General features: G+C 64.2%; 89 protein-coding genes and 1 pseudogene (1 of these 90 running past the window's edge). 27 read left to right on the top strand and 63 right to left on the bottom strand.

The features are described from left to right. Window positions 1-1,899, top strand: the 3' portion of a protein-coding gene (locus KIH77_RS07060) for a YhgE/Pip domain-containing protein (protein WP_163200103.1). The gene continues 342 nt to the left of window position 1, outside the view; 1,899 of the gene's 2,241 nt are visible here — the last part of the coding sequence; its start codon lies beyond the left edge, outside the window; its stop codon occupies window positions 1,897-1,899. Window positions 1,900-2,080: 181 nt separating this feature from the next. Here the strand turns inward: KIH77_RS07060 and KIH77_RS07055 are convergent, their stop codons facing one another. The 3 genes from KIH77_RS07055 to KIH77_RS07045 form a co-directional block, all read right to left on the bottom strand. Next, a complete protein-coding gene (locus KIH77_RS07055) occupies window positions 2,081-3,250 on the bottom strand; it encodes a cystathionine gamma-synthase (protein WP_163200104.1) in 1,170 nt (389 codons plus the stop codon). Window positions 3,251-3,584: 334 nt separating this feature from the next. Further along, window positions 3,585-4,613, bottom strand: a complete 1,029-nt coding sequence (locus KIH77_RS07050; protein WP_219100389.1) for a pyridoxal-phosphate dependent enzyme — start codon at window positions 4,611-4,613, stop codon at window positions 3,585-3,587. A gap of 878 nt (window positions 4,614-5,491) precedes the next feature. Next, the gene (locus KIH77_RS07045; protein ID WP_219100387.1) at window positions 5,492-7,027 is read right to left on the bottom strand and encodes a glycoside-pentoside-hexuronide (GPH):cation symporter; all 1,536 of its coding nucleotides are present in this window, start codon (window positions 7,025-7,027) and stop codon (window positions 5,492-5,494) included. Between the two features lie 408 nt (window positions 7,028-7,435). Between KIH77_RS07045 and lacZ the strand changes: the two genes are divergently transcribed. Then, window positions 7,436-10,657, top strand: coding sequence for a beta-galactosidase, LacZ type (gene lacZ / locus KIH77_RS07040; protein WP_219100385.1), 3,222 nt, complete (start codon window positions 7,436-7,438; stop codon window positions 10,655-10,657). A 96-nt stretch (window positions 10,658-10,753) separates the two neighbouring features. On the opposite strand, the gene KIH77_RS07035 is transcribed toward lacZ, so the two are convergent. From KIH77_RS07035 to KIH77_RS07025, 3 genes are all read right to left on the bottom strand, one after another. Continuing rightward, complete coding sequence (locus tag KIH77_RS07035) at window positions 10,754-11,767, bottom strand: LacI family DNA-binding transcriptional regulator (protein WP_163200108.1); 1,014 nt, start codon at window positions 11,765-11,767, stop codon at window positions 10,754-10,756. 396 nt (window positions 11,768-12,163) lie between these two features. Then, entirely contained in the window at window positions 12,164-12,493 is a 330-nt protein-coding gene (locus KIH77_RS07030; protein WP_100509946.1) for a hypothetical protein, read from the bottom strand. A 65-nt stretch (window positions 12,494-12,558) separates the two neighbouring features. After that, on the bottom strand, window positions 12,559-13,338 hold the full coding sequence (locus KIH77_RS07025) for an SDR family oxidoreductase (RefSeq protein WP_100509947.1): 780 nt from the start codon (window positions 13,336-13,338) through the stop codon (window positions 12,559-12,561). A 379-nt stretch (window positions 13,339-13,717) separates the two neighbouring features. Here KIH77_RS07025 and coaBC point away from each other — a divergent pair, with 379 nt between their 5' ends. The 9 genes from coaBC (at window position 13,718) to pgl (ending at window position 23,099) form a co-directional block, all read left to right on the top strand. After that, on the top strand, window positions 13,718-15,085 hold the full coding sequence (gene coaBC, locus KIH77_RS07020) for a bifunctional phosphopantothenoylcysteine decarboxylase/phosphopantothenate--cysteine ligase CoaBC (RefSeq protein ID WP_219100383.1): 1,368 nt from the start codon (window positions 13,718-13,720) through the stop codon (window positions 15,083-15,085). Between the two features lie 73 nt (window positions 15,086-15,158). Next, the gene (locus KIH77_RS07015; protein WP_163200112.1) at window positions 15,159-15,956 is read left to right on the top strand and encodes a type III pantothenate kinase; all 798 of its coding nucleotides are present in this window, start codon (window positions 15,159-15,161) and stop codon (window positions 15,954-15,956) included. Further along, window positions 15,953-16,864: a Rossmann-like and DUF2520 domain-containing protein gene (locus tag KIH77_RS07010; RefSeq protein ID WP_163200113.1), complete on the top strand. Its 912-nt coding sequence runs from the start codon at window positions 15,953-15,955 to the stop codon at window positions 16,862-16,864. The genes KIH77_RS07015 and KIH77_RS07010 overlap by 4 nt, the downstream gene beginning before the upstream one ends. Window positions 16,865-16,923: 59 nt before the next feature. Further along, window positions 16,924-17,751 carry a 3-methyl-2-oxobutanoate hydroxymethyltransferase gene (panB, locus tag KIH77_RS07005; RefSeq protein ID WP_219100381.1) on the top strand — a complete coding sequence of 276 codons (828 nt, stop codon included), beginning with the start codon at window positions 16,924-16,926 and terminating at the stop codon, window positions 17,749-17,751. A 98-nt stretch (window positions 17,752-17,849) separates the two neighbouring features. Then, a complete protein-coding gene (gene panC, locus KIH77_RS07000) occupies window positions 17,850-18,719 on the top strand; it encodes a pantoate--beta-alanine ligase (protein ID WP_100509952.1) in 870 nt (289 codons plus the stop codon). 150 nt (window positions 18,720-18,869) lie between these two features. Continuing rightward, window positions 18,870-19,253, top strand: coding sequence for an aspartate 1-decarboxylase (gene panD, locus KIH77_RS06995; protein ID WP_163200115.1), 384 nt, complete (start codon window positions 18,870-18,872; stop codon window positions 19,251-19,253). 321 nt (window positions 19,254-19,574) lie between these two features. Next, window positions 19,575-21,122, top strand: coding sequence for a glucose-6-phosphate dehydrogenase (gene zwf, locus KIH77_RS06990; RefSeq protein ID WP_219100379.1), 1,548 nt, complete (start codon window positions 19,575-19,577; stop codon window positions 21,120-21,122). After that, complete coding sequence (locus KIH77_RS06985; protein ID WP_219100377.1) at window positions 21,119-22,054, top strand: glucose-6-phosphate dehydrogenase assembly protein OpcA; 936 nt, start codon at window positions 21,119-21,121, stop codon at window positions 22,052-22,054. The genes zwf and KIH77_RS06985 overlap by 4 nt, the downstream gene beginning before the upstream one ends. Before the next feature lie 256 nt (window positions 22,055-22,310). After that, complete coding sequence (gene pgl, locus KIH77_RS06980; protein ID WP_219100519.1) at window positions 22,311-23,099, top strand: 6-phosphogluconolactonase; 789 nt, start codon at window positions 22,311-22,313, stop codon at window positions 23,097-23,099. 538 nt (window positions 23,100-23,637) lie between these two features. Here pgl and gnd read toward each other — a convergent pair. The 13 genes from gnd to KIH77_RS10545 all read right to left on the bottom strand — a co-directional run bounded on the left by gnd (window position 23,638) and on the right by KIH77_RS10545 (window position 38,565). Then, window positions 23,638-25,092 carry an NADP-dependent phosphogluconate dehydrogenase gene (gnd, locus tag KIH77_RS06975; protein ID WP_219100375.1) on the bottom strand — a complete coding sequence of 485 codons (1,455 nt, stop codon included), beginning with the start codon at window positions 25,090-25,092 and terminating at the stop codon, window positions 23,638-23,640. A 124-nt stretch (window positions 25,093-25,216) separates the two neighbouring features. After that, entirely contained in the window at window positions 25,217-25,942 is a 726-nt protein-coding gene (locus KIH77_RS06970) for a pseudouridine synthase (RefSeq protein ID WP_372445375.1), read from the bottom strand. Between the two features lie 169 nt (window positions 25,943-26,111). Further along, window positions 26,112-28,004 carry a glutamine--fructose-6-phosphate transaminase (isomerizing) gene (gene glmS, locus KIH77_RS06965; protein ID WP_219100371.1) on the bottom strand — a complete coding sequence of 631 codons (1,893 nt, stop codon included), beginning with the start codon at window positions 28,002-28,004 and terminating at the stop codon, window positions 26,112-26,114. Between the two features lie 653 nt (window positions 28,005-28,657). Further along, window positions 28,658-29,437: an amino acid ABC transporter ATP-binding protein gene (locus tag KIH77_RS06960; protein ID WP_219100369.1), complete on the bottom strand. Its 780-nt coding sequence runs from the start codon at window positions 29,435-29,437 to the stop codon at window positions 28,658-28,660. Window positions 29,438-29,451: 14 nt separating this feature from the next. After that, window positions 29,452-30,435 (bottom strand): amino acid ABC transporter permease, encoded by a 984-nt coding sequence (locus KIH77_RS06955; RefSeq protein ID WP_219100367.1) that lies wholly within the window; start codon window positions 30,433-30,435, stop codon window positions 29,452-29,454. Between the two features lie 111 nt (window positions 30,436-30,546). Continuing rightward, window positions 30,547-31,488: an ABC transporter substrate-binding protein gene (locus KIH77_RS06950; protein WP_219100365.1), complete on the bottom strand. Its 942-nt coding sequence runs from the start codon at window positions 31,486-31,488 to the stop codon at window positions 30,547-30,549. A gap of 124 nt (window positions 31,489-31,612) precedes the next feature. After that, entirely contained in the window at window positions 31,613-32,536 is a 924-nt protein-coding gene (locus KIH77_RS06945; protein WP_219100363.1) for an ABC transporter substrate-binding protein, read from the bottom strand. A gap of 24 nt (window positions 32,537-32,560) precedes the next feature. Next, window positions 32,561-33,061 (bottom strand): SsrA-binding protein SmpB, encoded by a 501-nt coding sequence (gene smpB / locus KIH77_RS06940; protein ID WP_219100361.1) that lies wholly within the window; start codon window positions 33,059-33,061, stop codon window positions 32,561-32,563. A gap of 246 nt (window positions 33,062-33,307) precedes the next feature. After that, complete coding sequence (locus KIH77_RS06935) at window positions 33,308-34,807, bottom strand: CHAP domain-containing protein (RefSeq protein WP_236024537.1); 1,500 nt, start codon at window positions 34,805-34,807, stop codon at window positions 33,308-33,310. Window positions 34,808-34,903: 96 nt separating this feature from the next. Then, entirely contained in the window at window positions 34,904-35,827 is a 924-nt protein-coding gene (ftsX, locus tag KIH77_RS06930; protein WP_219100360.1) for a permease-like cell division protein FtsX, read from the bottom strand. Further along, the gene (gene ftsE, locus KIH77_RS06925) at window positions 35,824-37,059 is read right to left on the bottom strand and encodes a cell division ATP-binding protein FtsE (protein WP_219100359.1); all 1,236 of its coding nucleotides are present in this window, start codon (window positions 37,057-37,059) and stop codon (window positions 35,824-35,826) included. Before ftsE ends, ftsX begins: the two co-directional genes overlap by 4 nt. Before the next feature lie 31 nt (window positions 37,060-37,090). After that, entirely contained in the window at window positions 37,091-38,224 is a 1,134-nt protein-coding gene (gene prfB / locus KIH77_RS06920) for a peptide chain release factor 2 (protein ID WP_219100357.1), read from the bottom strand. A 209-nt stretch (window positions 38,225-38,433) separates the two neighbouring features. Then, window positions 38,434-38,565 carry a hypothetical protein gene (locus KIH77_RS10545; protein WP_308283290.1) on the bottom strand — a complete coding sequence of 44 codons (132 nt, stop codon included), beginning with the start codon at window positions 38,563-38,565 and terminating at the stop codon, window positions 38,434-38,436. Between the two features lie 174 nt (window positions 38,566-38,739). On the opposite strand from KIH77_RS10545, the gene dapD reads away from it, so the two are divergent. Continuing rightward, the gene (gene dapD, locus KIH77_RS06915; protein WP_219100355.1) at window positions 38,740-39,723 is read left to right on the top strand and encodes a 2,3,4,5-tetrahydropyridine-2,6-dicarboxylate N-succinyltransferase; all 984 of its coding nucleotides are present in this window, start codon (window positions 38,740-38,742) and stop codon (window positions 39,721-39,723) included. 663 nt (window positions 39,724-40,386) lie between these two features. On the opposite strand, the gene KIH77_RS06910 is transcribed toward dapD, so the two are convergent. The 3 genes from KIH77_RS06910 to KIH77_RS06900 all read right to left on the bottom strand — a co-directional run bounded on the left by KIH77_RS06910 (window position 40,387) and on the right by KIH77_RS06900 (window position 47,055). Continuing rightward, window positions 40,387-41,187: an ABC transporter ATP-binding protein gene (locus KIH77_RS06910; RefSeq protein WP_219100353.1), complete on the bottom strand. Its 801-nt coding sequence runs from the start codon at window positions 41,185-41,187 to the stop codon at window positions 40,387-40,389. A gap of 113 nt (window positions 41,188-41,300) precedes the next feature. Further along, complete coding sequence (locus KIH77_RS06905) at window positions 41,301-43,073, bottom strand: FtsX-like permease family protein (protein ID WP_219100351.1); 1,773 nt, start codon at window positions 43,071-43,073, stop codon at window positions 41,301-41,303. Window positions 43,074-43,299: 226 nt separating this feature from the next. Next, window positions 43,300-47,055, bottom strand: a complete 3,756-nt coding sequence (locus KIH77_RS06900) for an InlB B-repeat-containing protein (protein ID WP_219100349.1) — start codon at window positions 47,053-47,055, stop codon at window positions 43,300-43,302. A gap of 112 nt (window positions 47,056-47,167) precedes the next feature. On the opposite strand from KIH77_RS06900, the gene KIH77_RS06895 reads away from it, so the two are divergent. Continuing rightward, entirely contained in the window at window positions 47,168-47,716 is a 549-nt protein-coding gene (locus KIH77_RS06895) for a TetR/AcrR family transcriptional regulator (RefSeq protein ID WP_219100347.1), read from the top strand. A gap of 37 nt (window positions 47,717-47,753) precedes the next feature. Here KIH77_RS06895 and KIH77_RS06890 read toward each other — a convergent pair whose 3' ends face one another. Together KIH77_RS06890 and KIH77_RS06885 are read right to left on the bottom strand one after the other, a co-directional pair. Continuing rightward, entirely contained in the window at window positions 47,754-50,471 is a 2,718-nt protein-coding gene (locus tag KIH77_RS06890) for an ABC transporter permease (RefSeq protein WP_219100345.1), read from the bottom strand. Window positions 50,472-50,609: 138 nt separating this feature from the next. Then, window positions 50,610-51,311 (bottom strand): ABC transporter ATP-binding protein, encoded by a 702-nt coding sequence (locus KIH77_RS06885; protein ID WP_219100343.1) that lies wholly within the window; start codon window positions 51,309-51,311, stop codon window positions 50,610-50,612. A gap of 259 nt (window positions 51,312-51,570) precedes the next feature. On the opposite strand from KIH77_RS06885, the gene KIH77_RS06880 reads away from it, so the two are divergent. Continuing rightward, entirely contained in the window at window positions 51,571-52,221 is a 651-nt protein-coding gene (locus KIH77_RS06880; protein ID WP_219100341.1) for a TetR/AcrR family transcriptional regulator, read from the top strand. Between the two features lie 38 nt (window positions 52,222-52,259). After that, window positions 52,260-52,856 (top strand): flavodoxin, encoded by a 597-nt coding sequence (locus KIH77_RS06875; protein ID WP_219100339.1) that lies wholly within the window; start codon window positions 52,260-52,262, stop codon window positions 52,854-52,856. A 371-nt stretch (window positions 52,857-53,227) separates the two neighbouring features. Here the strand turns inward: KIH77_RS06875 and KIH77_RS06870 are convergent, their stop codons facing one another. The 6 genes from KIH77_RS06870 to KIH77_RS06845 form a co-directional block, all read right to left on the bottom strand. Then, window positions 53,228-54,019, bottom strand: coding sequence for an ABC transporter ATP-binding protein (locus tag KIH77_RS06870; protein WP_219100337.1), 792 nt, complete (start codon window positions 54,017-54,019; stop codon window positions 53,228-53,230). After that, window positions 54,009-54,806, bottom strand: a complete 798-nt coding sequence (locus KIH77_RS06865) for an ABC transporter permease (protein WP_219100335.1) — start codon at window positions 54,804-54,806, stop codon at window positions 54,009-54,011. The genes KIH77_RS06870 and KIH77_RS06865 overlap by 11 nt, the downstream gene beginning before the upstream one ends. A gap of 18 nt (window positions 54,807-54,824) precedes the next feature. Further along, a complete protein-coding gene (locus tag KIH77_RS06860) occupies window positions 54,825-57,263 on the bottom strand; it encodes a glycosyltransferase (protein ID WP_219100333.1) in 2,439 nt (812 codons plus the stop codon). Window positions 57,264-57,336: 73 nt separating this feature from the next. Then, the gene (locus KIH77_RS06855) at window positions 57,337-58,617 is read right to left on the bottom strand and encodes a CDP-glycerol glycerophosphotransferase family protein (protein ID WP_219100331.1); all 1,281 of its coding nucleotides are present in this window, start codon (window positions 58,615-58,617) and stop codon (window positions 57,337-57,339) included. Next, the gene (gene tagD, locus KIH77_RS06850) at window positions 58,614-59,138 is read right to left on the bottom strand and encodes a glycerol-3-phosphate cytidylyltransferase (RefSeq protein ID WP_372445373.1); all 525 of its coding nucleotides are present in this window, start codon (window positions 59,136-59,138) and stop codon (window positions 58,614-58,616) included. Before tagD ends, KIH77_RS06855 begins: the two co-directional genes overlap by 4 nt. 47 nt (window positions 59,139-59,185) lie before the next feature. After that, a complete protein-coding gene (locus KIH77_RS06845) occupies window positions 59,186-60,454 on the bottom strand; it encodes a CDP-glycerol glycerophosphotransferase family protein (RefSeq protein WP_219100329.1) in 1,269 nt (422 codons plus the stop codon). 312 nt (window positions 60,455-60,766) lie between these two features. Here KIH77_RS06845 and KIH77_RS06840 point away from each other — a divergent pair, with 312 nt between their 5' ends. Beyond that, on the top strand, window positions 60,767-61,288 hold the full coding sequence (locus KIH77_RS06840) for an NAD(P)H-dependent oxidoreductase (protein ID WP_219100327.1): 522 nt from the start codon (window positions 60,767-60,769) through the stop codon (window positions 61,286-61,288). Window positions 61,289-61,316: 28 nt separating this feature from the next. On the opposite strand, the gene KIH77_RS06835 is transcribed toward KIH77_RS06840, so the two are convergent. The 3 genes from KIH77_RS06835 to KIH77_RS06825 all read right to left on the bottom strand — a co-directional run bounded on the left by KIH77_RS06835 (window position 61,317) and on the right by KIH77_RS06825 (window position 64,051). After that, on the bottom strand, window positions 61,317-62,117 hold the full coding sequence (locus KIH77_RS06835; protein ID WP_219100325.1) for a methyltransferase domain-containing protein: 801 nt from the start codon (window positions 62,115-62,117) through the stop codon (window positions 61,317-61,319). 170 nt (window positions 62,118-62,287) lie between these two features. Continuing rightward, entirely contained in the window at window positions 62,288-63,079 is a 792-nt protein-coding gene (locus KIH77_RS06830) for an ABC transporter permease (RefSeq protein ID WP_219100323.1), read from the bottom strand. Between the two features lie 189 nt (window positions 63,080-63,268). Continuing rightward, complete coding sequence (locus KIH77_RS06825) at window positions 63,269-64,051, bottom strand: ABC transporter ATP-binding protein (protein WP_219100321.1); 783 nt, start codon at window positions 64,049-64,051, stop codon at window positions 63,269-63,271. Between the two features lie 135 nt (window positions 64,052-64,186). On the opposite strand from KIH77_RS06825, the gene KIH77_RS06820 reads away from it, so the two are divergent. Continuing rightward, window positions 64,187-64,876, top strand: coding sequence for a response regulator transcription factor (locus KIH77_RS06820; RefSeq protein WP_219100319.1), 690 nt, complete (start codon window positions 64,187-64,189; stop codon window positions 64,874-64,876). A 28-nt stretch (window positions 64,877-64,904) separates the two neighbouring features. Then, window positions 64,905-65,960 (top strand): sensor histidine kinase, encoded by a 1,056-nt coding sequence (locus KIH77_RS06815; protein WP_219100317.1) that lies wholly within the window; start codon window positions 64,905-64,907, stop codon window positions 65,958-65,960. 202 nt (window positions 65,961-66,162) lie between these two features. Here the strand turns inward: KIH77_RS06815 and KIH77_RS06810 are convergent, their stop codons facing one another. After that, a complete protein-coding gene (locus KIH77_RS06810; protein WP_219100315.1) occupies window positions 66,163-66,738 on the bottom strand; it encodes a PadR family transcriptional regulator in 576 nt (191 codons plus the stop codon). A gap of 98 nt (window positions 66,739-66,836) precedes the next feature. Here KIH77_RS06810 and KIH77_RS06805 point away from each other — a divergent pair, with 98 nt between their 5' ends. Further along, window positions 66,837-67,565, top strand: a complete 729-nt coding sequence (locus KIH77_RS06805) for an NADPH-dependent F420 reductase (protein ID WP_308283287.1) — start codon at window positions 66,837-66,839, stop codon at window positions 67,563-67,565. Between the two features lie 273 nt (window positions 67,566-67,838). Further along, window positions 67,839-69,140, top strand: a complete 1,302-nt coding sequence (locus tag KIH77_RS06800) for a hypothetical protein (protein WP_219100312.1) — start codon at window positions 67,839-67,841, stop codon at window positions 69,138-69,140. Window positions 69,141-69,227: 87 nt separating this feature from the next. Here KIH77_RS06800 and KIH77_RS06795 read toward each other — a convergent pair whose 3' ends face one another. From KIH77_RS06795 to KIH77_RS06775, 5 genes are all read right to left on the bottom strand, one after another. Continuing rightward, entirely contained in the window at window positions 69,228-70,259 is a 1,032-nt protein-coding gene (locus KIH77_RS06795) for a CTP synthase (protein ID WP_236024535.1), read from the bottom strand. Between the two features lie 72 nt (window positions 70,260-70,331). Next, on the bottom strand, window positions 70,332-71,159 hold the full coding sequence (locus KIH77_RS06790) for a hypothetical protein (RefSeq protein ID WP_236024534.1): 828 nt from the start codon (window positions 71,157-71,159) through the stop codon (window positions 70,332-70,334). 242 nt (window positions 71,160-71,401) lie between these two features. Next, window positions 71,402-73,909: an excinuclease ABC subunit UvrA gene (locus KIH77_RS06785; protein ID WP_219100509.1), complete on the bottom strand. Its 2,508-nt coding sequence runs from the start codon at window positions 73,907-73,909 to the stop codon at window positions 71,402-71,404. Between the two features lie 72 nt (window positions 73,910-73,981). After that, a complete protein-coding gene (locus KIH77_RS06780; RefSeq protein WP_219100310.1) occupies window positions 73,982-75,658 on the bottom strand; it encodes a serine/threonine protein kinase in 1,677 nt (558 codons plus the stop codon). Between the two features lie 137 nt (window positions 75,659-75,795). Then, a complete protein-coding gene (locus tag KIH77_RS06775) occupies window positions 75,796-76,236 on the bottom strand; it encodes a helix-turn-helix domain-containing protein (RefSeq protein ID WP_219100507.1) in 441 nt (146 codons plus the stop codon). Between the two features lie 225 nt (window positions 76,237-76,461). On the opposite strand from KIH77_RS06775, the gene KIH77_RS06770 reads away from it, so the two are divergent. Next, window positions 76,462-76,635: a hypothetical protein gene (locus tag KIH77_RS06770; RefSeq protein ID WP_219100308.1), complete on the top strand. Its 174-nt coding sequence runs from the start codon at window positions 76,462-76,464 to the stop codon at window positions 76,633-76,635. 24 nt (window positions 76,636-76,659) lie between these two features. Here KIH77_RS06770 and KIH77_RS06765 read toward each other — a convergent pair whose 3' ends face one another. The 9 genes from KIH77_RS06765 to KIH77_RS06725 all read right to left on the bottom strand — a co-directional run bounded on the left by KIH77_RS06765 (window position 76,660) and on the right by KIH77_RS06725 (window position 86,000). Beyond that, window positions 76,660-77,199 (bottom strand): helix-turn-helix transcriptional regulator, encoded by a 540-nt coding sequence (locus KIH77_RS06765; protein ID WP_219100306.1) that lies wholly within the window; start codon window positions 77,197-77,199, stop codon window positions 76,660-76,662. Window positions 77,200-77,336: 137 nt separating this feature from the next. Then, window positions 77,337-78,380 carry a zinc-dependent alcohol dehydrogenase family protein gene (locus tag KIH77_RS06760; protein ID WP_219100304.1) on the bottom strand — a complete coding sequence of 348 codons (1,044 nt, stop codon included), beginning with the start codon at window positions 78,378-78,380 and terminating at the stop codon, window positions 77,337-77,339. Window positions 78,381-78,608: 228 nt separating this feature from the next. Then, the gene (locus tag KIH77_RS06755) at window positions 78,609-79,022 is read right to left on the bottom strand and encodes a GNAT family N-acetyltransferase (protein WP_219100505.1); all 414 of its coding nucleotides are present in this window, start codon (window positions 79,020-79,022) and stop codon (window positions 78,609-78,611) included. 299 nt (window positions 79,023-79,321) lie between these two features. After that, window positions 79,322-80,299: an aldo/keto reductase family protein gene (locus tag KIH77_RS06750; RefSeq protein WP_219100302.1), complete on the bottom strand. Its 978-nt coding sequence runs from the start codon at window positions 80,297-80,299 to the stop codon at window positions 79,322-79,324. A 305-nt stretch (window positions 80,300-80,604) separates the two neighbouring features. Beyond that, window positions 80,605-81,540, bottom strand: a complete 936-nt coding sequence (locus tag KIH77_RS06745; protein ID WP_219100503.1) for an ATP-binding cassette domain-containing protein — start codon at window positions 81,538-81,540, stop codon at window positions 80,605-80,607. A 173-nt stretch (window positions 81,541-81,713) separates the two neighbouring features. After that, window positions 81,714-82,400, bottom strand: a complete 687-nt coding sequence (locus KIH77_RS06740; RefSeq protein ID WP_236024531.1) for a YczE/YyaS/YitT family protein — start codon at window positions 82,398-82,400, stop codon at window positions 81,714-81,716. Between the two features lie 167 nt (window positions 82,401-82,567). After that, window positions 82,568-84,037 carry a DHA2 family efflux MFS transporter permease subunit gene (locus KIH77_RS06735; protein WP_219100300.1) on the bottom strand — a complete coding sequence of 490 codons (1,470 nt, stop codon included), beginning with the start codon at window positions 84,035-84,037 and terminating at the stop codon, window positions 82,568-82,570. Further along, window positions 84,034-84,549 carry a MarR family winged helix-turn-helix transcriptional regulator gene (locus KIH77_RS06730; RefSeq protein ID WP_236024530.1) on the bottom strand — a complete coding sequence of 172 codons (516 nt, stop codon included), beginning with the start codon at window positions 84,547-84,549 and terminating at the stop codon, window positions 84,034-84,036. The genes KIH77_RS06735 and KIH77_RS06730 overlap by 4 nt, the downstream gene beginning before the upstream one ends. A gap of 125 nt (window positions 84,550-84,674) precedes the next feature. Next, window positions 84,675-86,000 (bottom strand): MFS transporter, encoded by a 1,326-nt coding sequence (locus tag KIH77_RS06725; RefSeq protein WP_219100298.1) that lies wholly within the window; start codon window positions 85,998-86,000, stop codon window positions 84,675-84,677. Window positions 86,001-86,185: 185 nt separating this feature from the next. Here KIH77_RS06725 and KIH77_RS06720 point away from each other — a divergent pair, with 185 nt between their 5' ends. Both KIH77_RS06720 and ettA read left to right on the top strand, forming a co-directional pair. After that, window positions 86,186-87,490, top strand: a complete 1,305-nt coding sequence (locus KIH77_RS06720; protein ID WP_219100297.1) for a glycosyltransferase family 4 protein — start codon at window positions 86,186-86,188, stop codon at window positions 87,488-87,490. Window positions 87,491-87,790: 300 nt separating this feature from the next. After that, on the top strand, window positions 87,791-89,470 hold the full coding sequence (ettA, locus tag KIH77_RS06715) for an energy-dependent translational throttle protein EttA (RefSeq protein ID WP_219100295.1): 1,680 nt from the start codon (window positions 87,791-87,793) through the stop codon (window positions 89,468-89,470). Window positions 89,471-90,006: 536 nt separating this feature from the next. Here ettA and KIH77_RS06710 read toward each other — a convergent pair. Both KIH77_RS06710 and KIH77_RS06705 read right to left on the bottom strand, forming a co-directional pair. Further along, window positions 90,007-91,005: a LacI family DNA-binding transcriptional regulator gene (locus tag KIH77_RS06710; protein WP_219100293.1), complete on the bottom strand. Its 999-nt coding sequence runs from the start codon at window positions 91,003-91,005 to the stop codon at window positions 90,007-90,009. A gap of 93 nt (window positions 91,006-91,098) precedes the next feature. Next, window positions 91,099-93,720 (bottom strand): family 78 glycoside hydrolase catalytic domain, encoded by a 2,622-nt coding sequence (locus tag KIH77_RS06705; RefSeq protein WP_308283284.1) that lies wholly within the window; start codon window positions 93,718-93,720, stop codon window positions 91,099-91,101. 9 nt (window positions 93,721-93,729) lie between these two features. Between KIH77_RS06705 and KIH77_RS10460 the strand changes: the two genes are divergently transcribed. Beyond that, entirely contained in the window at window positions 93,730-93,888 is a 159-nt protein-coding gene (locus KIH77_RS10460; protein ID WP_236024529.1) for a hypothetical protein, read from the top strand. A 59-nt stretch (window positions 93,889-93,947) separates the two neighbouring features. Here KIH77_RS10460 and KIH77_RS06700 read toward each other — a convergent pair whose 3' ends face one another. Continuing rightward, window positions 93,948-95,291: an MFS transporter gene (locus KIH77_RS06700; RefSeq protein ID WP_219100289.1), complete on the bottom strand. Its 1,344-nt coding sequence runs from the start codon at window positions 95,289-95,291 to the stop codon at window positions 93,948-93,950. Window positions 95,292-96,696: 1,405 nt separating this feature from the next. Here KIH77_RS06700 and KIH77_RS06695 point away from each other — a divergent pair. Together KIH77_RS06695 and KIH77_RS06690 are read left to right on the top strand one after the other, a co-directional pair. Beyond that, complete coding sequence (locus tag KIH77_RS06695) at window positions 96,697-97,581, top strand: putative endonuclease domain-containing protein (RefSeq protein ID WP_219100287.1); 885 nt, start codon at window positions 96,697-96,699, stop codon at window positions 97,579-97,581. A gap of 1,069 nt (window positions 97,582-98,650) precedes the next feature. After that, window positions 98,651-99,568 (top strand): acyl-CoA thioesterase, encoded by a 918-nt coding sequence (locus KIH77_RS06690; protein WP_219100497.1) that lies wholly within the window; start codon window positions 98,651-98,653, stop codon window positions 99,566-99,568. A gap of 336 nt (window positions 99,569-99,904) precedes the next feature. Here the strand turns inward: KIH77_RS06690 and KIH77_RS06685 are convergent, their stop codons facing one another. The 11 genes and pseudogenes from KIH77_RS06685 to KIH77_RS06635 form a co-directional block, all read right to left on the bottom strand. Continuing rightward, window positions 99,905-100,783, bottom strand: a complete 879-nt coding sequence (locus tag KIH77_RS06685) for a hypothetical protein (RefSeq protein WP_219100285.1) — start codon at window positions 100,781-100,783, stop codon at window positions 99,905-99,907. Window positions 100,784-100,819: 36 nt separating this feature from the next. After that, window positions 100,820-101,428 (bottom strand): DUF3180 domain-containing protein, encoded by a 609-nt coding sequence (locus KIH77_RS06680; RefSeq protein WP_219100283.1) that lies wholly within the window; start codon window positions 101,426-101,428, stop codon window positions 100,820-100,822. 28 nt (window positions 101,429-101,456) lie between these two features. Continuing rightward, window positions 101,457-102,458 (bottom strand): annotated as a pseudogene (folK, locus tag KIH77_RS06675) (2-amino-4-hydroxy-6-hydroxymethyldihydropteridine diphosphokinase); the annotation flags it as partial. 74 nt (window positions 102,459-102,532) lie between these two features. After that, the gene (gene folP, locus KIH77_RS06670; protein WP_219100279.1) at window positions 102,533-103,420 is read right to left on the bottom strand and encodes a dihydropteroate synthase; all 888 of its coding nucleotides are present in this window, start codon (window positions 103,418-103,420) and stop codon (window positions 102,533-102,535) included. A gap of 231 nt (window positions 103,421-103,651) precedes the next feature. Further along, window positions 103,652-104,221 carry a GTP cyclohydrolase I FolE gene (gene folE, locus KIH77_RS06665; protein WP_219100277.1) on the bottom strand — a complete coding sequence of 190 codons (570 nt, stop codon included), beginning with the start codon at window positions 104,219-104,221 and terminating at the stop codon, window positions 103,652-103,654. Beyond that, the gene (gene ftsH, locus KIH77_RS06660) at window positions 104,221-106,347 is read right to left on the bottom strand and encodes an ATP-dependent zinc metalloprotease FtsH (RefSeq protein ID WP_219100275.1); all 2,127 of its coding nucleotides are present in this window, start codon (window positions 106,345-106,347) and stop codon (window positions 104,221-104,223) included. Before ftsH ends, folE begins: the two co-directional genes overlap by 1 nt. Then, window positions 106,344-106,910, bottom strand: a complete 567-nt coding sequence (gene hpt / locus KIH77_RS06655; RefSeq protein WP_219100273.1) for a hypoxanthine phosphoribosyltransferase — start codon at window positions 106,908-106,910, stop codon at window positions 106,344-106,346. The genes ftsH and hpt overlap by 4 nt, the downstream gene beginning before the upstream one ends. Beyond that, window positions 106,897-108,021 (bottom strand): tRNA lysidine(34) synthetase TilS, encoded by a 1,125-nt coding sequence (gene tilS, locus KIH77_RS06650; RefSeq protein ID WP_219100272.1) that lies wholly within the window; start codon window positions 108,019-108,021, stop codon window positions 106,897-106,899. Before tilS ends, hpt begins: the two co-directional genes overlap by 14 nt. Before the next feature lies 1 nt (window position 108,022). Beyond that, window positions 108,023-109,477, bottom strand: a complete 1,455-nt coding sequence (gene dacB / locus KIH77_RS06645; RefSeq protein WP_219100271.1) for a D-alanyl-D-alanine carboxypeptidase/D-alanyl-D-alanine endopeptidase — start codon at window positions 109,475-109,477, stop codon at window positions 108,023-108,025. Between the two features lie 99 nt (window positions 109,478-109,576). After that, entirely contained in the window at window positions 109,577-110,803 is a 1,227-nt protein-coding gene (locus KIH77_RS06640; RefSeq protein ID WP_219100270.1) for a glycosyltransferase family 2 protein, read from the bottom strand. Then, entirely contained in the window at window positions 110,804-112,363 is a 1,560-nt protein-coding gene (locus KIH77_RS06635) for an AI-2E family transporter (RefSeq protein ID WP_219100269.1), read from the bottom strand. It abuts the gene before it with no gap. Between the two features lie 93 nt (window positions 112,364-112,456). Here KIH77_RS06635 and KIH77_RS06630 point away from each other — a divergent pair, with 93 nt between their 5' ends. After that, entirely contained in the window at window positions 112,457-113,380 is a 924-nt protein-coding gene (locus KIH77_RS06630) for a glycosyltransferase family 2 protein (protein ID WP_219100268.1), read from the top strand. Between the two features lie 364 nt (window positions 113,381-113,744). Here the strand turns inward: KIH77_RS06630 and fucO are convergent, their stop codons facing one another. Then, window positions 113,745-114,896, bottom strand: coding sequence for a lactaldehyde reductase (gene fucO, locus KIH77_RS06625; RefSeq protein WP_219100267.1), 1,152 nt, complete (start codon window positions 114,894-114,896; stop codon window positions 113,745-113,747). Between the last annotated feature and the right edge of the window lie 447 nt (window positions 114,897-115,343).

Here is a 115,343-nt window from a genome sequence, read left to right as displayed (position 1 = left end):
GAGCGGGACGCCGTCGACGGCACCGAATCCGGCGAATACTATGCCGCCGTGGTGATTCCCAAAACGTTCAGCCGTGACATGATGACGCTGTTCTCCGCCGACACCCGGCAGGCGAAGATCGCCTACTACACGAACGAGAAGAAGAACCCGCTCGCCCCGAAGGTGACCGGACAGGGCGCCGACGCGGTCACGGCGCAGGTGAACGACACGTTCAACACGACCATCTCCAGTGCGGGCCTGACCATCGCCTCACAGCTCGCGGAGTCCCTGGACAGCGATTCGGCGCAGACGCTCATCGGCAATCTCAACGCGAACATCGACCGTACCTCCAAGCAATTCGACCTCGCCGCCGACAACCTCGACCAGTACGGCGACGTGCTGGATTCGGCGCAGACGCTGGTCGCCACTTCGGCGGGGCTTGTGGGCAAGGCGGGCGGCAGCGCGGCGGACGCGCGCAAGGCCACCGACCAGGCGAAGCAGGGTGTGGCCACGGTCGCCGCCACCCTGGATTCCTCGGCCGATACGGTCGGCGATGCGCTCGACGCCAGCGCGAACAGCTATCAGGCCGCCGAGGCGAGCCTCGACAAGGTGTTCGACGCCGTGGGCACGCAGGGCGCCGACTCGGCCAAGCAGCTGCGCGCCGTGGCCACGAAGATCGGCGACCAGGTCACCGCATATCAGGACCTTCGCGGCAAGCTCGCGGCGCTGACCCCGACCACCGACGAGGGCACGCGGCTGCAGCAGTCGCTGCTCGGCGATATGGACGAGGCGATCGCCAAGCAGACCGCCGTGCGCGATTCGCTGAACTCCGCGGCCGACGGCATCGACAAAGGGCTGACCGACGGCGACCGGAAGCGGGAGGAGGCCAAGACCAAGGCCGAGGAGGCACGCAAGACCATGGCGCAGGTGAGCGACGACTTCGACAAGGGGCTCAAGACGAAGCTCGCCGCCATGTCGTCGGCCGCGTCGGACGCGTACACGGAGACGGTCGAGGCGACCTCACGGCTGGAGACCATGTCGTCGGAGCTTTCCGGATCGGCGGATTCCATCGCCGCGAGCATGGCCGGCGCGCATACCGACATCGCCGCCACGGCGAAATCCCTGCGCGCCTCGGCGAACAGGCTCAGCGACCTGCACGGCAAAATCGCCAAGGCGCTGAACAGCGGCGACCTGAAGACCGTGCGCAAGATACTGGGCGACGACCCCGAGGCCCTGGCCACGTCGCTGGTCTCGCCGGTCGGGCTCAACCGCAACGCGGTCTACAAGGCCGACAACTTCGGTTCGTCCATGGCGCCGATGTATACGACGCTGGGACTGTGGATGGGCGCGCTGCTGCTGTCGCTGGCCATACTCGTGCAGGTGTCGGGAGAGCGCAAGGCCGCGCTGGAACGGCCGACGCCCGGTGAGATGTTCCTCGGCCGCTTCGGCATCTATGCGATTCTGGCGCTGCTGCAGAGCACGGTCATGTGTCTGGGCGAGCTCGTGTATCTGCGCGTGCAGTGCGACGATCCGTGGCTGTTCATGCTGGGAGGCTGGGCGACGTCGCTGACGTTCGCATTCATCGTCTACACGATGGCGGCCGCGTTCGGCGCGCCCGGCAAGGCGTTGTGCGTGCTCGTCATGGTGATGCAGATCACCGGCGCCGGCGGCTCGTTCCCGGTCGCGGTGCTGCCGGACTTCTTCCAGGCGGTGCATCCGTTCCTGCCGGCCACGCACGCCATCGACATGTTCCGCGCCGCCGTCTTCGGTGTCTACCGGAACGACTACTGGATTGCCATGGGCCGTCTGGCGGTGTTCATACTGCCGATGCTGCTGCTTGGTCTGGTGCTGCGCCGCCCGCTCATGCGGCTCACCGCCAAATCGGAGGCCAATCTGCGGCGCACCAAGGTGCTGGGATAGCGGCTGGGATAGCGGGCTCCCCGTTCACTCTTTTCCAAACCCCGCGAAGAGCGAACGGATCGTTGTTCGCAAAACGCCAAAGCGCACATGCTCAACCTGCAAAACGGCTGAGCATGTGCGCTTTTGGACACCTGCGGATTCACTCTTTCCCATCCCCTGAAAAGAGTGAATCCACAAGACCTTACTTCGCGCGTTCGAGGGCCTGGTCGAGGTCGGCGATCAGGTCGTCGACGTTCTCGATGCCCACGGAGAGGCGGATGAGGTTGTCGGGCACCTGCAGCGTGGTGCCGGCCACGGAGGCGTGGGTCATGGCGGCCGGGTGCTCGATGAGCGATTCCACGCCGCCGAGCGATTCGGCCAGCGTGAAGATCTCGGTGGATTCGGCGAACTTCAGCGCCGCGTCACGACCGCCGGCGAGCTGCACGGAGACCACGCCGCCGAAGCCGCCGTGCATCTGACGGACGGCGATGTCGTGGCCCGGATGCGATTCGAGGCCCGGGTACAGCACCTTCTCCACCTCGGGCAGGCCGGCGAGGTGCTCGGCCACGGCGAGCGCGTTGGCGCTGTGGCGCTTCACGCGCAGCTCGAGGGTCTTGAGGCCTCGGGTCTGCAGCCAGGAGTCGAACGGGGCGGGCACGGCGCCGGCGGAGTTCTGCAGGAAGGCCACGGCGTCGCGCGTCTCCTCGTCGTTGGTGACGATGGCGCCGCCGACCACGTCGGAGTGGCCGCCGATGTACTTCGTGGTGGAGTAGACCACATGATCGGCGCCGAGTTCGAGCGGGTGCTGGAGCACCGGCGAGGCGAACGTGTTGTCGACGACCACCTTGGTGCCGTGCTCGTGGGCGAGCGCGGAGACGGCCTCCACGTCGGTGATGCGCAGCATCGGGTTCGACGGGGTCTCCACCCAGATGTAGGCGTAGTCGTTGGCGGCAAGCGCCTCCTTGACGGCGTCGACGTTCGAGATGTCGACCACGTCGAGGCCGACGCCCCACGGCACGAACACCTTGCTCAGCAGTCGGTAGGTGCCGCCGTACACGTCGTCGCCGAGCAGGATGCGGTCGCCGGGCTTCAGGGTGGAGCGCAGCAGCACGTCGATGGCGGCAAGGCCCGAGGAGAACGCGAGCGCGTACCTGCCGCCCTCGATGGCGGCGAGCTGGGTGTCGAACGAGTCGCGGGTCGGGTTGCCGGAACGCGTGTAGTCGTAGCCCTTACGCAGGTTGCCGACGCCGTCCTGCTTGTAGGTGGACGTCAGGTACAGCGGCGGGACGACGGCGCCGGTGGTGGCGTCGGGCTCCTGGCCGGCGTGGATGGCGCGGGTGGCGAGCTGGGTGGCGGTGAAGTCAATGGTCATGGGGATGTTTCCTTTATATCTGTAGTTGTGGTTGGTTATCTATTTTGCTGTTTACGGTTTGCGTGATGTCAGCCAGGTGTGCCGGTCGGACGATGTCCATTCCGCGACACACTCAAGGCCGTTCGGCCGCCACTCCGGTGTCTGCTTGGCGGAGCCTAGCAGACACCTTCGTTAGCTTACGATCGCGAAACGGACATCGTCCTCCCTAGGTCAGCTTCCTGGCTCCCCTCTTTGAGGGGAGCTGTCCGCGTAGCGGACTGAGGGGAGTCGGACACGTCTCAGCGGCTACATCGTTCATGGGATAACACGACGGTCATGCTCTGTTCCTTCACCGTCAGTCCTGGGAGGGAGAGGATTCGGGGATGGAGCTGGGGCGGGAGGTGCGCTTGACGACGTCCTCGAAGCCGTTGTCGATCATCCACTGGTCGTTGAAGATCTTGCCGAGGTAGCTGCGTCCCGAGTCGGGCAGCAGCACCACGACGACCGCGTCCTTGCCGAGCTTGTGCTCCTTGGCGTACTTGATTGCGGAGACGACCGCCATGCCGGAGGAACCGCCGACGAGCAGCCCCTCCTCGGCGGCGAGGCGGCGGGTCATCTCGAACGCCTCGGCGTCGTTGACCTGCACGACCTCGTCGACGACGCTCGGGTCGTATGCCTTGGGATAGAAGTCCTCGCCCACGCCTTCGATCTTGTACTGGTGGACCTCGTCGGGGCTGGAGGCCGAGTAGATGGAGCCTTCCGGGTCGGAGCCGACCACGGTCACGGCGCCGTCGGAGACCTCCTTGAGGTACTTGCCGGCGCCGGAGATGGTGCCGCCGGTGCCGATGCCGGCCACGTAGTGCGTCACCGTATGGTCAGTCTGCTCCCAGATCTCGGGACCGGTGGTGTAGTAGTGGCTCAAGGGTCCGTTGGGGTTGTCGTACTGGTTGGGCTTGAACGCGCCGGGGATCTCGCGGGCGAGACGGTCGGAGACGTCGTAGTAGGAACGCGGGTCGCCGGGGCCGGCGTCGGTGGGCGTGACGATGACTTCGGCGCCGTAGGCACGCAGCACTGCGCGCTTGTCTTCGGAGACCTTGTCGGGCAGGGTGAAGATCGCGTGGTAGCCGCGCTGCTGGGCGACGAGCGCGAGGCCGACGCCGGTGTTGCCGCTGGTCGGCTCGACGATGGTGCCGCCGGGCTTGAGCTGGCCGGATTTCTCGGCCGCGTCGATGATGCGCGCGGCTATGCGGTCCTTGGATGAGCCGCCGGGGTTCATGTATTCCACCTTGACCGCGATGGTGGCGTCGATGCCTTCGGTCACGCGGTTGAGCTTGACGAGCGGGGTATTGCCGACGAGTTCGGTGATGGAGTTGGCGATGGTCATGTCTCATATCCCTTCGAAGTGCTGGGTTCCAAGTACTGCTTGCGTTCGTTGCGTTGCGTTCGTGGCCAGCCGCCGCCCCTTCGGCGCTGGTGCAATGCGGTACTGGAATGAGACGATACCGGATGCCGGTTTCCGTTCGGTTGCGATTTCCCGTGAATCCCGTGGTGTCGTTATAGATAAATCCGCTAGCCTGTTCGAGATTGCCGAATCCGTATGGTTTTCGCCGTTTCACGGGAAACTTTCGTCAATCGGATATGACAGGACCGTGAGGATTGTCGTCTGGGATTCCAAGAGAAAGAATCGTCCTATTTCCAGTTATGCGTCACTGACCAGCGCCCGCACGATTCGCGCGACCAATGCGCGGATGCCTCGTGCCTCGGGGCGGCGGCTAGCGACAACAACAGGAAATGAACGTCATGGCTCAAACAGTAGCACACGCAATCGCGCCGGCGTGTCGAAACATCACGTTTCAACCCCGCCGGCGCGGTTCGTCCGCTGTCTTCGCCGTCTTTTGCGTGGGACTTGCACCACACATGACCGATAGTCGTCGGCACGTCGATGGACGGCGGCGCATATCGACGAAAATGCAGCGTCGTTCATGAGAATCGGATGGTTTTTCATGGACGACGGCGATTTTTCGGGAAAATACGCCGTCGTCCATAGGAAATTCATGAATCGGAAATCATCATCGTTGGAATCATGCGGTTTTCAGGGAATCGAATTCCGAATCATGATGGACGACGATGCATTTTCGTGGTTTTGCGGCGTCGTCCATCGAAAACGACGGGATTCCCGTGGACGACGACACAGTTTCGCGTTTTTACATCGTCGTCCATCAACATCGGCGGGATTCATGGACGGCGATGCGTTTTGGTGGATTATGCGGCGTCGTCCATCGGCGAGGCGTCGTCCTCCGCGATCTCGCCGCTGGCGAGCTTGGCTTCGAGTTCCTCGACGATCCGCGCATGCATCTTCTCGTCGATCTTCACGGTGAACATGAAGACGAGGAGACTGGCGACGATGAGCGCGAGCGGCGTGTAGAAGGCGAACATCTTGAAGGTGCGGATGTTGGCGGCGGTCATGTCGGCCGCGGTGGCGGTGCCGACCATGCCGGCGGCCACGGCGATGAATCCGACGATGCCGTTGGAGAACGCACCGGCGATCTTGTCGAGCATCGGGCGCACGGAGAGGGTCACGGCCTCGTTGCGGCGGCCTGTCTTGAGCTGGCCGTATTCGATGGAGTCGGTGAGCGAGAGGATGGCGGTCATCTGGATGAACGTGCTGGGGATGTAGAACAGCACGAGCGCGATGATGACCATCGTGAGGTTCTGCGCGCCGATGATGAACATGACGTAGCCGGCGATCATGAACACCATGCCCGCAAGATACAGGTAGCGACGCGGAATGTAGCGGTTGAGGACCGGGTAGAGCGGCGCGGCGACGAGTCCGGTGATGATGGGGATGACGCCGGCGATGGAGAACGCGGCCGGCTGGCCGAGCACGAATTTGAACAGGTAGAGCAGCACGCCGGTGGTGGCCACGTTGGCGATGGCGTACAGCAGGTAGCTCAGCGCCACCCACAGCAGCTGGTCGTTCCTGGCGAGTGCGGCGAACGCCTGCAGCGGGCTGCCGTTCTTCTGGGCCTTGGAACGCAGCGCGCTTTCGTTCTCCTTGGTGCCGAACGCCACGGTGAGCGCGGTGATGATGCCGAGCAGGGCCACGATGATGCCGAAGGAGGTCCAGCCGGCTTGGCTTTCGGCGTGGGAGCCGGTGAATACGTAGCTGAAGTAGGTGACGATGGGGATGACGACGACGGTGATGCCGTTGTAGCCGATGGAACCGGTGAACGAGCCGAGCGCGGTGTAGACGCTGCGCTCGTGCGAATCCTCGGAGAGGGCGGGGATCATGCCCCAGTAGGAGATGTCGCGCAGCGAGTAGAGCACGTCGAGGACCACGAACACGACGACGAACAGCACGATGAACCATGTCTCGCTCACGTTGACGAGGCCGAACAGGCCGGTGTAGACGAGGGCGAGCAGCAGCGCGGAGACGCAGCCGCCGATGACCTGCCATGGGCGGAAGCGGCCGAACCGTGTGGTGGTGTTGTCGATGAGGTTGCCGAGCAGCGGGTCGAGGAAGATCTCGGCGATGCGGATGATGACGATGAGGCCGGTGATGATGCCGATGAGTTTGGCGGCGAGCGCCTTGTCGACGCCGGCGAACATGGTGCTGGTCACGTAGACGACGAAGTAGGTGCTCAGGGCGTTGTAGAACGCGGCCTGGCCGAGGTTGCCGACCGCATAGCAGATGCGTCGGCCGATGATCCGCGCCTTGGATGGCGTCGACGTTGGTTGCGCGGACTTGGATTGTTCAGGCTTGGGTTGATTCGTTTGCGGCTGGGTTGCCTGTTCCATGATTGCTCTTTTCGTTGGATGTCATGGCGAGAACGTCATGCTGCATGATGTGGGGATTGCGCTGCTTTGAGGTCAGTCATTGACCTGACAGTCATGAAGTGTATTTCATTACCAATGAAAAGTAAAATTCATTACCTATTTCAGTAAATTTCGGCGTGTCGAAAACAAATGCCCGAGATTGCATACACTGCCATAAATATCAATAATTTCAACGTTTTTAAATACGAAGGCTTCTCAATACAGGGGCCACAAATATCCACAGCCATTAATCATCGACATCATCCAGTTGCAGTTTTCAGCAGTTCACGCTACTCTTTTAGTAAAGAGATTTACTAACTCTTATCAATTGCATTACTTAATGCGATTATCATTGGCAATGACGCGATGAGCATCAGGAAGGCGACAATCATGAGCACGGAATCCACCACCCAGACCGGCGATGGTCTGCAGCAACGCATCGTCATTAATCAGGCCACGGAGGCGTCGGCCGCATGGCTTACCGACCCGCGGGTGTTTGCGGTCAACCGCATGACCGCCCACTCCGACCATCGCTTCTTCGACCACAGGCCTGTGCCGAATGAATCCGAAACGCTGAAGCAGAGCCTTGACGGCGAATGGCGTGTGAACGTCATCGACACCGCGACGACGCCGTTCGACGTCTCAGGCTCCCCCGACTTCGCAGCCGCCGATTTCGGCAACACCGACTGTAACGACGCCGCCTTCGGCGCCATCGCAGTGCCGGGCCATCTGGAGACGGCCGGATATCTGCCGCCGAAGTACGTGAACATCCAGTACCCGTGGGACGGACATGAGAACCCGACCGCCCCCGACATTCCGGAACACAACCACGTGGCGCTGTATCGCCGTGAATTCACGGCCGGCCCCGAGGTCGCCGCGGCGATACGCGGGCGCCGCACGGTGACATTGACGTTCCACGGCGCGCAGACCGCGATCTACGTGTGGCTCAACGGCACGCTCGTCGGCTATGCCGAGGATTCGTTCACCCCCAGCGAGTTCGATGTCTCCGATGCGATTCAAGAAGGGCACAACGTGCTGGCGGTGGCCTGCTACGAATATGCGAGCGCCAGCTGGCTGGAAGACCAGGATTTCTGGCGTCTGCACGGCCTGTTCCGCAGCGTGGAACTTACGGCCTGGCCTGAGGCCCATGTGACCGATCTGCGTGCCGTGGCCGATTACGACCATACGACGAAAACGGGCTCGATCGACGTCATCGCACGAATCGACAACGCCACGGCGGTCGACGCCGGCATCGTCGAAATCGTCGACGGCAACACCGGCATCGTCTGGAGCCGCGAATTCAGCGCCGACGACATCGTCGACGGCGCGCTGCATATCAAGGACGGCGTGGGCGAGGTCGCACCGTGGAGCGCCGAGGACCCGAAGCTGTATACGCTCACCGTCACGTTGAACGGCCCGTTGAACAATACTGTCGACGACGTCATCGAGGTGGCACAGACCCGCATCGGCTTCCGCCGTTTCGCCATCGACGGCGGCATCATGAAGCTCAACGGCAAACGCATCGTGTTCAAGGGCGTGGACCGTCACGAGTTCGACGCCCGTCGCGGCCGCGCCGTCACCGAGGAGGACATGCTGTGGGACGTTCGCTTCCTCAAGCGGCATAATCTCAACGCCGTACGCACGTCGCACTATCCGAACCAGACCCGCTGGTACGAGCTGTGCGACGAATACGGCGTCTATCTCATCGACGAGACGAACATCGAGACGCACGGCAGCTGGTCCATTCCCGGCGACCGGGTGACGCCGGAGACCAACGTGCCGGGCAACAGGCCCGAATGGGAGGGCGCGTGCCTCGACCGCGTGAACTCCATGATGCGCCGCGACTTCAACCATCCGAGCGTGGTCATCTGGTCCTTGGGCAACGAATCGTATGCCGGCGAGGTGTTCCAGGCCATGCACGACCTGGTGCATGAACTCGACGGGGTGCGACCGGTGCATTACGAGGGCGTGTATTGGAACCGCGGTTTCGATGCCGCCTCCGACATCGAAAGCCGCATGTACGCCAAGCCGGCCGAAATCGAGGAGTATCTTACGAACGACCCGAAGAAGCCGTACATCTCGTGCGAATACATGCATGCGATGGGCAATTCCGTCGGCGGCATGCAGCTGTATACGGCGTTGGAACGCTATCCGCACTATCAGGGCGGATTCATCTGGGACTACATCGACCAGGCACTGTGGCAGCGGCTCGGCGACGGCACGGAGCGGCTCACCTACGGCGGCGACTGGGACGACCGGCCGCACGACTATGAGTTCTCCGGCGACGGCATCGTGTTCGCCGACCGCACCGTCTCTCCCAAGGCGCAGGAGGTCAGGCAGCTGTATGCGAACGTGAAGATTGTGCCGGATGATTCGGGCGTGACGATCACGAACGGGAACCTGTTTATCGACACTTCCGATTCCGTGTTCACGGCCCGCCTGCTGGTGGACGGCGTCGAGCGCTGGAGTGCGGATTACGATTTCGTCGTGCCGGCCGGCGAAACCCGCCGATTCGACGTCGCGTTTCCCGACGCTGCGGAATATGCGAACGCGGCCGGCGGAAGCGTGGAGGTGACGTATGAGGTCGACCAGCGACTGCGCCATGCGACCCCATGGGCGGACGCCGGCTATGAGCTGACGTTCGGCCAGCATACGGCGGCAGTGGCGTCAGACGGCACGACTGGCGGCGATGGCATCGCGGACGCGGGCGCAACGAAGGCCGGCGGCAAGGCCGTGGTCGTCGACGGCCGCTGGAATCTCGGCATTCACGGCACCGGCACCGGCGCGGCAGGGGGCGCCGACTTCGAGGTGCTGCTTTCTCGCACGCAGGGCGGCATGGTGTCGTTGCGTCGGGGCGGCCGCGAAATGGTCATCCGTCGACCGGATATCGTCACGTTCCGCCCGTTGACCGACAACGACCGTGGCAATGGCAGCGGATTCGACCGGGCGCAGTGGTTCGGCGCGGGGCGTTACGCCCGTGTGGCCGATACGAGGTTCGAGACCTCGGAGCATGGCATCGCCGCCGAATACGCATACGAGCTGGCGGAGCCGAACCGCACCCGCGTGACCGTGCGCTACGAGGCGGACGCCAACGGCCGCGTGCATCTGACCGCCTCCTACCCCGGCGGCGTGGATGCGCCGACCCTGCCGGCGTTCGGCCTGGAGTGGATGCTGCCCGCACAGTACACGAACCTGCGGTTCTACGGCCTTGGACCGGACGAGACGTATCTCGACCGCAAGATCGGCGGCAAGCTGGGCGTCTATGAGACCACGGCGCCCGATTCCGCGGCGCCGTATCTGGTGCCGCAGGAGACCGGCAACCATGAGGACGTGCGTTGGTTGGAGGTCACCGATGAGTACGGCCACGGCATGAAGGTGAGCCGGTCGGGCTCCGACACGTTCTGCGCCAGCCTGCTCCCCTACTCCACGCTGATGCTCGAGGAGGCGCGTCATCAGGACGAGCTGCCCGCGCCGCGCCACACGTTCCTACGTCTGCTCGCCGCCCAGATGGGCGTCGGCGGTGACGACTCGTGGGGCGCGCCCGTGCACGACCGGTTCCAGCTCGACGCCGCCAAGCCGCTCACGCTCGACGTGGCCATCGAGCTGCTGTAGCAGGCGATCCGAGGGGGGCTGAGCACGACCCCGTAGCCAGCCTCTCCTCAGCCGACTACGCAGACGGCTCCCCTCGACAAGGGGAGCCGAACACCCTCACTTTCCGCCGCGTATGAAGCTGCCGCGTTCGACGAGCGTGGTGGAGAGCAGCATATGATGCCGTACCGTGCGTTTGCTGGCGATGGCGTCGGCGAGCGTATCAATGGCGGCGCGCACAAGTTCGCCCTGGTCGATGGCGTAGGTGCTCAATGCCGGTGACGTGTATTGAGAAATCGGCTGGTTGTTGATGCTGATGAGGCTCACGTCACGCGGCACCAGCACGCCGGCCGCGTTGAACGCCTGCAGCACGCCGACGGCGATGACGTCCGCCGCCACGATGAACACGTCGGGCATGGCTCCATGGCGCTCCTCGACGATGCGTTCGCCGAGCCGCTGCCCGCTCGACACATTGAACGGCCCGTCGATGTAGACGAGTCCCTCGGTGTCGAGGCCCAAACGTGTCGCCCAATTACGGAACGCCAGCAACCGCAGGTCCTCGGGATATTCATGCATGCCCATGATGCGGCCGGTTCCGCCGATATAGCCGATACGAGTCATGCCGGCGGCGACGCATTCGTCCAAGGCGTCAAGAATCGTCTGGGAAAGATCCGGCCGGACGGAGTCGAACAGATTGGGCGCGGGGTTCGTGTCGATGAACACGCCATAGGGCAGCACGTCGTGCAGACGGCGCAGGGCGCCGTTGTCGACGACCTCGGCGCCTATGGCGATGAACCCGTCATAATGCCCGCCCTCGGCGATGAGCCGCTCCACATCGGTGATGAACGTCACGTTCATATGGTGCCGTTCGGCGCTGGACCGCAGCACCTCACGCAGCTCGTTGAAGTAGGCGTCCTGCAAGTGGTCGCCGGGGTCGATGACGTCGAGCACGGCCACTTCGCGGGGCAACGCGATGCGCTTGGATTGCGTGGCATAGCCGAGTTCCTCGCTCACCTGGATGATGCGGCGTCGCGTCTCCTCCTTGATGGACAGCGTCGGGTCGCCGTTGAGCAGACGCGAGACCGTGGCCTGGGAGTATCCCGCCTTCCTGGCGATTTCCTTGATGGTGACCATGCCGCAGCTCCAATGCATATCGTTTAGTAAACAATTTACTAAACGAGTATAACGCACGGAATCATGAACGAACAGGAACCGTAACGACCACCCGGTTCCCGTCCGTCAAATACTTCACGACAAACAGGAATCCCGCCCAACGTTCGGTTCCCATTCGTTCGATGAGGCGCGACGAACAGGAACCGTAATGGTCACCTGATTCCCATCCGTTGTAGTTTCCACAACGAACGGGAATGCAACCCTTAAACGAAAACCGGAGGATGGAGTGCGTCTTGCAATTGCACACCCTAACGAGAAAGGGCCGATATGCATTTCGTGACCGTAAGCTTGGGAGGCGAAGCCTCCCGGCCGAACGGCCTTGAGTGTGTCACGAAATGCATATCGGCCCTCGGAGTCCTACGCCGGGCGGATGACGAGCTCCTGGATCTTGCCGGAGTCGTCCACGTTCTCGATCTGCGCCAGCGCGTGGATGATGGTGCCGGCGTAGTTGGCATAGAAGTTGACAGTGCGGCTGTTCACCACATGCGGATCCTCCACGGAGAATCCGCCGATGACGAACTGGTTGTGGAAGTACATGTCGATGGCCTTGTCGCCGAAGAGGAACGTGTTCTCACGCCCCACCAGCGACGGGCAGTAGTCGAACATGCGGCTGCGTTCGGCGAAGCAGGCGGAAAGAGCCTCGTAGTCCTTGTTCTGCAGCGCCTTGATGTAATCGTCGATGATCATAACGGTGTGTGCTCCTGTCTGGAAAGCTTAACGAATCGTGATGCGCGAATGCGCGGGACCGGTCTTTAGTAGACCTTTTCGGAGTGCAGCAGGGCGTCGGTGCCGCCGTCGGCGAAGAGCACCACGCCGTTGAGGCCGCGAGCCTCGGGGGACGCGACGAAGGCGATCACGTTGGCCACCTCCTCCGGGTCCATGAGCGGTTCGTCGCCATAGTGGGTGGGCACCTGGATGGCCTCCATGGCCACGCGCTGCTCGGGCAGGAGATTGTCGGTCATGGCGGTGCGCACGTTGCCGGGGGCCACCGCGTTGAGGCGCACTCCGGAGGCGCCCCACTGGGCGCTCATGCGACGGGCCCAGCGGGCGAGCGCGTACTTGGTGGCCGCGTAGAAGGCATGGCCGCCGGCGGGGTCGTAGTCCTTGACCAGGTTGACGATGCGCGCCTCGTCGGGGTTGTTGTTGAGCATACCGACGACGTCCATGCGGGCGTCGCCGTGGGCGATGGAGTTGGAAGAGGTCACGGTGCAGCTGCCGTGCTTCTTCTTCAGCAGGTCGAACACGCCTTCGGCCATCACGGTGGCGCCGAAGTAGTTCAGGGATACAATCAGCGGGATCGGCGCACGGCCTCCGGCGACGCCGGCATTGCAGATCATGCCATCGATGCCGTCGGGGTACTGCTCGTGCAGCGCGTTGAGCGCGAACTGGCGGCCTTCCTTGGTGGCGAGGTTCGCGCTGATGTCGCCGTCCTTCAAATCGATGTTGACGACCTCATGGCCGTGCTTCTTCAGAATCTCCGCGGTCTTGGCACCGATGCCGCTCGACGCGCCTGTGATGACATAAACGCCCATGTTTCCGTCCTTTCACCGATTCCGAATCCGCCACCATCATTGTGAATACCGAGAAACGAAACCGAATAATGTTGCTTTTCCCTCCGAAAGCGCCTCTGCCGGAAGGTAATCATCACTGTATATCGTTGCGGTTGGAAGGCGTCATCGGTTGCCAGCGTTTGCGGGAAAGTTGTTCACGGTCACATGCAGTCGCGCATCACGGGGATGACGCGGACGTCGGGTGTGAGGAAGATTACATCGGCAATTGTTGGCATGAACTGGCGACGGCAGGTCTTCGCTTATTAGACTTGTATCGGCTTTGACGGGGACTTCCCGCAGAGACTGACGAACTGGCGGCCCACCGTAGGGTGATTTCGCCGTATCGTATGGAGGCAGCGTAATGAGCGCCAATCACAGCAGCGGCACCCGTCCGCGTCATATTCTTCTGGGCGTCACCGGCTCCATAGCCGCGTTCAAGGCGTGCCAGCTGGCATCGAACCTCACCAAGCACGGCCATGAGGTCCGTGTGATGATGACGGCCTCGGCCACGAAGTTCGTGGGCCCCGTCACCTTCGACTCCCTCACGCACACCGCCACGCGCACGGCCATGTTCCCGGCCGCCGAATACGCCACCTACACCGACGAGTTCGGCGAGGCGCGCGTGGGCGTCAGCCATATCGAGGACGCCAAGTGGGCCGATGTCGTGGTCATCGCGCCGGCCACGGCGAACGTCATCGCGAAGTTCGCGTCCGGCATCGCCGACGACTATCTGACGAGCACGACGCTCGCCGCCACCTGCCCGAAGCTGGTGTGCCCGGCGATGAACGTGCATATGTACGAGAACCCGGCCACGCAGCGCAACATCGCCGAATGCCGTGAGCTCGGCTTCCGTTTCGTCGACCCCACGTCGGGTCTGCTGGCCTGCCAGGACGTCGGCAAGGGACGTCTCGCCGAGCCGGAGGACATCGAGAAGGCCATCGACGCGCTGCTCGCCGAAAACGACGCCGCCACCGATGCGACGACGCCCGCTCCGGCCGCGACCGGTGATGGCCACGCCGATCAGCCGCTCAAGGGCCTGAACGTGCTGGTGACCGCCGGCCCCACGCAGGAGCCGCTCGACCCGGTGCGATACCTGACCAACCATTCCACCGGCAAGATGGGCTACGCCCTCGCCGCCGCCGCCCGCGATATGGGCGCGCATGTGACGCTGGTCTCCGGCCCCGTGAGCCTCGAGGCCCCCGAAGGCGTGGACGTGGTGGATGTGACGACCGCACGTGACATGTTCGCCGCCGTCAGCGAGCGCTTTGACGCCACCGACGTGACGGTGATGGCCGCCGCGGTCGGCGACTTCCGCGCCGAGACCGCCAGCCCGCAGAAGATCAAGAAGCATGGGCGCACCACCCTTACGCTGGAGCTCGTCTCGAACCCGGACATCCTCGCATGGGCCGGCGAGCACAAGCGCGACGACGGCTCGCAGGTGCTGTGCGGGTTCGCCATGGAGACCGAGCATCTGGTGGAGAACGCGGCGAAGAAGCTCGCCGAGAAGCACTGCGACATGCTGGTGGCCAACAACCTGCGCGACCCCGGCGCCGGATTCGCCACCGATACGAACGTGGTGACGATTCTCACCCCGCCCGACGACGTGGAGCACGACCACAGCATCGCCGACATCGAACGCATCGGCCAGATGCCCAAGACCGACCTGGCGAGGCTGATCCTCGGCCGGCTCGCCGCGCTGCGCAAGGTGGGCGTGGCGCAGGAGGTGTGAGATTCTTCGGCTCCGGCCTTACGGCCTTCGCTCAGAATGACAGAACGGGAATGATGGAAGAGAGGAAGAGACCATGCTGATCGCCGTGGACATCGGCAACACGAACATCGTCATCGGATTCATCGACGGCGACGACATCATCGGCACGTATCGTCTGACGACGAAGACCCGTCGCACGAGCGACGAATACGCGATGATGCTTTCGACGTTCATGACGATGTCGCATATCCGCCCCGAGGAGGTCGATGACGTCATCATCTCCTCCGTGGTGCCGAAGGTCATGTACGCGTTCCGTTCGAGCATCAAGAAGTTCCTCGACCTCGATCCCATCATCATCGGGCCGGGCATCCGCTGCGGCATCAATCTGCGGCTGGACGACCCGAAGACCGTGGGCGCGGACCGCATCGCGGACTGCGCCGGCGCCTACTACCTGTATGGCGGCCCGGTGCTGGTCATCGATTTCGGCACGGCCACGACCTACGACTACGTGGACGAGAACGGCACGTTCAGCGCCGGCGTGATCGGCGTCGGACTGGAGACCAGCGCGAACTCGCTGTGGAGCCATACGGCCCAGCTGCCGGAAATCGAGATCGAGCAGCCGGAGACGATCCTGGCGACGAACACGAAGACGGCCATGCAGGCCGGCATCTACTACCAGTATCTCGGCGGCGTGGAGTACACGATCGCCCAGTTCCGCAAGGAGATCGGCCATGATTTCAAGGTCGTGGCGACCGGTGGTCTCGGACGCGTGCTGTACAACGCCACCGACTCCATCGACGTCTACGACCGTCAGCTCATCTTCAAGGGCCTGGCCATCATCTACGCCCGTCTTCAGAAGCAGGGCGCGCGAGGAAAGGGACGCCGGTCATGAGGATCGGATTCGTCGGCGCGGGCAAGGTGGGATGCGCACTCGGCGCGCATCTTCGCGGGTCGGCGTCCGTCACCGTCAGCGGCTACTGCAGTCGTTCGATGACGTCATCGCAGGCCGCGGCGGACGCGTTGAATGCGGCCGCGCGCCAGGCGGCCGATTTTGACGCGACGACGGCCGCCGTCGCGTTCCCGTCGCTGATGTCGGCCGTGGAACTGAGCGACATGCTCATCGTCACCACGCCGGACGACGCCATCGCCGGCGTATGGCATGACCTGCGCGACCTGCCCGAAGATGCGGTCAGCGGCATGGCCATCGGCCACTGCAGCGGATGCCTGTCGTCCCGGGTGTTCGACGGCAGTGACGAGGCCGGAGTCTCCGCGTTCTCGATGCATCCGATGCAGGCGGTGAGCGAGCGCTTCCCGACCGACGGCCGAGACCAGCTCGCCGGCGCGTTCTTCGCACTGGAGGGCGATGCGCGGGTCACCGAGGCGATGTCACAGCTGCTTGCATCGCTCGGCAACCCAAACCGGACGATGGAGGCCGACAGCAAGACGCGTTACCATGCGGCGGCGGTCATGGCGAGCAACCTGCCCATCGCCTTGTGGAATCAGGCGGTGGAGACGCTGCGGTCGTGCGGATTCGGCGAATCCGACGCCCGCGAGGCGTTGTCGGCGATGATTCGCCACAACGCGGACTCCTTCTGCGAGCGCGGCGCGAAGGCGGCGCTTACAGGCCCCGTCGAGCGTGCGGACGCCGGCACCGTCGAGGCGCATCTCAAGGCGCTTCCGGACGATGCGCTGGCCGTATACCGGCCGCTTTCGCAGGCGCTGATCGACATCGCCGCCGCGAAGAACCCCAATCGCGACTACGACGGGCTGCGAACGATACTTTCACCCATAACCGAATAACAAGTAAAACAGGCGTGGATCGGCCCGGCCGACCGCGACCAACGAAAGGATAACCAACAATGAAGCACACTGCGGTAACGTTCCGTGCGGCCAAGGAGAGCGGCGAGAAGCTTTCGATGCTCACCGCCTACGACTACACGACGGCCAAGCTGCTTGACGAATCCGGCATCGACGGCATCCTCGTCGGCGATTCGCTGGGCATGGTCATGCTCGGCTACGACTCCACGCTGCCGGTGACGATGGAGGACATGATCCATCACGCCAAGTGCGTGACGCGCGGCGCGAAGAACGCGCTCGTGGTGGTGGACCTGCCGTTCATGGCCTACCACACCGTGGACCAGGCCGTGGAGAACGCGGGACGCCTCGTCAAGGAGGGCGGCGCCCAGGCCGTCAAGCTCGAGGGCGGCGTGGCGTTCCACGACCAGATCAGGGCCATCGTGACCGCGTCCATCCCCGTGATGGCGCATCTGGGCCTCACCCCGCAGTCGGTGAACGCGTTCGGCGGCTTCAAAGTGCAGGGCAAGAACGTCAAGACAGCGCAGCAGATCCTCGACGACGCGCGCGCCATCGAGGACGCCGGCGCCTTCGCCGTGGTGCTTGAGGGCATTCCCACGTTGCTCGCCAAGAAGATCACCGAGGAGCTTTCCATCCCGACGATCGGCATCGGCGCGGGCGATGTGACCGACGGCCAGATCCTCGTCTACCAGGATCTGCTCAACATGTACGGAGAGATGAAGCCGAAGTTCGTGCGCCACTATGCCGAGATCGGCACGCAGATGCGAGAGGCGTTCGGCAGCTACATCAAGGACGTCAAGTCCGGTGCCTTCCCCGACAACGCCAAGGAGGGCTTCGCGATGAACGAGGAGATCCTCGCCGAACTCAAGTAGCGAGCCCGGCATCGACCGCCATACCGCCTCCTCCTGTCGGAGGAGGTAATGAAATCAACGTATATAACGCAATATTCACACCATAAGAGGTAATCATCATGACTGAAACCAGTGAATTCGCCGTCGTCCACACCATCGCCGAGGTGCGCGAGCAGGTCAAGGCCTGGAAGGCCCAGGGCCTGTCCGTCGGCCTCGTGCCGACCATGGGCTTCCTGCACGAGGGCCACAGGAGCCTTATCGAGCGTGCCGTGGCCGACAACGACCGTGTGGTCGTCTCCGACTTCGTCAACCCCGTGCAGTTCGGACCGAACGAGGACCTCGAGGCCTACCCGCGCGACCTCGACCGCGACTCCAAGCTCGTCTCCGGCGCCGGCGCGAACCTGCTGTTCAACCCGTCCCCCGAGGAGATGTACTACCCGAACCGCACCACCGCCATCACCATGGCCACGATCACCGAGGAGCTGTGCGGCAAGAGCCGTCCGGTGCACTTCGGCGGCGTGTGCACGGTGGTCGCCAAGCTGTTCAACATCGTGACGCCGAACCGCGCCTACTTCGGCCAGAAGGACGCGCAGCAGCTGCTGGTCATCAAGCGCATGGTACGCGACCTCAACTTCGACATCGAGATCATCGGCTGCCCGATCATCCGCGAGGCCGACGGCCTGGCCAAGAGCTCGCGCAACACGTACCTGAACGCCGAGCAGCGCGCCGCCGCACCGATCCTGCACAAGGCGCTGGAGGCCGGCCGCGAGCTGGCCGAGTCGGGCGAGAAGAGCGCCGAGGCCATCAAGGCCAAGGTGCGCGAGGTGCTGGCCACCGAACCGCTCGCCGACCCGGAGTATGTTGAGGTGGTGGACCTCGAGAACGTGCACCCCGTCGCCACGCTCGACCAGCCCGTGCTCGTCGCCATCGCCGTACGCATCGGCAAGACCCGCCTGATCGACAACTTCTTCTACCCCGAACTCCACTGAGTCCCCGATGGTCTTCCACTGAGGCCATCGGACGATTCGCCCCCTTCGGCTCCCCGCCATATTCGGCTCCCCTCGCAACCGAGACCAGCCGTCCGCGAAGCGGGATGAGGGGAGCCCATCAATTCCACAACTTCAATCAAGGAAACAATCATGCAGCTCAATATGCTCAAGGGCAAGATCCATCGCGTCACCGTCACCGAGGCGCGTCTCGACTACGTCGGCTCCATCACCGTCGACTCCGAACTGCTCGACGCCGCCGGCATCCTCGAATACGAGAAGGTCGCCGTCGTGAACGTGAACAACGGCCAGCGCCTCGAAACCTACACGATCGCCGGAGAGCCCGGCAGCGGCATCATCTGCCTCAACGGCGCCGCAGCCCACTTCTTCGACCCCGGCGACACCGCCATCATCATGTGCTATTGCCAGATGGACGCCGAGGAGGCCAGGACGCACAAGCCGAAGGTCGTGTTCGTCGACGGGAAGAACCACGCCACGCGCGTGACCAATTACGAGAAGCACGGCCAGATCGCCTAGGACCCCGTGCAATCCCCCTGGCTCCCCTCCTCGAGGGGAGCCATCCGCGACAGCGGACCAAGGGGAAGTCCTCTTCACATCCATAATCCGCAATCCACACATCACACCGTCATCGGCTTGCCATCCATATCGTCGGACTCTATGATGAAAGAAAACGGTAAGCGCTTACCACAATGGCCGTGACAGGACGGACGACGACAACCCATCGAATCCGATAACCCGTCATAAGTTTTCCTTTCAGGAAAACGCGGGCAAGGGATGACGCAAACCGATATCGTATCTGTAGACTGATGCGCACTATCAACACCAAAGGAGCTGCACATGGGGAATACTGTGGGGAATACGGCAGCGTATTCCAATCCGTTGCGTGATTCGCGCGACCTGCGCCTGCCACGCGTCGCCGGACCATGCTCGCTGGTGATCTTCGGCGTCACCGGCGATCTCGCGAAACGCAAGCTGCTGCCCGCCGTCTACGACCTCGCCAACCGTGGACTGCTGCCCGCCGGATTCGGCCTGGTCGGCTTCGGCCGCCGCCCGTGGAGCAACGAAGAATTCGCCAACTACGCCGAGGAACAGGTGCGCGCCCACTGCCGCACCCCGTTCAACGAGAACACCTGGGGCCATCTGCGCGAATCCATCCGCTTCGTGCAGGGCGAGTTCCACGACTCCGAGGCGTTCACCCGCCTCAGCGACACCGTCTCCGAGCTCGACCGTGACCGCGGCACGCGAGGCAACCACGCGTTCTACATGGCCGTGCCGCCGCGCGACTTCCCGGTCGTCTCCAAGCAGCTGGCCGCATCCGGGCTCTCCCACTCCACCGAAGGCGCATGGCGCCGCGTAATCATCGAGAAGCCGTTCGGCCACGACCTCGAAAGCGCCAAGGAGCTCGCCCGCGTGGTCGGCGAGGTGTTCAGCCCCGAATCGGTGTTCCGCATCGACCACTACCTCGGCAAGGAGACCGTGCAGAACCTGCTGGCCCTGCGCTTCGCCAACATGATGTTCGAGCCGGTCTGGAACGCCAACTACGTGAGCCACGTGCAGATCACCATGGCCGAGGACCTCGGCATCGGCGGACGCGCCGGCTACTACGACGGCATCGGCGCGGCGCGCGACGTGATTCAGAACCACCTGCTGCAGCTCATGGCCCTTACCGCCATGGAGGAGCCGGTGTCGTTCGCCGCCAGCGACCTGCGCGCCGAAAAGACCAAGGTGCTCTCCGCCGTGCACCTGCCGAAGGACCTCTCCCTGCACACCGCCCGCGGCCAGTACGCCGAAGGCTGGCAGGGCTCCGAAAAGGTCATCGGCTACCTCGACGAGCATGGCATCAGCCCCGACTCCACCACGGAGACCTACGCGGCCATCCGCCTCGACGTCGACACCCGCCGCTGGGCCGGAGTGCCGTTCTACCTGCGTACCGGCAAGCGCCTGGGCAAGCGCGTGACCGAGATCGCCGTGCAGTTCAAGCGCGCCCCGCACCTGCCGTTCGAGACCACCGCCACCCGCGAGCTCGGCGCCAACGCCGTGGTCATTCGCGTGCAGCCCGACGAGGGTGTGACCCTGCGCTTCGGCGCGAAGGTGCCGGGCACCGCCATGGAGGTCCGTGACGTGAGCATGGACTTCAGCTACGGCAGCTCCTTCACCGAGTCCTCCCCCGAGGCGTACGAGCGACTAATCCTCGACGTGCTGCTCGGCGACCCGCCACTGTTCCCGACCACCAAGGAGGTCGAACTCTCCTGGAAGATCCTCGACCCCATCGAGGAGTTCTGGAGCACGCTCGGCCAGCCCGCCCCCTACCGTGCCGGCACCTGGGGGCCGAAGGAAGCCGACGACATGCTTGCCCGCGACGGACACCATTGGAGGATGCCATGATTTTCGACCTGCCCAACACCACCACCTCGGCCATCTCCCGCAAGATCGAGGAACTGCACGAGGAGCGCGGCGAGGCCGCGCAGAGCCGCGTGCTCACGTTGCTCGTGGAGACATACACCGAAGAGCTGGAGAACTCGCTGGAGACGGCCAACGCCGCCAGCCGCGAGCACCCCTGCCGCGTGATTGTAATCGTCAAGCACGCCCGTCCGGCCGACGCCGAGGAAGGCTCCACGCTCGACGCGCAGATTCGTTTCGGCGCGGACGCCGGTGCCGGCGAAATCATCGTGCTCAAGCCGGCCGACGAGCTCATCCGTCATCTCGACACCCTCGTCATCCCGCTGCTCGTGCCCGATGCCCCGGTCGTGGCCTGGTGGCCCACCAAAGCGCCGGAAAACCCCTCCGTCAACGCCATCGGACGCATGGCCCGCAGTCGTATCACCGACGCATTGCGTGCCCCGAATCCCGAGGCCGCGTTCATCGCGCTGCGCGCCCACTACAGTCCGCAGGACGTCGACATGTCATGGACCAGGCTCACCATCTGGCGGGCCCTGCTGGTCTCCATGCTCGACCAGCCGCCGCACCTGCCCATCACATCGGTGAAACTCACCGGCCCGACGCACGACCTGCCGCTCGAACTGCTGGCCTCCTGGCTGGCATGGAGCCTGCCGAACGTGCCCGTCACCGTAGAACGCTCCGACGACCTGACCGCCATCTCCGGCGTGTACTTCACGCGCGAGGACGGCGTGCTGAGCATTGAACGTGCCGCCGAGGACGCGGCCGTCATCTCACAGCCCGGCCAGTCGCCGCAGAACGTGACCGTGCCGATTCGTACACTCGGCGACTGCCTGAGCGAAGAGCTGCGCCGACTCGACCCCGACGAGATCTACGCCGAGGTCATCGAACACGGCTGGCCCCTCATCGAACACGAATAGCGCATATTCGACGCGTCGTCCGCTGCGCCCTTCCACTGCCATCCCGAGCGGAGGGCGCAGCCCGGAGTCGAAGAATCCTCCCCATCTGAAATCCATGTGACATCCACGTGGACGTCATGTCACGGAACCGGAACCACGGCATCATGCGCAACGATTACGCGCTAATCTGACAACGATATCGAATATGCCGCGGCAGGATGCATAAGCAAGGAACGATTACGCGGCATCGTATGTATATAGAGGAGACATCATGGCAATGATCGACAGGAAAGTCATCATCTACCCGACCGCCGACGTACTGCGCGAGGCACTGGCGTCGCGATTCCTGCTCAAAATCTCCGACCGCCTGGCCAAGCGTCAGCGCGTGGACGTGGCCCTGACCGGTGGCACCGACGGCATCGCCATGCTGCGCACCGTGGCCGCAAGCCCGCTGGCTGACGCCGTGGACTGGAGTCGTGTGCACCTGTGGTGGGGTGACGAACGGTTCGTCCCCGCCGATAACCCCGACCGCAACGCGCTGCAGGCGCGCGAGGCATGGTTCGGCAAACTGGTGGAGGACGGACGGATGCCCGAATCGCACATTCACGAGATGCCGGCTGACACCCGTTCCGACGAAGAACGCGACAAGGCCACCGACGAGGAGAACTACGACGTCGTCAACAAGGCCGCCAAGGAATACGAGCATGAGATCGTCAAGGCGCTGGGCAAGAAGCAGGCGTTCGACATCGCCCTGTTCGGCGTGGGGCCGGACGGTCATTTCGCTTCGCTGTTCCCCAACCATCCGGCGCTGCGCAACCACGATAAGAAGACCCGCGTGATCGGCATCACCGACTCCCCCAAGCTGCCGCCGATGCGCATCAGTCTCACCGTGCCGTTCATCCGCCACTGCCGCCGCGTATGGGTGTTCGCCTCCACGCCGCGCAAGGCCGAGGCCGTGGGCAAGGCGCTGGCCGGCTACAACAACCCGCACGTGCCGAGCTCCTTCGCCGGTGGCGCCAAAGAGACGCTGTGGCTGCTGGACAAGGATGCCGCCGCAAACCTGTGACGGGCGGCGACATCCTCCGGAATCCGTGACTTACGGTGCCTTTCGGTCATTTTTTCGCCGAAAAACGGCACTAAAGCACCACAGATTGCGGGGAACGGGGGTTTGGGACCGTTTGTATGCGAAAAGGTGGGTTCATCCGATTGGATGGGCCCACCTTTTCAGCTCCGGTGGACAGTCCACAGGACTGTCCACCAGCAGGAGGAAATCAAGCCTGCTTGATTTCCTCCTGCCCCGGCTCGGGTCCCGCAATTAAGGACGGCCTCCCGATGATTCGGGAGGCCGCTGTTTGCTGGCTACGGAGTTTTCGTAGGAAAACTCCTCCGCACCGAACCTAGGCGACAGTCCACAGGACCGTCGCCTGTCAGGAAGAGATCAAGACTGCTTGATCTCTTCCTGACCCGGCTCGGGTCCTGCAATTAGAGACGCCCTCCCGATGATTCGGAAGGGCGCAGTTTGCTGGCGGAGTGATTTCCTACGAAAATCCCTCCGCACGGAGCCTGGTGGACAGTCCACAGGACTGTCCACCAGCAGGAGGAAATCAAGCCTGCTTGATTTCCTCCTGCCCCGGCTCCGTCCACAGCGTGTGGAAGACGCCGGGCTCGTCGACGCGCTGGTAGGTGTGGGCGCCGAAGAGGTCGCGCTGGCCCTGAATCAGGGCGGCGGGCAGACGCTTGGAACGCAGGCCGTCATAGTAGGCCAGCGAGCTGGAGAACACCGGCATCGGGATGCCGAAGCTGATGGCGCGGGAGATCACGCGGCGCCACGAACGCTGCACGGTCTCGACGGCGTCCTTGAAGTACGGGGCGAACAGCAGCGACACGTTGGCCTCGCCGGACTCGAACGCCTCGGAAATGCGGTTGAGGAACTGGGCGCGGATGATGCAGCCGCCACGCCAGATGCGGGCCACGGCGGCGAGGTCGATGTCCCAGTTGTACTCCTTGGCGGCCTCGGAAATCTCGTTGAAGCCCTGCGCGTAGGCCACGATCTTGGACGCATACAGCGCCTCGCGGATGTCGTTGATGAACGCCTGGCGCTCCTCGAGCGGCATCGGCACCGGATCGGTCGGGCCCTCAAGACCCTGCTTGGCGGCCTCGGCACGCAGCTCGGTCTGGGAGGACAGGCCACGGGCGAACACGGCCTCGGCGATGCCCGTCACCGGCACGCCCAGCGACAGGGCGGTCTGCACGGTCCAGGTGCCGGTGCCCTTCATGCCGGCGTGGTCAAGCACCACGTCGATGAACGGCTTGCCGGTCTTCTTGTCCACGTGGTGGAACACCTCGGCGGTGATCTCGATGAGGTAGGAGTTCAGCTCGGTCTTGTTCCACTCCTCGAACAGGTCGCCGATTTCGGCGGGCTTCATGCCCAGGCCGCGACGCATGAGGTCGTAGCTTTCGGCGATGAGCTGCATGTCGGAGTATTCGATGCCGTTGTGCACCATCTTGACGAAGTGACCGGCGCCGTCGGAGCCGATGTGCGTGACGCACGGCTCGCCCTCCGCCTTGGCGGAGATGCTTTCGAGAATCGGGCCGAGGGTCTTCCAGGACTCCTTGGTGCCGCCGGGCATCATGGACGGTCCCTTGAGGGCGCCCTCCTCGCCGCCGGAGACACCGCAGCCGACGAAGTGCAGCCCGCGGGCGCGGATGGCCTTCTCGCGGCGCATGGTGTCCTTGTAGTAGGCGTTGCCGCAGTCGACGATGATGTCGCCTGGCTCCATGAGGTCGGCGAGCGCGTTGATCATCTCGTCGGTGGGCTCGCCCGCCTTGACCATGATGATGGCCGTACGCGGCTTGGTCAGGGCTGCGACGAACTCCTCCAGCGTCTTCGCCGGAACGAACTTGCCCTCGTCGCCGTGCTTGTCGATCAGCGTCTCGGTGCGGGAGTAGTGACGGTTGTAGACGGCGACCGTATTGCCCTTGTGCGCCAGATTGCGAGCCAGGCTCGCTCCCATCGCGGCAAGACCTACAACGCCGATATTGGCTTGTGCTTCGCTCATCATTACCTTTCGGTCGAATGTTCAGTGGTTTGGAAACCGCTTTCACGCACGATTATCGCGCTGTTAAAAAGTATATCATTGAACCCAAACGTAGTACTTTTTATGCCCAGAGTTTTCCGCCTATTCATGCATCCAGCATGACGCGCGAGACGAAACGACGGCGCTCCCCCGTATACGGGTCCGTGAATTCGAGCGAACGCGCCACGAGCCGCAGCGGGTTGGAGAAGTCGTCGTAGGCGCGGTCGATGACGCGCGGATACATGGGGTCGCCGACGATGGGCAGTCCGAGCGAGTTCATGTGCACGCGCAGCTGATGCGTCTTGCCGGTGCGTGGATGCAGCACGTATGCCCGTACCGGGCAGCGACGACGGCCCGCGCCCTGCACGCCGGCACCCAGCTCCACCACGGTCTCCGCGTTCACCGCGCCCGGCTCCTCGTACGCCTGCAGGATTCCCCGGTCCTTGACGATGCGCGAACGCCGCCGCAGCGGGAACACGCGCGGCGGCTCCAGCCGTTCGATGGTGCCGAAGCACGGACGGCTGACGGGCCTCGCAGGAGCAAGGCATTCATAGACCTTCACGGCGCGATGCTCCTGGAAGAGCATCTGGTACGCGCCGCGCGCCGATGGTTCGCGTACGAACACCACCACGCCGGCGGTATCGCGGTCCAGACGATGCGCGGGAGTGATCTGCGGCTCCCCCAATCGTTCACGCAACCGTATCAGCGCCGTGGAACGGTACCACATGCCGCGTGGCGTGGTGGGCAGGAAATGCGGCTTGTCGACGACGATGATGCGTTCGTCCTCGTACAGCACGTCGAAATCGAACGGAATGTCGGGCTCATCCGTCACCCAACGATGACGCTGCGGCAGATGACGCTGTTGCAGACGGCGTTGCGGCATAATCACTCCCCTACATATTCGAAATCCGCATTTTCCACGGGGAAATCGTCGAAAACAGGACCGTTTTACGACGACTTACGCGAGGAAAATGCGGATAACGCCTCAACGCTGCGGCCAATCACTCGACGGTGACGGACTTGGCGAGATTACGCGGCTTGTCGACGTCGTAGTTCTTGAGCTTGGCCATGTCCATGGCGAACAGCTGCAGCGGCACGACGTCCACGAGCGGGCTCATCAGGGTGGGGCACTTCGGACGCCAGAACACGACGTCGGCGTAGTTCTCCACGTCCTTGTCGCCCTCCTCGGCGACGGCGATGATGTATGCGCCGCGGGCCTTGACCTCCTCGATGCCGGAGATGACCTTGGCGTGCAGCACGTTGCGGCCGCGTTCCGGCGGCACGATGAACACCACCGGCTCGCCCTCGTCCACGAGCGCAATGGGACCGTGCTTGAGCTCGCCGGCCGCAAATCCCTCGGTGAACGTGTAGGCGATCTCCTTGAGCTTCAGCGCGCCCTCAAGCGCCACCGGGTAGCCGACGTGACGGCCGAGGAACAGGAACGAGTTCGCGTTCACCATGCTTTCGGCGGCCTTCTGGATGGTCTCGGTCTGCGTGTCAAGCACCCACTGGATCTTGCGGGGCATGTCCTTGAGACTGCCGAGGATCTGGTGAATCTCGTCACGGAACATCGTGCCCTTGATCTGCGCGAGATACAGGCCCAGCACGTAGGCGGCGGTGATCTGCGCGACGAACGCCTTCGTGGACGCCACGGCCACCTCGGGGCCGGCGTGCGTGTACAACACGGCGTCGGATTCGCGCGGGATGGAGGCGCCCTGTGTGTTGCAGATGGCCAGCACCTTGGAACCCTGCTCGCGGGCGTGGCGCAGCGCCATGAGCGTGTCCATGGTCTCGCCGGACTGTGAGACGGCCACGACGAGCGTGCGCGGCGTGAGGATCGGGTCGCGGTAGCGGAACTCGTGTGCGAGCTCCACCTCCACGGGGATGCGCACCCAGTGCTCGATGGCGTACTTGGCCACCAGGCCGGCGTAGCTTGCCGTGCCGCAGGCGATGACGATGATCTTGTCGATGGCCTTGAAGTCATGCTCGTCGATGTGGACCTCGTCGAGGTTGAGGTCGCCGTTCTTGTCGAAACGACCGAGCAGCGTGCGCTGCACGGCGGCCGGATCCTCGTGGATCTCCTTGTCCATGAAGGAGTCCCAGCCGCCCTTCTCGGCGGCGGAGGCGTCCCAGTCAACGGTGTAGGTCTTCGGGTTCTCCACGATGTTGCCGTTGAAGTCGGTGACGACGACCTTGTCGGCGGAGACGCAGACGGCCTGGTCCTGGTCGATCTCCAGCGCGCGCTTCGTGTAGGCCACGAACGCGGCCACATCGGAGCCGAGGAAGTTCTCGCCGTCGCCGAGGCCGACGACCAGCGGGGAGTCATGACGGGCGCCGACGATGATGTCGGGCTGGCGGCAGTCGGTCGCCAGAATGGTGAACGCGCCCTTGAGCATGCGTGCCAGACGCCGCACGGCACGGAACAGGTCGGGCTTGCCTTCGTCGGCGATGATGGTGTCGACGATCTTGCCGAGCAGCTTGGCGGCCACCTCCGTATCGGTGTTCGACGAGAAACGATAGCCTTCGGCCTGCAGGTCGAGACGCAGCTGCGAGGCGTTCTCGATGATGCCGTTGTGGATGATGGCGACCTTGCCGTCCATGCTCGTGTGCGGGTGGGCGTTCACGTCGCTCGGCACGCCGTTGGTGGCCCAGCGGGTGTGACCGATGCCGACGGTCGCCATCGGCATGGGCTTGCGTTCGATGTCCTCGATGAGGTTGGAGAGGCGGCCCGCCTTCTTACGGACGGCGACGTGATCCATGCCGGGTGCCGTCAATGCCACGCCGGCAGAATCATATCCACGATATTCCAGGCGCTTCAGGCCCTGAAGACAGACCTCAAGGGGCTTGCCGCACGCGGTAGAGATGTTTCCTGCATATCCTACGATTCCACACATGGAAACCTAGTGTATGCAATGAATGTTGCCTATGCCCCAAGCAAAACGCCCACCTTGGCCGAACCTATACAAGGGCCCCACGCTCCCCGCGCCCGCCCCGAAACCATCACCCATGACCCGCACCCCGCTATGACCGCGGCGACCGCCGGCATGTGTTCCCCGATACACTCAAGGCTGAATGGATATCCCTTGTCATCCTGAGCGGAGGGCGGAGCCCGTAGTCGAAGGATCTTGTGCTCCATGCCATCCAAGATCCTTCGGCTACGCCGCAAGCGGCTCCGCTCAGGATGACAAAAACCACAGAAGGTACGCCCGCCGCTGGGTGTGGTACAGAAACCAAGGGCTCCGGTATGCGTTTCGCGACCGTAAGCAGCGGAAGTGTCTGCTAGGCTCCGCCAAGCAGACACTGGAGCGAGGCCGAACGGCCTTGAGTGTGTCGCGAAACGCATACCGGAGCCCGCCTCAGCAGTCCGCCTCAGCAGTCCGCCTCAGCAGTCCGCCTCAGCAGTCCGCCTCAGCAGTCCGCCTCAGCAGTCCGCCTCAGCAGTCCGCCTCAGCGGCATACGACAAGCCCCGTGTACGAGTCGGGGTCGTAACACGGGGCTGAGGCGAAGGCCGGATGTGCGGGATGGCCAGAAAGGGTTGGGGTCAGGTCACAGCACGTGGTTGAGGAAGTCCTTGAAGCGGGGCTCCTTCGGGTGGTCGATGATTTCGGGGCCGCCCTTCTCCACGACCACGCCGCCGTCCATGAACACGATCTGGTCGGCGACCTCGCGGGCGAACCCGATCTCGTGCGTCACGCAGATCATGGTCATGCCGGCCTTGGCGAGAGAACGCATGACGTTGAGCACCTCGCCCACGAGTTCGGGATCCAATGCCGAGGTCGGCTCGTCGAACAGCATGATGTCCGGGTGCATGGCGAGGGCGCGGGCGATGGCCACACGCTGCTGCTGGCCGCCGGAGAGCTGCATCGGATAGTAGTTGAGGCGGTCGCCCATGCCCACGCGGTTGAGCTCCTCGATGGCCTCCTTGCGCGCCTGGTCCTTGGGCGTGTGGGCCACGTGGACGGGTGCCTCCATCACGTTTTCGAGCGCGGTCATGTGCGGGAACAGGTTGAACTTCTGGAACACCATGCCGAGCTTGGCGCGCTGGCGGGCGATGTCCTTGTCGTCGAGGGTCTGGAGCACGGTCTGTCCGCCGCGTTCGACCTCCTTGTAGCCAATCATCTCGCCGTCGACCTCGATGCGGCCGCCGGTGAGCGTCTCCAGCTGGTTGATGAGGCGCAGCAGCGTGGATTTGCCGGAGCCGGAGGGACCGAGGATGACGGTCACCGTGCCGGTTTCGACGGTGAGGTCCACGCCTTTGAGCACGTGGAGGGATCCGAAGGCCTTGTGCACCTGCGTGGCCTTGACCGCGATGTTCGTTGTCGTCATTTCATTGCCTCCACTCACGCGTTCAGTCCGACCATGGTGGCCTGGTTCGTCTTGTGCACGTCGTCCTTGGGTTCGCCGTCGGTCTTGCCGGGCAGCGGCGTCTGCTGGCCCTTGGGGCCGATCGGGCGGGCTTCGAAGCCCTTGCCGAAGTACTTTTCGAGCCTGGACTGGATGACCATGAGGATCGACGTGATGAGCAGGTACCAGAAGCAGGCCACGATGAGCAGCGGGATGGGCTTGTATATGCGGTTGGCGATGGCGTTCGTGGCGAACTGCAAATCGAGCGTGAACGGCACGGCCAGCACGAGGGATGTGGTCTTGAGCATGCCGATGGTCTCGTTGCCGGTCGGCGGGATGATGATGCGCATGGCCTGCGGCAGGATGATGCGGCGCATGATGAGCGAGCGCCTCATGCCGAGCGCCTCGGCGGCCTCGGCCTGGCCGGGGTCGACGGCTTCGAGGCCGGCGCGCACGATCTCGGAAAGATAGGCGGCCTCGTTCAGTGCCAGGCCGATGACGGCGGCGCGGAACGCGGTGACGACGTTCTGCGAGTCGATGGACCAGAATTCGATGGATGTGAACGGGATGCCGAGGCCCAGTTTGGGCACGAGCACGGAGAACAGGCCCCAGAACACCAGCTGGGTGTATACAGGGGTGCCGCGGAAGAACCAGATGAAGAACCAGCTCACGCCGCGCAGCACCGGGTTGATGGATTTGCGCATGATGGCGAGGATCACGGCGAGCACGGTCGCGATGACCATGGACAGGACGGTGATCCACAGCGTCCATCCGATGCCGGCCAGTACGTTCTCGTTGAAGAGGTATTTCCAGACGACGTCCCATTCGAACCGTTCGTTGGTGATCATGCCGTAGACCAGCATGACCGCCAGCAGTGCGACGATGATGCCCGCCACGACCGGTCCCGGGCGTCGTACGGGAAGGGCGTCGATCCGGTTGGGGATGTTCAGCCCGTCGTTTTCGGTGTTCTTTGCTGCCATGGTCCTGCGGCTTTCTTCTCTTTCTGTCTATATAACGGAGTCATCCAAGACACTACCCGATGGGCGGTGTCTTGGATGACGGAGGTTTCAAAAATCCGTGGCGTCAGAACGTCAGGATTCCACGCTGGGGTTGATTTCGGCCTTGTCGACCGCTCCGGAGGAGACGCCCCACGTGTCGAGGATCTTCTTGTAGGTGCCGTCGTCCATGAGCTTCTGCACGGCCTTTTGCATGGCCTCGGCGGTCTTGGTGTCGCCCTTCTTGACGGCGATGGCCTCGGGGGTCACGCCGACGTCCTCGCCGAGGGCCTCGAGCGTGTCGCCGGTCTGCTTGATGGCGTAGCCGGCCACGGGGGTGTCGGCGTAGAAGATGTCGGCCTTGCCGGAGGCGACGGCCGTGGTCACGTCGGTCTGCAGCTTGGACGACTGGATGTCGATGCCGCTCTTGCCGGAGGCCTTGCAGGCGTCGTTGGCCTTGTTGACCTCCTCCTCCTGCGTGGTGCCGGTCTGGACGGCGACCTTCTTGCCGCACAGGTTGGAGCTGTCGATCTTCGACGGGTTGCCCTTCTTCACGACGTATGTGGAGCCGGCCTTGAAGTAGGTGACGAAGTCGACGGCCTGGAGGCGTTCCTTGGTGACGGTGAACGAGGAGATGCCGACGTCGTACTTGGAGCCGACGGACGGGATGATGGAGTCGAACGTGGCGGTGACGTTCTCGGCCTTGAGTCCGAATTCGGCGGCCAGCGCCTTGGTCAGGTCGATGTCGAAGCCGACGGGCGTCTTGCCGTCCTCGGCGAGGAACTCGGCCGGGGCGTAGGAGGTGTCGGTGCCGACCTTGAGGACGCCATCGCTCTTGATGGAGTCGGGCAGCATGGCGGCGAGTTCGTCGTCCTTCTTGATGGAGCTGGTGTCGAAGCCCTGCGTGCTTGCGGACTTGGACGAGCTGTCGGAGGAGCTGTCCGAGGAGTCCGAGGTGCCGCATGCGGCCATGGAGAACAGCGTGGCCGCGGCGAGCGTGGCCGCGGCGAGCGCCTTGATGCGAGTCGTGAATGACATTGTCTGCTTCCTCTCGGGATTCATTTCCAATCCGTTACCCGAAAATAAGTTCGCAATGTCACGAACACGTTACCAACCAAACTTTTATGGACACCAGCCAAACTCGCGATGGTGCTCACCCCTCCTACGCATCCACCTTGGGGTTGACCTCGGGCCTGTCGACCATGACGTTCTCCACGCCCCATGTCTTCATGATGGCCTGGTATGTGCCGTCGGCCATGAGTTTTTCGAGCGCCGCCTGCACGGCCTTCACGGTCTGGGTGTCGCCTTTTTTCACAGCCACGCCCATGGGCTGCACGCCCTCGTTCTCGCCGAGTGTCTGCAGCTGGCCGTCGGTCTGGGCGACGGCGTAGCCGGAGACGGGCGTGTCGGCGTACATGAGGTCCACGCGGCCGGCGATCAGCGCCGTGGTCACGTCGGTCTGGTTGCGGTACGGCAGGATCTCGATGCGTTCCTTGCCGGCCGCCTTGCACGCGTCCTGCGCCTTGTACATCTCGGTCTCGGCGACGACGCCCACCTGCACGGATACGCGCGTGCCGCACAACTGCCTGGGGTCGGCGTGGGTCGGGTTGCCCTTGCGCACGGCGAAGGTGAGGCCGGCCTTGGCGTAGGTGACGAAGTCGACGGCGTCCATGCGTTCCTTGTTCACGGTGAATCCGGAAATGCCGACGTCGTATTTCGACCCGACGGACGGGATGATGGTGTCGAACGTGGCGTTTTCGATGTCGAGGTCGAGCCCGAACACCTTGGCAAGCGCCTTGTCCAGGTCGATTTCATAGCCGACGGGCGTCTTGCCGTCGGAGGCCAGGAACTCCGCTGGCGCGTACGTCACGTTCACACCGACGGAGAATTTGCCGTCCTTGGTCACGGATTCGGGCAGCATGGCGGCGATCTTCTCGTCCTTCCGGATGTGGCTGACATCGTAGCTGCGGGCGATGTCGGGGTCGGCGTCGGTGGCGTCGCTGGTGCCGCAGGCGGCGAGCGGCATGAACAGGGCCATGGCGGCGAGGGCGGCGAGGATGGTCTTCAAACTTCTCATATATGCCATAGTAAAGGGATGGTGTCGTCTTCGTTAATGCCGCATGTTACGAAGGCGCATCGCGCGCTGGGCCTCGCGTTTGTCCTGCGCCTCGCGCAATGCCTGGCGCTTGTCGTATTCGCGTTTGCCTCGCGCAAGCGCGATCTCGACCTTTACACGACCATTCTTGAAGTACAGGCTAAGCGGGACGATGGTGTATCCCTTGGCTTCGGTCTGGCGGGCGAGTTTTTCGATCTGCTGGGCGTGCAGCAACAGTTTGCGCTTGCGTTTGGGCGCGTGGTTGGTCCACGTGCCGTTGAGATATTCGGGGATGTTCGCGTTCTCCAGCCAGATCTCGTAGCGTCGGTCGATGCTCACGAACGCCTCGGCGAGCGAGGCGCGTCCCTCGCGCAGCGACTTCACTTCCGTTCCCGACAGTACGATGCCGGCCTCAAGACGGTCCTCGATCTCATAGTCGTGCCTGGCCCTGCGGTTCACCGCGATGGGCGTCGTCCCCTGCTCACGCTTGTCCTGCTTCGTCTGCTTGGGTGCCATACGGGCCTCCTCTCCTCTGTTCCGTTATGTCTTTCGTGCGGCTCCCGCCAATACTACTAGGCGATGGCTCGGTGACGGCCGTACTGTAGGGCACTTGACCCCGAAACCGCCGATTTATGGTGCCTTTCGGTCGTTTTTAGCCCGCAAAACGGCCGAAAGGCACCATATCTCGCTGTATATACGACGTGGGGCGGGGACTTCACCGGAAGTTCCCGCCCCACGTCAGGCGATTGCGTCAGCCGCGGATCAGTAGTGGACGAACTGATGGGCGGAGGCGTCGTAGAGGGTGTCGTAGTGGACGTTGCCCTGCCAGATGGAACCGCCTTCGGAGACCAGCACCGAGCCGTCGGAGTTGATGCGTTCGACGACCGCCACATGGCCGTAGATCGGGCTGTGGCCGTTCTGTCCGGCGCGGAACACCATGACGGCGCCGACGTGCGGGGTGTTGTTCACATAGTAGCCGAGGGCGCGGGCGGAGTTGGCCCAATCCTGACCGTTGCCGAGGTAGGAGCCGACGGGAAGGCTCAGCTGGCCGCGGCGGATGTAGGCCCACCAGGTGCACTGGCTCCACGGGTAGGCGTTGCCCACGTTGCCGGTCTGATGGCCGTAGCAGTAGGAGGATCCCTGCGGGCAGTTGCCGGGCACGGAGTAGTTCATGCCGGACGGACGGCTCGACGAGGACGATGACCCGCTGGAGGGGCGGCTCGACGACGAGGAGCCACCGGACGACGGACGGCTGGATGACGACGAGCCGCCTGAGGAGGGCCTGCTGGAGGACGATGAGCCGCCGGAGGACGGACGGCTGGAGCCGGTCGACGGACGGGTGCTGCCCTGGGCGCCGCTGTTGGCGTTGATCTGCTGGGTGGCGGTCGGCTTGCTGGCGGCGGCGAGCTGCTGGTTGTACGAGTCGATCTGCGACTGCATCATGACGATCTGGGCGGCTTCCTTGGCCGTGGCCGACTTGAGCTGGCCCTGCTGGCTTTCGAGGTAGGCACGCTGCTTGTCACCCTGGTTACGCAGGTTGTTGAGCTGCTCGCTCTTGGCCTTGGCGTCGGCGGCCGCCTTCTTGGCGTCGGCGGCGTTGGTCTCGGCCTGGGTCTTGAGGTCGGTGATCTGCTTTTCGATGGCCTCGAGGCGCTGCTTGCGGTTCATCTGCGTGCTCTGCGCATTGGCGGCGTCGTTGGCGGCGTTGGATTCGGACCTGCTGACGGCTGCGGACGACTGCATGGACTTGATGAAGTCGTCGGTGTTCTTGGAGCCGGTGACCATGCTCATCGTGTCGGAGGCCGCGGACCCGTGGAAGCTGTCACGGGCCAGCTGGGCGACGGCGGCGTGTGCGTCGTCGTAGTTCTCGCCGGTCTCCTTGATCTTCTTTTCGAGGTCGGACTTGTCCTTCTGCGCGGCCTCGAGGCGCGCGGCCGCGGCGTCGGCCTCGTCCTGTGCGGACTCGGCGTCGGCGCTGGCCTTCTCGGCCGCCTTGATGGCGGCGGGAATCTGCGTATTGGTCAGATCGTCAAGTTCGACGATCTTCTGCGCCAGCGCGGAGTTCACGCCGCTGAGCTTCTGCTGCAGCGACTGCTTCTTGGCCTTGCTCTGCGCAAGCTGGCTGTATGACGGCACGGCGTTGGCCTGCTGCACGGGCGCGGCGAGGCTCGCCAGCGCCATGGACATCGTCAGGCCCACGCACGCGACGATGCCGATGGCCTTGATGCCAAAGGCGCTCGTGCCGGTACGCGACATGCTCATATCGTCTCCTTACGTTTTCGGACGGCCCCTCTTCCCGTCCGAAAGCCTTGCATGTTTGTATGTATTGTAAACGTTCACCCTGACGGCGAAACGCGATTACGCCTTGAGGTAACGGCGCAGCGAGAACAGCGACGCGATGATGGACAGCACCACGGCGCCTGCGACGAGCACCGGCGAGAACATAAACACGGTGGTCAGGTTGACGAACGGCATCCATGTGACGGTGGTGGCCAGCCAGTTGGTGACGAACACCTCCACGATGGCGCCGAGGGCCACGCAGGAGAGCACCGACCCGATGAGCGAGGCGATGGCGCCCTCGAGGATGAACGGCAGCTGGATGATCCAGTTGGATGCGCCCACGAGGCGCATGATCTCGGTCTCGTTCTTGCGTGAGGCCGCGGACATGCGGATGGTGGTGCCGGTGAGCATGATGGCCACAAGCACCATGACGGCGGCCAGCACGACGGTGACGACGGTGCCGCGGTTCAGCACGGCGAACACGGGGTCGAAGATCTGCCGCTGATCCTGCACCTCCTCGACGCCCTTCTTGCCGGAGAGCACCTCGGAGACCTGCTGGTATTTCTCGGGGTTGGTGAGCTTGAGCCGCAGCGACCCCTGCATGTCGTCGGCGGTCATGGTGCGTCCCTGGTAGACGCCGCCCGGATACTGCTTGACGAACGTGTCCTTGTAGAACTGCTCCTTGCTCACGTAGGTGATTTTGGAGACGTCGCTGTGCAGCTCGTCCTTGATGGTGTTCTGGATGTCGATGATCTCATCGGTGGTCGGCGCCTTGCCGGAGGCGCAGTTCGCGGACTGGCTGGTGCCGTCCGGGCAGAGCCAGACGACGACCTCGACCTTGTCGTACCAGTCGCCCTTGGCCTTGGTGATCTGCGCCTGCATGAGCATCGACGCGCCGATGAACACGAACGAGATGAACGTGACGAGCATGACCGAGAGGATCATCGAACCGTTGCGCTTGATGCTGGTCCACGTCTCCGAAAGCACAAAGCGGAATCTCATCGGTCGTTCTCCTTCTTCACGGTCTTCTCGGCGTTCTTCTTCCGGCGGCGGGGCGGAGCCGGCGGCGCGGGAGGCTCCGGCGCGGAGCCGGCGGCATCATCCGAGGCGGCGGCCTTCGCGGGGACGTCATCGACGTCGGCGAGGTCCACCGAGTTCGGCGCCTTGAATTTGGCATCGGCGTCGACGACGGGCTTGGCATCCGACGTCGTGCCGGCGCCGGCGTTCCCGGACCCGTCCTTGCCGGAGGCCCGGCCCCCGGCGGAATCCAGCGAGATGCCTTTGCCCCACGTGAGCGTGTCCTCGACGGAGGCGAAGGCCTCGCCGTAGCGCCCGGTGCGGCCCGAATGCACGGAGTTGGCGAGGCGTGCGATGCCCTCGTCCCCCGCGCCGGCGTTGTGCACGGCCTCGGCGGCGGCGATGACCCCGGCCGCCGGCGATGCGGAGTCGGACGCGTCCGCGCTGACCAGCCGCTGCCCGGCATCAGGCTTCACGCCGATCGCCTGCTGGGCTCGGGCCTCCACCTCCGCATCGGGGAAGTACGTGGCGGAATCATAGGAGCCCTGGCGTTCGTCGCGCACGATCTTGCCGTTGTGCAGCTCCACCACGCGCTTGCGCATGGAGTTGACGATCTCCTCGTTGTGCGTGGCCATGACCACGGTGGTGCCGGTGCGGTTGATGGCCTCCAGCACCTCCATGATGCCCACCGACGTGGTGGGATCGAGGTTGCCGGTGGGCTCGTCGGCCAGCAGGATGCGCGGATGGTTCACATAGGCGCGGGCGATGGCCACGCGCTGCGCCTCGCCACCGGAGAGCTCATGCGGCAGACGGTCCTCCTTGCCGGTGAGCCCCACGGTCTGCAGCACCTGAGGCACCAGCGACTTGATGGTCGACCGACGCGTGCCGATGACCTCCAGCGCGAACGCCACGTTCTGCCACACCGTCTTGTTGGCGAGCAGCTTGTAATCCTGGAACACGAACCCGATGCCACGGCGGTACTGCGGCACCTGACGGTTGGGCAGGCGCCGAAGGTCGTTGCCGGCCACGCGGATCTCGCCCTCGGTGGCCTGCTCCTCGCGCAGCAGCAGGCTCAGCAGCGTGGTCTTCCCGGAGCCGGAGGCGCCCACGAGGAACACGAACTCGCCGCGGTCGATGTCGAGCGTGACGTCGTCCAAGGCGGGGCGTGAGCCCCTCGGATAGATCTTGGTGACGTCCTCAAGCGAAATCAATGCCATTGTTTACCCCTTAATGCCGATGCGGGACGACCTACTCGGCCTCGGCTTCCCTCGCGGCCTCGCGGCGCTGCTGGTGGCGCCAACGGATGCCGGCGTCGATGAACTCGTCGATTTCGCCGTCGAACACGGCCTGGGTCTGCGACGTCTCGTAGCCGGTGCGCAGGTCCTTGACCATCTGATACGGGTGGAGCACGTAGGAACGCATCTGGTCGCCCCAGCTGGCCTTGATGTCGCCGGCGAGCTCCTTCTTCTTCTTGGCCTCCTCCTCATGCTTGAGCACAAGCAGTCGGGACTGGAGCACCTGCATGGCGGCCGCGCGGTTCTGGATCTGCGAGCGCTCGTCCTGCATGGTCACGACGATGCCGGTGGGAAGGTGGGTCAGTCGCACCGCGGAGTACGTGGTGTTCACGCCCTGGCCGCCGGGGCCGGAGGAGCAGTAGGTGTCGACGCGCAGGTCGGAGTCAGGGATGTCGATGTGGTCGGTGGCCTCGACCAGCGGCACCACCTCGACGGCGGCGAAGCTGGTCTGACGGCGGCCCTGGTTGTCGAACGGGCTGATGCGCACGAGGCGGTGCGTGCCGCCCTCGACGGAGAGCTTGCCGTAGGCGTACGGCTCGTCGATCTGGAATGTGGCCGACTTGATGCCGGCCTCCTCGGCGTAGGACGTGTCCATCACCTTGTGCTTGTAGCCATGGCGCTCCGCCCAGCGCAGGTACATGCGCAGCAGCATCTGCGCCCAGTCGGCCGCGTCGACGCCGCCGGCGCCGGAACGGATGGTGATCACCGCGGCACGTTCGTCGTATTCGCCGTCGAGCAGGGTCTGGATCTCGATGTCGGCGAGGTCCTTGTCAAGCTGCTTGATCTCCTCCTCGGCCTCGGCGAGGGTGTCGGCGTCGTCCTCCTCACGGCCGAGCTCGACGAGCGTCTCCACGTCGTCGATGCGGCTGCCGGCCGATTCGATGCGCTTGAGCTGCGATTCGGCGGCCGAAAGACGGCTCGTCACCTTCTGCGCGTTCTCGGGGTCGTCCCACAGTCCGGGGGCGCTGGCCTGCTGTTCGAGGTCCTTGATCTGCGCCCTGAGCGCGTCGAGGTCGACGGCTCCGGCGATGGTGTCGTACTTCGCCCGCAGGGCGTTGATGCCCTGGGAAAAATCAAATTCTGCCATTGTTCGCTTACCTTGTAAATCGTATGTCGTGTGTCGCATCCGGCCGCGTTCATGACGTCCGGCGGCCGCCGATATCGGTCACCGTATCCGTCGGCCATGCCGACGCGTCGTGCGATGCACGACGACGCGGCGACGACGAATCGAATACGGATGGGGGAGAGACATCGTCCGTACGCCGGCCTCGGCGTACGTCATGGGATGGGGCCGGGTCAAAGACCTGCGTACAACGCCGGAATGACCAGGCTGACGAGCATGCCGACGGCGACGACGATGCACACCGCCCGCGCCACGAGGCGACGGCGGCGTTCACGCTGCTCACGTTCCTTCCGGTATTCATTCACAAAGCGTCATTGTAACGGCTGCCCCTCACAAAACCCCGTGGACGTTTCGCCCTCGGCTATCTGGGGTGGGATTTATTGTGGACAGCGGCAAACCAATAGCCGTCCGCGTCCGGTCCGACCGGCGTTTCCAAAGCGGACCGACGCATACGACGCATGTGGAGCAAGGAGCACACAATGACTGAATCGCGTACAGCATGGGGTTGGGGCCTGGCCAGCGTGGACGCCGCGGGCAACACCCTTGACGTATGGTATCCGTCCCTGACGCTGGGCACCGCCCCCGCCGAGGGCCACCGTCCGGAGCACGACTTCGGCTCGCTCGAGCACGTGGAGTCCGACGCCCGCGGCGTGCGCCGCATCCCCGTGTTCACCGTCTCGAAGATCGACGACCCGATTGTGGACGCGGCCGACGCCTACCTGCGCCTGCACCTGATGTCCATGCGCCTGGCCAAGCCGAACACGCTCAACCTCGATGGCATCTTCGGCAAGCTCAACAACGTCGTATGGACGAACTACGGCCCGTTCGCCGTGGAGGACTTCGCACTGCGCAAGCTCGACGTGCTCAAAGCCGCCTCCGCCGCCCCCTACCCGGCCGTCGACGTCAACGTGCTGTCCGTCGACAAGTTCCCGCGCATGATCGACTACGTGGTGCCGTCCGGCGTGCGCATCGGCAACGCCGACCGCATCCGTCTCGGCGCCCACCTGGCCGAAGGCACGACCGTCATGCACGAAGGCTTCGTGAACTTCAACGCCGGCACGCTCGGCACCTCCATGGTCGAAGGCCGCATCTCGCAGGGCGTCGTCGTCGGCGACGGCTCCGACATCGGCGGCGCCGCCTCCATCATGGGCACGCTCTCCGGCGGCGGCAAGCTGCGCAACTCCATCGGCAAGCACTCGCTGCTCGGCGCCAACGCCGGCATCGGCATCTCCCTCGGCGACAACTGCGTCGTCGAAGCCGGACTCTACGTGACCGCCGGCACCAAGGTCACCATCTACGACAAGGCCAAGGTCGCCGCCGGCCAGCCGCTCGACGTCGTCAAGGGCAAGGACCTCAGCGGCAAGGACAACATCATGTTCATCAGGAACTCCGTTACCGGTGCCGTCGAGGCCCGAACCCGCAAGGTCGGCATCGAACTCAACGCCGCATTGCACAAAAACTAGGGGCCTCGCCGCCACCGGTAACCGTGCGCGGCCTTGGCGGCCGCTCCCCTCGCCTACGGACAGTCCACCGGACTGTCCGCCCAACGGCTCGGCTGGTGCCGTCGAGGCCCGAACCCGCAAGGTCGGCATCGAACTCAACGCCGCATTGCACAAAAACTAAAAAATCCGGGGATGGAGCGTCATCCGCGTTGCCGGAGACTCGACGTATTGTCATACGCCTTCGCCTCCGGCGCCTTGATGCCGCACACATCCCCGATTTTTTGCCGCTGTGACGGTCTCAGCGGCCCGGCTCCTCTCGGCGAGGGGAGCTGTCGGCGCAGCCGACTGAGGGGGAGGAACACCCGCCCAGCCACACAATCCGCTGTCCTCCTGAGCAAGTCCGCCACCTCCTTGTCATCCCGAGCGAAAGGCGAAGGCACCCCCTGTCATCCCGAGCGAAGGGCGCAGACACCTCCTGTCATCCTGAGCGGAGGGCGGAGCCCGGAGTCGAAGGATCTTGCACTCCGTACCATCCAAGATCCTTCGACTTCGCCGCAAGCGGCTCCGCTCAGGATGACGGAAAGCGACACAGCTCCACTCAGGATGACGGAAAGCGACACGACCTCCGCGCAGGATGACGGAAAGCGACACGGCTCCACTCAGGATGACGGAAACGACACGGTTTCAGCCGCGCAGGCGGGCGAGCTGGTAGACGTCGTCGGACTGGGCGGCGACCTCGGGGCTGTGCGTGACGATGATGACGCACTTACCCTCGTCATGCGCCAACGACTTGAAGATCGCCATGATGTCGTCCTGCGTGGCGAGGTCGAGGTTGCCGGTCGGCTCGTCGGCAAGGACTATCGTCGGATCATAACTCAACGCGCGGGCGATGGCGACGCGCTGCTGCTCGCCGCCCGAGAGGTGCAGGATGCGTTCGCTCGCGTATTCGGGGCGAAGCCGCACCTTGTCGATGAGCTCCTTGGCGATCTCCGTCTTCGGTCTGTCGAACGTCTTGCCGGAGGCGTCCATGGACAGGATGATGTTCTCGGCCACGGTGAGCGCCGGCAGCAGGTTGAAGCTTTGGAAGATCACGCCGATGTCGTGGCTGCGGTAACGGTAGCGGTCGGTTTTGGCCAGATCGTTGCCATGGTAGAGCACCTTGCCCTCGGTGGGCACGGTCAGTCCCGACAGCAGCGACAGCAGCGTGGTCTTGCCCGCGCCGGACGGTCCGGTGATGGCGTACACCCTGCCCGGCCGGAACGCGTAGTTCTTGTCGTCGAGCACCTTCTTGCCGCCCTTGGTGTAGGCGTACGACACATGGTCGAGCTGGAGGGCGGGGACGACGGCCGGGGCCGCCGATTCGTCGGATGAGCCCGCGGTGATGGGTTCCGTCACGGCGACGGCTGGTCCCGTCACGATGGATTCTGCTGCAGCGGATGCTGTTGCGGTGGCGTCCGTCGTCGTCTCGATGGTTTCGTTGGTCATGATGACTCTTTTCTATGTTGAATAGTTATGTGAAGGGACCGGAAAATCGGTCGACGGCCCCTCAGCCTGCCTACGGCGGCCAGCTCCCCTGGCAGGGGGGCTGGCCCAGGATGCTACGAACGGTCGGCGAGGATCTGAAGCGGCTCGTAGCGCATGACGAAGATGATGCCGACGAGCGCGGAAACGAGCGTGAGCCCCAGGCCGATGAGTATCAGCTGGCCGATGACCTTGAAGTTCACGGTGGCGTTGATGGTGCTCACATAGTTCACGGCGCGACTCATGCCGCCGCGCATGCCGCCCGGAGCGCTGGGCGCGGAGTTGCCGCCGCTCGAATTCGACGATGAGGAGCCGGAATCGGACGAACCGGACGAGTTCGAACCGCTCGACGAGGAACCGTTGGAGTCGGACGACGTGCCGGAGCCGTTCGACGAATCCGATGACGTGCCGGACTGGCCCGATGCTCCCCCGCCCATGTCGGCGCCGCGGCCGAACTGCTCCTGCTGGCTGGCGGCCTCGGTCTGCTGGGCGGAGACCTGCGAGGCGAGCAACTGGTTCGAGACGGGCACGGAGGCCGCGGCGCCGCCGGCCACGCCGAGCGCGATGCCGCACATGGTCACGATGAGCAGCTCAATGGCGAACTGCGCGGCCACCTTCACCTTGTTCACGCCGATGGCGGTGAGCACGCCCACCTCGTATTTGCGTTCGCGGATGTTGAACAGGTTGAGCACGATGAGCACGACCGCGCCCACGACCAGCACGACGATGAGCAGCGTCAGCGCGAACTTGGCGAGGTTGTCGAGCGGCACGAGGCTGGATTCGTAGTTCTCCACGTCGGCGGACTGCACGGTGTAGGTGTCGGCGAGCCCGGCCTTCTTCACGTCGGAGGCGAAGGTCTTGTAGTCGTTGGCGTTGTTCAGCACGTAGGTGAAGTTCAGCTGCGTGGACGTGTTGTCGTCATCGTCGTTGGCGGTGGTCGTGGAGTCGAGTCCGAGCGACTTCAGCGTGGAGACGGACGTGTAGATGGCGTTGTCGGCGTCCTGCGCGGTGCCGCCCATCGGTCCCATCGAGTCGGTGTTGCTGGAGGTGGTGTTCTCGTAGATGCCGCTGATGGTGAGCTTGTACGTCTTGGATGTGTTGTTGGGGTTGGTGACGGTGATGGTATCGCCGACCTTGAGATCATTGAAGTCGGCGAGCGCCTTGGAGATGATGACCTTGCCGTTGTCGGACGAGCCGTAGCCGAACACCTTGCCGGAGGTCATGGTGAACGTGCCGTTGGAGGCCTTGCTTACGGCGGTGTCGGAGGAGAATCCGGTGAGGGTGAAGTCGCCGGACGTCATGCCTCCCATGTCGCCGCCCTGGCCGTCGCCACCGGGTCCGCCTTGGCCGGCCTGTCCCTGCTGGCCGTTGGTGTTGGAGGAGGAATTTGAAGACGACGAACTCGACGACGAGGAGTTCGACGAATTCGACGACGTGCTTTCGACCGGCTGGAACGAGTCGGTGCCGGAGACGCCGGTGCTTTCGGAATAGTAGGTGCCGACGGCCACGCTGGACGCCTTGGCGTACTTCTGATAGTCGGCGAGGGAGAGGCTGCTGTTCTCCATGGCCTCGCGCATGGCGTTGAAGTCGGGCTTGGAGGAGGACGAACTCGACGACGAAGACGACGAACTCGACGATTTCGCCTGTTCCATGAGTTTGCTGCGGTCGGCGCTGATGGTGGCCGTCACACTGGTGGAGGCCAGGCCGGTCTCGCGCGCGTTGTCGGCGGCGTTGCGGATGGCGAGGCCGACGGTGGCCGCCGCCGCGATGATGGCGACGATGAGGATGATGAGTATGTTGCGGCCTTTGTTCCGTATCACGGTCTTCCAGGCGTTCTTGAGCACGAACATGATGGTCCTTTTTCGGTTTTTGCGGGGCAAGCCCCACGACATGCGCCGTGAGCGAATGTTGAGAAGGGTGGCGACCGGCGGATGCCGTCATGCCGTGGGGCTCTGCCCCCACTATGCGGCGGCAACGTTGCCGCCTACTGGACCATCACTGAAAAAGCCCGGCGACCTTTCCGGCACCGGGCTTCATGTTTCCTGAGCGTCGTCTGAATACGGCGCGTGACCGTCGTCAGTCGAAATGTCCGTCGATGCAACGGCGGACGGCCTCACGCAGTTTGATGGCGAGTCCGGCCGCGGTGAGGAGGATGGCCACGCCGAGCAGACTGTTGGGCACGCCGGTTTTGGCGAGTTCGGACGAGTCGGCCGCCGATGCCTGCGGCTTGGTGGTGACGGTGATGCGGTCGCCGTTGCCATCGCTTTCGCCGGGGACGTCGTGGCTCGGGTTCTGATCGAGGTCGACGCTGCCGGAACCTCCGTTGGAGCCGCCGCCGCTGTTGGGCTTGTCGGTCCCGTTGCTGCCGCCCGGCGTCTGGCCGCCGCCCGGATTCTCGCCCGGGTCGGTGGTGGGCTGCTTGTCCCATACGGCGGTGAGGGTGACGATGCCGTCGGCGTCGGCCGTGAGGTTCGTCACTTTCTCGCCGTCCGCGTAGACGATGCCGTGGCCGTCGGACCATCCGGCGAACGCGTAGTCCTTGCGTACGAACGCGTTCTTCGTCAGTGCCGTCTCCTTGTCGTATTCCATGGCAAGGTCGCTCATCGCACCGGTCACGTCGCCTGCGTCGTCCACGCCGGCGTCGAATCGGATGGTGTAGCGGTTGGGCGTCCACGTGGCGGTGAGCACGACGGTCTCGTGGCCCTTGGAGGACAATGATGCCACGTTCTCCCCCGCCTTGACGACCGTGCCGTCGGGCAGCTTCCAGCCGACGAACGTGTAGCCGATGCGCGTGAACTTCGGTTCAGGGGCCGTGGTTTTCTCGCCCACGGTCGCCGTGACGGCGTCCATGGTGCCGGTGCCGCCCGCCGAATCGAACGCGATGGCGTATGTGGCGCGCGTCCACGTGGCGGTGAGTGTCAGGTCGCCGTCGGGCAGCTCGTCGCCGGGCTTGTAGACGGTCTTGCCGTCGGGGCCAGCCCATCCCGTGGCGTCCCATCCGTCACGCGTGAACGTCACGTCGGGTGCGACGGCGCTGACGCCTTCGTATCGGGTCAGGTCGGCCATCGTGCCCTTGGCGTCGTCGGCGCCGGTCTTGAACGTTACGATGCCGGTGGTCTTGGCTTCCGGCGCCTTGACGGTCTCCACCTTGATGGATTTGATGGGCAGCGGAGCGTACACATCGCTCTTGTTGGTCCAGTCGGCGCTTGCGGTGAACGTGTATGCGTTGCCGGTCAGATTCTCACCGTCATACATCGTGACCTTGATGCCGTCCGGCACCTTGATGCTGTATACGGCGTTGTAGTACCGGCCGAGTTCGTCTTTGCCGCTGTATTCGCCGACGGCGAGTTCTCTGGCGTTTCCCGCCCCGTAGCTCGGCCCCCAGATGGCGTCGTAGATCGTCGTCTGCCGGCTGTCGGTGAATGTGGCCTTGGCGACGGCGCTGGGCAGGCTGCCGGCGCGGTAGGCGACTGCCTTCACGGTCAGCGGGCTGGATGTGATGGCGATGCTGCCGCCGGTCCATCGCCTGCCGTTCGTGGACGATGGTTCGCTGCCGTCGGTCGTGTAGTACACGTCGTCGTCGGCGTCGTCCGGCGTGATGGTGAAGGCGAGCTTGCCGTCGCCGGTTTTCGTGCCCGTGACCGTCGGACGCGGCGTGGCAGCGGGTTCGCCGTTCTTGGGCACGAGCGTGAACTGGATGGTGCCGCCCTTCCATGCGATCGTGTCGACGTGCGTGCTGGCCGGATGGGCGGTGTAGCCGTCGAGGGCGACGCTCACCGTGGCGGGGCCGATGCCCTTGAGCGTGACCGTGCCGTCGCCGGCCGTCAGTGTGGTCTCCGCCTTGCGTGAATCGTCGGGCCGTACCGTCACCGTGGCCTTGGAGACGTCGGAACCGTCGGAGGCGACCACGCGGACGGTCACGTCGGCCGTGGTCGGCACGGTGGCCTCGGGTGACGGATTGGTGCGGTAGTCGTAGGCGATGACGGTGTATGTGGGCAGCTGGGACGTCACGTCGACGTCGAATGCGCCGTCCTGGCTCCATGCGATGGCCTTGCCGTCGGCGAGCAGCGTGTAGCCTGCCGTGCTCTTCGCCTCGACGCTGCCGTCGGGGTATGAGGCGGTGATGCCGAGTTTGTCGGACGCCGTGCGCGCGATGGTGACGTTCGGCGCGGCCGTCGTCTTGGTGAACGTCCTGGCGCCGTTGATGCCTTTGGCGTCGGCGTCGATGGAGAAGTATTCGATATGGCTGCCGAGCTTGGGATACTTGGCCGTGTAGGCGGCTGTCGCGTCGGAGACGGTCATGCCGTAGCGGCCCATGACCTCGCTCATGTCGAATCCGAGCGCGTCGGAGTAGGCGCGGGCGGCCGCATCCTTCACGCCGCCGACGTTGACGTAGGCGCTGGGCGTGCGGCGCACCTGACGGTAGACGGCGCCGAGGCCGCCGTACGTGTTGACTTGTCTGGCAAGCTCCTTCGTATAGCCGCTGCCGTTGCTGAAATCGTATGTCGAGTAGTCGTAGTCGTCGAAGAACCGCAGCATGGTGAACCGGGCGGTCACGTCATACCAGATGTCGCCCCATGGCGATTTCGGGTTTTCGCCGGCGAGCTTGGCGGTGAGATACGCGTCGATGTTCTTCTGGCCGGACAATACGCCGGAATGGTAGGTGGATGTGGAGAACGCGGTTCCGTCGGCCATCTTGTCGATGCCGGCGATGCGACGGCCCCATATGGAGACGAGGTTGTTGGTCTCCTCGACGACGGCGAGCGGCGCGATGTCGAGCATGTGGCCGAACTCGTGATCGTCGCCCCAGCCGTGTGACACCTCGACGCTGGTCGTCACGCCCGGCCATGCGCTTTCGCCGAGATGGTACATCGTGTACCAGGCGAACATGGTGGATGGGCTGGTGAGGTTCTGCGTGAGCTCCAGCACCACCTTCATCCTCGTGGGCTTCTGCTTGGCGTCGGCGTCGTTCTCGTCGAAGCCGAGCACATGGTCGAAGTAGTCGAGACGGTCGTTGGAGACCTTGTAGGCGTTGGTGATCCATGCCGTGGCCTTGGCCTCGGTGTCGATGTCCTTGACGGAGTCGACCATCTTGGCGGCGCGCAGGTCGTAGACCATGCGGCCGAGTACGAGGCTGGTCATGTCCATGCCCAGGTCGGGGTTGTCGTTGAGCTGGCCGACCGCCGTATCGACGCCGGCGTTCACGTAGGCGCGCAGTTCGGTCAGATACGTCCAGAACGCCTCGGGATGCGCGGCGTCATACGTGTACAGCGGGTATTGGCCGAGCGACGGCTTGCCGTCGGAGCCATTCTCGTTGGCGATAGTCACGGAGGCCTTCTGCCCGCCGTCATTGCGGATGAGCAGCACCTGGCCGACCTTGTTCTTCGTCGTGTCGTAGGTGATCTCGTTGACGCCGGCCTTGAGCTTGCCGCCGTCGTCGGCGCGGACGAGCGCGTAGTTGTTCGCATCCACGCGGCCGGCCTGGCGGTGCGCCCACAGCACGTTCGGCGTGGCGGCGTCCGTGTTCACCGTGATCGTGAACTTCGCGGTGATGCCGGGACGGATGTAGTAGCCCGTCCAGTCGCCGTTCTCGAACTGGAAGTACTGTTGCGTACGGTTCCGATCGGTGTCCTTGCTGCCCACGGTGGACAGTTCGATGGTCCTCTCCCCCGCCTTCGCTACGGTGGCCTTCGCGGCGCCGGCGGCTGTTCTCGTCGTCGTGGCCGACGTCGTCTCCGGCATCGCGTTCGCCGCAGCCGGCAGCGCCATGCCACACAGCAGCGTGGCCGTGGCCAATACGGCGGCGATGGCTTTGCGGGGTACTACTCTCATCAAGCCTCCTGAACCCTGAAGTAAAACGCTCCTACTATAAAGGAGGGCACGGAGAGAAAGTTTTCGCCCGAGCGGACCCGATGGGACGCATGGACTGCGCTACCATGGCGGCATGGCTTCATCACGGACACGACGCAACGACCCCGAACGCAAGCAGCGCATCATCGACGCCTGTCTCGACGTCATCGCCGAACGCGGCGTCGCGGACACGTCGCATCGTGTGGTGGCGGCCCGGGCGGATGTGCCGCTGGGGTCGATGACCTACTATTTCGACGGCATGAGCGACCTGCTGCATCAGGCGTTCGACCAGTTCGCGCAGCGGTCCATCGACGTGTTCGCCGAGAGCATGGCGGAAGCCTCGGATACGACCGGGGCGTGCGAGGTCATAGCCCGGCATATCGAAGGCGGCCTGCTGAGCACGCCACGCGACCTCACCATCAATCTGGAGTTCTATACGATCGCCGCGCGGGACGAGGGGTTCCGCGACATCAGCGAACGGTGGATGGCGGCGAGCCGCGCCGAGTTGGAACGGTTCTTCGATGCCGACACCGCGGGTATGCTTGACGCGCTGGTCGAAGGACTCACGTTGCATCGCGCGTTCGGCATGACGTCCTCCCCCGCCGCCATCCGTACGGCGATCCGCCGCATCGCGGACCGATAGCCCCGGAATCCGCCCGTACTTACGCCCCATCAGTCCGTCACTCGGGGCTTTTCAGGGCGGCGACCATGTCGATGCGGTCGAGGGAACGGTTCGTGGCGGCGCTCACCAGCAGGGCGAACAGGAACGCCAGCACGGCGGCGCCCACGTAGCAGAACCATTGCACGTTCGGCACGATGTTCATGCCCGGCAGGTCGAGCTGGCCGACGAGGAACCCCAGCAGCGCACGGCCGCACGGCAGCCCGACGACGATGCCGATGGCACTGAGCAGCAGCATCTCCTTGTTCACGTAGCCGCGCACCTCGCGACGCCGGAAGCCCAGCACCTTGATGGTGGCGAGCTCGCGGGCGCGTTCGGAGATGTTCGTGCTGGCCAGCGTGTAGAGCACCACGATGGCGAGGATCGCCGCCATGATCACGATGAACCCGATCATCACGAAGAATATGACGAAGCTTTTCGCGAAGTCGCGCTGCTGTTTGGCCGAGCTCATCACCGACAGGTATTCGTCCTGTTCGGCGAGGTCGTCCGCGAACCGTATCTGTGCGTCGGCGTCGCCGTCGACCCTGATGAGGTCGGCGTTGGGCGCGATGTCGGCATCGAACGCCTTCTCATAGGCGTCCTGGGTCATGAACACGACGTTGCCGGTGTAGTACTGCGCCACGGCGGCGACACGCACGTCGGCGGAGTCGGCCATCGCGTCGGTCACGTTGACCTTACCGCCGTCGGCGAGCCCGAGCTTCCTCGCGGCGTTGGCGGTCACCACGGCCTGTGCGTCGTCCGATCCGGAGTCGCCGGCATCGTCCAGCACGATTCCCCGCCCGTCGGTCGTATGCAGGTCGATGTAGCCGTCAAGGGATTCCCCGTCCGGCACGACCATGATCTGCGCGGTCAGTTTCACATCGTCCGCGCCGCCGTCATGGTCGCCGTCGGAGCCCTGACCGGCGGCGGACAGCGTGACGCCGCCGACCTGCAGCGGCAGTGCGGATTCCAAGGCGTCGTCGGCGTCGAGGCTCTTCTGCGCGTCGTCGTGGTCGGCGGCCGCGGTAACGGCCATCACGTCGTACCGGGCGATCTCGCCGTATTGGCGCGGCATCAATGTCAATGCGGAGTTGCCCATGCCGAAGCCGGCGGTCATCAGCGCCGTGCAGCCGAGCACGCCGACGATCACCATAAGCGCACGGCTCTTGTACCGGAACAGGTTGCGCGCGGTCACCTTGCCGAGGAACGACAGATGGTTCCACACGATGCCGACGCGCTGCAGCATGATGGTCCGGCCGGCCTTCGGGGCCTTGGGCCGCATGAGCTCGGCCGGCACGAGCCTGAGCGAGCCCATGCATGTGGCCATGGCGGCACCGGTGATGACCACGACGAACATCAGCACCCCGCCGACGGCGAGACGCCAATCGACGATCATCGGATATTCGGGCAGCACGTAGATGCGGGTGAGCATGCGTCCGGTGAACACGAACGGCAGGCCGATCATGCCCAGGACGTCGCCAAGCGCGCCGCCGAGCAGGCATGCGGCCAGCGAATACACGAGGTATTTGAGCATGGTCTCGCCGCGATGGTAGCCGAGCGCCTTGTAGGTGCCGATGAGCTGGCGGTCCTCCTCGACCATGCGGGCCATGGCGGTGAGGCTCACCAGCAGCGCGATGACGAGGAACAGCACGGGGAACAGGGTTCCCAGGCGGGATATCATCTCGCTTTGCGTCTTCACGTCCTCGTAGCTGGTGACGGCGCTGCGGTCGCGGACGACCCACTTCGCGTCGTCGATGGCGGCGATTTTTTCGCGGACCTTCGTCTCGGCGTCGTTGATCTTCCGTTCGGCCGCGGCCTTCATCGGCAGCACGGCGGGCACGTCGGGCATGGCCTCGATCTTCCGCTTCTGCTCGTCGATGGGCTTCATGGCCTGTTTCAGGGCCTCGGCCTTGACGGCGTCGGTGCGGTGCCGTTCCTGCGTGGACTGCATCCCGTCGATGGCGGTCTGCACATCGGCGACCTTGGCAAGATAGTCGTCGTCGTACGTGTTGAGTGCGGCGGCGCCGGAGACGGTCATGACGGCGGACGTGTATGGCGTGTCGCCGGTGACGGCGTTGGCGGCCACGAACAACGGGTACGTGGTTTTGGCGCCGGAGACGAGGGCGAGCGGGCCGGTCGGGTTGACGATGTCGTTGGGGTCGACGACGACGCCGACGATGGTGTATTCGCCGTCGTCGAACACATCGGTCGACGTCGCGCCGGCGGATGCGGCCGCCGTTCCGGCATCGACGTCGGACGATGCCGACGTGAAGGTGATGGCGTCGCCGATGGTACGCCCGCTGTCGTCGAGATACTGCCGGGTGACGGCGATCTCATGACCGGCATGCGGCAGCCGGCCTTCGACGACGTACGGCCTGTCGACGCCGGCGTCGTTCAGCGCCGTCACCGTGGCGGCCGCCTGCCTGCCGTCGACCTTCGTATACACGTTCTGCGCATGGACTCCGGCCGCCTTGCCGACGCCGTCGATGGCGCGCAGGGCGGCGATGTCGTCGTCATCGAATCCGAGCGTGGAGACGATGGCGATGTCGTGCATGGACGTGCGGTCGAAGAAGTCGTCGAGGCCGCCGCGGATGTCGCGGCCTACGGAGTTCAGTCCGCAGAGCATCATGACGCCCACGGCGCAGATGACCACGATGGCGGCGAACCGCCTGCCATTGCCGGCGATGGCACGCCATGAATCCTTCCATAGCGCCGTACGACGCCGCGATGATGCCCTCATCTTCCATTCCTCCCTGATGTTGGCCCTCGAAATCCGCAGTTATGATGCCTTTTGGTCGTTTTCCGTCCTGAAAACGACCGAAAGGCACCATGGTTTCCCGATTTCGGGGGTTTCGGACCGTATTTCGACGCCCCGGCGCTACCACTCGATGTCGGCGATGGGCATCGGATGCTCGTTGACGCTGATTTCCGTGACCTTGCCGGAACGGAAGCGAATCAGTCGGTCGCCCATCGGCGCGAGCGCGGAATTGTGCGTGACCAACGCCACGGTGATGCCGTTGTTGCGGCAGGAATCCTGCAGGAGCTGCAGGATCTGCTTGCCGGTGTTGTAGTCGAGCGCGCCGGTCGGCTCGTCGCACAGCAGCAGCTTCGGGTTCTTGGCCAGCGCGCGGGCGATGGAGACGCGCTGCTGCTCGCCGCCGGAGAGCTGCGAGGGGAAGTTGTTCAGGCGTTCTCCGAGGCCGACCTTTTCGAGCGTTTCGCGGGCGTCGAATGCGTCGGGGCAGATCTGGCTGGCGAGTTCCACGTTTTCGAGGGCCGTGAGGTTGGGCACGAGATTGTAGAACTGGAAGACGAATCCGACGTCGAACCGGCGGTAGTCGGTGAGTTCGGATTCGCTGGCGGCGGTCAGGTCGCGGCCGTCGAGGACGACGCTGCCGGAGGTGGCGCGGTCCATGCCGCCGAGGATGTTCAGCGCCGTGGATTTGCCGGCGCCGGAGGCACCGAGGATGACGGCGAGCTCGCCTTTTTCGATGTCGAACGTCGCGTGGTCGAGGGCCTTGACGGCCGATTCGCCTTCGCCGTACTGACGGACCACGTCATGGAATTCAAGAAACGGCATCGTATTCCCCTTTCGTTGCGTCTATGCGCCGGATGCGCACGTCATACGGATTGCGTCGATTACTGACTTTCAGCTTATTCAACATTCTGTAGAATAAAAACGACAACACTGTCCGTTATGTAGAGTTTCCCACGTCACACGATGCAACAGGCCTACGGAATCCGTGATTCGCGGTGCATTTCAGTCGTTTTTTGGCGTAAAAACGACCATAAGGCACCATAAATCGTGGACTTCAGGAGTTAGACGAAAGGACCATGCCATGCCACGACCACGGGCGGCGGAGCAGCCGGCGCCGAAGAAGATGCAGGAGGCGTTCTGGCGGCTTCTGGAACGCAAGCCGTACACCAAGATCACCGTCAGCGACGTCACCCGTACCAGCGGGCTGAACCGCACGGCGTTCTACTACCACTACTCCAACATCGCCGAACTGGCGGAGGACTCGATCGCCGCCATCTACAAGGACCCAGGCCTCACCACGTTCATCACGCGGCTGCTCAGGCGTACCGACGACATCGACCTGCCCCAGGAATACGGACGGTTCATCGACAATCCCCAATACCGGCGCAGCGTGCACCGCGTCTCGGTCATCACGGGGCCGCATGGCTCGACCGGCCTCACCCGGCAGCTGCGCGACTTCATCATCGACATCTGGCTCGGCCTGATCGGACTCGACCGGCAGCGGCTCAACACCGGCCAGAAGCTCATCCTCGACTTCGCCTCGAACGGCATCCTCGGCGTGATAGCCAACGCGGACGCCCTGTTCAACGAGGAGGGCGCGCGATGGATAGCGAGGACGCAGCTGCCGGAGACGGTATCGCATCTCATCAACTCGCTGAAGGACCTCGACGACGCAGGCGGCGGCCGCGGCGACGCCGCCGGAGGTGCCGCATCGGCGTCATTCGCGGGGTAGATTTGGTCTGGGAAGATCCACGAGCACAAGGAGGGGCCATGACATCGGTCATCGTCATGTTTTCACGCGCCGACGAGAACTATGAGGTCGGATACGTGAAGGAGGGCAATACGGCGAAGGTGGCGGATGCCATCGCGGCGGCGACCGGCGCGCCGATCGCCGAGATACTGCCGGCCGAACCGTATCCGACGACGTACGACGGCACGGTGGAGCGGGTCAAACGCGAGATGGCGGAAGGCGTGACGGCGGCCATCGTCGTCAGGCTGCGCGATGCGGGTGACGATGCGGCTTCCAGCGACGGCGTGGGTGACGACGCGTCCGACGGCAACGGCGGCACGGCGGCGGACGCCGTCGAGACCGCGTTCGCCACTGCGGACACCGTGTATCTCGGGTATCCGATCTGGTGCGGCGAACCCCCGCTGGAAGTCGACACGTTCCTGCGCAACCACGACTGGACGGGCAAGACCATCCGCCCGTTCATCACGCACGGCGGCAGCGGGTTCAAGGAGACGCCCAAGCATATCGCCGACCTCACCGGCGCCACGGTGCTGCCGGGCCTGGCGGTGCTCGGCACCACCGCGCAGCACGATCCGGCCGCCGTCACCCGCGCCGTCGCCGACTGGCTGGCCGAATAATTCGCGATGAATTGCACCCAAAATGCGTGTTTTGTCGCGTAATCCATCGTCGGACGGCCGATATCGATGGATTGCGCCGCGAATACGGCATTATGCAACACAGTCCATGAACGCCACGGCATGTCCTTGACGAGAACCGCGTGATTGCAACGATTCGCAATCACACTATTCGAAAAACTGATGGACTACGCCGTAAAATCACCGAAAAATATCGTAATCCATCACGATTTGCAATATTCTGATGGATTACGTCGCCAATCCACGAATTCTCGGCGCAATCCATAGCAGCCCGATGACAGGCCGATGAAAGCCCGCCCGCAGGAGCCCGGCCACGCGAATCATACGAAACGCATGGCCCATGCCTGCCTCCGCTATGACCGTTCGTAGTACGCGACGGCGTCGTCGATGCCGCCGGAGAAGACCGCACGACCATGCTGGATGACGATGCCGGTCTCGCAGAACTCTCTGGCCATGCGCGTCGAATGGGTGACGAACAGCACGGTCACGTTCTCCCGTGCGATGATGCCGCGCACACGGTCACGGCATTTCGCCGCGAACTTGCGGTCGCCGACCGACAACGCCTCGTCGACGACGAGGATGTCGGGCCGGATCGACGACGCGAACGCGAAACCGAGCCGTGCCCTCATGCCGCTGGAATACGTGCGCATCGGCTGGGTGATGTATTTGCCGAGTTCGGAGAACTCCACGATCTCGGGGATGAGCCGTTCGGATTCCTCACGGCTCAGTCCCCACAGCTGGCATCGCATGTCGATGTTCTCCATGCCGGAGAGCTTCATGTCGAATCCGGCGGAAAGCTCCAGCAGCGCGGAGACTCGGCCATGCACCTCCAGCAGTCCCGACGTGGGGAAGCATACGCCGGTGATCATCTTCAACGCCGTGGATTTGCCGGCGCCGTTGTCGCCGAGCAGGGCCACGGATGCGCCGCGCGGCACGGTGAAGCTCAGGTCGTCGGATGCGTTGACGGTATCATATTTCACCCGTTTCGAAAACGTGGCGAGTAGCCGCTGACGGTCGTTTTTGAACAGCTTGTAGGTTTTGGTGACGTGGTCGAATCGTACGGCGATCGGTTCGGCGGCGTTTTCGTCGCGGACGACGGTGGCGTCACCGATGCGAGTCGTTTCCGCAATGACCTCAGATGACATCGGGCACCTCCGTATGCAGTCGTCGATAATTGTGCACCGCAAGCAAGGCGACCACCGCCAACACGATCAGGAACGGCACGAAATCCTGCCATTGCGTCCAGAACCAGATGTCGTAGACGAAACAGTCACGCACCGCTTCGACGCACCACGAGACGGGGTTGAACGCCATGACCACGCGGGCGGCATGCGGCAGTGAGTCCAGGCGGAACAGGATGCCGGACAGCCAGAAGAACGGCGTGCCCAGCGTCTTCATGAGTTTTGCGAAATCGCGGGAGATAGCGCCGAGCGGCGACAGCATCATGGACCATGCCACCCAGAACACGAACATGATGGCCATGACCAACGGCAGCTGCAGCAGATAGACGCTGGGATGGATGCCGAAGATGGCGGCCACGACGACGGTGAACGCCATCATGCAGGCCATGATGATGAGCAGCGACAGCGTGTAGAACGTGGAGATGAGCGACAGCGGGAACTTGATGCGGTTCACGAGATACGGATAACGCCGGTAGACGTCGCTGCCCGTGGTGATCATGTCGGACATGAAGAACCAGGGGAACACGCCGGCCGCCAGCCACAGGAGAAACGGCTTGCCGTTGACGTCGGCCGAGGACCGGATGCCGAACCGCAGTGCAAACCAGAACACGAAGATGTACACGGCCGGCTTGGCGAACAGCCACAGTTTGCCGAGCGCGGCGCCGCGGTACGTCTTCACTAGGTCGATCTTGGCGAGGTTCCACACCTGATGCCGCCACCGCCAGTTCTCACGGATGATGGAGAAAAGCATGTGAGTCCTCCAGAAGTCTCACGATTCCAGCATCGATTCGAAGGCCTCCACCGCCTTGCGGTTGTATTCCTCATAATCGACGTCGAGCGTATGGCCTTTGCCGGAGAGGAGGAATTCCAAGCCTTCACGAACGCCCTCATCGGTGTTGGGCACGAGTTTGCCGCCATGTTCCGCGAGGAACCGCTGCGGGCCGGGGATGTCGGTGGCGACGACCGGCAGGCCGAGCACGTCGGCCTCCAGCAGCACCAGGCCGAATCCTTCATGGTATGAAGGCAGAATCAACGCATCGCACCTCCTGAGCAACGGATACGGATTCGACATGTTTTCGATGAGCACGACATGGTCCGCATAATCCAGCGTCTCCACATATTCGCCTAGGCCGGCGAACGAGTCCGGTCCGCGGCCGAAGGAACGGCCGCCGACGATGATGAGCACGGCATCGGGATGTTCCGCAAGCTCGTTGCCGAAGGCCTCGATAAGACGACGATGGCCCTTTTCCGGAGAGAAGCGTCCGATGCTGATAATCTTCTTCACGTCACCGTCCAGTATGGTCCGGATATCGTCGAACCCGCGGTTGCTGTGGGTGAAATCATCGAACGTCAATTCCAACGACGCCTTCTCGCACACGGCCCGGTGGTCGAATGCGTTCGGGGCGACGACGAAATTGTCGTCACGCCCGGCGATACACTTCGTCGGCTCACGCATGTCCTCGGTGACCAAGGCCACATGGTCATAGTGACGATACGCATGGCGGAGCACGGCACGACGCTGGTTGCCACGACGCCGAATCTCCTCAATCATGTTGTTGTGCACGTAGATGGTCCGCGGGCCGTCGAATGCTTCGAACAGTTCGATCTTCTTGTATACGTATCCGGTGAAGTGGATCACCCTGTCGATGCGCATGCCGCCATAGAGGCGGAGCAGCTCCTGCTTATAGGCGTCGCCCATCGCCGCATGGTAGAAGAAGAACGGCAACAGCCGTATCGAATACAGATAATGCACCATCTTCTGCCAGACGGTGAGGTTCATCTTGCCCTGCGTAATGGTGTAATCGACCTGTTCCCCGCTCATCTGCGCCAACGTGTCGATGCCGTCCTGAGGCAGCCGCTGCTTGAGCGTCAGAATGTAGTTGTAATGCTCCTTGTCCGCCGACCTCAGCAGGCTTCGCAGCGACGAGGTCAGACCGTTCTTGGCCAGATCGCCGGAATAGATCAGTACATTCTCCTTGCCGTTGTCCGGCATCTCGTGGATGCGTTCCGCCGGAATGGCGTTCCCGTCGCCGAGCAGCAGCGAGCAGAGTTCCTTCGACACCATCGGGGAATCATATGGGGCGAAACGCTTACGCGCATCGCCGTAATCACAGCGTTCATCGTGGAACGCCTCGAGTAGTGACGCCAACGTCGGGGCCTGGATATAGCCCAGGCCCCTCGGGTCTTCGTAGCAGCCACGTTGTTCGAGATACTGTTCCACGTCGTAATCGAACAGGATGATGGGACGGCCCGTCAGCATATAGTCGAACATCACACTCGAGTAATCCGTGACCAGACGGTCGCAGGCATTGAGAAACTCGTAGGTCTCATACCGTTCCGGGAAGGGATGGATATGCTCGAAGCAGTCGAGATTGATTTTCCTGCGCGAGAGGGGATGCAGGTTCACGTACATCACCTGCCTATCGTCAAGCCGCTTGTCGATCTCCGACAGATAGTAGATGAGATACGCTTCCGCCTGGGTGCTCGCAAACCCCCGGTACTCCCGCCACGTCGGCATATAGGCGATGACGTTGAGATCGTCGCCGAATTCCATCTCCTCACGCACCCTGTCGCGGCTGTCATCGTCGAAGAACGCCTCGTTACGGGGATACCCGTCAATGACCATACGGGTCTTTGCGAGATTGGCGAGCATATAGTCGTCACGCAGACTCGTCTCCGTGACGTCGTTGGGAGCCAGCAGATAATCAGTTATGCAGAAGTTGCGTTGGACGTTGCCCAATGAGTTGGCTGCATGTTCATAGGCCTTGCCCATGTGCTTCAACGGGGTGCCATGCCAGGTGTTGAGATACACCTGCCCGTCCCTTTTGACGAAGAACGGCAGGAATGTCGTGTCGTTGACCAGATATTTGGCGGTCGCGCAGACGCGATAGTAATCGTCGGAATACACGGCGACGATATTGACGCCACAGATGCCATGGGCCTCCAGAAACTCCCGGGTGGAGTCGACCTTCGAGGCGCGCATTCCCAGATAGAGACGATAATCCCCGTACTCCGGCTTCACCAGCTCACGCAGCATGTAGAACATGTTGCCATTGCAATGTGCGCCATGGCTGGCTTCCAGCAGGATCGCGCGGTCGTCGAGCGGAAGGGTCTTCACGTACTTGATGTAGTCCATCTGCGCGTAGTAGTTCCTGCCCTTGCGTCGTAGCTTGCTCCATCCGCGTTTCAGGGTTCTTAGCGATACCATGTCGGCTTCCTCTTCGTTGTCTCTGTTGTCTCTCGTCGGTGGCCGGCTGATGAGGCCGGTGAAAACTCGTCGGCTAACCGAAGATCCTGCGCAGCACGCGCCCGGAGGCGCGGCCGTCGTCGTGGGGGCAGTATGTGTTCACGAAACGGCGGTATTGCTCGCCGTAACGAGTCTCGTACGTGTCAAGGCCGCGCAGCTCGGTGATGACCTCGTCGGTCGTCTCGCAGTTAGGCGCGGGAATCGAACCGAAATCCATGTAGAACCCGCGGATCCGCCCCGCGTATCGTGCTCGGTCGGGCGTGAAGAGCAGCATCGGCCTGCGCGTGTTCGCATAGTCGAACATCACGCTCGAATAATCCGTGAGCAGGACGTCAGCCGCCAGATACAGGTCGTTGATGTCCCCGGTCTTCGAAGCATCGATGACGAAGCCTTCATATTTCGAGAAATCGAACCGGTTGGCGATGTAATAGTGCGGGCGGAACAGCACCACCCATCCGTCACCGAGCGCATCGCGCATCGCATCGAAATCGAGCAGATAGTCGAACGTGTAGCCCACGCCCGGCCGGTACGAATCGTCGCGCCATGTGGGCGCGTAGAGCAATGCCTTCCTGCTGTCGGGAATCCCCAGACGTTCGCGAATCGTGTGGACGACGTCGGCGTCGGTGTTCGCGAGCGCGTCGTTCCTTGGATACCCCGCTTCGATGACCACGTCCGCACGGCGGCTTTTCGGCAGACCGAACGCGTCGCACAGATGCCTGCTGGTATATGCGGACGGCGAGATGAGGTACGTCCACTTTCTCGCATCGAGGCCGAATCGCGAGGCGAGTTCCGTCGTGGTGTTGAGCGCGTTCGTCGTCTCAATCTCCACGTCGTAGCCGAGGCGTTTCAGCGGCGTGCCATGCCAGCATTGCACGAACGTCTGGCCGTCGCCCGGCCACACGTATTCCGGCAGCCTAGTGTTGATGATGATGACGCCCGCCCGCGCAAGCGAAGTGAAATACTCCTCGCTGCCGCGTTGGACGATGCGGGTCCGCGAACCGGGGCCCAGCAGTGTCGTCGCCTCGTCGAGGACATCCGCCTTGACTGACCAGACGAAGTGGTAGTCGTCGTATCGTCCGTCGGCCAGCATGGCCTGATACAGCGCCTTGGGCGAGCAGCTGATGGAACGGCCGCCGAACGATTCGAGGAACACCAGGCGCGGGTCCACGGTGATGCCGGCACGCAGGCGTTCGTATCGGTGCCGCTGCATGCGCCAGTATGCGTGGCGCACCGTCAGACGCAGCCGCGGCGTGTGACGCAGGACGGCGAACCCGGCCTTGCGCATCACGCGCCGCAATCCTCCGATGGTGTTCACCGGGCGGCTCCGTCGACGGCCGCGGCTTTCACCCCGGCAAGGCGTTTCTTCACCGCCGTCGTGGAGATGCCGTCGGTGCGGTCGAGATAGACGAGGTCGCACAGGCCGCGCAGCGGCTTCTCGAAACGTGGGCTGCCCTTCCAGTCGCCACCCATGCACACCACGTCCACCTTGTATTCGCGCACGTCATCGGCCTTCTGTTCCCAGTTGTTCTCGGGGATGACGAGGTCCACGTAACGCAGCGCCTCAAGCATCTCCTTGCGCACGCTGTACGGGTAGAAGCTGCGCTTGCCCTTGCCGGCGTTGAATTCGTCGGTCGACAGCGCCACGATCAGGTAGTCGCCGAGCGCGGCGGCACGCTGCAGCAGACGGATGTGCCCGTAGTGCAGCAGGTCGAACGTGCCGTACGTGAGCACGCGGCGCAGTCCCGTATGGCTGTCGTTGCGGTACAGTTCCTCGGTGGTCCGCAGCTCCACGGTGGCCGGATCGTATGTGAGCTTCCTTGCTTCCTCTTCGGTCATGGTTGTCCTTTCCTCGTCGGTGAGTCGGTGAATCAGCGAATGGTGAATCACAGGGATGCGGCCGCGACCGTAGTCACGGGAACGCGGGCTGGCGTCGGCGTGGCGGCCGCCGCATGTCCCCACGTGGCCGCGGTCTCGGCCAGAGGCTCGTCGACCATCGGCGCGAGCGCCCGGATGATGCGCTCGCATGACGATGTCGCCGATTCGCGTACGGCGGTTATGCCGTACGCCTCGCAGAACGTCCGCATCGCCACCGCGTCGTAGCAGTGTTCGACGCGGTCGCGTGCGATGTATCGTCCCAGCCGCCGCGCGTCGCGGAACGTCACGGTCGGCAACGCGAATTCCGGATCGATGTTGAGCCCGGGCGACGCACGGTACTCGTCGATGTCGGGCACGTAGAACATCGTCGGCCGCCGCAGCAGCATCGATTCGAAGGCGACGGCGGAGTAGTCGGTCACGACGTAATCGGCGAACGGCAGCGCGTCGATGGAGGCGACGGAGCGCAGGAACCGCAGCCGGGCCTTGCCTTCGAGCCATGTCTCGTGCATGTCGTCGAGCGGATGGCCCGAAACGACGAGAATCGCGTCCTCGGGCAGGCTCTCATACAGCGCCTCGATGTAGTGACGGTGCCATTGCCCGTCGGCCGCGTTCCTGCGGAACGTCGGCGCATAGAGCACGACGGTGTGGTTACGCAGCACGGCATCGGAAAGCTCCAGATGCCGGCGGGTTGCGGCAACGTTGAGCCGGCGACGCTCGGCGTATTCGGGACGCAGCAGATAATCCGCGCGAGGCAGGCCGAGCGGCCGTATATCGGCGGAATCGTATCCGAATGCGGCGGCGAAATCGTGGACGGTGCCCGCGAATCCCGAAATCACGAACGCATAGCCGCGATGCATGGCGAGCGTCCTGGCGGCCTTGGACGAACGACCGGCCGGGGTGTCCAACGACTGGTATCCGAACTTCTTGACGGCGCCGAGCGCATGCCACATCTGCACGCATGGGGGCAGTTCGCTACGCAAACGGTCATGGTTTCGGGGGATGGACACGGCGGGTACATAGCCGTCGACGATGCACAGCGCGGACGTGGCCGACAGCCACAGCTGCTCAAGCATGGTGACGACGCCGAGACGCCCGCCCTTCCGCACCGTGCACCGGACAATGCGATGATTCGGGAACGCGCTACGCAGATACGGCTCTATGACGCGGAAATCAAGAGGGTTGCGCGACTGCCGGGAGAGCAGTGCGATACGGCGACGACGCGGGAAACGGGAAAAGATGCCGCACATCATCGTGATCAGCCAAGCAATGGCGTTCATCGCCGGTTCACCTCCCAGTTCCTCTCTCGTCAGAAACTTCGGCAAGTTTAAGCCCCCCCCCACGACAAAATTACGTAGTCGGCGTCATCGTCAAAGGATTGACGGACGATACGGTGGAAGCAGGTCAGGAGGAAACCGCATGCAAGTCCCTGCATGGGTACGGTTGTTCGCCCAGAACATAGAACACCAACATTCCGGCATGTCGTCTGAGAAAGTGGATACGGCAATATCAATATCTCGTTTCGAGGTATTATCATGGAATCGTGCCCCATCGCACATCCATACATCACCCACATATATAAGGAGACGCATATGAAGACCCTGGTTCTCGTATTCCACCCCGACCTCAAGGGACAGTCCCGCATCAACGCCGCATTGGCGGCCGCCGCCGGCGAGCTGGATGACGTGACCGTGCGCGACGAGTACGCGCTCTACCCGGACGGCAAGGTCGACGTGGCCGCGGAGCAGGCCGCGGTCGATGCCGCCGACCGCGTGGTGTTCCAGTTCCCGCTGTACTGGCTCTCCTCCCCCGCGCTGCTCAAGACCTGGGAGGATGAGGTGCTCCAGCACGGCTGGGCGTACGGCTCCGACGGCCACGCGTTCGAAGGCAAGGAGCTTGGCGTCGCCGTCTCCGCGGGTTCGCCGGAGGAGGCCTACCAGCCCGACGGCGCCAACAAGTTCACCATCGACCAGATCCTCGTCCCGTTCGAGGCCACGGCCAACTACGTGAACGCCACGTGGGTCAAGCCGTTCGTCACCTACGGCGCCTTCGGCCTCTCCGACGAGGCGCTGGCCGAGTCCGTCAAGTCCTACAAGGCGCTCCTCGCCAAGTAGGGTCCAAAAGACGCCGGCCACGCCTCCCCTACCGCACGGCGGTGAAGAAGAACCTCGGGAACGGGAAGATGATGCTGCCGTCGGACTGCACGGGATACGCCTCGCGCACGCGGTCGAACACCTCGGTTTCGAACGCGGCGCGTTCGGCGTCGCCGGCGAGCGCCTGCAGATACGGCCGCAGTCCCGTGCCACGGTACCAGTCCATGATGGCCTCATGCGAGGGCAGGTTGTGCATGTAGGTGACCTTCCACATGCGGAAGGCGGCCGCGAGTTCGCTGCCATGCAGCAGCCCCCAGTATTCGGGCGGCGTGAGGTTATGGAACTCGCGGCTTTGCGGCAGCCGGTCGGCGTATCGCGGCGAATGCACGACGTCGGCGATGATGCGGTGGATGGGCTCCTCGTAGTTCATCGGCGTCTGCACGGCGAGCATGCCGCCTTCGCGCAGGAGTCCGAGCATGGCGGGGATGAGCCGGTGATGGTCGGACACCCATTGGATGCACGCATTGGAGAACACGACGTCGAAGTCGTGCGGCAACGCATCGAAATCCGCCTGGCTTGAGGCATCGAAGAGAGCGAAGTCGATGTCGGGATGAGCCTTGCGCGCGGCGGCGATCATCTCCACCGAATTGTCGACGCCGAGGATTCTCGCCCGGGGGTAGCGCTCGCGCAGCACGGCGGTGCTGTTGCCCGGCCCGCAGCCGATGTCGAGCACGCGGACGACCGTACCGTCATCCGGCGGCAGATGCATCGCCAGGTCGCGCGACGGCTGCGTGCGTTCGTTCCCGAATCGCAGATATTGCGTTGAATCCCATTGCACGGTTTGCGTCATGCCGTTTACGATACGACAATCATGACCACCATACGGACATACGTTCACATACCGGTCTCCTTGGGGGAACCGACTTTGGGTGCGTTTCGGTCGTTTTTCGGCTTGAAAACGACCGAAACGCACCCCGAATCACGGATTCCGACTGTTTGGGACCGGAGTTTCCCCGCCCGTCAGCGTTCCATCGCCGGCTTGTACTGGTCGTCGGCGGTGAAGCAGGTGCGGTAGACCATCGCCATGATGAGACTGTCGGCCACGAGCGTGAGCGCGGCGATGGCGGCGAACACGACGAACTGGTACTTCGCCGCGTTGATGGGGTCGCCGCCGGCGATGACCTGACCGGCCATCATGCCCGGAATCGTCACGATGCCGCAGGACGCCAGCGTGGCCGTGGTCGGCAGCAGCCCCAGACGGATCGACGAGACAATCGACGGCCGCGCCGCCTCCCACGCGCTCGCACCCAACGCGAGCATCGTGTCGATCTCATCGCGGCGCTCGTCCATGCTCTCGTAGAACCGACTCAGCCCCACGGCCAGCGCCGACACCGTGTTGCCGAGCAGCATACCGGTGAGGGGCACCACCAGCTGCGGCGCATACCAGGGATGAGGCCGCACCACCAGTTCCGTGACCAGCGCGATCATGAGCAGCATCGTGATCGTCAGGCTCAGCAGCACCGGGCCGGCCAAGCCCTTCGGCACACCCTTGGCACGCGACAGCGTGATCTGCACGGCCGCCACCAGCATGACGGCGATCACGGCGAACACCAGCCATACGTTGTTCGCGCGGATCACGTAGCCGACGACGAAGCCCATCGCACAGAGTTGAAGTAGTGCACGGCACGCCGACCACATCAGCGTCTTGCCGATGTTGATACGCATCAGTTCGCTGATGACGGCCGCGGCGGCCACCATCGCGAGCGCGACGACAAGGCCCCAGACGTCGATGTTGTACGAATTGCCGGTCATGAGACCTCCTTGCTGAGATGGACTCCCCTCAGTCGGCTACGCCGACAGCTCCCCTCGGTAGCGAGGGGAGCCGGAAAGTGGTCTCTGCCGGTCATCGGAGGGCCTTCTTACTGAGACAAAATCCCCTCGGTCGGCTACGCCGACAGCTCCCCTCGACCACGAAGAAAATCGGAAAGGGACGAATGCCGGTCATCGGAGGGCCTCCCGCATGGTGAGCATTCCATCGGCGAGCGTGGCGATGCGATTCGCCCGGCCGTCCGGCGGCCGATGGCGGATGCGCACAATCGCCATGCCGTCGGCGGCGGCCCGCGCCATGATCGACGCGACCTTCTCCGCGTTGTCGTCGTCCAGTCCGGCGTCGACCTCGTCGGCGAGCAGCACCTTCGGATTCGTCAGCAGCGTCCGGGCCAACGACACCCGTGCCGCCTGCCCTCCCGAAAGATCATGCGGCGGCCTCGACAGGTCGATGTCCTCGCAGCCCATCGCATCCAGCGTCTCGCGGATGCGCGAATCCGGCAGCAGGTCACGCGCCCTGCGGTCATTGGTGCGGAAGAACCACGCCAATCCGTGCGGCGTCTTCGTCGACCGTGCCGTCGACGCCGTCCTCATCGCGGCGTCCTCCCCGTCGTCGCGCACGGCAAGCGTCCATGGCAGACGGATCGCGTCGGCCACGGTGGCGCCCGGCAGAATCGGCTTCTGCGGCAGGTACGCGACCGACCTGCGCCACCGCTGCGGCGTGAACCCGCCGGAATCGCGTCCGTCCAGCGTCAGCGTCCCATGCGCATGCGGGTTCAAACGCGCGAACGCCGTGAGCAGGCTGCTTTTCCCCGAGCCGGACGGTCCAACCAGATCGGCGATCTCGCCGCCGTCGATCGAGAACCCGACGTCGCGAAAGATCTCGCGGTCCCCATCGGGGGACGGCACGACGCACGACATGCCGGTCGCGCTGAACGTGAACGATTCCACTCCCATAATTGCGTACGTTACCGTCGGCCTCCAACCCCGACAATCCCCAGCGTTTCTTAGCGGTTTCTTAGCCCGCCCGCGGTCTGATATAACCAGACAGGAGACGTGCGCGATTTTTGGCGGAGGATGACGATGAGCGATATGACGCATACCGACCCGGAGCGGCTGCTGCTGCCCGCTGTGCTGCTCATCGAGGACGATCCCAACCTTGGCGCCATGACCGGCGAGATGCTCGGCGAACACTACCGCGTGGACTGGGCGCAGACGGTGTCCGAGGCGCGCGAGCGGCTGCGGGCCGAACGATACGATACGCTCGTCGTCGACCGGCGCCTGCCCGACGGCGACGGCCTCGACCTCATCCGCACCCTGCGGAGCGGCGGGGTCACCACGCCTGCGCTCGTCCTGACCGCGCTCGCCGACGTCGACGACATCGTCGAAGGTCTTGACTCCGGCGCCAACGACTATCTGACGAAGCCATTCCATTTCGTCGAGCTCGAGGCCCGACTGCGCGCGCTGCTGCGCGGATTCCACGCGCAGGCATCCGCCGTCATGATCGGCGACTGGCTGCTCAAGCCCGACGCCGACGTCATCGAGGACCCGGACGGGCGCATCATCTCGCTCACCGACGCCGAGACGCGACTGCTCGCCGCGCTCGCATCCTCGCCCGACCATATCTTCGGCCGTGACGAGCTGCTGCGCGACGTGTTCTCCGGCGGCAGCGACACCGGCACCGTGGACGTATACGTGTCGTACGTGCGCGGCAAGACGACGAAGGCCATCATCGAGACCGTGCGCGGCCGCGGCTATCGTATCGGCGATCCGCGGGACTAGCGTGGAAGGCGCGGAAAAGAGGTCGAATATGGACAAGACGACGAAAGGCGCCAGCATGCGCAATGCCGGGAACAATACGGTCGCGCCCGGACGGGCTGGCGGCCGTCCCGATGGCCGCCCCGGCAATCTGGCGGGCCTCATCAGCCGTCGCATGACCATCGCCATGGCCGTCATCACCGTGGTCGGCGGCATCGTCTTCGTGCTCGGCGTGCTGTTCGGGTCCCGCCACGAATTCGCCGAACGCGGACTCGACGCCAGCGACATGACGGTGCGGGAATACGGCGTGGGGCTCATGGTCATCGACACACGCAAGGCCGTGGCCTTCACCGTGCTGTTCGTGGCGTGCGTCGTCGTCGCCGTGGCGGTCGTCGGCCGGTATTATTCACGCAAGGAGGTCGCGCCGCTGGAGCGCGCGTTCCGCCTGCAGAAGGATTTCGTCGCCGACGCCAGCCATGAATTGAAGACGCCGCTCGCCGTGATATCCACGCGCATCGACCTCATCGAATTCCGTCATGAACGCGGCCAGTCCATCGATGGCGTGCTCGACGACCTGCGTGGCGACGTCGACCGCATGAACGCCATCGTCACCGACCTGCTGGTCGCCGCGCGCGGGGCCGTGCACACCGAGCCGGTGGCGCTCGACGGGGTCATCAATCAGTCCGTCGACGCCGTCCGCCCGTTGGCCGACAAACGTGGCGTACGCATCGAGACCCGCGTCGACGGCGATCCCGTGCATTTCGTCGTGCAGGGCGGTGCGGTGGGACTGTCGCGCTGCGTCGTCGCCGTGCTCGACAACGCCATCGCCCACGCGCCGCGGGACACGGCGGTCACGGTCACGCTCGGATACCGGCACCATAGCGACGTCGCCATTCGCGTCACCGATCGCGGTCCCGGCATCGGCGGCGATCCCGAACGCCTGTTCCGACGGTTCGCGCGCGACGACGACGGCACCGCGCATCAGGGCTACGGTCTGGGGCTTGCGCTCGCCCGCGACGTGGCCGACCGGTATGGCGGCACGCTCGACGTGGAATCCACCTCCGATGCCGGCACCACCATGCGCCTCACCCTGCCGTTAGCACGCTGAGACGCCGGAACCGCCGAATTACGGTGCTTTTCCGCCGTTTTTGAGCCAAAAAACGACCGAAAGGCACCATTAATTTCCTACACGCTGTGGCGCATGTTCCATGAGACCAGAAACGACTCGGCCTGGGCGCCGTCGTCGCGGTAGGCCTTGAATCCGACGCTGTCCAACCCACGAAACGCCGGCAAATCAGCGACCGTGACGTTCAGGCCCGCCCAACGGCGTCGCCGTCCGCGCTGCCATCCGCGGCATCATCCGGCAGGCCGAGTTCCTCGCTCAGCCAGGCCAGTTCGGCCTCGATCTCGGCGTCGTGCACACGGAGGATGCCCCGCCGGTACGGGTCGTCGATCTGGTCGTAGGACAACGGATTGCCGGCGTCGCAGTAGAAGAAGTGCACGTCCTGCCGGCTCAGCAGGTCGTAGCGGCGTCGCAATACCGCGTCACGGTCGGCCTTGTCGGGCACGACGTTGAGGAACGTGAGCACGACCGTCCATTTGGTGATGTCGGTGACGTAGAAGCCGTTCGCGTCCCTCAGCTCGTGAATCAGCCGTTCCCGGCCGGCGTCCAGCAGGGTGAATACGCGGCGCTGCCGGCCGTCGCGGGGTTCGGACCGTTCCGATATCAGCCCGGCCTTGACCAGACGCGCCGTCGCCGGGTATATCGCGCCGTCGCTGAATTTGCGCGAATCCCCCTGCAGCTGCTCCATCTTCTTGCGCAGCTCGTAGCCGCACATGCATCGCTCGGAAAGAAAGCCGAGAATCATCATTTCAATCACGCTCATACCGATAGTATATCTCGTTTCGACACGCCGCGTTTAGACATATCTCGATTCGATGTATATAGTGATGACCAACGCAACGAAATACCTCGAAAAGAGATATGTCGATGCGGGATAACCGTGACCTTACGCAACCACCGTCACCAGCGACGAACGTCACCGGCGGATGCCGACGACGACACCGTCGCCCCGATCGAAAGGAACCCACCATGACGAACATCACCATCTTCGGCGCAGGCAACATCGGATCCGCAGTGGCCGGCATCGCCGTCAAGTCCGGCGCCGACGTGCAGGTCATCGACCGCAACCCGGACAAGGCCGCCGCGGCCGCCGAGGGCGTCGCCGGTGCGAAGTTCGGCGAGGCCTCCATCTCCGGCGACATCGTCGTGCTCGCCCTGCCGTTCCCCGCCTACGACGAGGTGCTCGCCGCCTACGCCGACCAGCTGGCAGGCAAGACCGTCGTGGACGTGGCCAACCCCATCGACTTCACCACCTTCGACCTCGCCCTGCCCGACGGCGCGAAGTCCGCCGCCGAATGGCTGGCCGGCAAACTGCCGCAGTCCACGGTCGTCAAGGGCTTCAACACCACGTTCGCCGCCACGCTGGCCACCGGCGTCAACGACGGCGCTCCGACCGTCGTGCAGCTGGCCGCCGACGACGATGACGCCAAGAAGTCCGTCGCCGCGTTCGTCGAGGCCGCGGGACTCGGGACCGTGGACGCCGGCCCGCTCAAGCGCGCCCAGTACCTCGAAGGCTACGGCGCCCTGCAGATCGTCCTCGGCGTGACCGGGCAGACCCCGTGGACCGGCGGTTTCAAGGTCGTCAGGTAACCAGGCACCGGACTCCGGACGGGCCGCCCCGTTCCCCACGATTCATGGTACCTTTCGGTCGTTTTCCGGTCGATTTTCGACCAAAAGGCACCGCAAATCGGATGGAACGGGGTTTTCCGCCCGTATGTTGCGTCGGTCGCCATCCGACGCAACATGAACAGTGGACGAATTTATCGCCGTGCCGACACTTCCCGGCCTTCCGACGGACGACAATGAAGATACGTTCGTCACGATTCCCACGGACGACGCATGGAACGTATCGCAGGGAGAGGCATGAGGAATTTCGGCGGCAGAATCATACTGTCTATTCTGGTGGGGACGGGAGCGTTGCTGTTCCTGATGGCCGGCGGGGAAGAAATGGCCGTGCCGAAGATACTCGAGGTGCGATTCGGGCCACCGCAATGGGTGATGATGGTGGTCTACGCCGCCGTATTCTATGGCTGCATCAGGCTGGCATTGCACTACATCGTCCAGATCGTCCGCGGCACGAAAACCGCCCATGCCACGGTCATGTCGTACTATTCGCATACCGATGACGACGGCGACGTCATGACGTCATACCATTTCCGGACCGATGACGGCGAGGACCTCGTCTTCTCCTCGATGCCGTGGGCGGTCCTCCGGGACAAATCCCTGAACGAACCGCTGCAGCATAAAGGGTCCCGCATCATCGTCAGCTGGTATCCGCAATCGAGCGCCTGCAAGTCGATAAGGTTGGAACAGCCCTGGACGGCGGACGGAGAGGCGGTTCCCATCGATACGGGCACTCGCGTCGACGGACGATCCGATGGGCACGTCGGTACGACGGCGACCGCAACACGCGTGGACGAGACGGGCTCCGCCCGCACGATCCACGTAACGTTGAAGAACTCCGCCCTCGAACTTCAGCTCAAGCCTCCCTTCCTCATCGTGTGGGGCGTCACGTCGGCGGCGATCATCGCCGTTGCGATCGCCGCATACCTCACATCCCGGCAGCTCACCGGCATGGGCGAGCAGTTGCTTATCCGCAAGATGACCGGCGGCCTCGTCGTGCTGGCGGCCGCGGTGATGATGCTGGCTCACGGCATCGTCAACCAGCTGATGATCCGCAGATACGACGCAACGCACCATGACGTCGACGAGAACGCGACGCGCGTCAGCCTCATGCGGCATGTGGCCATCGTCGTCACGCTGGCCGCCACGGGAATCGCCTGCGTACACAATCCCGCGGCCGCACTCATCGAGGGGCCGAAAACCGAAATCGTGACAACGGGCAGCGTCGCCGATGCCGATATCGGCACATCCCATGAATACTGGATGCTCATGGTGCATAAGGCCGGCGGCGGAAGCGACGGCAACAGGCTCAAAGACTACTTCACCGTGGCTGTCCCCCGTAGTCACGCCAAGGAGGTGCGGGACGGAATCGAACGACTCTACGGCAGCCAGGAGGACAAGCCCATGAAGCTCACCTACTGGCCGGGCGGCAAGATGGACGCGTTCGACCACGTGGAGCCGATCGACGGCGCAAGCAGCGGCTCCGGCAACGGCAGTAGCTCCGGAGGCAGCACCGGCACAAACGACCCGACCGTCGAATAACGGGCCAAAATCCCCATTTCCGGCGATTTATGGTGCTTTTTGGTCGTTTTCATGCCGAAAAACGACCGAACAGCACCATAAATTGCGTCAGCCGTGCGGAACCCCATGACTGTCGAGTTTGCAAACAAGCGCATCGAGGTCGTCGAGCTCATCGTAATACAGACGGACCGTGTCGGCGTTCTGCCGTTTGAGACAGTGCTGGCGTCGCCGTTCCTCGTCCACGACCTCCTGAATCGTACGACGCCCGGTCATGTCCGGATCGACGTATTTGCGCGTCCCGTCGAATTCCCCGACGATTTTCGTGCCGTCTTTGCGATTCCAGAGGAAATCGACCCGATGCGTCCGTCCGGGAAAATCCAGACAGCGGAACACCGACTGTATGTCGTGCACGGGACGTCCGACCATGTCCAAGGTTCCCCGAGCCTCCGACTCCCCGCCATTCTCGCTGCGACCGTCGGCCATGTCGAACACATGCTGCGCCTGCGCACGTCGTCTCGAATATTTCACCGAACTTGGGTAGGCGAGCAAGACATTTGCCGAGACTTTACCGTTGCGCATGGCTGAATCAAGCGGGGCGAGCGCATAACGAATCGACATCGTGGACGCGCAGTCGAACAGCGTGCGCAGCAGGGATGTGACCCTCACCCCATCGACGACGGTCACATCCGGATGCGACATGGGGCATCGTTTCAGCTGTTTGGTGCTGCGGTGATGGGAGCCGGGCGGCGCCGCGATGCAGATGGGCGTCAGGAAACGGTACGAGCAGTCCAGCCCATGCATGACGGCTGCCGTGGGGCCGCAGAACACCCAATTCGGATGCTGCTTGGCCAACGCACGGACGATATGGCGCAGTTTGTCGTGGTTGTGCAGCATATTCCAGTAGTGCCTTTCGGCGTAGAGGCCGCGGAACACGCGGACGACGCTGCCTTCGCGGACGCGGCGCGCCACCGCCTTGGCATCCGTGTTGGTGGCCGGAATCGCGCAACGTCGCTCTTGCCGGGCGGCGGCGAAGAGCACATCCAGTGAGTGGTGGTGCTTCATGGTCCGGATCCTCCGTTCTCGGGAATTTGCGGTGCCTTTCGGTCGTTTTTCATCCAAAAAACGGCGGAAAAGCACCATAGATTGTCGGAAACGGGGTTTTCGGCCCGTATGCGCGCCCGACCAGCGCGCGCAACCGCCGCGCCCGACCGGTCAGGCGTTCTCCATCCTGGCGGCCATATCGTCCCAGTCGAGGCCGGTGTCCTTGGCACGGCCATAGAAGAAGCGCAGCCATCCGGGGAAATCGGGCTGGTATCCGCGCGGGCCGAACGCGCCGACGAGCACGTCGCGCGTGTCCGGCGTGTTCGGCCGCCGAGCCTCGTAGATGGCGATCGCGCATGGCCGCCACACACCGCGCACCTTGGCGATGCGGTTGACGATCGTGCCGCCATGCGCCCCATCGTATTTGGCCGCGTCCGGCGGACAGTACAGCTCATACCGGCCGCCGTTCATCACATCCTCCACGTTCATGCGCGACTGCGCGGCATTGGCGTCGGTGATCCAGAACATCGATGCGAAGTTGGTGGCATCGACCTCACGCATGTCGGCCAGCTGGGCGGCGCTGATCCGGTCGCAGTCATACAGCCGCTCCGCCGCCACCAGATACGGCGACTTGCCATAGACGCGGTCGGCCGCGCTCCCCGTTCCGGCGCACGTCCCGTTCCGGGGTCCATGACCGGGGCCGCAATCGCAATCACGGCATGCGTCGGGGCGGCTGATGCGGAACCGGGGCGCGCCGTTCTCGTCGTCATCGGCTATCGATGCGGCGTCGACCGCGCATTCGAAGGCGAACCAGTCACAGAACGACCATTCGATCATACGCAGCAGCGATTCCGGATGCTTCTTGAACGGGTTCATGTTCACCTCGCGGTAGAACCGGCGTCTCGTCTCGTCGTATCCGTCCGGATCGCATTGCCGGAACAGGTCGGCCACGTCGCCGGTGTCCAGCATCGTCACGCCCGGATCCTCCACGTCTTCCATCGTCGTCACCATGATCGCTCCCAACTCCCATACGTCGTTGTCTTCCACCCGCGAATCCCATCGATTACGGGTGAGCCATACTCTAGGACGGCGCAGTCATGCGCGGCAACGGCCTCTGGCGAAAATGTGGATATGGGGATGACGACGTCATCCGATGCGGAAAATGTGGACGAATCGGCCGTCAATTCGCCATTGTGGATAACCATCGGCGTCATCCGCATCCGCCGACGCCGGCATCCCCCTCATGCACGCAGATAGCGGCCGGTGATGCTGTCGGCATCGGCGGCGACGTCGGCGGGCGCGCCGGCGGCGACGATGCGACCGCCGTGCTCGCCGCCGCCGGGACCCATGTCGATGATGAAGTCGGCGTTGGCGATGACGTCGAGATCGTGTTCGATGACGACGACCGTGGCGCCGGCGGCGACCAGCCGGTCGAATATGCCAAGCAGCACACGAACGTCGAGCGGATGCAGTCCGATGGTCGGCTCGTCGAACACGAACACGGCGTCGGACTGCGCGCGGCCCATCTCGCTGGCGAGCTTGAGCCGCTGCGCCTCGCCGCCCGACAGGGCCGGCGTCGGCTCGCCAAGCGTGAGATATCCCAGGCCCAAATCATGCAGGGTCCCAAGCCGCGCATGGACCTTGCGCAGGTCGTCCGTGACGGCCAACGCCTCGTCCACGCTCATCGCCATGAGCTGCGGCAACGTCAACGGACTCGCGCCGGCGCGCCGTGCCACACGGTGGATGCGGCTCGCCTCGGGCGCGTACCTCGTGCCATGGCAATCGGGGCATTCGATGTCCACGTCGGGCAGGAACTGCACGTCCAACGAGATCGACCCGGTGCCGTCGCACGTCGGGCAACGCAACCGGCCGGTGTTGTAGGAGAAGTCCCCCGCCTTGTATCCGGCCGCCTTGGCCTCCTCGCCGCGCGCGAACGCACGGCGCAGCTCGTCGTGGATGCCGGCGTAGGTGGCGACGGTCGATCGCACGTTCGCGCCGATCGGCGTGGCGTCGATGAGGTTCGCGCGCACGATGCCGTCGGCGTCGATGCGGCGCACATGCTCCGGCAGCGGCTCACCCGCCGCCCGCGCCTTCAATGCGGGGATCAGCGACTCCAATACCATCGTCGTCTTGCCGGAGCCGGAGACGCCGGTCACGACGGTGAGCCGGCCGCGTGGGATGTCCACGCGCAGCGGCTTGACCGTATGCAACGCCGACGTCTCCATATGGATGCGACCGCCGTCGAACATCCGCGCATCATCGACGGCCGGGCGCACACGCGTCGAACCGTCCTCCAGCAGGAACGGCGCGATACGGCTCGCCGGCGAGGCCGCCACGTCGTCGACTGTGCCCTGTGCAATCACGCGGCCGCCCTCCGCACCGGCGACCGGCCCCATCTCCACGAGATGGTCGGCGGCCTTGAGCACCCGCACGTCATGGTCGACGACGACCACGGAATTGCCGTCGGCCACCAGGTCGCGCATCACGCCGAGCAGGCCGTCCACGTTCGCCGGATGCAGGCCGATCGACGGCTCGTCAAGCACATACAGCACGCCGGTCGTGCGATTGCGTACAGCGCGGGCGAGCTGCACGCGCTGGCGCTCGCCGGTCGAGAGCGTGGATCCGGCGCGGTCGAGCGACAGGTAGCCGAGGCCGAGTTCCAGCAGTCGTTTCGCCACATCGAGGAACGATTCGCCGATGTTCGTGGCCATCCGCCGCATGTCGTCGGGCATGGTCGCAGGCACGGAACGCACCCATGCGACGGCGTCGTCCAACGTCATGGCCGTGGCCTGCGCAAGGTTCACGTCGCCGATGCGCGGCGCACGCGCGGCGGCCGACAGCCTGGTGCCGCCGCAATCGGTGCACGGCTTCTCCACGAGGAACCGCGCCACACGCTTCAGGCCCTTCTCGTCCTTGGTCTTGGCAAGCGCGTTCTCCACGGTATACACGGCGTTGTAGTACGTGAAGTCGAGTTCGGCGAAGTCGTCGCCCTTCTTCGGCTTGTAGAGGATGTGTTTTTTGACGGCCGGCCCGTTGAACACGATGTCGCGTTCCTTGGGCGTCAGGTCGCGAAACGGCACGTCGGTGCGCACGCCCATCGCGCCGCACACCTGCTTCATGAGGTCCCACATGAGCGAGCCCCATGGCAGCACGGCGCCGTCGTCGATGGATTTCGTCTCGTCGGGCACGAGCGCCGCACGGTCGACCTCGCGCATGATGCCGGTGCCGGAGCAGGTGGGGCATGCGCCGGCCGAGTTGAAGGCGAGGCTTTCGGCGCCGGGCCCGTGGAATTCCCTGCCGCAGCCGGTGCAGACGATGGGCAGTTCGGCAGCCACGTTGAGGCTCGGCCGGTTGCGCGTGCCGCAGTATGGGCACACGTGAGAGCCGACGCGGGAGAACAGCAGGCGCAGACTGTTGAGCAGTTCGGTCATGGTGCCGAACGTGGAGCGCACGCCGGGCACGCCCGGCCGCTGGTGCAGGGCGAGGGCGGCGGGCACGTGCAGCACCTCGTCCACCTGCGCGCGGCTCGCCTGCGTGAGCCGGCGCCTCGTGTACGTGGAGAGCGCCTCCAGATACCGTCGCGAACCTTCCGCGTAGAGCACGCCCAACGCGAGCGACGATTTGCCCGATCCGGAGACGCCGGCCACGCCCACGAGTTCGTTCAGTGGGATGTCGATGTCGATGTTTTTGAGATTGTGCACGCGCGCGCCACGCACTTCGATGGCGCTGGGCCACGGCGACCGCCGCATGGCGCGCCGCCCGTCCCCGTTTCCGCCTTCGTTCATGCCTTCCATTGTAGGAACGGTCCGGTGCCGACGACGTCAGGCGGTGGCCGCGTAGGCCTCGACCGTGGCGTATCGCGGCAGCCCGTAGATGGTGATGGAGAACGGTTTCGACTTGCCTTTGGCGGGTTTGTCGACGTAGTCGTGCTCGCCGTAGACGATGCGTCCCTGGGCATCGCGCAGGATGACGGTCACGTTGACGCCGTTGTCGCCGTAGATGCCTTCGCCGTTGTCGTCGTCTCGCGTGGTGGTGACCTCGCCGCCGAACGTGACGCCGCCGTCGCCGGATCTGGTTTCGTTCACGCCGGAGACGGCGAACGTTTCGACGCCGCCGGTGTCGATGACGTTCATGGATTCGATGCCGTTGAGCGAGAATTCCACGGTTTCCGGCGCAACGCCGTCGCCGCCTTGGCCGCCGTAATGCAATGTTTCGCCGGGGTAGATGAGCGGCAGCGTCTGCGTGTCGGAGAATACGACCTTGCCGTCCGCCGATCTGCCGGTGATGACGAGTTCGGGGAAGACGATGGTCCGTGTCTTGTCGGCGTTCCGTATGGCGACGGCGTAGTGTACGAATCCGTTGGAGGACGACCATCCGTGTTCGGTGATGGCGAGCGGATTGTCGACGGCGTCGGACCGATCGCCGCTGGTCGGGCTAGAGGATGTCGTGGACGCGGTCGGCCGAAGGCCGGACGTCCCGCCGCCGGAGCTTCCAGGGCCAGCGGACTCGCCCATGCCATCCATACGACCATGCAGCAGCGCGACGCCACCGATGACGACGACCAACGCGACGACCACGGCCGACACGATCGCCGCCACGAGAACGCCAAGGCGACCCCGGCCTCGGCCCCGATTCCGCGCACCCACGACGCCGTCTCCGCCAGATGCGGCCCTTCCCCCATCGGCCACGACGCCATCGCCGGCCACGTCCGTCTCCCCGGCCGCATCATCCCCGGGCAGCCCGTATTCCAGCGCGTGCCGGAATTCCGCCGCCCTGCCGAATCTCGCGCTCGGCTCGAACGCGCACGCCCTGTCGACGACCGCCCGCAGTTCCGCCGGGACCACGGTCTCGTCGGCGAGCGCGGCATCGTATTGCTTGTCGGCCGGATATACGCCGGTGAGCATGTATCCCAGCAGTCGTCCGATGGCGTAGACGTCGGAGCGGGCGTCCACCGCGGCGAACCCGTACTGTTCGGGTGCGGCGAATCCCCAAGTGCCCAGGGCCGTGGTGTTCCGGTCGGTTTTGGCCGGCCCGTCGGTTTCCCGGGCGATGCCGAAGTCGATGAGATGCGCGCCGTCGTCCGCCATGATGATGTTGCCGGGGGTGATGTCACGGTGGACGATGCCGTGGCCGTGCAGTTCCTGCGCCGCCTCGCAGACCTGCATGGCGATCCGTGTGGCGTCCGATGCGGGGAGCCGCCCTTGCGAAGCGATGATCTGGTCGAGCGGCCACCCGTCCACGAAATCGTAGACGACCACGAAGCAGTCGGGCAGCTCGTACATGGCTTCGATGCGTGGCAGCCTCGGCGACCGGCATTCGGCGATCGCCGACCAGAGCCGGCGACGGGCCAAATCCAGCGGTATCTTCTTGCGGACGAATGGTCCGGTGCCGTCGATGCTGACGAGTTCGGTGACGCCGTAGGCGCCGCGTGCAAGCACCCGTTCGACGTGGTAGGCGTCGTCGAGGTTCATGGCGTGCAGAACCTGTTTGTCATCCATGTCATTCCTCCGTCATCGTCCCCTAGTCCGTCATCGTTCCGCGATCATCATCCGTGTCCATCGTCCCGTGCCCCCCCTCGTTTCATGCTCATCGTTTCGTGCCCATCGTTCCGTGGCCCCAATCGTCTACGAGCCCGTCAGTCGGCCGACACCAGTGTGGGCTCGCCCAGTCGGTAGAGTTCGTCGTCGGTGGCCGCGCGGTCGAATCCGTGGGTCAGGCACCAGATGATGATGGCGTCGCGTCGTTGTTTGCACCAGAGTTCGCTGGCGCCGGCGAGCCGCAGCAGTCGTTGGGTCTCACGTAATCCACAGCCGAGTCCGAAGGCGAGTTTGATGGCGTTGTCGCGGCCGGGTCGGGTCTTCCCGGAGAAGATGTCGTATACGACGGTGGGATGGATGCCCGATCTGCGGGCCACGACCGATCGTTTGACGCCGCTGTCGTCAAGCAGCTGCCGCAGGTAGTCGACGAGCCGTCTGTCGGTGACGTTCTCCTCGTCGAGATAGGTTTCGACGTTGCCGCTGTTCAGCAGGTGGTCCAGCAGTTCCTCGGTCAGGTGTTCCATGCCGTCGTCGTTCATGCCCATGTCCTCCTTTATACCGTTCCGTCGCCGCATGACGAAATCCCGGAAAATTCAGTCGCCGGCTGATGCCGACCACCGCCGCCATGACGATGATGGTCGTATATCCACATCACCAACAATGTCAGATATTTAACATAATGCTAATTTGATTACATTTTCACATTGGATTAGATTATGTTGTTATATTTCGCGACAATATCGACGTCAAGAAGGGCTGGACGCATGAGCGAACGTTTGAGGATTGCCATCGCAGTCGGTTCGGCGGTCGCCATCACCGGCTTCGCCGTCTCGTTGGCCGTCACGCCGCTATTGCAGAGACTATGCGAGTCTTCGCGCGACATCGGCCGGCGGTCGGAATCGACCGTCCCTCAAGCCGACGTTCCCCAAGCCGGCTGACGACAAGGCGGATGCGGACCGCGACTACCGTCCGGACTTGCCGTCGGGGAACAGCAGGAACGCGAGGGCGCCGGCGGCGGCGCCACTGGCAAGCGCCCCGGTGGCGGCGGTGAGGATTCGCATGGCCGCGCCGGTCATCTGGCGGTTCGTGGCCGTGGACTTCCGCCCCCGTTTCGTATCGTCGTCGGCCGCTCTATCGCCTTCAGGCGACCTGTCGGCATCGACCGGCCTCTCCGAGGCCCCGCCTTCCGCGGCGTCACCACCTGACGCGGCATCGCCGACGGCAGCGTCGTTCTGCATGGGGTCGTCGACCAGCGTTTTGATGACGCGCGCCAGGTCACGGTTCTCACGTTCGGCGATCTCGGCGTTGAATACGGTGCGCAGCGCGAGATACTGCAGTTTGGTCATGGGGCTTTTGCCGGTCTCGAGGTTGGAGACGGTCTGGCGGGCCACGCCCAGTTCGTCGGCGAGCTGCTGCGTGGTCCATCCTGCGACCTTGCGCACGATGGACAGGTTCTCCTGGAACTTGTCTATCCACCGTCGTTCGATTTCGGGCACGGCCATGACGTCTCCTTTCGCGCTGTCACCATCATACGCAACAGGCCGAAACCCCCGGCATCGACGACTTATGGTGCCTTTTGGTCGTTTTTGGCGGGAAAAACGGCGGAAAGGCACCATGAATCGCGGGATTCGACCAACCGTCAGAAGCGGATGAGCGACTTGATGGCCTTGCGCTGGTCCATGGCCTCGTACGCCTGCTGGATGTGGTCGAGGTCGAATTCGGCGGTGAACACGCGGCCGGGGTTGATCTCGTGCTTGAGGACGGCGTCGAGCAGACCGGAGTCGAGGTCGTAGTGGCGCACGGGTGCCGGGCCGCCCTTGATGCCGACGTTGGCGTAGAACGTGCCTTCGGCGCTGATCTCCACGTCATGCGGAAGCCCGACGCGGCCGATGACGCCGCCGCGGCGGATGAGTCCGATGGCGGTGTCGAACGACTGCTTGGAGCCGACGCATTCAAGCACGGCGTCGGCGCCATAGCCGCCGGTCATCTCCAGCACCTTGTCGATGGCGGCCTGGTCGCGTTCGGGCACGACGTCGGTGGCGCCGAACTCGCGGGCCACGGCGGCGCGGTCCTCATGCCGGCTCATGGCGATGATGCGCGAGGCACCGAGCATGTGGGCCGAGAGCACGCCGCACAGACCGACCGCGCCGTCGCCCATGACCACGGCCGTGTCGCCGGCCTTGACCTCGGCGGAAACGGCGGCGTGGTAGCCGGTGGACATCACGTCGGCGATGGTGAGCAGCGAGGCGAGTACGGCGTCGTCATAGTCCTCGGGCGAGCCGGGCACCTTCACCACGGTGCCGTCGGCCTCGGGCACGCGCACGTATTCGGCCTGGCTGGCGCCGAAGTAACCGCCGTGGGGGCAGACCGACTCGAAGCCGGCCTTGCATACCGGGCACTTGCCGCAGCTGTACGGGAACGGCAGCACCACGAAGTCGCCGGGTTTCACGGACGTGACGGCATCGCCGACCTCCTCGACCACGCCGATGGACTCGTGGCCGATCTGACCGTCGGTCGGATGCGGCGAAAGCCCGCGGAAATACCACAGGTCGGAGCCGCAGACGCAGGCGCGGACCACGCGCACCACGGCGTCATCGTCGGCCTCAAGACGCGCCTTGGGCACCTCGCGCACGGCCATCTTTCCGGGGCCTTCGAAAATCGCGGCCTTCATCGTTTCGGTCATGATGCTCTCCTTCACTATCGGCGGATACGAGTCACGTCAACGGTTCCATGCATACGAAACCGCAGCCGTCGTAACCGTCTTCCACTGTAGGAATGAACAACGGGAAGAACAAATACGTCAGAGCAAGGGATTGCCATACGTTTCAGGCATGGCGCGACGCGGCGGGACACGACATCGCGAGGCACGCGCGCAACTCGATATCACGCGGCGCAGCTCGACATCACGCAATCAGTCGCCGAACGACGGGTTGACGATCTGCATGGCCACGCCGTCGTGCATGACGGAGAATCCGTGCGCCTGATAGAACGTGGCGTTCTTGCTCTCCTCGGGCATGACCTCAAGGTACAGATAGTCGGCGTACTTGCGTTTGACCATCTCGACCATATGACCGGCGATGCCGCGGCCCTGGTATTCGGGGTCGACGAGGACGTAATGCATGTAGGCGACCATCGACGTGTCGTCAATCACGCGGACGAGGCCGACCAGCCGGTCGCCGTCCCATGCGGAGACGACGGTGGACGATCCCATCAGCGCCTTGTGCAGCCGTTCGGGATATCGTCCGGAGACCCAGCCGACCGAGAGGAACAGCCGTTGCGTCTGTTCCGCGGTGAATCGCTTCTCTTCGGTGTATTCGATGGCCATGGATATTCCCTTCATGAGACGGTTCGTACGGTTCGCCCCATGATACCGGCACGACGGGGGCCATGCCGGACGATGGTCGCGTTCGTGCGCAAGCCGGGATGATGTCGGCGACACGACGACCCCGGCGACGATTTGATACGACACGACGACCCCATGACGACACGAATACCCCACGATATGTACGTTCGTACACATCGTGGGGTATAGTCGATTACGACGACGAATAGGGGTCGTCGTCCCGTGAATCGCGCGGCGGACGTTATTCCTTTTCTCCCCGCCGCGCGATTCTATTCCAACGGTCAGCCGACGTGACGCTCGAAGCGGTGGAAGCCGGTGATGCGGTCGATCTCGGCCATGGCGTCGGCCGGGATCTCGAAGCCGGAGGCCTTGAGGTTGTTCTCCAGCTGGCTGGGCTTGCTGGCGCCGGCGATCACGCAGCTGATCTCGGGATGCTGCAGGATCCACGCCATCGAGAGGATCGGCAGGTTGGTGCCGAGCTCATCGGCCACGCCGCGCAGCTGCTCGACCTTGTCGAGGTTCTCGTCGGTGAGCAGGTCGTTGATCTGGTGGTCGGCCTGCCAGGTGGCGCGGGAGCCGGCGGGCAGCGGCTGGCCCTTGCGGTACTTGCCGGTGAGCAGCCCCTGGGCGAGCGGCGAGAACGTGGTGATGCCGATGCCGTGACGGCGGCAGGTGCCCATGATCTCATGCTCGATGTAGCGGTCCTGCAGGTTGTACTGCGGCTGCACCACGGTGATCGGGTAGAGGTTGTAGCGGTCGATGATGCGCTGGGCCTCCTCGAGACGGGCGCCGCCCCACTCCTCGGAGACGCCGTAGTAGAGCACCTTGCCCTGGGCGACGAGGTCGCTCATGGCGCGCAGCGTCTCGGTCAGGTCGGTGGTCTCGTCGAAGCGGTGGCAGAAGTACATGTCGAGGTAGTCGGTCTGCATGTTCTTCAGCGTCTGGTCGATGCTTTCGAAGATGTGCTTGCGGCTCAGGCCACGGTCGTTGACGCCGTCGCCGGTCGGGAAGTACACCTTGCTGGAGAGCACGAGCTCCTTGCGCGGATAGTCCTTGAAGACTTCGCCGAAGAAGCGTTCGGCGGCGCCGGCCGAGTAGGCGTCAGCGCAGTCGAAGAAGTTGACGCCGGAGTCGAACGCCAGTTTGATGGTCTGGCGGGCGATGTCCTCCTGGGCCGAGCCCTTGAGGTCGGTCACCCAGCTGCCGAGGGCAATCTCGCTGATCTTGAGTCCGGACTTGCCTACGCTGCGGTATTTCATCGGTCTGCTCCTTGGTTCGTTCCCGTCGCCGCCGGCCGGACCCGGTTCGGTCCGGCATGGTCTGCGGCGACACACTGCCGCGAACACTGTTGTTCGCGGTTGTTCGCGTTCACATCCATGTTCAATATAACCGGTTCAAGTGCGGTTGAACGCAAGTCGCGACACTCCGGAGCACGGCCCTCAGGTTTTCGTTGTCCCCGCGGCCCGTACCATGCGTAGCCAGCCCACATACGACGATAGTCAGCCAGCCTTCGACCGCAGTCGGCCGATGCTCGTCAGCATGGAAAGCCGAACCGTCGCCGTCGTCAGGCACGGAACGCCGACCAGCGGCCGTCACGATGCCGCACGGCGATGGGGAATCCGAACATCTCGCTGAGATGCTCCGCGGTGAAGCCGTCCTCCAGCCCGCCGGTGTAGGTGACGGTGCCGGGCATGGGATTGCCCAGGTCGGGTGCGTAGATGTTCGGATGGGCGGCGAGATATTCGCGGTACCGTTCTTCGGGCATGTGCCCCATGAGCGCAAGATGGTCGAATCCGGCGGGAATCTCCTCAAGCTGGTGGGTGACGAGGATGACGGTCTGGCCGTCGCCCGCGGCCGCCGTCGCATCGCCCTCCCCCAGCCTGCCCAGTTCGCGCACGACGAGCTCGCGCCCGCCGAGGTCCATGCCGGTGGTCGGCTCGTCGAAGATCATGAGGTCGGCGTCCGACATGAGGTTGCGGCAGATCAGCACGCGCGTGCGCTCGCCTTCGGATAGGCCGGCCATGCGTTTGCCGGCGAGGTATTCGATGCCGAACCGTTCCATCAACGCATACGCGCGCTCGTATTCGGCGCCGTCGCGGCGGCGGTTCCCACGCCGGGCCGAAAGCTCGACCACGTCGGCCGAGTCGCCCTGGTCCTCGGGCACGGCACGGATCGGCGCCGCGTCGACGATGACGTCCAGCGGGTCGGCGGGCGGCGCGACCTCACGCCCCACGGCGGATGAGGCGAGCGCGATGCGATGCCCGGACGAGAACTTGTCGATGCCGCCGGGCTTGTGGCCGAGCAGCGAGAGCCGGCCGACGTTGGGGAACTGGCGTAGGCTCATCATGGCGATCAGCGTGGATTTGCCGATGCCGTTCGGCCCGAACAGAATCCACTTCTCCCCACGACGGATATGGAGGTTCACATCGGCGAGAATCAGCCGGCGGTCGCGCCAGAATCCCACGGAGTCGGCGTATACGGCGAAGTCGGCGGTCGGCATGGCGGTGGGGTCATTGCGGTCGGCGGCATTGACGGCGGCCCTGGCGTTACGGGAGGCTGCGGTATCGGTCATGCGTCCGAACTTACACCCAATCACGGGCCGAAAACCCCGAAATCCGCTATTCATGGTGCCAAACGGTCGTTTTTGCGGCGAAAAACGACCGAAAGGCACCGTCAATCGCCGATTTCGGGAGTTTCGACGCCGCGTTCGATCGCCCCGACGAAACGGACGCGCCGGTTGAAGAAGTTGACGATCTGGCCGGTGATGACCGCCGCTATGACCGTGCCGACGCCCACGCCGTTGAGCCGGCCGAAGAAGACGAACGACATCACCGACGACAACACGATCAACGACACGTCGAAACAGACCTTGACGGTGCCGAACCGTATCTTCGTCACGATGGCGATGGCGCGCACGATGCCCTCCCCCGGCACGGTGATCAGTCCCGGCGAGACCTCCATGCAGATGCCGAACGCCAGGATCGTGCAACCGAGCAGCAGTCCCAGGCCACGCAGCCACCACGTCTCGGGATTGAAGAACCATAACGCCGCCATGCTTATGTCAAGCAACGCGCTGAAGACCACGTTGACCACGATCTGCAGCAGCTGCACGGCATGGAAGTCGCGACGCAGCAGGACGGCCTGCACGAGGATGAACACGGCGTTCAGCACGAACGTGGTCATGCCGAAGCTCACGGCCGGCCAGTGCAGCGTGATCACCCACGGCACGCTGGAAATCGGCGAGGTACCGAGATTGCTTTTCGTAATCAATGCGATGCCGACCGAATTGACGGCCACGCCGCCGCAGAAGCACAGCATCCGTTTGACGATATGCGGCATTCCCGTTCGTTTCGACTTCATTAGCCACTTCCTCTCTTCGCTCTCTTCTTCTCAACGACGACGGCATCGACCGACTTCACCGGAATCCGGACTTTCCCCGCGCAAATCGTCGGAAAACACGGGCAAAACCGATGATTTGGTGGCGTAAAACCCCGCGGAGGCCGCAAGCCGCAAAACCGGACGGGGCATCACACCTCCACGGCCCGCGGTTCCGGTTCGGCCGGCCGCCGCACGGACCAGCGGAACATGAGTGCGGCGAGCACGATGCCGAGGACCGCCATACCACCGAACACCCACATGCTGTGCGAGAACGCCAGCAGGTACGATTCGGCCGCACCGGCCCCGCCACGCACCGCAGCGGCCGAGAATTCGGACAGCAGCGTGCTGGCGACGGCGGTGCCGATGGCGCCGGCGAGCTGCTGCACGGTGTTCATCACCGCGGAGCCGTCGGCGTTGAGCCGTGCGGGCAGCTGGTTCAGCGCGTGCGTCTGGTCGGGCACGAGCACGAATCCGGAGAACGCCATGAACAGCGCATACGCGACGGCCACCGCCCATACACTGTCGGATGCGAGCAGCAGCACCGCATCCATGACCGTGACGCCGACGAACCCGAACATGATGAACCTCGGCGGGAAATGCTGCTTCAGCGCGCTGCCGATGAGCGGCGCGCACACGGCGCCGACCACGGCCCCCGGCAGCAGGATCAGCGCGGCCACAAGGCTGCCGAAGCCGAAGCCGCGCTGCAGCAGGATCGGCAGCTGGAAGTTCAGTCCCAGCACGCCACCGGAGCTCATCACCAGGATCAGCATGCCCAGCGAGAACCCGGCATGGCCGAAGACACGCACCTCCACCAGCGGCCGATCCATACGCAATTGCACGGCGACGAACACGGCCAGCACAATGACGCTCAGCGCCAGCACCGTCCAGAACCGCCAGTCGCCGTTCCATGCGGCGAAGAAGCTCACCGCCACGATGAGACCGGCAAGCCCCACGGCCACCAATGCCAGCGACGGCACGCTGATCGTGGCCCTCTCCGCGTCGCCTTCATGCCGGATCTCGGGGATCGTGACCGCGCCCAGCACGAACGACAATACGAGGAACGGCAGCATCGTGTAGAAGATCCAATGCCAGTTGAGCCATTCCATCACCACGCCGCCGAACACCGGTCCGACGGCCGGGGCGGCGCAGGTGACGAGGCTGACGATGCCGAGCATCATGCCGCGCTGTTCGAGCGGCGCCTTCTCCAGGATGATGTTGGTGATGAGCGGCAGCGAGATACCGGTGCCGAGCGCCATGACGAGACGCGCGGCCAGCAGCATCGGAAAGCTTACGGCGAGCGCGCCGAGCACGGTGCCGATGGTGAAGATGGCCACCGCGGCGACGAACAGTGTCTTGGTGGCGAATCGGCGCACCATGAACGGCGAGCTGGGGATGGCCACCGAGAGCAGCAGCAGATAGCCGGTCGTGAGCCATTGCACTACGGAGGCGCCGATGGAGAACTCGCCCATCAGCGTGGAGTAGGCGATGTTGAGCGATGTCTCCGAGAGGATGCCGAGGAACGTCAGGATCGCCAGCGATACGACGGCGATTACGAGCCGTGGTTCGACGCGGGCCTTGCCGCCGTTGGGCAGTCGCGTGGTTGATGTGGTCGCGGTCATCGTTCGTCCTCCTGCATGAGTCGCAGTGTTTCGGATATCGTCGCCACGGTCGTCTCGCATTGGTCGACGGTCAGGCCGCCGAGGAGCCGGGCAAGCCGGGCGTGGTATTCCTCCACGTAGGTTCGCCGTATGTTCAGCCCGCGGGTGGTGAGCGTCAGCGTCACCGCCCGCCGGTCGGCGTCGTCGGCGTGTTTCTCGACCAGTCCGAGCGCGGTCATGTCGTTCACGAGTTTGGTCACGCTTGGCGTGGTCACGCCGAGGAACGCGCTGACGTCGCCCACGCGTGCGACGCCGACGGTCTGACCGTTCGGCTCGTTGAGATGCCATATCGCGTCGATCACATGCACATACCGTGGTTTCATGCCCTTGGGCAGCGCCGGCATGAGTTCGGTGATGCGCTTGGCCTTCCAGCACACGTCGAGCAGACGTCGGACCTCGTCCACCGGCAGCACGCCGGCCGCGCCGGCCTTGTCGTCCGTGTCGTTCTTGTCGTCGTTTTCGATGCTCATCATCACCCCGTATTTACTTACCAATAGTAATGACTATTGGTAAGTAAATAAACGACATCGACAAATCGGCAACGCCAAATCAGCAGCAATGACAAATCAGCATCGACGGACCGCGACGACGTCTCGCATCAGCGATGCCGGCCCGTATCACGGCCGGCGAGCACGGCGACGACGCATTGCGCGGCGGCAAGCGCGGTGAACAAGACGAGCGGAGCCGTCCATCCGCCGGAGAGTTCGGCGAGCGTGCCGAAGGCGAGCGGACCGACCGACGCCAGCAGATAGCCTATCGACTGCGCCATGCCGGACAACGCGACCGTTTCGTCGGCAGTGCGGCCGCGCAGGGAGATCAACGTAAGCGCCACGACCAACGCCGCGCCCTGCCCCATACCGCCGATGACGCTCCACAGCAGCGACAGCCCGGGGGCCAGCATCCATCCGAGTCCGGCGACGACCATGGGCACGCTGGCGGTCACGGCCGCGCAAATCTGATTGCCATGCACCCACATGAGCGCGGGAATCATCAGTCCGGAAAGAATGCCCAACGACTGGAAGACGAAAAGGTGCACGCCGGCGGCGGCACCGCTGAATCCGACGGCGGTGACGACGGACGGCAGCCAGTTCGACATCGTGTAGAACGCCGCCGACTGCAGGCCCATGAACAGGGTGACGTACCAGGTCATCGGTCGGCGACACAGCGGCACGGCGTCGACGGCGGGAATGGGCGCGACGATGGTTTCAGCGGTGTCGGACCCAACGGCGACGGGACCAACGGCATTGGCCCCAACGTCCATGGGCTCAGCGGACGAATCGACGGGTACGGGGCCATCTGCGGATTCATGCGTTCCATCCGACGACGCCGACGCCGTTCCCCGCATCACGCGAATCGACCACAGCGCGGCCACGACCAACGGCGGCACCGCCCATACGGCGAGCGCCGGCCGCCATCCGCCGAGCATGGCGGCCAACGGCGCGGCGGTCAGGCCGGCGACGGCCGAGCCGGTCGTAATGCAGGCCGAATACACGCCGGTGGCCATGGAGACGTGGCCGGCGTAGTCACGCTTGGCGATCACCGGCACGAGCACGTTGCCGGCGGCGATGCCGGCGCCCACGGCCACCGTGCCCAGCCAGACGCCGGCCGGCCCGCCGAACGAACGGGCGGCATCGCCGACGGCCAGCACCAGCAGTGCGGCGAGAATGGTACGGTCGGCACCGAGCCGCGCCGTGACGAACCGGACCAGCGGACTGACGGCCGCGAACGCCCACAACGGCATGGCGCCGAGCACGCCGAGCACGCTTTCGCTCCAGCCGAGGTCCTCGCCGATGCCGGTCAGCACCGGACCGACCGCCGCGATGGCCGGTCGCAGGTTCAACGCCACCAGGAAGATCAGCGCGGCCAGCAGCGCCGGCGTCGCCACGCGTCCATCGCCGGCATCGGTCTGTGGTCTGCGTTCCATGGGTTCCTCCTCGCTCTCCCGTACGAGGTTCATGTCTATCACACGGTCTGCTCCCCTGCGGCCCAGGCAGGTTTTTCATGCATGAGACCGGCAAAGCGTCGTCACGGCAACCGATGCGGCAACAATGGCTGAACAACGGAGAAACCGGACTTCCCATCGATTCCGTCGTCCATAGACTGGGCGGTATGGGCGGGATGACTGACGATGTGGAACACGACGAACAACGAACCGACGAAACGCATGCCGAAAACGGGGAACGCCCGTTGCGCGTGCTCGTGGTCAGCGAATCGTCGTTGGAGCAGACCAACGGCGTCAGCAACAGCGTGAAGCATATGCTCCGGCGGTTCCGGCAGCGGGACTTCGACGCGCACGTGATCTCCCCGCAGCCGCCGGCGGAGAGCGGCGCGTTCGAGGGATACCCCATCGACACGGTCACGTCATGGCCCGTGCAGAACTTCAACGTCGCCATCCCCATGAAAACCACCGTCATCGCCATGATCGAGGCGGGCCCGCGGCCGGACGTCATCCACATCGCCGCGCCGATATCCCGGCTCGGCCACGCCGCGCTGATCGCCGGCGACGAGATGGGCGTGCCCACGGTGGCCGTCTACCAGACCGACGTGGCGCAATACGCGCGGCGGTTCGCCCGGCAGACCATCGACGGCATCGCCGGAACCGTGGCCCCCAAACACACCGGCTGGCTGCGCAAGGTCAGCAAATCCGCCGGGGACGCGGCCGAACAGATCCTCGCCGACCGCATGGCGAAACTGCACAACAAGGCCACCATCACGCTCGCGCCGACGGAACAGGCCCGCCAGCGGCTGGAATCGTTCGGCGTCGACCCCGCGCTCATCCGGCAGTTGGGCCGCGGCGTCGACTCGCAACTGTTCAACCCCGACCGCCGCGAATCGGAACGCGTGCGCCAACTGCACGACCGGTGGAGCCGGCACGGCAAGATGCCGGTCGTCGGATACGTCGGACGGCTCGCGCCGGAGAAGCAGGTCGACCGTCTCTCCTGCCTGATGGGCCTCGGCATCCAACTGGTGATCGTCGGCGACGGGCCGTGCGGCGAAAACCTGCGCAAGCTCATGCCCTACGCCGTGTTCACCGGCATGCTGCACGGCGACGAACTGGCCGACGCCTACGCCGCATTGGACGTGTTCGTGCACACCGGCAACCAGGAGACGTTCGGGCAGACGATCCAAGAGGCCATGGCAAGCCGCCTGCCGGTGATCGCGCCAGCCAGCGGAGGCCCGCTCGACCTCGTCGACTCCGGACGGACCGGACTGCTGTTCTCGCCGCAAAACGACAAGGCGCTGCGCGCCTGCGTGCAACGCGTGATAACGGAGGACGGATTCCGGCGCACGATCGCCGCCAACGGCTTCGAGGCCATCCAGGGGCGGACGTGGCCCAACGTGGTCGACAGGCTCATCGACTACTACCGTCTCGCCATGGAGATCCGGCTTGCGCACGACGGCGCGGCGGAATAACGAAAATCCATGATTCATGGTGCTTTTCGGTCGTTTTCTCGGCGAAAAACGACCTTTTGGCACCATGAATCGTCGATAACGGGGGTTTCGGCCCGTCGTACGCTGGTATACGCCGTCTTGCGATGCCGTGCGCTGACGTACGCTGCGCTCGCCGACGTGCGCCGTTGCACATGGCTGTAGATGGCCTGTAGAATAATGGTTTTGGTACTTTTGCGCGGCCTGCGTCGACGACCCACGGCATCGGGACGCGCCAATATCGGGAAATCAACGAATACAACCAACGATAGGTAAGGACATCACTTGGCTGAATTCATTTATCAGATGATCAAGGCGCGCAAGGCGTTCGGCGACCGCGTGATCCTCGACGACGTGACGCTGAGCTTCCTGCCCGGCGCGAAGATCGGCGTGGTCGGCCCCAACGGCATGGGCAAGTCCACGCTGCTGAAGATCATGGCCGGCCTCGACACCGTGAGCAACGGCGAAGCCACCCTGACCCCCGGCTACACGGTCGGCATCCTGCAGCAGGAGCCGCCGCTGGACGACACCAAGACCGTCGGCGAGAACATCAAGATGGCGTTCGGCCCCATCGCCGAGAAGGTGGCCCGCTTCAACCAGATCGGCGAGGAGATGGCCAACCCCGACGCCGACTTCGACGCGCTCATGGAAGAGATGGGCAAGCTCCAGACCGAAATCGACGCCGCCAACGGCTGGGACCTCGACTCGCAGCTCGAACAGGCCATGGACGCGCTGCAGTGCCCCGACCCCGACACCCCGGTGAGCGTGTGCTCCGGTGGCGAGCGCCGCCGCGTGGCCCTGTGCAAGCTGCTGCTCGAGGCCCCCGACCTGCTGCTGCTCGACGAGCCCACCAACCACCTGGACGCCGAGTCCATCCTGTGGCTAGAGCAGTTCCTGCACAAGTACGAGGGCGCGGTCATCGCCGTCACCCACGACCGTTACTTCATGGACAACGTGGCCGAATGGATCTGCGAGGTCGACCGCGGCCACCTGTACCCGTACAAGGGCAACTACTCCACGTACCTGGAGACCAAGGCCAAGCGTATGGAGATTCAGGGCGCCAAGGACGCCAAGCTCGCCAAGCGCCTGAAGAACGAGCTCGAATGGGTGCGCTCCTCGCCGAAGGCCCGTCAGGCCAAGAACAAGGCCCGTCTGGAACGCTACGACCAGATGGAGCAGGAGGCACGCAACTCCAAGAAGCTCGACTTCTCCGAAATTCAGATTCCGCCGGGGCCGCGTCTGGGCTCCACGGTGCTCGAGGCCAAGCACATCCACAAGGCGTTCGGCGACCGCGTGCTCATCGACGACCTCTCCTTCACGCTGCCGCGCAACGGCATCGTCGGCGTCATCGGCCCGAACGGCGTGGGCAAGTCCACGCTGTTCAAGACCATCGTCGGCCTTGAGCCGCTCACCTCCGGCGAACTGAAGATCGGCGAGACCGTGAAGATCAGCTACGTCGACCAGAACCGCGCCGGCCTCGACCCGAACAAGAACCTGTGGGAGGCGGTGTCCGGCGGTCTCGACTTCATCGAGGTCGGCGGCGTCGAGGTGCCGACCCGCGCCTACGTGGCCAGTTTCGGCTTCAAGGGCTCCGACCAGCAGAAGCTCACGGGCGTGCTCTCCGGCGGCGAGCGCAACCGTCTGAATCTGGCGCTCACCCTCAAGCAGGGCGGCAACCTGCTGCTGCTCGACGAGCCCACCAACGACCTCGACGTCGAAACGCTCGAATCGCTGGAGAACGCGCTGCTCGAGTTCCCCGGCTGCGCCGTGGTCATCTCCCACGACCGCTGGTTCCTCGACCGCGTCGCCACGCACATCCTCGCGTGGGAAGGCAACGACGAGAACCCTGCCCACTGGTACTGGTTCGAAGGCAACTTCCAGGCCTATGAGGAGAACAAGGTCAAGCGTCTCGGCGAGGATGCGGCCCGCCCGCACCGCCTGCACCGCAAGCTGACCCGCGCGTAGGATGGTATCGCGGCACATGCCGCAGGTCTTCCACGACCGTTTCAGGCCGGCCTCCGATATGGGGGCCGGCCTTTTGCATATCTGTACGGCAGAGACGACGACAAAGACGACGGAAACCTGTGCGACGGAACCCCGCACGAAAATCCTCCACGCAAGCCGTGCCCCATCCCGCGATGGACCGCTCCGCAAATCGGCGGATGTGCGACGTAATCCATCGTCGGCGAATCCGTCGCGATGGATTATGCTGCGAATCCGTCGAAACGTAACGCAATCCATCAGAATCCATGGATTTTCCATGGATTACTCCGCAAATCCGCGATTATGCAGCGCAGTCCATCACGACGTCGTCGAACGTATTCCAAAAACCGCATGATTCCAACGGTCCCGAAAACCACCCGGTCGAATCACGATGGACAGGACCGCAAAATCCGACGAAATGCACTCCAATCCATCACGAACCATCGTTTTTCGGTGTATCGGACCGCGAATCCGCGATTATGCACCACAATCCATGGAATCCGCGCGGGTCCTCGATATCAGTGTCGACCGGAATCCGTGCTCTTCCGGATCAGCAGACGGGAGGGAATCGTCCGCACCGTATGCCGGTGTTCATCGGCGTGGCGGATCTCATCGACGAGCAGCTCGACCGCGGCCCGACCCATTTCATATCCGTGCGGCTCGATGGTGGTCATCGGGATCGGCCCGCCCCAAGCCAGCGGATTGCCGTCGCAGCCCATCACCGCAATATCGTCCGGAACCGAATATCCACGGCTCAACACGCCGTCGATGCATCCGGCCGCCAACACGTCGGTCAGCGCGATGACGAAGTCCGGCCGCATGTCGTCGTCCCGTTCGGCCAGAAGAACCCCGGCCTCATATCCGGAACGGGGATTGCGCCAGTCGTCGACATTGATGATTTCAGCATGGTCGGCCACCGATCGGATGCCCCGCCAACGATCGTTCAGCGATTGGATGTCGTCGGACGCCGAGATCACGGCCACTCGTCGGCGACCGATGCGGGCAGCGTGTTCGGCCGCCACCACGCCGGCCTGCACATTGTCGGCGCACACCTGACACAGATCGCAGGAATCGCTGCGGTAATCCAACACCACCGTCGGGATGTCGTCGGGCCAGTCGGGGCGCCAGTCGGCGCCCGGCCTCGGCTCCACGATGATGCCCGACATCCTCGCCCCACGGAAATAGTCGACGTAATGGTTGGCGAGGATGTCGTCATTGTCGGCGCTGGTGATCATCAGATCGAACCCGGCCTCCCGCGCGGCATCGTAGACTCCTTGGGATACCTGCAGGGAGAAGGCGTGATCGAGACCGGTGAGCACCAGACCGAACACCGGGTTCCGTCCTCCGGCAAGCACGCTGGCATTGCGATTGGGCACAAACCCCAGCTCCTTGATGGCCCGGCTGATGATCTCCCGAGTCTCCGGACGCACCTTCTCCGGGTGATTCAGCATGTTCGACACGGTGCCCATGGCCACTCCCGCACGTTTTGCGACGTCACTGATGGTCACCCGAGCCATGTCGCCTCCCAAATCCGACCGAATTCCATTCGGCTAGAACTCTACACCATGGAGGGCAACGCGGAGGGGCGGCCAGCACCGTACGAAACCGACTTACGACGCCACGTCGAAGCCGAACCGCAGACGATACGATCCGCCCGCATATTCCCGACGCTCGTCGCCCACGCATACCACGGCTCGCCCACCGGCCGGAACCCGAAGATCCATGGCCATCACGCCGTCTTCCACCTTCCAGCGGACATCGATCATGCCAAGCGGACAACGGTGCGTCACGTGGGCCGAATCGATGCCGCCGCCGGGCCGCGGAGCGACCCGGAACGATAGCCATCCCGGTTCCAGCGGCGTGATTCCACCAATCGTCCGATGCATCCAGTCGGCGACCGAGCCAAGCGAATAGTGGTTGAACGACGTCATGACCCCCGGGTTCACCGACCCGTCCGGGCGCATGGAATCCCAACGCTCCCAGGTCGTCGTTCCGCCCATGCGCACCTGATACATCCACGAGGGGCATCGTTCGGCGAGGAACAGCCGGTAGGCCACATCGACATGCCCGGTGTCGCACAGCGCGTCGAGCAGGTATGGGGTTCCTGCGAATCCGGTGCCCACCGTGAAGCCGCCGCTCCTCACCAGTTCGGCAAGACGGTCGCCGGCCGCCTGCCGCCGTTCGTCATGCCCGTCGAGCAGATCGAAGGCGATCGCCAGCGTGTACGCGCACTGGGTGTCCGAGGTCATCCGGCCATCGGCGCGCACGAACCGTGAGAGGAAGCCCCGACGGATGTGCCCGGCCAACGTCCGGTAATCGTCCGCCGCGGTCGAATCGCCGAGCACGGACGCCATGTCGGCCAGCAGACGCACCGAACGCTGGAAGAACGCCGTGGCCACCAGTTCCTTGGCGGTCATCGCCCGGGCCGCATCATCCGGCGGCGCGGTCGGATCAAGCCAATCGCCGAGCTGGCCGTACATCAGGCTCGGCCGCCGGTCCCACACGCCGTCGTCGGCGAGGTAGCCGCGCACCTCCTCGACCCATCGCCGGGCCAGCGGGTACTGCTCCCGCAGCATCCGTTCGTCACCGCCGGCCATATACAGCGACCAGGGCACGATGACGACGCTGTCCCCCCAGATGGCGATCGCCTCGGGAACCCTCCACTCGGCCAAAGGAATGAACGGCACGTAATACGGCACCGTGCCCCAGCGTTCGGTCTCCACGGCCACATCGTCCATCCAGTCGGCGAGAATCGCATCCACGTCGTGCAGGAAGGCCGCGGTGGGCGCGAACAATGTGACATCCCCCGTCCATCCGAGTCGTTCGTCCCGCTGCGGGCAATCGGTGGGAATGGAGACGAAATTGGATCGCATCGACCATTCCACGTTGTCATGCAGACGGTTTGCCATGGCATTCGAGGTTTCCAACCATCCGGTCCGCTGCATCGACGTGCCGTAGGCCACCGCCAGCACGTCGTCCGGATCCAGATTCCCCGGCCATCCGTCGATGCGTGCATATCTGAATCCGTGGATCGTGAACCTCGGCTCCCACCATCCGTCATGCCCGTCGGCGACGTAGACGTCCGTCTGCATGCCACGGCGCAGCGGCCGCAAAGACAGTTCGCCGTTCGTCTCCAGCACTTCGGCATGATGGATGGTCACCTCGCTGCCCGCCGTCAGTCCGTGCATGCGCAGTCTTAATCGCTGGGTGCAGTTCTGACCGAAATCCAGCAGGAACGATCCCTCGCCGAGAGGTTTGACCGACTGCGGGCCGACCTGCCGTATGGCCTGCACCGGCTCCGCGCGGGGAGCCTCCAGCAGCATCGGATCGAACCGTACTTCGGTCACCGGCTCCCAGTCGGAGTCGTCGTACCCGGCTTTGGAGAATCCTTCGGCGGCCAGCCGCGCGTCGTACCGTTCGCCCTCACACAGACCGCTGTAGACGATCGGCCCGCGCTTCGCCTTCCACCGCCCGTCGTAGGCGTTGGAGACCAGCGTCCGCGTCGAGCCGTCGGCGAAGGTCATTTCAAGCTGCACGTAGGCGGCGAGACGATCGCCGTAGGTGTTCACGCTGCCGCCGCAGAATCCGATTCGCCCCCGGTACCAGCCGTCGGCCAGCCACAGACCGATGCCGTTGCCGCCGGAACGCATCAGCTCGGTGACGTCGTATGTCCGGTAGTGCACCCGGTGGTCGTAGACGGTCCATCCTGGGGTGAGGATGTCCTCCCCCACCTTGCGGCCGTTGATCTCGGCCTCCACCAGACCAAGCGCGGAAAGGTGGAGCCGCGCGGCAACCGGGCGGTCGGGAAGCGTGGTTTCGGTGCGCAACAGCGGGGCGTGGCGCCAATCGCTGGTCGGCTCGTACCATCCCGGCCCGATCATCGCGGCCTTGCGGTCGACCGGGGCGAGCATGCCCGGCTCCACGACGATCTCGTCGGACCATGGACGGTCCCGGCGAGCATCGCCGTCCGCGTCGCCGTCGTCGAGCGCCACCGAGATTCTGGCCTGCTCGCCGAAGCCCAGAGGACCGTCCGGCCAGTCCATCAGCACGTTGGCATCGGCTTTGACGTCGAAATCCCGTTCCCGCAGCGGCAGACCGGGACGACCTCGCCGTATGCGGACGGTCGCCCGGCGGCCGGCGACGGAGTCGACCGACGAATCATAGATCCATGAGATCCGCGGGGTCGCCGTGCCGATGCCCAATGCATCGCCGTGCCGATGTTCGACGCTCACCTCCGCGATATGACTATCCTGATGACCGGCACTGTGACCGGAACCGCGCCCGGCACCATGGCCGGCCTCGCGACGGTCGTTCCGGACTTCGATCGAGGGATCGACGTGACGGGTATCCAAAGACATCTGTTCTTTCCTTCCGCGACTTTCTCTGCATATGACCGATGAGGCCGGGCTCGGGAACGGTCCGGCCTCATCGACGGGCGTTGCCGGCTACCGCCCGGCCGTCACCGGGTCGCCGATGTTGCGGCGTTCGTGACGGAGGCGTTTCCGACGGCGGCATTCTCCACGGCGGCGGGGTTCAGCGCGGGGTCGGGGATACCGCGGCCCTTGATGAACCTCATGATGCCGAAGGCCGAGGCGTACGACAGGCACAGCGAGGCCACGAGGATCCACAGCAGCAGATTCGGGGAGACGGCCATCAGCGCCGGGGTGACGAATCCGAAGATCGCGGTGATGAAACGCACGATCGCGTAGGTGAATCCGGTGGCGGTGGCACGGGCGTTGACCGGGAACAGCTCCTGGCTCCAGACCTTGTAGAGCGGCTCGCCGTGCAACATGTTCGCGGTGCAGTAGACGAAGTAGCACACCGTGAAAATCATCCAGGTGCCGCCGGCGAAGGCGGAGACCGCCATGGCGGCGATGCACAGGATCAGACCGACGTGCATCATCGAATAGCGGTGACGGGTATCGGCGAGACGGATGTAGATGCCATACAGCACCAGGCATCCGAGAATATTCGCGAAGAATCCTGCGGCGGTGGCGAACGACTGGCTGCGGCCGCCGATGGTGACCAGATAGTAGTTGAGGAACGACCCCCAGGTGTTGGCGGGCAGGTTCCAGAACAGATAGAAGCCTGCGAGGCCGATGAGCGGGATCAGGTAGCGGGGGTTCTTCAGCAGCTGTCCCAGCGGATACGCCTGCTGGGCGTCGCTGGCGTGGGCGTCGACCTGCGTGTGGGCGAATTCCTCAGCGAGATCCTCCTCGATCTTCTTGAAGCTCGGGCTTGCCACACGTACGAGCCAGGTGACCAGAGCCACGACGGCGATCACCAGGAACATGATGCTCACGCCGGTCATGTCAAGGCCGGAGACGAGGAATCCGATGCCCTGCGAAATCACGATGGCGGCGATCCAGAAAATCTCGGTGGAGGAGACCACGCGGCCCTGATGCTCGCGGGGCACTCGCTCCGAGATCACGGCCAGCGAGGTTGGCAGATCCGCGCCGGAGGCCAGACCGGCGATGATGATGCCGACCAGCAGCAGGGTGAGGTTGGGGGCGAACGCGATGATCGCGGCACCGACCACCACGAACAGGATGTCGATGTTGAAGACGACGGTGCGGCCGAAACGATCGGACAGGCGACCGCCGAAGAACGACCCCACGGCGACCGACAGGGTGAGGATCGTGCTCACCGCGCCGGCCCACCACGGGCTGAGCGAGAAGTGACTTTGCCACAGCGGCAGGGCCACGCCCGCGGAGACGAGCAGCGCGGCGTCGAGATACGAGGCTATGCCCGCGTTTCTCGCCAGTTTCCAGTAACGTTTGTCAAGCTTTTCGGTATTCGCCATCATCGGCACCTTTCTTCGATATCACCGTAGCCGCACCGTAGCGGCCCATGCATCATCGCAGCGGACAATGTTGAATTGAAGCGTTTCAATGAAGCGCTTCAATTATGCGACGAAAACCGAGCATATGCAAATTGAATCACTGCGAACGACGACATATCCCACATGCAGGGACGACCACCAAGCCGTCATCCCAACGACCGCGCGCATTCATCCGACCCGTTATCGGTGGTCGGGGCGGCAGTTCCGTCACTGCCATCCCAACGACCGCGCGCATCCGGCCGCAGACGACGGCTATCCTCCGGATGCACATGACGCCCCCTCCAGTAAAGCCCCCATCCCAGATGATTCCAGCGGTCCCGCCAATCCCCGATAAATGTCGGCCGTCCCCAACTCCCCTTCCGATGGATTCGGTCACCCTCTCGCCGATTTGTAGTCCGATTCATCACGAGCCCCTTCCCCGATGGATTCGACCGCATTCTTCCCGATTCGCGGTCCAATCCATCGAAATCCACGAATTCCCCATGGATTACGATGCAAATCCGCGATTATGCAGTGCAGTCCATCCCGACGTCGTCGAACGTATTCCAAAAACCGCATGATTCCAACGGTCCCGAAAACCACCCGGTCGAATCACGATGGACCGGACCACGAAATGGTCAAAACGCACTCCAATCCATCGAAAAACACCGTTCTTCAGTGGACCGGACCGCAAATCCGCAATTATGCAGCATGGTCCATCGCAACGGTAACGGACGGATTCACAAAACCGCATGATTCCAACGGTCCTCAACGTCGGCCGTCTGAATTGCGATGGACTACGCCGCATATTCGCCAAATCACAACGCAATCCATCGCAAATCATCGAACATCCAAGGAACACGACGCAAAACCGACGAAACGAGACGCAATCCATCGCGACTTCTCAAATGCCCCTGCCGGCTGTGCACAAGAACCGCATCATCGCAAGGCCCGGCCAGGATAGGCGATCATCGCGGCGCCTCATCCCCGACGTCGTCACAAACGAATCCGGATCGACGCCGGCGGGACGCACGGTCGCGTTCCCCAAGATGAAATCAGACGGTTTTCCGCAGGCACATCATCCACAGGCACATCGTCCACAGGCAAGTTATCCACATTTTCCGTTTTCACCCCTCCGAACCGCCGTTTTCCGTTAGCGTGAAGGCAACCGATACCGAACCGCGACATCGACGCCAGCATTTCCGTCAGGGGGACGACCATGCGCAATCCGAATCACAAGCAGCACAGCCAACAACACAGCCAGCAGCACGCCAACCACCGGCAGCACACAGACCAACTCCGACACACAAACCAGCAACACACCACCAGGCCGAAGCAGGCAGCACAACGCACCACGCAACCGAACCAGGCCAATCCGCCGACCTCCATGAGCGACGATCTCGCCGCCAGATGCCGCGACACCCTGCGACGATGCATCGACGAGACGCAACGGGCCGACCGTCATATCTTGTTCGGCCTCACCACCGCATTGGAACTCCATATGGTTCCGGTTCCCGAGGAATGCTCGCTCGATACGACGAAACTGCATTCCGTCGCCAGCATCCGCGGTCGACGGATGAACTCAACGACCATGGTCGCCCACGTATGGGCCGAGTTCGACGGCAACGCGCAGGTCCAACTGACACCCACCGTCTACACGCTGGACCTCATGCACACGTGGGCGCAGATGGCCCGGTTCGTCGATCTGGCGCGGTTCGTCGCGCTCACCGACGCCATCGTCCTCCGTATGATGATGGACGGTCATGACGACCCGTTGCGCCGGCTGCATGACTTTCTCGAACGTTCGTCGTCGTTCGCCGGCAAACTGTTCTGCCGCATGGCCCTGCAATTGGCGCGGATGGACGTGCGTTCCCCGCAGGAGACGATGTGCAGACTCGTATTGGTACGTCATGGCGTCCCCTGCCCGGAAACGAATTACGTCGTGCCGGGGATGACGTTCCGTTCGGGTGCGGAGATGACGTTGGATATGGCGTGGCCCAGTGCGCGCGTGGCGGTGGAATACGACGGCGACCATCATCGTACGGACAAACGGCAGTGGCGGCGGGATCGGGAAAAGCGCGAACGGCTGCGTTTGGACGGCTGGATCGTGTTCGTCGTCACCGCGGATGCGCTGCGTGACGACGACTCACGGGCGTTGTTCGCGTTCCGCGTGGCGAGGCTGCTGGTCGGCCACGGCGTGCCCGTGGACTTCCACGTCGCAGCGCAGCCGTTGCGGAAGCTGTGCCGTATTCCAAGAAAGACGCGACGGTGATTCGTTGCGCCGTCGTTGTTCCGAGGTCGTCGACCCGGCGTCGTTGATTTGACGTCGTTGATTTGACGTCGCTGATTTGACGTCGCTGATTTGACGTCGCTGATTTGACGTCGCTGATTTGACGTCGCTGATTTGACGTCGTCAATCAGATGTCGTTGATCTGGCGCTTGGGAGGTCGTTGTTCTCGCATGGGGATGACGTCGATGGACCGCATGTCATCTTCGCGATTCCGCAACGTAATCCATCGAATTCATCGATGACCGTCGGTTTGTCATGGACCACGTCGCGAATCCGACGAAAAGCAACGCAATCCATCGAAATCCACGATTTTCCCATGGATTACGATGCAAATCCGCGATTATGCAGCATGGTCCATCGCGACGGTAACGGATGGATCAAGAAAACCGCATGATTTCAACGGTCGTAAACGTCGACCCGTCGAATTGCGATGGACAGCGCCGCACATCGGACGATATGCGTCCCGTTCCATCGGCAATCATCGGATTTCCATGGATTACGTTGCGCAACTGCGGATATGCGACGCGGTCCATCGTCAAACGGGGCCCCGGCGGAAACGAGATACCGGCGCGCATGGCACACCGGCACGGCATACCCGCGGAAACGCATCATGCCGACTCCGATATGCGAACGCGCACCCGCCGTCGCGGCCATCATGCGCCCGTCGTCACACCCTCCGTAGCATCCTCCGTCATTGCCACGGCCACGCGGCGAACAGCCGGTCGCCGTCATCCGCCCCGCCATCCGCCGGCCCGCCGTCATTCCGCACATCACCAGCCAACCCGCCACCACCCAACCTGCCGCCATACGACCCGACGCCAGCCGCCACATCGCCAGCCCGCGCACCGCCAGCCTCCCCGACGCCAGCCGCCACATCGTCATTTGCTGTTCATCTACCTCACGAACTTGTTACAAAACGGTCCTCATGTTCTTTACGCGCCACGGATAGACTGCATTTCGGAACGCAAAACGACGCCGGCGCTTCGATGCCGCAGACGCCGTCGACCATTGCATGGCAACACTGCATGACAACATGACAAGCGAGGGATTCATGACCACGGACGACCAGAAACCGCTCAACCATCTCATCAAGGTGCTGCGGCTGGGTGAACCTTCTCCGTACCGCAACCACACGTACATCCGCGGGGAAAGCCTGTACTTCCCCACCGGCCGCGTCTACGGCGGACAGGTCATCGCGCAGTCGGTGGTCGCGGCGGCGCGCACGGTCTCCGAGGACCGTCTGCCGCATTCCATCCACGCGTATTTCATCGCCGCCGGCGACATTCGCCAGGACGTATTGTTCGACGTGGAGAACCTGCGCGACGGCCGGTCGTTCTCGGCCCGTCGTGTGAACGCCACGCAGTCGAAGGGACCGATCCTCACGGCCATCGCCAGCTTCCAGAAGCGTGGTCAGGAGGGCGTGGAGTTCTCCGATCCGATGCCGTCCGACGTTCCCGACCCCGAGTCGCTGACCAGTGCGAAGGAGCTGATGGAGCCGTACGCCCAGCATTCGCAGTTCGCGAACTATTACGTGACCAAGTCGCCGTTCGACATCCGTCATGTGAACGCGCCGGTGATGCTCGGCAGCGATGAGACGGCGTCGCGGCGCGACGACGGCCGTCAGATGGTATGGATGCGCGCCGACGGCCATGTGGATCTGCCTCAGCTGTGCCACCGTGCGATTCTGGCGTGCGGATGCGACCAGATCATGATGGAGCCGATCATCCGCCGCGCCGGCCTGAGCTTCATGACACCGGGCATCTCGTTCGCCACGCTCGACCATTCGATGTGGTGGTATCGCGACATCGACGTCAACGAATGGCATCTGTATGTGCAGGATACGCCGACCGCGGCTCATGGCCGCGGCCTGAGCTATGCGAAGGTGTATGCGCAGGACGGCACGCTGGTGGCGGCGATGAGCCAGGAGGCCATGGTGCGCGTGCCGAACCCGGAGGAGGCCGGGGAGTAAACACGGTCGCATAACGTTCCGCCGTTGCTGTCATCCCGAGCGGGGCGCGCGCTGGCCCCCTCCCTGTCATCCTGAGGGGCACCCTCCCTGTCATCCTGAGCGGGGCACCCTCATTGTCATCCTGAGCGAGGCGCAGCCGAGTCGAAGGATCTTCTCCGGACTGGCTGGGAAAGATCCTTCGACTCCGTCGCTACGCGACTGCGCTCAGGATGACAGGGGAAAACTGCCCCGCTCCCCGCCCCTAGATGACAGTGGGAAAGACGCCCCCAGATGGCAGTGGAAAAACGGCGCCTCACTCAGGACGATGGGAGAGGCGGAACGTAGTTCCCGCGCCCGTCAGTCGCGCGGGGCGATGACGTTGGCGAGGTGCGCCATCGTCATCGTCGAATCGGCGGGAAGATATCTCGGGTCGTCCTCGTCGATTGCGGGGTCGGGGTTGACCATCACCTGCGCCGGCGTATCGGGGAAGACGATGTCCTGCGCCTTGGCCTGCTCGCGGATCCAGTCGGCGAGCGATTGGTCGTTGTGGAAGACGAGCATGTTGGAGTCGCCGAGCGCGCCCGCGATCTCCGCATAGGTGGGATAGTCGAGGTTCACGGTGATGGCGTCGCGCGCGCGGGCGATGTCGGGCGCCGCTGTCTCGTCGAGTTCGGCGAGCAGCGCGTCGAAGATGACGTCGATGCCGCGGTAGATGATCACCGGGTTCTTGCGCGGGTTCGAGCGGGAGTACACGCTGGAGAGGAACCATGCGCCCGGGTCGGCCGGCACGTTGCGCAGCGGCTGGCTTTTCTTCCAGTTGCGATTGCGACGTACGTCCACGATGGGCTCGTCGTCGGGCCGTTTGACGCCGACGTTCACGTGGTTGCTCATCAGCGCCCACAGCGACCGTGCGTCCTTGAACCGGCGTGCGTTGCCGGAGCCGTCCGCCGCCGCGTGGGAGGCGCGTATCGTGAGGTTCTTCAGACTGATGGATTTGCCGTCGTCGAAGGCGTCGTCCGCGTCCCGCCCTTCTTCGAAACGTGGCGTGTTGCCGTCGAGGATGTCAAGGATGTCGAGGAACAGGTTGGGAAGATTCGTATAGTACCTGTCCGAGGCCAATGGGTATTGCTCGTCCTCCCCGTAGACGTGCACGACGCGCATGCGGCCGTCGTCGTCAACGGCCCTCAAGGCGATGTCGCGCCCGTCGGGGACGGTGCGTAGATCATAACGTGTCATGCCTCCCATTGTGGCACACAATGGGAGGCATGATCATCATACGGACCGTTTGCGCGTTTTCGGACCGTGCGTCGAACGCGACCGTTCGGCGGCGCCGGCCGTCGTACCTGCCGTGCCGGTGGCGGCGCCGGCGGGGGTTCCCGCGGCCGGCGCCAGACCGCGGCGGCGTTCCGCCTCCTTGGTCTTGGGATGTTCGGGACCGTCCTTGGGCGGCAGCTGGCACCAGTGCTCCCCCACGATGCCGATGACCATGTCGATGAGGCAGATCACGGTGGCGACGCCGCATTCGAGCGCGGCGTCGCTGTAGAATTCCGCTTCGAGATGGCCGAGGCTCATGATCAGCTGGCCGCCATACCATCCGGCGAGCGCCGCTCCCGCGACGCCGAGCGATTTCGCCAGCAGCAGGGTGTTGACGGCGCGGTCCATGTTCATGGCCTTGAATTCGCCTTTGACGTATTTATGCACCTGCCACGACATGACGAACACGAGCGTGCCGAGCATGGCGAGCAGCAGCGAGACGAGCCATGGCGCGCCGATGAGCGTGTAGGCGCTGTGTTCGGTCGCCTTCACCAGGGTGGCGCCGCAGAGGGTGCCGAGGACGATGGCCACCACGTACTGCCACCATGGGGTGCGTCTCATTTTCATGCCATGCTCCTTGGGGTCAGTCGACGGAGCCGCCGAGTATCCAGCTGTCGGAGACGCGTTCGATGGCGTCGTGGTCCGGGGTGCTGGCGAGCAGTTCGGCGATCGGACCGCCGTGGGGGCCGGCGAGTCTTGCCTCGGGTTCGAGATCAGCCCAGGGGGCGAGCACGAAGGCTCGTTGCCAGGCGCGCGGATGCGGCAGGGTCAGGTGCGGGTCGTCGCGGGTCTCGCCGTCGAAGTCGATGATGTCGAGGTCGAGCGGTCGGGAGCCCCAGTGGACCTCGCGTGAGCGTCCATGGGCCGATTCGATGGTCTGGAGGGCGTTGAGCAGCGTTTCGGCGTCGAGCGTGGTGGTGAGTTCGACGGCGGCGTTGAGGAAGTCGGGCGTGCCCGGCTCCATGCCCCATGCGGCGGTGCGGTAGAGCGGCGAGATGCCGTTGACCTGGTTGCCGGGCACGCCGTCGATGGCGACGACGGCGGCGCGCAGCGTCTGTTCGACGTCGCCGATGTTGCCGCCCATGGCCACGATGGCGGTGTGGACGGGGTTCGACGCTGTGGGGTTCGACGCCGCGTCGGCGGCGGCGCTCGTCGTTGCACCGTTCGCCGTTGCGACGTCCGTGTTGCCGGAGGCGGCCGCGCCGATCTGCGCCGCAAGCGTGGTCTCACCGGGTTCGGGGTCGCGGGCGCGTTCGATGGTCACGCTGACGTCGCCGAACGGCACCTTGATGGGGGCGTTGGGCTTGTGTACGGTCACGATGACGCGTTGGATGCGATGCGACAGCAGGATGGAGTCGGCGATTTTGGTGGCGAGCCGTTCGATGAGGTCGACGTGTTCGCCTTCGATGACGTTGACGATGCGTTTGGCGATCTGCCCGTAGTCGACCGTTGCGGTGAGGTCGTCGGATGCGCCGGCCTCGGCAAGGTCGAGGAACATGGTGGCGTCGACGACGAACGGCTGTGGTTCGACATGTTCGAAGTCGAGGACGCCGTGCGTGGCTTCGGCGCGGACGCCGGTGAGTCGGATGGAGTCCATGGTTTGGTTCCTTTGGTGGGGTCGGGATGGGGGACGAATGGCCTAAGCGGGTGGTCGGCGGGCGGTCGGGCCGCTTAGGCGGCGGCGTACCGCCTCCAGAGTTCGCCCGCCTTGACGGCGGCGACGGAACGGCGGACGTCGTGGACGCGCACGGCCCATGCGCCGTGTTCGGCGCAGAGGGCGGAAAGGGCGGCGGTGACGTCGTCCTTGTCGGCCATGGTCGGCTCGTCGATGCCGGCCTCGGCGAGCATGGCGCCGATGAAGCGCTTGCGGGATTGGCCGATGAGCACGGGGTATCCGGTTACCTTGAAGGCGTCAAGGCCGGCGAGCAGCGGCAGGTTGTGTTCGATGCCGGGCTTGGAGAAGCCGAGGCCGGGGTCGATGATGATGCGTTCGGGTTTGACGCCGGCGGCGATGACGTCGTCGACCTGGCGCATGAGTTCGTCGCGTACGTCGTGAAGCACGCCGTGCTCGTAGTGGGAGGTGTCGGCGTCGGGGGCCGTTCCGTCGTGGGAGCCGGCGAGCCAGCCGCGCCAGTGCTGCACGATGTACAGGCAGTCGTGGTCGGCGACGACGTGCGGCAGCTCCTTGTCGAGGCGGCCTCCGGAGACGTCGTTGATGATCTGCGCACCTTCGGCGAGGGCCGCTGAGGCGACGGACGCGCGCGTGGTGTCGATGGAGAGCACGGCGCCGGGATGGGCGATGAGCGCCTTGACGGCGCCGGTGACGCGGGCCATCTCGTCGTATTCGCTGACGCGTTTGGCGCCGGGGCGCGTGGATTCGGCGCCGATGTCGATGATGTCGGCACCGTCGTCCATCATGTCGGCACCGTGCCGGCGGGCCTTGTCGGGGTCGAGCCACAGTCCGCCGTCCGAGAACGAGTCCTCGGTGATGTTGAGCACGCCCATGACGAGCGTGCGGTCGGAGTCATGCAATGCCTTGAAATCGGTTGATTCACTCATGCCGTGCCTTCTTGTGATCTGTTTTCTCGTAATGTGCAAAAGCTCCCCTTGCCGGGGAGCTGTCTGATGGCGGGAGGATCCTTCGACTCGCTTCGCTCGCTCAGGATGACAGTTGCGGGTGAACACTCGCCCAGGATGACGTGCGGAGCCCCCTCCCTCTGTCATCCTGAGCGGAGTCGCGAAGCGACGGAGTCGAAGGATCTTCCCCACGAACGCATCCGCGTCTCCACGTCAGTGCTGGGAGAAGATGAGGCTCATGGCCTCGGCGCGGGTGGCGGGGTTCCTGAGCACGCCGCGCACCGCGGACGTGACCGTGCGCGCCTGCGACTTCTTGATGCCACGCATCGACATGCACAGGTGCTCGCATTCGGTGACGACGATGACGCCGCGGGCGTCCACGTGCTCCATGAGCGCGTCGGCTATCTGCTGGGTGAGCCGTTCCTGCACCTGCGGGCGCCGCGCGTACACCTCGACGAGTCGGGCGAGCTTGCTCAGCCCGGTCACGCCCTCCTTGGAGGGGATGTAGCCCACGTGGGCCACGCCGTGGAACGGGAGCAGGTGATGCTCGCACACCGAATAGAGTTCGATGTCTCGTACGAGCACCATCTCCTCGGTGTCCACGCGGAACCGTGCGGACAGCACATCCTTGGGGTCCTGCTGGAGTCCGGCGAAGATCTCGCGCGAGGCGCGGGCGATGCGGTCCGGGGTGTCGAGCAGGCCTTCGCGGTCGGGATCCTCGCCAATGGATTTCAGGTAGAGGCGTACGGCCCGGCGCACGCCTTCCTCATCGTATGCTGCCATCAGGCGGTGGCTCCTCCGTTCTGGTTCGGCTGGCTGGGCTGCGTGGCCGCGGTGGCCTGGGCCATGCTCCTCTTCAGCGATTCGGGAATCGGCACGGGAGGCAGGTCGGAGTCGGGGCGGCGGTCGTTCGACAGCCACACCTCGCGCACCGGGGCCTTGCGCACCTTGGAGAAGATGACGGCGAGCTCCTTCTCGTTCAGCGTCTCCTTGACGAGCAGCTGGCGCACGAGTTCGTCGAGCACGTCGCGGTTCTCGTTGATGACGTTCCATGCCTCGGTGTGCGCGGTCTCGACGAGCTTGAGCACCTCGTCGTCGATGATCTGCGCGGTGCGGTCGGAGTACTTGCGCGGGCTCAGGCCGTCCATCACCGTGGTCTGGTCGTCGTCGGACGCCCATTTGATGGCGCCGAGCTGCGAGGAGAAACCGAATTCAACGACCATCTTGCGGGCGATGTTCGTCGCCTTCTCGATGTCGTTGGAGGCGCCGGTGGTGGGATCGTGGAACACGACCTCCTCGGCGGTGCGGCCACCCATGGCGTAGGCCATCTGGTCGAGCAGCTCGTTGCGGGACTGCGAGTAGCGGTCCTGCGTGGGCATGACGGCCGTGTAGCCGAGGGCGCGGCCTCGCGGCAGAATAGTCACCTTGGTCACGGGGTCGGTGTTGTGCAGCGCGGCGGCGACGAGCGCGTGGCCGCCCTCATGGTAGGCGGTGTTGCGCAGCTCGTCGAGCGCCATGCCGGTGGAACGGCGGCGCGGGCCGCTCATCACACGGTCGATGGCCTCGTCGATGGCGCGGTTGTCGATGAGCTGGGCGCCGGCGCGGGCGCACAACAGGGCGGCCTCGTTGAGCACGTTGGCCAGGTCGGCGCCGGTGAATCCGGGCGTGCGCACGGCGATCATGTGCATGTCGACGTCGGGCACGAACGGCTTGCCCTTGGCGTGCACCTTGAGGATGGCCTCGCGGCCCGCGAGGTCCGGGGCCTCGACGGCCACCTGGCGGTCGAAGCGGCCGGGGCGCAGCAGGGCTGGGTCGAGCACGTCGGGACGGTTCGTTGCGGCGATGATGATGAGGTTGGTGTCGTTGTTGAAGCCGTCCATCTCGACGAGCAGCTGGTTGAGCGTCTGCTCGCGCTCGTCGTGGCCGCCGCCCATGCCGGAGCCGCGCTTGCGGCCGACGGCGTCGATCTCGTCGATGAAGATGATGGCCGGGGCATTCTTCTTCGCCTCGTCGAACAGGTCACGGACGCGGGAGGCGCCGAGGCCGACGAACATCTCCACGAAGTCGGAGCCCGCCATGGCGTAGAACGGCACGCCCGCCTCGCCGGCGATGGCGCGCGCCAGCAGCGTCTTACCGGTTCCGGGAGGGCCATACAGCAGCACGCCGCGCGGAATGCGGGCGCCCAGCGCCTTGTACTTCGACGGGTCCTTGAGGAAGTCCTTGATCTCCTCGACCTCGGCGAGCGCCTCGTCCTCGCCGGCGACGTCGGCGAACTTCGTGTCGGGGGTCTCGCCTTCAAGCAGCTTGGCGCTCTTCTTGCCGCCCATGCCGAACATGCCGCCGCCGGCGCCGCCCTGCATACGGCTCATGAGCCACCAGAACAGCGCGAAGATGATGATGAACGGCAGCAGCGACGTGAGCAGGTACGTCAGGATGCTGGTCTGCGGCACGGTGGAGGTCCAGCCCTTGGAGAGGTCGGCCTTCTGCACCGCCTGCGAGACCTGACCGCCCTGTGCGAACACATAGTAGAACTGCACGTTCTTGCCGTAGTTGCGGTCCTTGCCGGTGTCGGGGTCCTTCTTGTGGAAGTCCTCCTTGAGCTCCAGCTTCACCGTCTGCTTGCTTTCGGTGATCTCGGCGTAGTTGGCGGAGCCGTCCTTGAGCAGTTCGAGACCGTCCTGCGTGTTGATGGTCTGGGTGCCGCCCATGGAGAACATCTGGAATCCGCTGACCGCGAGCAGCACGAGCAGCGTGGCCCAGATCCACGGCGACTGCCAGAACGGACGCTGTCCCTTGCCGTTCTTGCCGCCCCGGTTGGCGTTGCCCTTCTTGTCGCCGTTGCCTCGTCCCCCTTCGGGATTCCTGAACGGGTTGCCGTTATCGTTGCGATTCGGCCCTGGGAAGCTCATTGTTGCTGTTCTCCTTGATACACCTTGGGATTCAACACCGCGATGGAATCGAGGTTCCTGTAGCGCTCGTCATAGTCGAGACCGAAGCCGACGACGAACTTGTCGGGAATCTCGTATCCCCTGTATTTCACGTCGATGTGCACTTCATGGCGTGCCGGCTTCTCCAGCAGCGCGAAGACCTCGACGGAGGCCGCCCCCCGCCGCTTCAGCTCGCCGATCAGCCAGTGCAGCGTGATGCCCGAGTCGATGATATCCTCGACGATCAGAATGTGCCGACCGCGAACATCCGTCGACAGGTCCTGGCGCACGGTGATGGTGCCGGAGGATTCCGTGCCCGAGCCGTAGCTGGAAAGGCTCATGAAATCCATGGTCACGGGAATGCTCAGCGCCTGTGAGAACGCGGCCAGCGTGTTGACGGCCCCCTTGAGCACGGCCACCAGCAACGGGTTCTTGCCGGCGTAGTCATGACTCACTTGGGCGGCCACTTCTCGTATCTTGGCATCGATCTGCTCTTTGCTGATGAGCTCCTCAGCGATGTCGTCCTGGATATCAGCGATTTTCATGCACTCTATCATGGCACACGAGAATGACGTGACCCTGACGGAACGCTGAATGCGAACTGGAAAGACGCACGGCGCCCTGGCCGTGCCAGTCGGCGACGAGCGCGTCGATGGCGTCGACGTGCCGCGACGACGTGCCGGCGCCGCATGCGGCGAGCGTGCGTGCGATGACGCGGCTTCGCATGGCCGGATGCTGCCCGGCCAGCTCGCGCGCGTCGATGCGGGCCAGCCAGTGCCCGGAACGGCCCGCGTCACGGGTCTTCCCGTCATCGTCGTTGAACGTAACGGACCGACGGTACAGCCGGTCGGCCTGCGAATCCAGATAGTCCTTGTCCCGCTGGGCGAACTGCGCGCTGCGGGCCAGATGGCCCACGGTGTCCGCGTCGGTCAGATGAACGAGGTACGGCAGGAGCGCCTGCCGTATGCGGGAACGCAGCGGCAGGTCGGTGGAGAGCCCTCCCTCGTCGGCGAGGTCGCCGTTGGTGGGATCATCCCACCAGGTGATGCCGCGGCTCTCGCAGATCTCCGTGGTCTGCGCGCGGGTGAGGGCGAGGAACGGGCGGGAGAAGAGCACGCCGTCGCGCGTTATCGACGCCGGCATGCCGGCGAGCGCGTCGAGGCCCACGGTACGCAGCAGTCCGAGCAGCACGGTTTCGGCCTGGTCGTCACGCGTGTGGGCGAGGAGCACGGTGGCGGCGCCGTGTGCTTTCGCGGCGTCGATGAGCGCCTGGTATCGCACGCTGCGGGCGTCCGCCTCGGTGCCGGCTCCGGTGGGGCGCACGACGACGCGGCGCACGACGACCGGCTCCATGCCGAAACCGCGACAGCGTTCGGCGGCTTCTGCGGCCACATTGGCCGAGCCGGCGATGAGGGCGTGGTCCACGATCACGGCGCCGCAGCGTACGCCGAGGGTGCCGCATACGGTGGCGGCGACGGATGCGAGGGCGAGCGAATCGCGTCCGCCCGAGCATGCGACGAGTACCAGCGGGGCGTCGGGCTCGGGCGTGTGGTCGCCGTGTTCGCGCAGGCGTGGGGACTGTCGGGTGACGCCGATGGATTCAAGGTTGCGGCGCACCTCGCCGATGGCTTGTCGCAGTGTGGGCGTGTAGGTCATGTCACAGCTCCGGCAGGTGGCCGACGAGGTCGTCGACCGCGAGTATGGCTTCCCACATGTTCTCGGGATTGTTGACGATGACGGCGAACACGAGGGTACCGCCCGAGGTCCGGGAGACGTTGCCGGTCATGGAGGTCACGCTGCCGAGCGTGCCGGTCTTGAGCCGCACGAGCCCGGCGGCGGATCTGGCGATGTTGCGTTTCGCCGCGGTGCCGGAAAGCCCGCTGACCGCGAGGCCTTCGCTCGCCGGGGCGGTGGTGTCGCCGGTCTCGATGTATTTGGCCTGCACCTGCATGAGGGTGGTGGCGGTGAGCCTGGATCCGGCGGAGAGCCCGGAGCAGTCGGCGATGCGGATGCCCGTCGTGTCGATGCCCGCTTTCTCCAGCGCGGCCTTCACCGCGGCGGCGGCGCCTTCCGGCGAGTTGTCCTGGCCGGTCTTCAGGGCGGTGAGGCGGCCGAACAGCTCGGCTTCCGTGTTGTCGGAGTTCCTGAGCATGAAGGCCATGATCTCGCTGAGTCGGGCGGAGCTGACCGAGGCGATGGGCTTGCCCGAGGGGGCCGTGCCCTTGGCGATGCCGCCGTTGACGGTGATGCCCTGCCGTTTGAGCTGGGCCGTGAACGTCTCGGCCGTCTTCGCCGCGGAGTCCGCGAACCGCGTGGGGAACGCCGATTCGACGTCGGGGTCGGACGGCTTGGTCGTGCCGCTCCAGTTGCGTCCCTCGTCGATGGCCATGGACGACATCGGCGCCGCGTAGAGCATGTCGTTGCCCTCGTTGTTCTCGGCGATGGTGTCGGGGAACCGTTTGGAACCGAACAGCGAGTCGTCGTAGGCCACCGACACCGTGGAGACGCCCTTGGCCTTCAACGCCTTGGCGGTACGCTGCGCCAGCGTGGCCACGCCGGCACGTCCGTTGATGTGCCGTGCGTCGTCGGTTCCTTCGCCGAGCAGCATGTCGCCGTTGCCTTTGAGCACGAGGGTGTCGCCGTCGAGATAGGTCTCGGTGTCGAGGGTGGACGACATGTCGAGGCTGGCGGTGGCGGCGAACGCGGTGAGGGTCTTCATCGTGGAGGCGGGTTCGCGCGCGACGCCCTGGTTGCGTTCCACGACCGGCTTGCCCTGCGCGTCGGCGATGATGATGGAGAAGTCCTTGCCGACGCCCTTGGCTTTGGCGAATTTGTCGACCAGGGCCGTGGCTCCGGCCGTGTCGATGCCCTTCCCCTCGCCGACCGCGCCGACCAGCGGCTTGGCGGCCACGGCGGACGCCGCCTGCGGGAACCGCACGGTCCGTGCCGGCTCCAGGCTCAGCGGCCCCGGCGCGATGTCGTAGGCGTCGGCGACCGCGTAGCCGAGTCCCAGTGCCACGGTGATGACGGCGCTGGCCGCCACCACCCATTTGCGTCGCGCCACCCGGCGCCGCTGCAGACGCGCCGCGCGCCGGGACGGCCTCGCCGCCATTGAGGTCCCTGAGTCGATTGCCGATTCGGTCACGGCCTTGCCTCGCTTCGTTCGATTCGTTCGGATGTCAAGCGTTGTCGCCCAACCAGCTTACCGCCGTCAGTGACCGCGGTGCTCGATGGGCTTCCATCCCGGCTTGGAGAACATGGCCTGGAAGGAGATGGGGATGTAGCTGAGCAGGTAGATGGGGAAGCTCAGGCAGTAGGCCACGAGCTCCTTGTTCGTGGCGTCGATCTTGTCGCGTTCGGCGATGCAGGTGATGGCCGCGAGCAGCATCATGCCGAGCACAGATGCCACGCCGCCGACGATCCACATGTTCATGGAGTCGAGCTGGCTCTGCAGCGACACGAACCCGAGCGCGATGAACACGCCGGCCAGCACGGTGCGAATCACCGACAGCGCGGTGAACGGGCAGATGAGCAGCGTCAGGTCCACGCAGGAGAAGTCACGTTCCTTGATGGCGCGTCGCACCAGCGCCGGCCCGTAGTAGCGGAACACCTGCAGGAAGCCGCGGGACCAGCGCAGGCGCTGCCGCCAGCTCTGCTTGAACGTCACCGGCTGCTCGTCGTAGAGGATGGCGGTGCCGCAGTAGCCGATGCGGTCGCCGTGCAGGATGGAGTCCATGGTGAATTCCAGGTCCTCGGTGAGCAGGTGGAACTTCCATCCGCTGTTGCGTTCCATGATCTCCCTGGAGAACATGAATCCGGTGCCGCCCACGTGGCAGCTGGAGCCGAAGATCATGCGCGAGTTGTTGAGGAACCTCGACTCCCTCACGAACCAGAGGGCGGAGCCGGAGGAGACCCAATTGTCGTCGAAGTTCACGGAGTTGCGGAAGCTGGTGAGGATCTTGAAGCCCGACTGGAACGCGTTGTTCATCTGCGCGAAGTACTCCCTGTCGAGCTTGTTGTCGGCGTCGAACACGAAGAACGCATCGTACCGTTTGCTCGCCCCCGAGTCGATCATGCGGTTGAGCAGGAACGTCAGGGCGTAGCCTTTGCCGATCTGCGTCTGGTCGAAGCGTTCGATCACATGGCATCCCTTGCGTCGCGCCAGTCCGGCCGTGTCGTCGGTGCAGTTGTCGGCCACCATCCAGATGTCGATGAGCCCGCTCGGATACGTCTGGTTCTGGATGCAGTCGATGAGGTTGCCGACCACCTGCTCCTCGTTGCGGGCGGAAATCAGCACGGCATACCGTTTGTCCCGTGGGGCCTCGGGGAATTTCCGGGGCTTGGCTGTGAACGACGCCAGCACGCACACCACCTGGTAGACCATGCCGACGGTGCCCACCACACCCAGCAATATGTCGATGAAAGCAAGCAGGGCCATCTAGCGCCACTCCTCCCTGGCACTACGGCCGGTCGTCTTGTCATCGGACGTCGTCTCGTTCCCCGCGACGTCGGCATCGTCCGACGTCGCATCGTCCGACGATGTCGTATCGTTCGAGTTGGTATTGTCGTTCCCCGCGACGACATCGGCGACGACGGAGGCGTCGTCATCATGATTCAGGTCGGGCTTGCCGCCGGACGCCGGCGTCACGGAGTTCTTCGGGATCGCCACGGTCTGCGATTCGTCAAGCTCCTCGCTCGTGGCGTAGGTCTCCAGACGATTGTGCGCGTAATCGAGTTCGCGGCTCACCGTGGCGTCGTGCGTGCGCACGCGCGCGCTCGACCCCTTTGCCGCACGCGGCATATGGTCGCTCATCGGCTTGACCACATGCTCGTTGAACGCCTCCACGCCCTTGACCATCGTCGACTTCTTGACCGGCTTCGGATCGGACAGCAACGGCGAGTCGATGAGCTCGTACCGCTTCGTGTACGCCTTGAACACGGCCTGGAAGCTGGCCGTCAACGGCAGCGCGAGGAACGCGCCCAGCGCGCCGAACACCGAGCCGAGCGCCAGCACGGCGAGGAACGCGATGGCCGGGTTGAGATCCATCGTCCGCTGGGAGATGGCCGGCGAGAGGATCAGATTCTCGATCTGCTGGTAGACGACGATGTAGACGAGCACGAACAGCGCGTATTTGACGCCGTTGGTGCCCCACGCGGAGACGACCGGCAGCGCGCCGCCGATGTACGTGCCCACGGTCGGGATGAACTGCGAGACCAGGCCGCAGAACACCGACAGCGGCAGCCAGTACGGGATGTTCAGGCTCATCATGAATATGGACATGCAGACGCTGGAGATCGCCGCGAGGATGATGCGGCTGTACAGGAAGTTCGAGATCTGGTCCTGGACGACCGTCCACACCACAAGGAAGCGTTCCTGGCTCTTGGGCGCGATCCACTGGCACAGGCTTCGGCGCATGGCGGGGAACGCCGCGGAGATGTAGTACGTCACGAGCATCACCGTCATGATGCCGAGCAACGCGTTGAGCAGGGAGAACGTGGTGCTCAGCGCCTGGTTGGCGAAGTTGGTGACGGTGCTGGTCTGGAGGTTCTTGAACACCTCCGCGCCCAGCGCCTCCAGGTCGAGTTTCGTATGGAACTGCCGTTCGATGACGTCGACGATCTGCGTGTACAGGCCGGGAAGGCTTTTGACCATGCCGACGAGCTGCTGCACGAACATGTTGCCGAACAGCGTGAGCAGCCCGGCGAGGATGATGACCAGCGAGACGAGCGTGACGCCCGAGGCGACGCCGCGACGCCATCCGTGGATGACCAGCCACCGGACCACCGGCTCCACGGCCAGCGCGATGAACATCGAGATGACGACGTACAGGACGATCGAACTGACCTTGTCCCACGTGGTCCATACGAAATACGCGGCGAACACGGCGATCGCCGTATACAGCAGCCCACGGCCGAACCATTCGGGAGGCCGCCGGGGATCGCCCTTGCCGGGGAACACCGCCGCGAGATCGAAACGTTCATCCTGCCGTTCACTCATAGACGTCATTATTCACGCGAGAGATGACAAACGCCTCGTCCCGATACGCACGGGGACGGTGTGCGAATCCCCGGTCCCGCGTATCCTGAAGACGTGCTTACCGTTTCGATTGTGATTCCGGCATGGAATGAAGAAGAGAGAATCGCCGACTGCCTGCTCAACGCCACCCGGCAGACGGTTCGCCCCCATGAAGTGATCGTGGTCAACAACCGTTCGACCGACAACACCGCCGCCATCGTGAAGAGGTTCATCGAGGACCATCCCGACGACAACGTCATCCTTCTCGACCAGAACGATGAGCAGGGCCTGATTCCGACCCGCAACTACGGCCTCAACCATGCGACCGGCGACATCCTCGGCAGGTTCGACGCCGACTGCATGATCAAGCCCGACTGGGTGGAGGTCGTCTCCGGCATCTTCACCGAGGACCCGTCTGCCATGGGGGCCACCGGCCCGGTCATGTACTACGACATGCCGTCGCGACGCTTCGGCCTCAAAGGCGACAACTCCATCCGCAAACGCATCTACCGTGCGGACGGCAGCCAGCCGCTGCTGTTCGGCTCGAACATGGCCATCCGCGCCACCGCATGGCGCCAAATAGCCGACGAGGTGTGCCGCGACAAGGCCGACGTGATGCACGAGGACATCGACGTGTCGCTGCATCTCATCGGCAAGGGGCTGAAGACCGTGTACTCGCCGCGCATGATCGCCGGCATGAGCGCCCGCCGCATGGACACGTCGCTGGGCTCGTTCCGCAACTACATGCGACGGTTCAAGAACACGTTCGACGCGCATCCGCAGCATTGGCGCAAACACAAGCCGGAGATCCTGTTCACCGCCATGTATCCGGTGATGCACCTGTTCTATCCCGTGTGGCAGAAGGTGCTGAACACGGCTGACATCAACCCGGCCGAGGCGGCGTGGATCAACGAGCAGATGGAACTCGCCGAAAAGGAAGGGCACGAGCTCTACGACGAGACCCCCACCGACGAGGAGTACGACGAGAAGCACGAGTAAGGGATGTTCGAGTTGGCTTGCCCCCGCTGACGGGGGCTGGCTCGACGAAGTCGAGACCGGGGGTGGCTGGACACTCTGCAGCACAGACCACCACCATCGGCTTTCCACCGATCGCCCCTCTACTTTGCCATCCCAGGCAAACACTCCCCCATGTTTGGTCAGCCTGAGCAAACGCTCCCCTTGTCTGTCATCCTGAGCGAGCGGAGCGAGTCGAAGGATCTCGACGCATAATCCAAAATGCGGACAAGATCCTTCGACTTCGTCCTTACGGACTCCGCTCAGGATGACGAAGCAGATGCCGCGACTCCACTCAGGATGACAAAGTGGGTGCCGCGACTCCGGCTCAGGATGACAGGGAGTCAGATCACATGAGGCTCTTGTAGATGGCGAGGATGTCCTCCTCGGTGGCCTTGCGCGGGTTGCCCGGCGTGCACACGTCGTTGAACGCGTCGTGCGCGAGCGGCTCGAGGTCGGCCTCGGTGGCGCCCACCTCGGAGATCTTCGTCGGGTTCTTCAGGTCCACGGTCAGCTTGTGCACGGCCTGCACGGCCTCCTCGCGCACCGCCTCCAGATCGCCCGTGTACGCGTCGGCCACACCGAACGCGTCGGCGATGTCGCGGAACTTCTCGCCCGTGTAGTCCTTGTTGTACTCCATGACCGGGGCCAGCAGGATGCCGTTGGCCACGCCGTGCGCCACGCCCAGGCGGCCGCCCAGCGGGTGGGCCATGCCGTGCACCAGGCCCAGGCCGACGTTCGAGTACGCCATGCCCGTGATGTAGCTCGCGTACGCCATCTGCTCGCCGGCCGGCACGTCGCCGTCGGCGCTCTTGGCGAGGTTCTTCGCGATCATGCGGATGGTCTGCATGGACAGGCAGTCCGACAGGCTCCACGCGCCCGGGGTGATGTAGCCCTCGATGGCGTGCGTCAGCGCGTCGAGGCCCGTGGCGACCTTCAGGCCGCGCGGCATGGAGTCGGTCAGGTCCGGGTCCACGAACGCGACGATCGGGATGTCGTGCGGGTCGACGGCCACGAACTTGCGCTTGTTCTTCGTGTCGGTGATCACGTAGTTGATGGTGGTCTCCGACGCGGTGCCCGCGGTGGTGGGCACACCGAAGATCGGCACGCTCGGGTTCTTCGTGTCGGCCACGCCCTCGAGGGAGAGCACGTCGCCGAACTCCGGGTTCGCGGTGATGATGCCGATGCCCTTGCACGTGTCCTGCGGCGAGCCGCCGCCCAGACCGATGAGGAAGTCCGCGCCCGAGGCCTTGAAGCGCAGCACGCCGTCCTGGATGCACTCCACCGGCGGGTTCGGCTTGACGTTGTCGAACACCTCGTACGGCAGGCCGGCCGCGTCAAGCACGTCGGTGACCTTCTTGGCGGTGCCGGTCTCCAGCAGCACCGGGTCCGTCACGATGAACGCCTTCTTGAAGCCGTGCTTCTTGGCGACCTCCGGAATCTCCTTGATCGCGCCGCGGCCGAAATACGCCGTCTGGTTGAAAATCATCCTGTAGACCATCGTGTTCTCCTTTGAGTGGTTGGTCTTGCCTCGGCCGGGCGCGTCCCGTCATGGACGTGTTCGGTCAGGGTTCGTTCAGTTATATGCGGTTTATGGATTGGTTTCATCGCTGAACCAATCGCCGATATTCATCGTACAACCCATTGGACCGTGCGCATGCGCATTGCTCCCAAATTTTTATAAACGTTCCCTATATGTGGGATGGCAGCCAATCGCCTTCCTATCTCACTCGTCAACCCCAGCCAAAACAGCCATTCCACCCGGAGATTCCGTGCCGATATCCCCGTTGCTCCCGGTTTGTGGTGTCTTTCCGCCGTTTTGGGTTAAGGGTCAAAACGTGGGTCTTAAATCCGTGGTGAGGTGTTCTCCGGTCTTGCGTGTCGGGGTGTGATTAACGTTTTGGGTGTTAATCCGGCGGGGTGCTTGACTTTTCGGGTTGGCTTGTTC

Source organism: Bifidobacterium pluvialisilvae, assembly GCF_019331695.1.
In the GTDB taxonomy this organism is placed as follows: domain Bacteria; phylum Actinomycetota; class Actinomycetes; order Actinomycetales; family Bifidobacteriaceae; genus Galliscardovia; species Galliscardovia pluvialisilvae.
Note: the sequence above shows the minus strand (reverse complement) of the source record. Positions and strands in the feature narration are given on the sequence as shown.

What these genes read in the sequence shown, in the direction of transcription:
- KIH77_RS06955 (WP_219100367.1), bottom strand. Translation starts at nt 30,435, where the DNA reads ATGGCAGCAAAGAACACCGAAAACGACGGGCTGAACATCCCCAACCGG.
- KIH77_RS06960 (WP_219100369.1), bottom strand. Translation starts at nt 29,437, where the DNA reads ATGACGACAACGAACATCGCGGTCAAGGCCACGCAGGTGCACAAGGCC.
- KIH77_RS06825 (WP_219100321.1), bottom strand. Translation starts at nt 64,051, where the DNA reads ATGGGAGTGGAATCGTTCACGTTCAGCGCGACCGGCATGTCGTGCGTC.
- KIH77_RS06780 (WP_219100310.1), bottom strand. Translation starts at nt 75,658, where the DNA reads ATGGATGACAAACAGGTTCTGCACGCCATGAACCTCGACGACGCCTAC.
- KIH77_RS06720 (WP_219100297.1), top strand. Translation starts at nt 86,186, where the DNA reads ATGGGCGGGATGACTGACGATGTGGAACACGACGAACAACGAACCGAC.
- KIH77_RS06905 (WP_219100351.1), bottom strand. Translation starts at nt 43,073, where the DNA reads ATGTTCGTGCTCAAGAACGCCTGGAAGACCGTGATACGGAACAAAGGC.
- KIH77_RS06760 (WP_219100304.1), bottom strand. Translation starts at nt 78,380, where the DNA reads ATGACCGAAACGATGAAGGCCGCGATTTTCGAAGGCCCCGGAAAGATG.
- KIH77_RS07050 (WP_219100389.1), bottom strand. Translation starts at nt 4,613, where the DNA reads ATGACCATCGCCAACTCCATCACCGAACTCGTCGGCAATACCCCGCTC.
- KIH77_RS06985 (WP_219100377.1), top strand. Translation starts at nt 21,119, where the DNA reads ATGATTTTCGACCTGCCCAACACCACCACCTCGGCCATCTCCCGCAAG.
- KIH77_RS06695 (WP_219100287.1), top strand. Translation starts at nt 96,697, where the DNA reads ATGAGCGACGATCTCGCCGCCAGATGCCGCGACACCCTGCGACGATGC.
- KIH77_RS06830 (WP_219100323.1), bottom strand. Translation starts at nt 63,079, where the DNA reads ATGACCGGCAATTCGTACAACATCGACGTCTGGGGCCTTGTCGTCGCG.
- KIH77_RS06815 (WP_219100317.1), top strand. Translation starts at nt 64,905, where the DNA reads ATGGACAAGACGACGAAAGGCGCCAGCATGCGCAATGCCGGGAACAAT.
- KIH77_RS06710 (WP_219100293.1), bottom strand. Translation starts at nt 91,005, where the DNA reads ATGGCTCGGGTGACCATCAGTGACGTCGCAAAACGTGCGGGAGTGGCC.
- KIH77_RS06870 (WP_219100337.1), bottom strand. Translation starts at nt 54,019, where the DNA reads ATGTCATCTGAGGTCATTGCGGAAACGACTCGCATCGGTGACGCCACC.
- tagD (WP_372445373.1), bottom strand. Translation starts at nt 59,138, where the DNA reads ATGACCGAAGAGGAAGCAAGGAAGCTCACATACGATCCGGCCACCGTG.
- KIH77_RS06690 (WP_219100497.1), top strand. Translation starts at nt 98,651, where the DNA reads ATGACCACGGACGACCAGAAACCGCTCAACCATCTCATCAAGGTGCTG.
- hpt (WP_219100273.1), bottom strand. Translation starts at nt 106,910, where the DNA reads ATGAAAATCGCTGATATCCAGGACGACATCGCTGAGGAGCTCATCAGC.
- KIH77_RS06785 (WP_219100509.1), bottom strand. Translation starts at nt 73,909, where the DNA reads ATGCGGCGGTCGCCGTGGCCCAGCGCCATCGAAGTGCGTGGCGCGCGC.
- panB (WP_219100381.1), top strand. Translation starts at nt 16,924, where the DNA reads ATGAAGCACACTGCGGTAACGTTCCGTGCGGCCAAGGAGAGCGGCGAG.
- glmS (WP_219100371.1), bottom strand. Translation starts at nt 28,004, where the DNA reads ATGTGTGGAATCGTAGGATATGCAGGAAACATCTCTACCGCGTGCGGC.
- KIH77_RS06885 (WP_219100343.1), bottom strand. Translation starts at nt 51,311, where the DNA reads ATGCCGTTTCTTGAATTCCATGACGTGGTCCGTCAGTACGGCGAAGGC.
- smpB (WP_219100361.1), bottom strand. Translation starts at nt 33,061, where the DNA reads ATGGCACCCAAGCAGACGAAGCAGGACAAGCGTGAGCAGGGGACGACG.
- KIH77_RS06765 (WP_219100306.1), bottom strand. Translation starts at nt 77,199, where the DNA reads ATGGCCGTGCCCGAAATCGAACGACGGTGGATAGACAAGTTCCAGGAG.
- tilS (WP_219100272.1), bottom strand. Translation starts at nt 108,021, where the DNA reads ATGACCTACACGCCCACACTGCGACAAGCCATCGGCGAGGTGCGCCGC.
- KIH77_RS07010 (WP_163200113.1), top strand. Translation starts at nt 15,953, where the DNA reads ATGAGGATCGGATTCGTCGGCGCGGGCAAGGTGGGATGCGCACTCGGC.
- KIH77_RS06900 (WP_219100349.1), bottom strand. Translation starts at nt 47,055, where the DNA reads ATGAGAGTAGTACCCCGCAAAGCCATCGCCGCCGTATTGGCCACGGCC.
- KIH77_RS06820 (WP_219100319.1), top strand. Translation starts at nt 64,187, where the DNA reads ATGACGCATACCGACCCGGAGCGGCTGCTGCTGCCCGCTGTGCTGCTC.
- KIH77_RS06750 (WP_219100302.1), bottom strand. Translation starts at nt 80,299, where the DNA reads ATGAAATACCGCAGCGTAGGCAAGTCCGGACTCAAGATCAGCGAGATT.
- KIH77_RS07055 (WP_163200104.1), bottom strand. Translation starts at nt 3,250, where the DNA reads ATGACCATTGACTTCACCGCCACCCAGCTCGCCACCCGCGCCATCCAC.
- KIH77_RS06775 (WP_219100507.1), bottom strand. Translation starts at nt 76,236, where the DNA reads ATGAACGACGACGGCATGGAACACCTGACCGAGGAACTGCTGGACCAC.
- KIH77_RS07045 (WP_219100387.1), bottom strand. Translation starts at nt 7,027, where the DNA reads ATGGAACAGGCAACCCAGCCGCAAACGAATCAACCCAAGCCTGAACAA.
- KIH77_RS10460 (WP_236024529.1), top strand. Translation starts at nt 93,730, where the DNA reads ATGACTATCCTGATGACCGGCACTGTGACCGGAACCGCGCCCGGCACC.
- pgl (WP_219100519.1), top strand. Translation starts at nt 22,311, where the DNA reads ATGATCGACAGGAAAGTCATCATCTACCCGACCGCCGACGTACTGCGC.
- KIH77_RS07015 (WP_163200112.1), top strand. Translation starts at nt 15,159, where the DNA reads ATGCTGATCGCCGTGGACATCGGCAACACGAACATCGTCATCGGATTC.
- KIH77_RS06745 (WP_219100503.1), bottom strand. Translation starts at nt 81,540, where the DNA reads ATGCCGACCGCCGACTTCGCCGTATACGCCGACTCCGTGGGATTCTGG.
- coaBC (WP_219100383.1), top strand. Translation starts at nt 13,718, where the DNA reads ATGAGCGCCAATCACAGCAGCGGCACCCGTCCGCGTCATATTCTTCTG.
- KIH77_RS06800 (WP_219100312.1), top strand. Translation starts at nt 67,839, where the DNA reads ATGAGGAATTTCGGCGGCAGAATCATACTGTCTATTCTGGTGGGGACG.
- KIH77_RS06735 (WP_219100300.1), bottom strand. Translation starts at nt 84,037, where the DNA reads ATGACCGCGACCACATCAACCACGCGACTGCCCAACGGCGGCAAGGCC.
- dacB (WP_219100271.1), bottom strand. Translation starts at nt 109,477, where the DNA reads ATGGCGGCGAGGCCGTCCCGGCGCGCGGCGCGTCTGCAGCGGCGCCGG.
- dapD (WP_219100355.1), top strand. Translation starts at nt 38,740, where the DNA reads ATGACTGAATCGCGTACAGCATGGGGTTGGGGCCTGGCCAGCGTGGAC.
- KIH77_RS06740 (WP_236024531.1), bottom strand. Translation starts at nt 82,400, where the DNA reads ATGAAGTCGAAACGAACGGGAATGCCGCATATCGTCAAACGGATGCTG.
- KIH77_RS06725 (WP_219100298.1), bottom strand. Translation starts at nt 86,000, where the DNA reads ATGGAACGCAGACCACAGACCGATGCCGGCGATGGACGCGTGGCGACG.
- KIH77_RS06865 (WP_219100335.1), bottom strand. Translation starts at nt 54,806, where the DNA reads ATGCTTTTCTCCATCATCCGTGAGAACTGGCGGTGGCGGCATCAGGTG.
- ftsE (WP_219100359.1), bottom strand. Translation starts at nt 37,059, where the DNA reads ATGGCATTGATTTCGCTTGAGGACGTCACCAAGATCTATCCGAGGGGC.
- panD (WP_163200115.1), top strand. Translation starts at nt 18,870, where the DNA reads ATGCAGCTCAATATGCTCAAGGGCAAGATCCATCGCGTCACCGTCACC.
- KIH77_RS06805 (WP_308283287.1), top strand. Translation starts at nt 66,837, where the DNA reads ATGTCGATGCGGGATAACCGTGACCTTACGCAACCACCGTCACCAGCG.
- KIH77_RS07035 (WP_163200108.1), bottom strand. Translation starts at nt 11,767, where the DNA reads ATGGTCACCATCAAGGAAATCGCCAGGAAGGCGGGATACTCCCAGGCC.
- KIH77_RS06950 (WP_219100365.1), bottom strand. Translation starts at nt 31,488, where the DNA reads ATGTCATTCACGACTCGCATCAAGGCGCTCGCCGCGGCCACGCTCGCC.
- lacZ (WP_219100385.1), top strand. Translation starts at nt 7,436, where the DNA reads ATGAGCACGGAATCCACCACCCAGACCGGCGATGGTCTGCAGCAACGC.
- KIH77_RS06635 (WP_219100269.1), bottom strand. Translation starts at nt 112,363, where the DNA reads ATGAGTGAACGGCAGGATGAACGTTTCGATCTCGCGGCGGTGTTCCCC.
- KIH77_RS06890 (WP_219100345.1), bottom strand. Translation starts at nt 50,471, where the DNA reads ATGAGGGCATCATCGCGGCGTCGTACGGCGCTATGGAAGGATTCATGG.
- KIH77_RS06730 (WP_236024530.1), bottom strand. Translation starts at nt 84,549, where the DNA reads ATGATGAGCATCGAAAACGACGACAAGAACGACACGGACGACAAGGCC.
- KIH77_RS06935 (WP_236024537.1), bottom strand. Translation starts at nt 34,807, where the DNA reads ATGAGCATGTCGCGTACCGGCACGAGCGCCTTTGGCATCAAGGCCATC.
- prfB (WP_219100357.1), bottom strand. Translation starts at nt 38,224, where the DNA reads ATGGCAGAATTTGATTTTTCCCAGGGCATCAACGCCCTGCGGGCGAAG.
- KIH77_RS06755 (WP_219100505.1), bottom strand. Translation starts at nt 79,022, where the DNA reads ATGGCCATCGAATACACCGAAGAGAAGCGATTCACCGCGGAACAGACG.
- KIH77_RS06640 (WP_219100270.1), bottom strand. Translation starts at nt 110,803, where the DNA reads ATGGCCCTGCTTGCTTTCATCGACATATTGCTGGGTGTGGTGGGCACC.
- KIH77_RS07025 (WP_100509947.1), bottom strand. Translation starts at nt 13,338, where the DNA reads ATGGGCGTTTATGTCATCACAGGCGCGTCGAGCGGCATCGGTGCCAAG.
- ftsH (WP_219100275.1), bottom strand. Translation starts at nt 106,347, where the DNA reads ATGAGCTTCCCAGGGCCGAATCGCAACGATAACGGCAACCCGTTCAGG.
- panC (WP_100509952.1), top strand. Translation starts at nt 17,850, where the DNA reads ATGACTGAAACCAGTGAATTCGCCGTCGTCCACACCATCGCCGAGGTG.
- KIH77_RS06770 (WP_219100308.1), top strand. Translation starts at nt 76,462, where the DNA reads ATGAGCGAACGTTTGAGGATTGCCATCGCAGTCGGTTCGGCGGTCGCC.
- folE (WP_219100277.1), bottom strand. Translation starts at nt 104,221, where the DNA reads ATGGCAGCATACGATGAGGAAGGCGTGCGCCGGGCCGTACGCCTCTAC.
- folP (WP_219100279.1), bottom strand. Translation starts at nt 103,420, where the DNA reads ATGAGTGAATCAACCGATTTCAAGGCATTGCATGACTCCGACCGCACG.
- KIH77_RS06945 (WP_219100363.1), bottom strand. Translation starts at nt 32,536, where the DNA reads ATGGCATATATGAGAAGTTTGAAGACCATCCTCGCCGCCCTCGCCGCC.
- KIH77_RS06860 (WP_219100333.1), bottom strand. Translation starts at nt 57,263, where the DNA reads ATGGTATCGCTAAGAACCCTGAAACGCGGATGGAGCAAGCTACGACGC.
- gnd (WP_219100375.1), bottom strand. Translation starts at nt 25,092, where the DNA reads ATGAGCGAAGCACAAGCCAATATCGGCGTTGTAGGTCTTGCCGCGATG.
- KIH77_RS07030 (WP_100509946.1), bottom strand. Translation starts at nt 12,493, where the DNA reads ATGATCATCGACGATTACATCAAGGCGCTGCAGAACAAGGACTACGAG.
- fucO (WP_219100267.1), bottom strand. Translation starts at nt 114,896, where the DNA reads ATGGTCTACAGGATGATTTTCAACCAGACGGCGTATTTCGGCCGCGGC.
- zwf (WP_219100379.1), top strand. Translation starts at nt 19,575, where the DNA reads ATGGGGAATACTGTGGGGAATACGGCAGCGTATTCCAATCCGTTGCGT.
- KIH77_RS06880 (WP_219100341.1), top strand. Translation starts at nt 51,571, where the DNA reads ATGCCACGACCACGGGCGGCGGAGCAGCCGGCGCCGAAGAAGATGCAG.
- KIH77_RS06700 (WP_219100289.1), bottom strand. Translation starts at nt 95,291, where the DNA reads ATGGCGAATACCGAAAAGCTTGACAAACGTTACTGGAAACTGGCGAGA.
- KIH77_RS06795 (WP_236024535.1), bottom strand. Translation starts at nt 70,259, where the DNA reads ATGGTGCTTTTCCGCCGTTTTTTGGATGAAAAACGACCGAAAGGCACC.
- KIH77_RS06835 (WP_219100325.1), bottom strand. Translation starts at nt 62,117, where the DNA reads ATGACGCAAACCGTGCAATGGGATTCAACGCAATATCTGCGATTCGGG.
- ftsX (WP_219100360.1), bottom strand. Translation starts at nt 35,827, where the DNA reads ATGAGATTCCGCTTTGTGCTTTCGGAGACGTGGACCAGCATCAAGCGC.
- KIH77_RS06685 (WP_219100285.1), bottom strand. Translation starts at nt 100,783, where the DNA reads ATGACACGTTATGATCTACGCACCGTCCCCGACGGGCGCGACATCGCC.
- KIH77_RS06680 (WP_219100283.1), bottom strand. Translation starts at nt 101,428, where the DNA reads ATGAAAATGAGACGCACCCCATGGTGGCAGTACGTGGTGGCCATCGTC.
- KIH77_RS06910 (WP_219100353.1), bottom strand. Translation starts at nt 41,187, where the DNA reads ATGACCAACGAAACCATCGAGACGACGACGGACGCCACCGCAACAGCA.
- KIH77_RS06840 (WP_219100327.1), top strand. Translation starts at nt 60,767, where the DNA reads ATGAAGACCCTGGTTCTCGTATTCCACCCCGACCTCAAGGGACAGTCC.
- KIH77_RS06895 (WP_219100347.1), top strand. Translation starts at nt 47,168, where the DNA reads ATGGCTTCATCACGGACACGACGCAACGACCCCGAACGCAAGCAGCGC.
- KIH77_RS06790 (WP_236024534.1), bottom strand. Translation starts at nt 71,159, where the DNA reads ATGGAAGACGTGGAGGATCCGGGCGTGACGATGCTGGACACCGGCGAC.
- KIH77_RS06810 (WP_219100315.1), bottom strand. Translation starts at nt 66,738, where the DNA reads ATGAGCGTGATTGAAATGATGATTCTCGGCTTTCTTTCCGAGCGATGC.
- KIH77_RS06845 (WP_219100329.1), bottom strand. Translation starts at nt 60,454, where the DNA reads ATGAACGCCATTGCTTGGCTGATCACGATGATGTGCGGCATCTTTTCC.
- KIH77_RS06875 (WP_219100339.1), top strand. Translation starts at nt 52,260, where the DNA reads ATGACATCGGTCATCGTCATGTTTTCACGCGCCGACGAGAACTATGAG.